The sequence below is a fragment of the Leyella lascolaii genome (assembly GCF_900079775.1).
GTDB lineage: Bacteria > Bacteroidota > Bacteroidia > Bacteroidales > Bacteroidaceae > Prevotella > Prevotella lascolaii.
Map to the genome: position 1 here is coordinate 302,350 of NZ_LT556036.1, position 105,583 is coordinate 407,932.

A 105,583-nucleotide genomic window follows, 5' to 3' on the forward strand; every position below is an offset into this window, starting at 1 on the left:
TCTGCTCACGGCTTCCTTGCATGGACGACCCGGCCCGGTTCCACTTATAGCACTTGCTTTACCCGGTTTTATCCCTGTTATACTTGCCTAATTTCCTTATCCTCTCATAGCCAACCACTGCTCCTTTTATACCTGTCTGCATGGCATTTCGCTCTTGCCCCTCACTGTTTGGCTTTCCCGGCTGCGAATGTCGGGCATCGCGCTTGACCTGTCACGCTTTGAAATGGATTTCTTGCGGAATCTTCCTCCTGCGGAGCGTATTCGGCAAGAAAAAGCGTCAGGTGAAGCAGGACCGATGTCCGGACCAAGCATCCGTAAATCCCAAACAGGCTTCGGGGAAAGGAGCCGATGAAAGGGAAAAGTTTCACTTAAACATCTACGGATATGAACAAGAAATTTGACAACCTCAAAGAAACGAAAGAGTACCGCCTTGCCATGCAGGTGGAAAATGCGTTGAACGACTACGGCTTTGACTATGCAACCTTTGCCGCCTCCATCCCACTGATGCACCCGACTTTGCAGCAAAAACTCTATAAGCTATTGAAGGAGTGCCTGGTGGTGATAGCCGATGACAAAAGGCGGTATGATGACCGCAACCGTGCATCGCATGAGGAAGCAAAAGACATCGTGGCTTACATGGAAGAGAACGGACATTATATCCCACACATCTAAAACATTGGACTATGGAAAAGAACGCTGTGTATCTGGTTTACACCTTGATTGAACAAAATGACTGCGTGTCAGACTGCCATGCCTTGTATGCCACCCTTGAACGTGCGAAAGCCGCCATGAATGTGGAGATAGAGGGAGCAATGGAGAATTTCGGCAAAGGCGAAGTGCTGCACGACCTTGAACGGCTGTATGAGTTCCGCACGGAGGACGGCTATGGGTTTACGGTAGGAATTGATGAAATGGTGCCGCTATGAACAGGAAAAGATACAATTACATTCGCAGGCTGGTGGAGAAAATTACCACCAGCCCCTCCAACAACATGGAGTTCTGTTATTATGGGCATTTGGTAAGCCTACAAAGTGACACGACCGACTATGTGGATGTAACGGTTTACAACACGGTTGACCGTTATTCGGGCGAAACGGCTGATTTCAGCTTCGACTATTGGACGAAGGAGCTGGACATAGGGTACACGGAAAGCGACAGACTGTTTGACATCATAGTGCAAGCATTCTGGCGCATCTATGGCAAAAGGAGCGTCCATGTAATCATCGAGGAAGAAGAAAATTTTGACTAATCATAATAGAATTGAATATGGATAAAGATTTTGTATTAGAGATGGCGAATGCCATCAAAGACCAACTGGTGGGCATGACCCCGTTGAATGTCATTCGTTCATGGGGCATCGAAAATTTTGTAGCAACGGAATACAAGGGCATGGCAGCCCTTAAATTCCATGTGCAAGGACGGTTGTTCAGTGGCAATGTCATCATCGCTTACAACGCATTGGACTACTACGAGGTTTATTTGCAGAACTATGCCGGCACAGAGTGCATCGGCGAGGAAGTGTATTTCGACGAACTTGGCCGTGTCATTGATGAAGCCATCGAGCGGGGCAAGGACGAAGCCGAGTATCAACGGTTTCTTTGGAAGGAATGTTTTTCATAAACGGACAACTTATGATTACAAGAACATCTACGCCCCAATCCATCGGGGCTGTCCTTGACAGCATGAAGCACAACGCCCTGCAAGCCGTCAAGCAAACAATTCAAGAGGGGCAACTCCAATCCGTGCCATTGGGCGGTGATGTCCGCATGGGTTGGACTGACGAAGACGGTCGCACACGCAGCGGAACGCTAACAGGGCTTAGCTTTGACGGAGAACGGTTGAAAGTACAAGTGGCAGACCATTCCCTGCCCTTTATCTTGGACGAACAGCAACTTCCATGCGGTAGCCACATTTGGCTGATGCAACTGAACGATGCCCTCCAAAACACATTGGCCCGGCAAAGGCAGACAGCCTGACTGATGTAACTATGGGATAGTTTGGGTATGTGATTTCAAGTAAACCATACCCGTCTATCCTTTTTCCCATTTAGCAACAAGTCAGAAATTGATGTACCTGACAGGGGATTGGCCTTGCACATACTCCGACACATCTTTGTTCAAGTATGGCGAATTAAGGACTTCTTCACCCTCAAAGGCGTAACGTGTCCCTGCAAACAATTTGGGTTCTTCGACAGCATACCATTTATGCGGTTTGAAAACGGCACGGACAATTCCCTCATATACGGCCAAGACATAATCTGCGGATTGTGCCCTGCTCACATTCACTTTCCAGTATTTCCGTGCCTTTTCGTACATATTTTTTTTGTACACTTCCTCCACATCGCCTTTAGGTTGGTATGTGCGGTTGAGCTTGACCGCCATCAAACGGTCTTTGCCAAATGTTGTCAAAGGCTCGCAATCATATAAGGCATTTATCTCCTCTGTTGATTTGATGCCCTCATCCCATTGATGATGCCCGGCCTGGATATTGGTCAAGACGCTTTCCAAATTAAAATCATGGAATGTCAGCAAGTCGATAAGGGTCGATTCCACGATATAGGCCTGCTCATCCGTGAGGTTGTGCCTTATTATATAGTGTTTCACTTCTCTGCCATCCTGAATAATCTCCCTGATAGTCTGGAGTTTCAGCGTTTCATCTGTTGATGTCATGGCGCATAAGGCGTGTTGGAACACACGGTTTCCATGCCCTTTCCCTATATAAAATATCCGGTTATTCCTTGGGTCAACCAAGCAATACACATAATAATTGAGCTTGTCTATGACGGACTGGTTGAATCCTGTTCGTTGCATGGTCGCCAGCCTTTTTAGTTGTCTTTTGCCTTGCCCCGGAAACGTTTCAGTTCCACTCCTGCATCCTTCAGCACACGGAAAATGGAACTGCGGCTACGGAAGCCGCTGGTCTTCCAAATATCATCAATGGTGTACCCGCTTTTATACATATTCACCACACGCTTATTCCGTTCCACACGCCCGTAAGCGGCTTGGGAAAGCACCTTTGTCCCTTTTGTCCACCGCCCCGGTTGGGATGTCATTTTGCGCACTGCGTTAGCCTCTTCGGGCAACCGGGCAATCACTCTAAGCAAGTCCGATGTCTGGGTTTCAGGGAACAGTTCATTGTCCGAATCAATGCCGTCATGCAGGGCAATCAACCGTACCGATTTTATCCTGCAAAACTCCAGAAAGAATGACAGCTGCTGTGCACCCTTGACGGCGTGCGCGAGTTTGGAAACGACCAGCGTGTCTCCCTTGCCGATGCTCGCCAATAGTGTGTTCCATCCCATTCGCCATATCCCTTCTTCGGGCTTTTCTTCCACGATGCGGTCACAGCCGAAGTCCTCCATCCATTTCCTGTCAGCCGCTCCCTCCGCATACTTGGGAAGATACGGCAAGTAGCCTAGTATAGCCATTGAATAGTTCTGATCTGATTAGTGTTCCGGTTGCAAAAGTATGATTTTTCTGTGGAAATGACGGTGGATTCCATAGGAAACTTGTTTTTGTGGCCACAAACTTTTGTACACGCAGTTGTCGCCTTGTACAGCAGATGCCCTGCACAAGTCGCCACCCTTGCCGACAGCTCTTTCATGCCTGTTTCAAGGCCCAATACCCCTTTATGCCCTTTGACCGACAAAAATCTTTTTTGTGTCATTTGTTATCCACTAACAGACTGACAAACAATTTGTAAAATCATATTTCGAGTATGATTTCATAAGAATGAATAACAACGCAATACCCATAGGCGCATTGTAAATCCATTGCTATAATTTTGCGCCGTCAATAACAAATTTACTCCAATGGAACAGACAGAATCAAAAGGACAGTTGGTCAGATGGCAGGTCAAACCGCTGCGTATTTCAGGTGGCAATTGCCAATCATTATCAACTCTAAAAAATCATACTACAAACATCGTTCGCCTGCTCTTGATGGCAGCACTGCTCTTGGGATGCCATCCTTCCCATAAAGATGACCTCACCACGACAGAGGAAGCGGTGGCGGCTTACAACGATTTCTTCCAATCGCTCAAAGGTAGAAGAAGTGCCGGCACGGACGAAATCATTTCGTTGACCAAAAAATGGAGAAAGCTGGATGCCGCCGTGTCATTCGCCCTGTCAAGTGACACGGCAAACAACAGACACGCCCATGCTAACGGCAACCATATTGCCCTCGGTGACTCTATCGCCTTGCAAATGGCACACTTGATAAACAACCAAAAAAGGAGCTTTGCCGACTACCTCGCTGTAATACGTGGTTTGAACGATGTGGAAGTGGACTCCATGTCACAAAGGCTGGCCGGTTCCGTCCATCTATTCTACCGCAAGGCAAGCGCAATCCCTGTTTATAAAGGCAGCGGCAAAGAGGTAATCCGCATGTATAACAAGTTATTGGAAGGTACCCTTGCCAAAGGTCTGCGAACCAAGGAAGATGCCATTGACTTCCTCCGGCAAGAGGATGTGGCGTTCCGCTCGTTCCTGCTTCATTTACCATCGCTTAGTTCCGGGAACACGCCATTGGACGGCATTACCCGAAACACCGGAAAGGTTATACGCGGCATCATCGGTCTTGCCGGCAAGGAGCAGCCTGTGTTCGGGAAATCCGAGGTGGTCATTCTGTTGACAATGCGCAATAACAGGCGACTTTTGCAGAACGCCGAAGCCTGTGTGGATGGCTTGTCACGCTTGCGTATCACGGACAACGGGCAAGCCGCCGCTTACCTATGGATGATCCTGCAACCGTGGATTTCATTCGACAGCTTCGCCTATGCGCTCATGGACGAAGAACAGTTGCGCACAATGGAGAAACTGGCAGAACGTATGCCCCAGACTTTGGCCAAACTGAAAGGCATTGACTTTCCTTTGGAAACGGAAGAATTGCCCACAATCCTGATGAAAACATTCATTTTGGGCTACGAATAACAACACCGATATTAATCAAATCATCAAACGACAATATGCAAAAAGAACAAATCGACCGGTTCATCACGCTTGCATCCTTGGAGATGCCGGCGTTGGTTTCACAAAACCTTTTCCAAGGAGCGGAGGTGTACGAGGATTACGCCTTGCTCACCTTCCACCTGCCCAAAGTTTATCCCATCGAGGAACTTATCGACGAGTTGGAGGACCAGATGGAACTGGTACTCCTATACCACCATGTACCGAGCAACGACACCCCGTTCGGCCAGCGATGCTGCGCTTATTCCAATCCGCGATTCGGCCACATGCACAAGTTGAATGTGCAAGCTGACGACCGCATGGAGTGCGACACGCTCTATGTGACCCTCTACGATTCATTGGAGGTGATGGGCAGCGAACTCCGCGAGGAGCTTGCTAGGGTAACGAATGGCGGCAAACTACTGTACGCCGTCAAGGAAGAGGAACTGCTCAAAGACTTCATCTGCCTATGAAGGAAGTATTGTACAGGCAACTAGCCGCCACCATCCATGAGTGCCGCACGTGGGTGGATGTGCTGGATACCGACCGTACCGGCAACTTCATGCTGCACTCCGGAGGCGGCTTGCATCCCATCCGTTGCAGGGTGCTTTCCTTGGTGGCACGGACAGCTCATGGTGCCTATTCCAAAGGACATGTGTGGGATATTCCCGAATACCGTCTTGACCGTGCGGTGAACTCGCTCAAACGGCGGCCGGGCTTCAAGGAACGTTGCAGGTTAGGCACGCTTTCCATGCAGGACGCGGAGGACATCATCCACCTCGCCTCGCACAAACTCATCAACTTGGAACTTGAACTGTAACCCTCAAATCACCAGACAATGATTATCCCAATCCTTTATATGCTTTTCATTCTGGCGTATGCAGCCGTGCCGTTTCTCTATAAAAGCAAATGCCCCGCCATGCTACAGTTCTATTTGCGCATGGTTTGGAGCCGCAGCTTCCGCAGGTGCTACACGCTGGCCATGCTTGCCTCGATCATGGTGTTCCACTTCTACCATCTGAATGCCTTTGGAAATGTCTATGAACTGGCCTGCTCATCCCTTGTTTGCGTAGCCTTGTATTCTCACAAGAATACAGAACGGGCGTTTGACTTCCTGCAACGGAAACGCTGTTTTTTCTGGGTGGCAATGGCGGCGATGATACTGATTTTCGTTCCGCATACGCTGCCCCTCAGTATTACGGTGGCCACAGTCGTATTCGGTGCAGTATTCTATCCTCCGCAGACTGTACGGGCGGCTCCATCCGATAAGCTGAAAGACGGGTTGTTGAGCGGAAGCGAAAAATACTTGGAATCGCCCCACAGCATTGTGGAGGACTATTACAGATGGCAGTAGAAAACCTTGGCCAATGGAAAGATTGCTTACATGAGAGCCTTTCCCTGCCATCCATTCTGATTTGATTGAACAAGATAACGATTAAAACATATCGCGCATGAAAGAAAATCAAACGACCAAATACCGCATCCAAATCGACAGTGATTTACTCGCATACCTCAATCCCGAATCGGGCGAAAAATGCACAAAAATGGCTGCGTTCCGTAACCTTGTGGAGATAGCCAACGGGAACAAGAAAGAGTTCCCTGCCATCGCCAAGCCCTTGCCTGAAGGACAAGTGGCATTGACGGTCAGCGGACTTGCCAAACATTGGAACTGGCACCGCACCACGGTGAGGAAATTCCTATCCACATTGGAGGAAACAAATGCTGTCAAAGTCATTGGCCGCAGCGGCTATTTCATCCTTACTGTCACTTGTGTAGTGCCGAACGGGGAGAACTCCCAAGCTCCTTTGTTGTCGGAAGAGGAACTACTCCTGAACCACTGGCTCAGTGGCTACCTCACCATCGATGAATCGGTGGAGATGCTTGCACACTTCATCACCGAAACGGATAAACTATTTGTTTCAGAACCGACAAACAAACGCTCCGGACGACAAGCATCCACCGGTGAACGCCTGCACAAGCTGATAGCCCATACCATCCTCCAACGCACAAGCATCATTCCAGCTGATGAACGGGTGAATAAAGCCCTCGAACGACTGTACGTGGACGAATGTGGCAAAGACCTTGCGCGTTTCCTACAGCGGTTGACGCTCGCCGGATTGCGGCTCATCGAGACAAGAAACCTGCGGGAAGCACAAGCCACTTGTAGCGGCAATGAAACTGCCGACACCATTCTACGGCATTATCTCCCCTTTATAACGCAAGAAAAGCCCCACAACGGGCTTAAACCGCATGATGAAACCAAACCCACGGGCGAATTGGAAAACTAAGTTAGGATGGTTTGTTTCCCCTGCGCTGTGCTTCACAGGACTACGTACAAAGCATCCCGGCAAGCCGGATGGGTAAAGACGGAGGTCTTGACCTCCGACCCTGACGACAGGGCTTGCCCACGAAGACTGGCTCTGCCTGCGTAGCCTAATACGCACTTTGCCCCAACCGGGCAAAATGCAGGAACCGCCCAGGGCGGCAGCAAGCTGAAAAAACAGACTGAATTATGGCAAATGACATCAAACAGGTATTGGACATCAGACCCGGAAAGGGTATGAGTGTGGGCCAAAGCGACGAGCACCAGCGCAATTGGACGGAAAAGGGTTGGGACTGGGCAACGAAGCATGGCAATTATGACCGAAGCCGTGATCACCTCAATTTCGAGGTTGTGAAAGGCGGCATCATCCAGCCGGTTGATAAGTCAAGGACTATCACCGGACGTATGGCCGATAATCTGCGTGAGCGTGGCATCACCGACCCGAATGCGAAATTATGCGAACCGAAGTACCGCACCGTGGCGAACATCATCTTTGGCGGCTCCAGGGAGAGGATGCACGAAATAGCCTTTGGCAACCAAAGGGTGGACCTCACGCACGGGGCTGACAATTCGCATATCCGGCGCAACAAAGACATAGAGCGTTGGGCATTGGATGTGTACAGGTTTGCGTGTGAACACTGGGGCGAGGAAAACGTCATCGGCTTCTATGTACACCTCGATGAACTGAACCCTCATGTGCATTGCACCGTAATACCGGTGGATGAGCGGAATAAAATCTCATTCAACAAAGTTTTCGGTGGGAATATTTATGATTCCAAGAAGCGTTTCTTCGCACTCCACGACGAGTTTGCCAAGGTGAACGAGAAGTGGGGAATGAAGCGTGGCAACAGCATAGCCGTGACAGGAGCGAAACACCGGACCACGGAAGAATACCGCCGTGCGTTGAGCGAGGAATGCACGACCTTGGAGGAACAAATCGAGAACAACAAGACATTGCTTTCCGGGCTTCTTGCCGACATCCGTTTTGCCGAGAAACGGGTGAAGGGGTTGGGCACGATGACCGCCAATTTGGAAGAGAAAAAGAAGCAGATGATTGCCGAGATGGAAGCCCTTGCGGAAAAGTTGAAAGCAGGCCGTGGCGATTCGGAGGAACTGCGCAAGAAAATAAGCAAACTTGACATCGACTTACAGAAAGTGCTTGACAAACTTGCCGACAAGCGCAGCAAATTGGAAGAAGCGAACAAACAACTTTCCGAACTTCGCCAGATAGAGGAAGAAACACGGGAACGTGCGTCGGAATACCGTCAAGACCTCAAAGCAGCCACCTATGACTTGGAACATCAGGTGCGCTATCGCCTTGCCGATGCACTGTTGGGCGACATATTGCATGAATTCAAGTCATTGCTTCCTGCATTGGACGGTGAAGGCCAAAGCCTGTTCGATGGTACGCTGCTGAAAGACGTGGCCGAGCGTGGCGAGGATATTTTCAAATGCGCCATCTACCTCTTTGCAAACTATGTGGACTTGGCCACAACATTTGCAGAAAGCCACGGCGGCGGAGGTGGCGGCAGCGACCTGCCTTGGGGGCGCAATGAGGACGAGGATGACCGGGCGTGGGCAAGACGCTGTCTGATGCAAGCAAGCCGGATGATGAAGCCCAAAGGTGGCAAAAGTGTCCGCCGGAAATGACAAGGCAAGTGATTTTCAACAGCCTATTTCCTATGCCTTACAGTATGATTGACAGTATGATAAATTGCCGCTACCGAAATTCTTGTTAAGCACGAGTTGAAAGAGGCTTTCGGCCTTTTTGCAGACGCGGCGAATCATTTCTTTTGCAAACAGAAAACAAATACACAGATAAATATGATAAGGAGATTTTTATTGCTATCTGTATTGTCCTTGCCACTCATGGCAAGGGCATACAATGTTCCCATGACGGACACCATCCGATGGGAGATCCTTCCGCAGTGGGAGGAATTGTTGCAACCGTTGGAGCCGGCCTATTTGGAGAATGCCGTGGAAGTTTCCCCTTGGCGTGGCAACTGGTTCGTGGACGTGTCCGGCGGCGTGTCGGCATTCGTCGGTTCGCCGCTTGGTTGTGGTGACATCTTTGACCGCATGAAACCTGCCTTGTCCGTTTCCGTGGGCAAATGGTTCACGCCGGCCATCGGCACACGAATCGTTTTCCAAGGCTTGCAGTTCAAGGACGCACTGCTTGAATCAAGAGACTTCCAGCATCTCCATGCCGACTTGATGTGGAACGTGATGCCGGGCATCTCACGTACCAAAGAGGATTTCCGCTGGGACTTGGCTCCCTACGTTGGCTTGGGCATCCTGCACAATGACGAATTAGGCCGCCATCCCTTTGCAGTTTCTTACGGAGTACAAGGACGATACCGCTTGACCGACCGCCTGCACCTCACGGCTGAACTTGGCTGTGCCACCACCTTCAAGGACTTTGACGGCATAGGCGCAGGTAACAAGTGGGGCGACCGTCTGCTATCCCTAACCGCCGGATTCTCCTATACTATCGGCAAGAAAGGTTGGAAACGTGTGGTTGATGCCGCCCCTTACATCGAGCGTAACGAGCGGTTGACCGGCTATGCCCGCAGCTTGCGCAATGAGAATGACCGGCTCTGGCAGAAGAACAGTAATATCACCCGCATCATTGCCGAATTGGAGAAGATTTTGAAATTGGAAGGGCTGCTTGACAAGTATGCGGGCAGGTTTTCTTCGATGAAAGATGAAGTTGAAGGCAAAGGATTGTCAATCGGCTATCCTAAGAATAATTACAGCGGGTTGAACTCGCTTCGTGCAAGGCTGCGCGATGCCCAAGCGAACAAGGACAAGCATAAAGGGGAGACCACTTTTATCCACAGCAAGGACACCGTTTATATGGCATACGGTGTGGATTCCACTTATAGTAGTAGCGGTTCATTCCAAGGCAATGATTCCATTGCTTCATCCTTTCTTGTGGACGGCAGATATATCGGCCCGCCCATCTATTTTTTCTTCGTGCTGGACACCGACAGGCTTACCGACCCTTCGCAGTTGGTCAACCTGGACGGTATCGCCCGGATTGCCAAGAAGCACGGGCTGCGCGTCCAAATCACCGGTGCGGCAGACAGTGCAACCGGCAACGACACCATCAACAATGGCTTGTCGCAAAGGCGTGCCGCATATATAGCCGGACAGTTGCAGTTGCGGAGCGTGGATGCCAATAGGATAGAAACGGTTTCAGCCGGTGGCATCGACAAGTACAAGCCCACGGAAGCCAACCGCAATGCTTGTGTAAGGTTGCTGTTACCATCATCGGACACGACAGATTAGGTGCTTGTTGTTCATAATATAAGAATGGTTTGAAACAACTTATTTCATTGGTTTGAACCAAGGATTCTTAGGGGCTGGCTGACTTGTGAAAGTCGGCCTGTCTTATATCCGCAAGTCAAATTCCGACAAGTCATCGCTGCAAGGTTCATCGCTTTCCGGATCCAATGGCAAGACTTCCTTTTTTACCACTACATATTTCCCTTTCCTTTTGCCATACCACAAGTTTATCATGCTGTTTCCATGAATAATCGTCCTGTCGGGCGTCCAATCAATGTCTTCCGGTTCTTCATCATAGACACCCCATTTACGACGTTGGTATGGATAATCCACAACGGTATCTTCGGGCTTGGATTCATATTTCCCCGCATCATCTTCCGACCAGCCTAACGCTTCCAAATAACACCAGAAAGCATTGGGCATTTTGAATGTCTCGGCGGCAAAAATGGCACCTACCATCTTGCCACCGTCCGCTTCCACTTCCTTTCTGAAATCTTGCAGGCTATTCCCTGTTGTAAGGATGTCATCCACCACTAATACCTCCTTGCCCGCCAAGTCCTCTTTGAAGAAATAATTTTTCTCCAATGTAGCATTTCCTCTGTCCTTTTGCAGGTGCAAACTCTCCCTGTCGCCCGTGTAACGGACATACGATATGCCGCACACAAGTTCCGGATATTCGTCATGTACATAGTCCGCCATCGTTTTGAACCGCCTCCAATATTTGCGCTGTGTACTGCACGGCATGAACATGACAATGGTACCTGGTTGGGGTTTCAATCTCTCTATTCCGGCCACAAGGAAACGGATGCCATCATGCTTGCCGTCCTTGAAATCCAAAATGGATTGGCAGAACTGTTTTTGTGCTTCACTCAAGTATGGGTTGTACCTTGACGGGAAGTAATAGTCCGTAAATACGCAGGGGATTTTTCCCTTCCTGAACACTTTTAACGGCTGATGGTCGGCAGCAAACCTTGCAACGGTGATGGGGAAAATCTTTCTCGCTTCCTGGTTGCCGGCCAACACCGCCTTGCGGCTGAATTCCCTGCGCAGTTCCAAAGTAGGCGCATATTGGGCGACGGCACAATAGGCATCGCCCAGTTTTTTTCTCCAATACCGTGTAAGTGCCAGTATCAGGATTAGCAATACTATGATGATAAATTGTTCCATCTGTTTTCATTTGCTTACATAAAAGGCTGCAAAATTAGCAAAACCGACAGAAGCATGAAGTGTTTTTCAAGAGAATGTCAAAGCAACAGTTCCACTTTGCCACCCTTTTATATGCTGACAGTTATCCAGCTGTACAAACTCTTTACCGCTCGCGCTCATGCCCTTGCCGCCGGGCGTATTTTCTTGTGCGAATTTCAGTCGTCCGCTGTTGATGCCGAAAACTTTTGGGACGAAGACCGAACTACAACGGTTGTCCCGGTGTCAGGAATCTTCCTTTCCCTTGTTGCGGCAAAGCGTATTCCTGCCAAAAAGTTTGCGTCATAGGCGAACGGCTCATCCTGCACTGAAAAATAACTTCCTGCGGCAAGGGCAAGCAGCTCGATAGCAGGGAAATAAGAACATCATCATTATGAAATTTACAGTATCATCAACCGCAATGGCGAACAAACTGGCTGCAATGGCCAAAGTAATGAACAACAAACCGGCACTGCCCATTCTTTCCACGTTCATGCTGGAGGTGAAAGAAGACACACCGCTGGAAGTGACCGCCTCTGACCTGGAATGTGTATGGCACGGCTCGCTGGATATTACAGGACAGGAGGGAACAGGCAAAGTGTGCATCACGGCGTCCACCTTGTTGGAGGCAGTGAAAAATCTGCCCGAACAGCCGATTACCTTCACCATCAATGATAATGACAAAAGCGTGACCATCCACTATTTGAACGGACATTACGACATGGCAGGGTTTGGCAGCGATGAATATCCCATGATGCAAGATGAGAGTGACATTCGCTTCGACATGGACGCTGCCACATTATGCAATTCCATTGACCAATCGCTTTATGCCGTTTCATACGATGCCCAGCGACCTGTAATGACAGGGATAAGCTACACTTTTGCAGGTGAAAAGGTGGAGTGTGCCGCCTCCGATGGACACAAGTTGGTGCGCAACACCTATCTCTTGGCAGGAAATGCGGAAGATTGCCGTTTCATCTTGTCGGCAAAGGCAGCAAAGATTGTCAAGTTGTTGTTACAGAAGAAGGAGGGCAACGTGGAAGTGTCATACAACAAGCGGAACATTGTGTTCAAAACCGACACGGACAGCTTTAGCACACGGCTGATAGAGGGGGTATATCCCAACTATAATGCCATTGTTCCTACCAACAGCGACAAGGAAGCAACCATCGACCGCCAAGCTTTGTTATCTGCCATCCGTCGTGTGGGCATATTCGCGGAAAGGACAAGCCGCCAGCTTGTATTGTCTTTTTCGGGCATGGCATTGCTCCTCACGGGGCATGATTTTGACAATGCCACTTCGGCCGAGGAAACCGTATTCTGCACCTACCAAGGGAATGAAATCCGTATCGCTTTTCACGCCGAGAACCTCAAAATGGTTTTGGAGAATATGGACGCAGCCGAAGTACGCTTCCGCATGAGCGAAGCCTGCCGAGCCGCCATCATCGAACCCGTTTCGGGCGATGGTCAGTCGGAACACTTGGCTTTGCTGATGCCGATGATGTTGCCCGAGTGACACAACATAAAGTACAGGGTTTTCCCAATGCCCTGTACCCCATTCAAACATATTATCTAACTAACAAACATTAACAATCATGCCTAATTGGTGTAACACATCCCTTGTATTCGAGGGTGACAAACAAGAAATCAAGACCCTTTACCAAACGATGAAAAGGTTGGAAAGACGCAAAACTCCATTGGTAGAAAACGACTTTGGCTCCAACTGGCTGGGTTGCCTTGTCGAAGCCTTGGGTGGCCAATGGAAAGAAACCTATTGCCGTGGCACATGGTTTTCTCTGAAATGCCACAGGAATAACTTGCGCATGGAAACCGAAACCGCATGGGGTCCTTGCATCGAAACATATGACTTCATCTGCAAGGTATTTCCGTCACTGACCTATTACTACCGTTCCGAAGAACCGATGATGGCGGAATACCTGACTAATGATAACGATGGACGTTATTTCAAAGAGCGTTACATCGCGGACGTGAATGTTCCCGATGGAGAATTTATGGTGGAGTATTTTAACCATATGGAAGAAGCCCTGCAATGGATAGCTGAAATAAGCAAGTGCGATATACGGTCGGAAGCAGACGTGGAAGCCCTCAATGAGCAATGGCATACTGGCGACAACGAGGGATATTGTTACCTGCATCATTACCGAGTGGTCTAAACAGGCTAAAATCAAACGGACTGTGCGGTTCATGGGATGCCTTGCAAGTGTCCCATACCGCACAAGCCGTCAATACATCTGTTGCCACATATTAGCGTGCGTAATAATTACGTGATAAAAAAGAAATATGGTTTCTATTTGTTTATTTTGCATAGAAAATCACCGATATGGACAAACGAAACATTATATTGGAAGATGGCGGCAATGCCGTGGCAAGTTGCCCGGTCATTGTTTCCGCAAGCCGCAGCACCGACATTCCGGCGTTTTATGCCGACTGGTTTTTCCATCGCCTCCAAGTAGGTTACTCGGTATGGACAAACCCTTTCAGCAAAGTTCGGAGTTACGTATCTTACAAGGATACAAGGTTTATCGTATTTTGGTCGAAGAACCCGCACCCCTTGTTGCCTTATTTGGATATTCTGCGAGGAAAGGGCATAGGGTGTTATATACAATACACATTAAACGATTATGAACTCGAACGCTTGGAAACAGGTGTTCCTCCATTGGTGGAGCGCATAGACACGTTCAAGAAACTGGCCACACGTTTAGGCAAGGAAGCCGTGATATGGCGTTTCGACCCCATGCTACTCACGGGAAACCTCTCCTTGGACGGCTTGCTTGATAAGGTGGAACGCATAGGTGACCAACTCAAGGGATATACCGAAAAAATGGTGTTCAGCTATGCCGACATCGCTAACTATAGAAAGGTAAAATCCAATTTAGACAAGAGCGGGATATGTTATCGGGAATGGACTGAAGGGCAGATGGTTGAATTTGCAGAACGCCTTTCCGAGTTGAACAAGACGAATGGTTGGAATTATGCCTTGGCGACTTGCGGTGAAAAGGTGGAGCTTGCCCGGTATGGCATAGCTCATAACCGTTGCATCGATGCCGACCTCATCGCCCGCTTGGCTTGGCAGGACAAGATGTTGATGAAGCACATGGGTGTCGAAGTCAAAGAAATAACCTCGCACGGCCTGTTTGATGACGGCTTGTTGCCGCCCGGTGCCATACCATTGCCGGGAAATCGGTATTTCATAAGCCGGCATAAGAAAGACCCAGGCCAACGCCTGTCGTGTGGCTGCATGGCTTCCAAGGACATCGGGGAGTATGACACCTGCCCCCATCTTTGTGAATACTGCTATGCCAATTCCTCTAAACCTTCGGCATTGGCTAACTGGGAGCGGCATCAAAATAACAATTTTTCAGAAACAATTACAGGTAAATAATGGCTATGGACAAATATGATTTTATCAAGAAGGGTGCCACAGTCTATTGGCATGACCCGGATGGCGGTTTATCGGATGGGGAGTATGAGATAATATCTGCTCCTGAAGAAATTGAAGAGGACAGCATCATTTTAATAGCTTCCGATTGTTCGGAGGCAGAAGTTTTCCCCACGGAATTGTCCTGTTGCTGAAATGAAATTACAAAAATTGGAAATGGGTCAGCCGTTTGGAAATACCCCACGGCTGACATTTTGATACATGATACAGCATCCGTTTGCAAGAACGATTCCTATTTTACCTACCTCGGCGATATGGCACATAGTCTTCCGCTATAGCCCCCACCAGTTCCCTGTCCTCATGCGCCACCTCCTGCGTGTTCCCGTCGCCGTCCACATCCATGATGTCCGGCTTGGCTTCGATGCGTTCTTGCACGGCATCAATCTGCTGCGAAATCATCGAGGTGGCTCTTTTTACATCGAACAAGGTCGTTTTCAAGAACTCCGGTGATTCCTGCAAGCTGCCCAGCCACGATTTTAAGTAAGCCGCTGATTCCTCTTTTATCTGTTTTGCCATGCCATACCGCGAGGCCAACAGCGCACTGCCCAGTTCGGCCACCAATTCTTCCCTTGCATACTCCTCCGACCCAAATGCGGCAGGTTTCAAACGGTTCAACCGGCTTTCATGCCCGGAGCTGTGAGTCATTTCATGCAGCATGGTACCGTAATAGGACTCCCCAGCTACAAACTGCGTCTTTTCAGGGATAACAATTTCGTCTTTGCTGATACTGTAATACGCACGGTCTTGGTGCATGGGGCGAATGGGGCACACCCATAGCCCTTTATCCACCATTTCGTCCAATGGGGCGAACGAGAATGACTCACCTTCCAATTTTACGGGTGGTTTCAGTGCATTGGCAGACCGAATCTTCTCGTATAGTTCGGGACGAGCCTCGCGGAGATTGGTCTGGTCTACATTGAATACGTTATATACGTTCATCTTCGGATAGACATTGTACCGCTGCTTTTCTTCGTCCGACAGCCGCTTGTACTCGTCATATTTGATTTTCTCTTTCGTTTCCTTGTCCACTACGGTAAAGGTGGTGATGAACACTGGAAACGATTTCTCACCTTTCTGCACGGATACCAACGGCAGCTTTTCCCCGTTCTCATCCACCAAAGGCTGACGCGAGCCGTCCTTCTTCTTGCTGTAATTGAGTGAAAGCGCGGCATCGAAGGTGCAAAATACAGGAAGCTCGTATCCCCTTTTCTCACATTCCAATGCCAACATGAGGGCATTCATCCCGTTGTACTCCCTGCCCGAAAGATTCTTTGGCCATTTCATCATGCCTTCTGTAAACCAAGGCTTCGACCAGTCCTTTTTCAAGGTGGAAATCTTTTCTATCATCAGTTCCGTGAATCGTTCCAACGCCCGGTCTTCCGCCGACGGGCCATCCCTATGGTAATCATTCCTCTTTGCCATGCCTACGCTTGTGTTTGGTTGTTATGCTCCTTTTTTACCCATTCTGCCAACTCTTCCACCCGGCAAGCAATGTTGAGCTTGTCAAGGTAGGCTGACAGTTCCAGCTTACCTTTGGCTGTTATACCTGTCTTGGGTACAAGGAATGCCTCCCGCTCAGCTGAGAAACGGATGAAACGCACCCAAGTGAAAGCGAAGGCATCGCCATCTTTCTCGGTACTGAAAGCCGAGAACACCAGATACTTGCCGCCTTTTTTATCAGTCTTTTCCTCCACCTGCTTGCCGATGGTGCCGCGAAATTCAATGTCGCCCTCTATGTTGTCCTTGTCGGATGCAGGGGTAAAATCCACTGCATCGGCATGGAAATTCAAGTATAGGTTGTCGCTGCGCTTGCGAAAAGTGAGCGTGCCTCGCATTTCTACCTTTGTACCCACAGCATATGGGTTGGTGTCCGATTCACCTCCATCCATTGACACGGAGATTTCCACTTGCTTGCCCGCTCCCGACTTGGCGGGAATGGTGGTCTTGACACCAAAGCAGATGAATGTTTGTCCCTCGCTATTGGTCCGCACCGTCGCCGCCCGGCTGACCGTGCCGTTGATTGTCACATTGCATTTAATCATATGGTTATCCTTTATTGGTGATGTATTCGATATTTTGTCTATTATCTCATTTGCAGGTTCTCGCCTTGTCCGTTATGTTGTTCCATTCCCTGCTCATAGTTCCGAACCACTTGCCCGGAAAGGGCGATGCCGCCCACAATTGCCGCCACTTGGCTGCGTTTCTGTTCTGCCGTGGTACCCGTATCGGAAAGGACAAGGGAAAGGCGGTTCATCTCCGATGCGGTCAGTTCGTGCGAGAAACTGCCGTCGCCACTGTCGATATGCAAGATGGGGCTGCCGTTGTCCTGCACCTCCAACACGCACTCCTTGCAGGCGGGCAGCAATGCCGAGAGGTCGATGCGTTTGCTCAAGGCCGCTTCGGTAGCCAACCTCATCTGTTCCTCCTTGTTGTCAATCTGCATGGCGAGAGCCATAAGCGAAGTGAACATAGTAATGGCCATTTCCACAATGGGGTCAGCACCGTAACCGAGGTGCTCGTTGCTGTCCTCCGATGAAAGTAATTTCTTCATCCACTCATCCGGTGACAGGCCTGCGTCGATAGCCGTGCCGTCTGTGGCTTTGTATTTTGCCAATAAATCCTTGCCATCGTGCAGCAGTTGCAGGTTAATCTTCCCCTTTTGGGCAATCTCAGCCAAGTATGCCGCAGGGTCGATGTCACGCCTTGTACCGTCGGTGGAGAGTTGCGCCACACCGAATTGGAGGTTGTCACGTGACAAGCCCAGTTGCTGCCCGGCGTTTACCGTATCGCCCACTTTGGCATGGGTGTTCGTCAGGCCTTGGTAGCTGACCTGATAAGTGGTTCCATCTGCCCGTGCATACTCCACGGTCAATGATTTGCCGGCATCCACTGCCACGACCTTGCCATTGTCTTCCGTGGCCAATATGGCTTCATTGTCCGTTGGAAGAGTGATGCTGCGCTGTTCGCCAAACGGCACAGTCACCAACAGAAACTCTGCCCGTTCCAACGGAAAGACATAATCCTTGCTCTCTCCGGCAAGGTGGCTGTCCCCGTCCTCGCCAGGTGTCCGGCCTTGCGCCTGCATCTCTTCCATCACCATGCGGTCGTACCTGTCAAGCCCGTTCCGCTCGATGATACCGATGAGCGAGGCAGCGTAGTTGCCTCCCGTGGCATATCCCGCCTGTTCCAGTCCTTTCGCCCAGCCTTGGTAGTCATCAGCTTGCAGGTCGAAACAACCGGCGTACCGCTGGTTCTCCGAAAGGAAGCGTGAATGGTGTTCGTAGGAATCGGCCACGCTGTCATAGCTGCAAAACTTCTCATTGGGTTTGTCATCTGTGTACAAGCCATACTTGCCGCCACCGTCCAACCAGCCTTGCGTGGCCTTGATGCCGAAATGGTTGTTCTCTTTCTTTGCCAAGGTGCTTTCGCCGTTGCTGCTTTCCAAAATGCCCTGTGCCAGTGTCACGGAGGCCGGAATCCCATACCGACGCATCTGCTCCATCGCATATGCTGCGTATCGCTCCGCGTATGTTTCGTTCTTGCTTTTGCCCATATCCAAATCTTATGATTGTCAATACTTTGTTATTATCGTCCACGACCCATACGTACCTCATTCTCCTTGCTTATTGTCTGCTCGGGGTTCTCCAACTGGTCACAGATGGCTACCCGTTGTCCAGATCGGATAAGTTTGGGAAGATGGGTGTCCAAATCCCCGAAGGGGAAGGAAACGATGTCTGCTTTATCTCCATGTACTACATCAAGTCCTAATATCCGTGAGGCGGTCTGTGCGTCTTCCTTGTAGGCCACATAGTTGTCGCCGGTCCGGAACAGCAGCACGGCATCGGGGTGCTTGCCTTTAAGTTGGTCGTACTGTTCCTGCATGGCCGGGGTAAATGGTTGTCCCTTGGCGTTAGCATCAAATGCTATGCGGGTTTGTTCCCCTTGATGGGGTTCTTGTGATTGGGCCTGCGCGTTTGCCTGTTGCAACACATCAGCAAAGAGCTTGGCTGCCAGGCAGGTCCTATATTCGGCCATATCCTCCGCCGCCCACATTCGTTGCCACTGCTGGGGTGTCACCAGCCTCGGCTGCACTTTCTCTATGCCGTCGATGACCGGGGCGCAGAGAATGCGCTCGTCCTTGGTGCGGAAGATATTCACCCGCTTGATTTTGGACAGGTCGGCATTCTCGGCGGGACCAGCAAACAAGTCCACTTTCAGTTCCGGCCTATTCTGTGCCAGGGCGTAGTATTTGTTAGCCAAGTCGTGGCGGACTTCGGCAGATGCTTCTTGTTGACCTTGTTTGATGGTGGTAAAGAAACGGTTGACATCCTCTTTGTCGGGATAGACGCTGAATGACGTTTCTCCCTGCGGTTTGAGGTACAACGCCCAGCGTCCGTCATCGTCACGCAACATCTGTATGCGGTCGAACTGTACGGAGGTTGCGTTTTCTACCGCTTCCGACACGTCGATGTACGAGAGTGTCCGCAGTTCCTTGCCCTCCAATTTGGCCGTGGTCACCTCCTTGCCCTCAAAATAACTGTCATCGGGACGGAAGCCCAGCAAGCCATCCTTGTTGAAGAAGCGGACGAATGTAGCCCCTTGCGCCCGCAAGGCACTCTCGATGCGTGTTTTGGAGAAGCCGGGCAGATTGTTCGTCACCGCCTTTGCCCCGCGTTCAGACCGCTCTTGGGCGTTCATCACCTCGTCCGGTGTCAAGCAGTATGGGCGTTTGTCGCCATCGGGAAAGGCCACATGACCGCCCTCCAACGCTCCGGCCGGCAGCACGACATCCACGATGCCCGTCTGCTTGTCGCGCACGATGACCATCTCCTTGGTAGAGCGGTCGGGTATCCCCTTCAAGCTGTCCGACACCGTATAGCTGCCCTTTGTATTCCATTCGGCGGGCATATATTCCTTGCAGGACTCCGCCATCTGTGTGCCGTAATGGACGGCTTCAGTAAAGGCGATTTCCATCACTTCAGGGTCTTCATCATGCACCTTTAACAACGCTTCCTCCACTTTCTTGTCATAGAAGCCCAGATTGAACTTTTCCAGGAACGTCTGTTTCTCGGCGGGAGAGGCGAAATTTCGGCTGTCCACACCCATGCCTCCCTTGCGGATGATGTCGATCAGAATGGCGCTCTCCCTTGAATCCACTTGCGGCTTCTGTTTCTCGCGCAATTCGGTGGTGCGCTTGTGGTCAAGCAAGGTCGCGTATTCTATTTTCTCGCCACGCTCTGCCTTGCGCATCACCTCCACGGCATTGTTCACGTCCGTTTCGATGGCTTCCAACAGGGTGGGGTTCTCTTGCAGTTCCTGTGTCCAGTATTCCACCAAAGGCAGGTTCTCCGCTGACATTTTGGCCGGCAGGCCGAAGTCCATCATCTTCACTCCGGCAGCGAGTTCGGCCACCAGCCGTTCATATTTCACGGCATCTTCCGATGGTGCTTTCCCACCCTGCATCACCATGCCTTCACGGGCAAGGCGTTGCCGGTGGCCGGTGGCGCTTGCCACTTGGCGCACCAATTCCTGCACATAGTCGGGGTAAGAGGAAAAATGTTTTTGGTCTGGCATATAGACGGCATCCTTGGCGATGTCGTAACGGGGGGTGCCGGTACCGTCCTTGCGTATGGGCACGAGGTTTTCCTTGATTTGCGCCACGAAATGGTTGACGGCATTCCGCAACTGCCGTTCTTCCGCTTTGAGATTGCCCCGGTCGTTGATGCCGCCGTGACTCTCCAATAGGGCACGGTAGGTTTCGGGAATGGAATCGGACAGCGTGGTCTGGTCCACGTTGAACAGGATGCGTATCTCCCGGTTGCGCACCCCTTTGTATTGTTTCCGCTCTTCCTTGTCCAACTGGAGGTAGTCTTCCCTCGACATCGTGTCGCTCGGGTCGTTGCGGTTGACGTACTTCTCCCATTTGTACCAATGGAACGGCACTCCTTTCTCGCCTTGCAGCACCGCCTCGCCGTGTTTCTTAGCTTCGTTGAACGAGAAATAGCGGGCGGTCTTGTAACCGCCACGGTCGGCGTGCATACCGAGTATGAGGGCGTTGAACGGGCTGACTTCCGGACCTTTCGGGTAAAACCTTGGAGCCGTCCTGCCCGAAGCGTTCAACCAATAGCCGCCGCTGATTGCCGCGCCATTCAATGCGCCAGACAGCAGTTCCTTCTCCCGTTCCACGGCAGCTTTTTCTTGTGGGCTTTTGTCCTTGCTCATATATCTTCAGTTTAGTTTTACTTGATACCAAATGTCCTTTCCCTGCCTTCTTCCAAGGTCTGTTCCGATGCGCGGTAGTTTTCTTGGGTCATTTGCCTTGTTTCCTCATGCTTGGCCAGCACGGCATTGGCGAGGGTATTTATCGGCAATGCTCCTTCCCGGCAGGCTTCGGCGGCATGGTATGGCAACAGGATGCTGCACGGCACACCGTCGATGTCCATAAAGAGGTTGTCTCCTTGCAGTACGGGATGGGCGAGCCTTGCATTCAACGGTTCATCGGGATAGGGTTTATACAGCTGTTTGGCCGATGTTTCTTCTTGCCGGTCAAGAGCCTCCTGTCCGGCCTTGTTAAGCAGGTTCAAGCCGCCCATGCCTATCAGCACCATTTTCAACAAGGGGTTGCGGACGAACATGCCTAGCAAGATGGAGGCAATGGGCAGCAGGCTGTCCTTTACCCCGAATGATTTGGTATGACCGGTGAACAAGTCTATCAGCACATCGGGAAGCATGGAAACAACATAGCCCAGGTTCCTGCCCACACCGCCGATACCGTCTAATCCGAATGTCCTGAGCAGTCCATCCCAACCGTTTTCATTAGAGGGCTGTTGATCTGGTTGTCTAGTTTGTCGGGGCGATTGTGGCATTTGTGGCTCGTCCGATGTCGGTCCTTGACTGTCTGATGTCGGTGCTTGCCCGTCCGTAGAAAGGGGGTTCAAGCTGTTTATACCCTTTGGTTCTTCTTGCAAGGCTTGTTGCTCAGCCAAGTATTCTTCCTCATGTCCGGGTGCCACAACCAAGGGCATATTCTTGTAGCGTTCATCGTTGCGTTTGTCTTCAAATATCTCGGGAAACATTGACTGGAGGCTGGGAAAATCCGGTAGGGTATTCTGCTCCATCCAATCCGCCCATACCGGTCTTTCGGTAAGGATGCCCATCGGCTTGGCCAATTGGCTGTTGACCGACAGCACATAGTCGTTCTCGTAGGATAGGATTTTGTTTCCTTGCTTGCGGAAGCCAGTGAACACGTTATCCTCCGCACCGAACACGGCACGGCTGATGCAATCTTCTACGGTGGGCGGTTTCTTTCCGGCATTCTCCTTGCCCTCGATGTACCACTCCACACCGTAGGAAGCGGCTTCCAAGCCCACCGTTCCTGCCAGTGCCGCCCAAGATGCGATGCCGCCGGTAGCCACGGCATCGGCAGCCAATGACACGCCGCGTCCGGCCCACTTTTCCCCGGTGGAAGGGTTATAGGCGGCCTCGCCCCTTGCGTCTATCTCCTGTTGTAAGGGGGAGCGCATCAACGAATCGGCAAACCCGAACAAGCTTCCCTCCATGCCCTTGCGCAGCACATATTCCACCGATGACTTGGGCATCTGCTCTTTGACCATACGGTCAACCATCATCTGCTCCACCCGGTAGTCCAAGTAGGCGTATGCAAGGTCGCCACCTAACCGGGCAGACAGCTTGTCGTACTGCTCCCTGCCAATCTCGGCGACCACGGCCTCCCGCCATTCATGTGCCAACAGTGCCAGGTCGGATGTGAAATCCTTGTTCCCGGCGATGCGTTCGCGGCACATCTCCACATAGTCCTCGGCGGTCTTGCTGTTCCATTCACCCGTCAGGCGCAGATACTGCAGGGTGTTGTCAGGCATACCCGTGGCACCGGCGGCAAAGCTGCCAAGCAACCCCGCCGGGCTGAGTGCGTATTCGCCAATTTCTTCCGCCTGTTTCTTGCCGAGGAAGTCCTTCACGCTACGCATGACAGGGACGAAATGGGTGTCAAAGTAGCTTTGCAGGCAGTATTCCACTTCGGCAAACCGTTCGCTATGTTGTATTTCCTTGCTCATGATGTTACATGATGTTAAGTTGCTTCATCAGTTGTTCCTTGGTCTGTTCTATCGCATGGCGGCAGGCTTCCATCTGCTTGGGATAGTATTTCTCCAGCAGGGTGTCCTTGGCTATCTCATCGTGGATAAAGCCCACCGCCGTTTGCCGGTTGATCTCCACCGAGGCTTCCCCGTCCTCCTTGTTGTTGAACCAGGCTTTCGTCCACCAACGCAAACCTGCCCGGTCGGGATAGACGGTGACAAGCCTGGGTATGTCGAAACTGCGCACGTCTATCTCCAGTCCTTCCAACGGGTCGGTGACGCCGATGGCGGCTACCGCTTCGTCAAGTCTTTTTTTTTACCGCTTTCGTCCAACGTGGAGAGGAACACCCCGTGACGGAACGCCAAGTAGTCCAGGAAGTCGCCTATCAGCAGGTTTTGTACCTTGGCGGCGATAGGTATGGAGCGGCTGCCGATGCCGAGCGGGTTGGCCAACGAGGGTATCACCTCATAGAAATAGTTGCGGATAGCCGAAAGCGAGAAAATATTGCGTAGCGACTGGACGGTGTGGCCGGATACCTTGTATTGTCCGCCCGCGATGTCCGTAAGGTAGTCGGGATAGAAGCGGAGCATCAGTTGCTCGATTTCCTCCCGGTCATCGTCATAGTCAGTGGGTATCTCCATTTCGAGGGTGTCGAAGTCGGGCATACCGGTATGTCCTTGTTGCTGCATCATCTTCAAATTGCCATAAATCATGGTGAGAAAGTCGATGGGGTTGATTTCTTCTCCGTCATACCGCACCTCCATGTGGAGCAGGTCGCCGCTGATGGCCAACACGCTCCCTGCCTTTACCTTTGCCCCGAACGGAGCCATTGCCCTTGCCAGGTGGGCGTAAGTCACTTCATACTTGCCGTACCGGGTCACTTGGAACAGCCCCTGCCTGGGGGTGCTCCCGATTCCCGTCACCACGCCGTCGGCCACTGCGGCCAGTATGTACCGATGCGTACCGAAATCCACGCCGTGGTGGAAAAACGTCTCGCCGCTCTTAGGATGGGCCTGTTCCCCATAGCCCAAGAGCATCTTCACTTCGCCGTCCCGTTCCTCAAACGGCATACAGTAGCCGCTTGCGGAAACAAGGTTCATTTCTTGTGTATAGTCCATATTCTCGTTATTGTCAATTTTCTTTCCGTTTTATCTTCGCATTCCTCCTTGGCGTTCCTGGCCCTCCTGCGGCGTTTGCCCTATGGGATGCGTCTGCTCAATCCGTGAGTTGTTACCGATAAGCATCATGCCCAGCAGCAGGCCGCCTATCTTGCCTAACCAGCCGAAACGGCCGAACACCAACAAGGCGGAAGCCACCAAACCGAGCATTCCCAAGCCCGACACGTTTCCTTTTCCCAAATTGGAGAAGAAATTGCCGAACATATCCAAACCGTTCCCACCAGTTATGTTGCCTAAGAACGTTCCGATACCTCCCCATGTCTGGTTCATGGTGGAAACGCCGTCCTTTACGCCTTGCAGGGCTTCACCCGCCTGGTCTACGGCCTGTTCCACACGGTCGGCGGCTTGCCCGGCCATTTCCACTCCTTTATCCACGTTCTCTTCACCGACCAGCACGTCGGCCACGGTGCGCACCACCGGCTTGTCGTTCACGATGTTCTCCCACGCAAGGTAACCCATGCCGCCTCCGACGACTGCAGTCTTGGTGGCGTGCCCGAATCCGGCAAGGGTGCGTTGGGGATGCACCACCGCCCCGCCCATCGAGCGGGTGACGGGGTTGTTGACCAGTTTCTTGCCAAAACCCAGTATTCTTGCCCATCCTGCCATATCCTATAATTATTTTGTAGTTGTTTCCATCCGTTTATAAATCTCCGTTTCTTCTCCATCTGCGCATGGCGGCACGGGCGATTTCTGCCTTGTCCGCTTTTTGCGGCCTTGCCCCTTCATCGATGGTCGCCCACACATCGGCCAGCGAGGTGTATTTCACCGCCAAAGTCAGGTGGCGAAGTTTTTTGTTCATCGCTTTCAGCTTCGGCCGGATGCCGAACACCAATTCTATCCGTTGTTTCTCAGTCATCTTGGTGTCGCTCAGGCATACTTGCCGGATGTCGTTCACGATTTCCACGCTGCCCAATATCAGTTCTTGATAGATGCGGTTGCGGTTCGGGGTGAGTGCCACGGCAATGGCATTCCCTGCATGGCTGCGCAGCTGGTCGTTCAGGCTTCCCATGTTCTCGGCCAGTTTGCCTACCTCGTGGTAGAAGCCGTATATCTGTGCCGCATAGCTGATGATGTCGCGGAAAGAATCGAGGTAGTCGTTGAACTTCCGTCGGATGTCCGTCGTGCCTTCCACTTCCTCCCGTGTCCAGATATGCCCGGTGGTCTGCATCAGCATCGCCCGTTCCTGTGCCTTCAACTGGTTTTCCGCCTTTTCGGTATAGAGGTACACCATCCCGGCCAGGGTCGGGTCGATTTGCGCCTTTAATTGCAACGAGCAGACAAGCAGCAAGCCCATTATCACGATATGTTTCTTTATCCCTCCCATGCTTCATTCATCATTATTTTTTCTTCATTGAATGATTTTTGCCGCCCTCCTCCATCTGTCTAAGGCAGCATGGGCCACTTCCCCGTTGCTACGGTCTATCATCCCGGCCGTGACGCTGTTCCACACATCAGTCATGGTGTAGTAGCGGATGCTCAGATGCAGCAGGTACAGTTTCTTGCTGAAAGCATCCAGCCTGTCGGACAAAGCCCAGAGGGTTTCGCTCCGTTCTGCACCTGTCAGCATGTTCTGCGGCCCTCCGGTAGCTACGGCATTTCTGAGTAGCGTATAAACCGAAACAAGTTCAGTGGCCGTTTCAATGTAGAGGTTGTTCATGCTCATCGTGGCGACAATGCCTTGCGGATTGTGGGTGATGGCCTTGCGCAGTTTGCCAAGAGTGATGAAAATGCGTACCCCGTCCTCATACAGGGTGGTGGCTGCTTTCAGCGAGGAGGCATAACCTTCCACCGTTTGCAGGTAGTCGCTGTATTTGCGTTCCCATTCATGAATGCGGTTGAACTCGGCGGCGATGGTGTTCTGCAAGACCGCCGTTTTAGTCTGGCCTTCAATCTGGTCTTGTATCTGGCTATTGATAGCCTCGTTGCCTTCTGCCAAGGCCAACCATTCCAAAGGGTTGGTCTGTACGAATTGCGCTTGTACCCGGATGCCGGCGCACAAGGCAAATACGATGGCCCATATCTTAACGGTTCGTGATTTCATAGATTCCCTTTCTTCGTTTGTTCAATTCTACCCGTCCACGGATGACAGTCACCAAATCGTCATTTATCCCCATGCCGATGATGTCAAGCTGTGGCGTGGTGCGGTCGCCTGAATGGACGCTCACGGTTTTCAGCCCGCAAAGTTGTTGCAGCAGGTTGCTCCGCTCGGCGAAATCCACTACCCGGTATAGTTCCACGTAATCGCTGCTCCGGGTAATCACCCCATGTTCATATATAAGTTGTTCGTCCGTAATGCGGTAAATCATGCGTTTGAGGTAGATAAAACGGTAAGCCAAGACCAACGACATGGCCACTGACAACCAAAGCAACAATCCCTTTAACGGCATTCCGTCCATCCCGGCACAAGCGTAACCGCACAGGTCGAGCGTCAGCAACGGCAGGTTGTCGATAAAAAACTGCAACGTCCGTGGTCGTAATTGCAGGGTGCCGGGTAGCATGAATGGGGATTGTGAATTAATCTGTGTCATCGCCTGAATCTGGTTTGTTTTTCTTCTGTATTATCTTGTTCCATGCTCTCGTCCATCCGTTTGTCCAAGAGTTGGTCGTTCCAGTCCTTGTAACCCTCGCTGGGAGGACGGTAATCGATATGCTGTTTCTCCAAGCCGAGTTCCTTACAGATGGCGTCAAAGTCAAAGGTGGCCACATTCATTTCGTGCCGCCTGTATTTCCCTGTCAAGTCGGTGACAACCAAGGTGCCTTTCTTGGTCGTATGCGAGTTGAATACCCTCCCGTTCACCTGCAAGGCGAAGTTCACGGCATAAAGCTGTCCTGCGCGGTCGCGGTCGAAACAGAGGTGGTGGTTGGCATCGGGTGTCTGCTCCAGCATCCCGGCAAACTGCCGCACGCTTGGGGTACCGCCCGTGGAAACAAACACGGCATTTCCCAAGTCGGCGTATGCCACATTTCCCTTCTTTTCAATTTGGTAGAACGCCATCGCATCGAAGGCGCTCTCAAACCAATACACATCCTTTGCTCCCGACAGCGGTGTGGTATAGCCCACATCGCTGCGGTGCTGCTCAAGCCTGCCTATCCACATGCCTTCGGTGGCGTTACTCCCTGCCGCCATGCCCTTGTAAGCGGTCTTCCCCTCGGCATTGGGGCGGCTGCGTTCTTCCAAACCGACAATCTGTTTGCCCGGCCATGCGGGCAGCGACAATGGAAAAGCGAGGTTGGTGAACGACTTGCCGTCTGTCCGATGTCTGGAAGCAAGGAAGAAATGGCCGCAAAAGGCACGTTGGGTGTCGAGGTCTATCCCTCGGTTCTTGAAATAGGGATAGAACTTCTTCTGGCTCTCCCAATCGTCCATGCGGAAGGCTTGCTGGTCGTATTCGTCGATGTCAAACGGTTTGCCCTCCTTGCCGGGGTTGAATATCCTTGTTTCACGGATTTCCTGCGGTTCGTTCAACAGGCGGCGACATACGAGGTTGACCAACCGGTCGGCGGACATCCCCGGAGTGTATTCGGCAAAGAAGTGGGGATGTTCCTTGATGAAGGAGATGACGTTGTAGTTCTTGCGTTCGGGTGGTTGGAAGCAGCAGAAGCCGTTGCCGGTGACGATGAACTTGTCGCCGCGCACCCTGCGCCCGTCGCTGTCAATGCGGACATACGACGGATAACGCAGTCCGTCACGACGGTTCAGCCGATAGCCTGCGTCCACCAGCAATTCCTGTATGCTCAGTCGCCTCTTGTAATCCTCGTAAGTCAGTTCTGCCATGACCAATTCTCAATTCCTCATTCTTAATTCTTCATTCTTCGTTGAATCACATTCCATGCCGCATCTCATGCTGCATCCGTTCCGTGTTCACGGCCGCCTCATAGTTGCGTGCCGCCACATCCATCGGTGTGTCCACACCGGGCTTGAAATAGCAGCGTGGGGGTGGAGGGCCGTGCCTTTCTAAGTAGATGTCGGGGCGTGGGCCACGGCCCAGTTCGCCCATAACGGCCACGCCCGCCAACAAAGCCGCCCCGATTTTCGTTCCCAACGGCACGTTGTCCCTCGATTTCATGTCCACTTCCCCGAATATCTTGGAAAACAGTTTCAAGCGGTGGTAGTCATCGATGGCCATGAACTTGTCATATTGCTTCTGGGTGATTTCGTGGCTCACGGCCTCTCCGTCAATGACGGCGGTCATACGGTACTTACCCTCGGTCTCGGTGGGCTCTACCCGAATCTCGTCCACCGTCACCTCCCGTCCGTGCCTCCCTTCCCTGTACCAGCCTTTGTCGGGATGGATATAGGCAAGGTCGTTACCGTCCATCACCACCGTGTCTTTGGGCAGTTCCCTTTCTTCGGGCACTACGGATAACCCTTCATTGGCATATTGTCCTTGCCCGCCTTGCAATCCCTGCATTCCTTGCTCCAGTTGCTCCGCTTGGGCAAGCTGGCGGTTCAGGTCTTCCATGACAGCCGGATGCAGTTCGATGGCAATCGTCTTGTCGCTGTTCAGCATATCCATCGTGATGGGAACGGAAAAATCCTCTTTGATGATGCCGTTGATGATTTCCAGCCGCTTTTCCACCGGCATTTCCTGCGCGGAATTGTGGGTCAATGCAGCCAGTTCCTCCTCTTTCAAGTCATATTGCAGGTCTGCGGGAATGGAGGCGGATTGTATGGTCAGCGTCTTGCGTTCGGGGTCGATAAGTATGCCGTGGCTTGCCAGGCATTCCTGCCATTTCTCGTTGGTGAAATAGACGGGTGAGGTAATGAGTGTGTGATAAGGTTTGGCCGGTTCGGTAGGACGTGGCCTCGGTTGCAAGGGTGTGATGACCGTTTCCAGTTCCTCCAACACATCCTGCCCGGCCACCGTAGCGGTGGGATGCCCCTTGTAGTAGAAGCCATAACCGCCGCTCTGCAACTCTCCGGGTTTCATGCGTCCGTCAGGCCGGTTGGGCACTATCGGTGCGCCGGGATAGTAAAGGTTACCGCCGATGCGTCGCAGGTGGAAGCCGTCCTGCTGGCGGGGTGTCCAGCCGAGGAAGCAGGCTCCCCAGGGGTGGCGCAAAGGAAATGGGCGTCCAAGCCGTCCGTATTCGCCCGCACCGATGCGGTAGCCGTGTAACCCCATGGCCACTCGTCCGTTGGCGTTCCGTGCGTGTACGAAATCTCTGGGCAAGTCGAAATCCGCCGCCACGATGCTGGCGAAGGTGTTGTAGCACCGTCGGTTGGCGTAGTTTGTGCCCCAGTCGGTCAGTGCCTGCAACTGCTTTTCGGTAATGGGATAGGAAAGCAACGGGGAGTCATGCCCCTGCACAAGCAGGACAAATCCTTCGCTACTTCCCGCTATATGTCCTCTCATGCCGTTGCGGGCCAACAGGTCTCGCATCTCCGGCGGCAGTTCCAAGGGGCGGGGGGTGGTATTCTTTCGTATGCTCATCTCGGGTTATTCTCATGCTGTTATACGATAATCAGGCATCGCCGTTGGCGAGTGCAGTTTCTATCTCCTCCTGCTTCATGTCGAGGAAGCGCAAGGCGGTGTCGTCGTCCATTGGCAGGTCGCGCAGGCGGCAGTACTTTTCGTATTCCGTCCTCCATTCCCTCGAATGGTGCCATACATAGTCTTTCCAACCATATTCACCGCTCTGCACCTTTTCCACAAGGGTTTCTTCCGGGTAGTATTCTTCTTTTGACATGATGCCTTATAGTTTGGGAGTGTTGGCGTTCTGCATCCTGTGCTGGCTGCTCCGCTTCAACTCGTTCCACATTTCCTCGGTGTAGTCGTCCTCGTGCACATAGTCGAGACCGCCCTCGCCGTCTGCGACCCAGCAGCCGAAACAGCCGAAGTTGTACTTGTCCCATTCGCGTTTCGCTTCCTGCTTCCATTGTACACTGTCACCCGCGCACACCAACAGGCCCGTAGGCTCGTTCAGGTCGATGCCGATGGTCATCAGTTCATCGCCCTCGGCCACGGTCAGCGGTTCACCTACCCGCAGGCAGTTGATTTCAGCATGGGAAAGGTGGAACTCGTCGGCTATGATTTGCAGGTTGCGCCCAATGACGGGTGTGGGTACGGAGAGGATTTGCTTCGTGCCGGAATCTATCTGGTGGAACGCCTGCACGGGGTTGTCACTGTCGCCTTGCATCGGTGCAATGACCGCCTTTCCTTCTATAAGGCGTTGTTTCTGCTCTTCGCTGAACCGCTCCAAGCGGCTCTCCACCAGCACGGGATAAAACAGCACATCGGCGGTGCCGTCCTCACGCCGCACCAACGAGAAGCGTGTCCGGGCATGAATGGTGTTGCCTTCCGAATCGTCCACACGAATGGGCAAAATGGGTGAACGGCGGCCCGAATGGATGGCTTGCAGCACATTCACCGGCAGGTCGCCTATCATCTCCCTTGTCAGTCCGAATTGTTCGAGGATGCCGTAGGGCACTTCCTCCTCGGGGAATTTGTATCTGTTCATTCGTCCGAAATTTATTTGTTCTCGGACAAATGTAAGACGGCTGCAAGCGGCAAAAGAAAGTGCAAGAAGAAATCTGCCCGGATTTAGGCTTAATTATGTTGGCAACCGAAAATCATACTGTCAATCATACTTCAAACGAAGAATGGGGCTTCCCTAAGCACGTTCGTGCCGGGAAGCCCCATTCGGGTATAAGTCGTTATGTTTACAGGTACAATTAAGACTTTTCAGCCTTGGTCGCTACATACATTTGATTCCTGCTGGTTGGGTTGTCAGGTTCTGTCATTGACAGCAGGCCTTCAGTTATCAAGGGAGAAATATACACGCGCTTGAAGTTTACCCTGTCTTTCAAATTGAGCATATTCATTATTTCCAAAAAACTTTTGGGTTCTTTGCAGAAATCCAAAATCAACGCTCTCCTCAAGTCCTTCTTGATGGGTTTTCTTGGTGGGTTTTCTTGGTGGGTTTTCTTGATGGTTTTTTCTTGATGGGTGTTCCCGATGGGCAACGTCAACACCACATAATCGGGCTGCACTTCTTCGGTCAACTTAGGCTCATCCCAACCTAATTCTTTCCATCCGGCCAATATCTTGTCCACACCGCTTCCGGCTTTTTCTGCCTTGCCCAACAACATGAACATTTTTTGCAAAGTCGGATTACGGCAGATGCTTCTTCCTCCTTTAAAGTATTGTTGCTTCGACACTAACATCATGCCGGGGTTGGAGAAAGTTAGTTCCGTTTCCGTTCTGCGTATTACAATGTTGCCTGTTGCATTCAGGTCTTGATGGACTATGCAGTTTATCAATGCCTCGCGCACGGCATCATGAGCGGCTGTTTCCTCTTGCCTTTCATCGCCTATCAACTTGAATGGCTTGGGCAGGGCTTGGATGAGTTTGTTGTACACTCGTATATAGAATTGGAACAGGTTGGCCTCCCATGTGCCATCTGGATAGATGCGGTCGGTCCAGCGTACCCTGGCATCATCGGTGTACAACCGCTCTTGGTAATCCACAAAATAATAAGGTTCTCCGGCTGGGTTTGTTATCATGTCGGATTGGCCGAACATCAAAAGCCCGGCACGGGTGATGCCGCTTTCGTCCGTCGCTATGTTGTGGGAATAAGCACCAATCTTCTCCATGAATTGCAGGTCGTCCGTAAGTTTTGCCCAAGGATGGGTGGGGTGCAGGCTGACGAATAACTGGCGGTATTGGTGCAGTGACGGCAGGTCGATGGCATTTTCAAGGGTGAATCCTTTTCGTATGATGGCATCTTGCGGATGGCTCTCATGTTCCGCATCGGCAAACATCCGTCTCACTTCCGCGTCTGTACACTGGTAATCGCCCTCATGATTCCTGCGATAGGTATTGCCAATGGGGTTGGTCGTGAGGTACACAGGACGCATATTGTATTCAGCCCGGGGAATGTGGCAAACGAGCAGATACGCTCCATCTATTTCCTTGACTTCGACATCCTGTTCGTGGGGCAGGCAAACGCTTACCTTTCCACGGTTATGTGCGTTGTCCCAAAAAATCTTTTTGTGTTTGAGTGCCGTTTCTTCGGAAAGACCATCGAACAAGAATTTTCCATCCTTTTTCTGTACGCCCAATATGATTGTGCCCCCGTTGGTATTGGCAAATGCCGAATAGGTTTCCCAAAAGCTGCCGGGAAAGCCACCACGAGCGGATTTGAACTCGACTTCGGCCGATTCACCTTTTTGGACCAAGGCATATAATTCTCTTCTGATGTCTGTCATACGATTCTTGTTATGTTGCAACTGCATTGTCATCGGTTGCTTGATTGATACGACCTCACTTTGGTGATGCAATTACTTCTTACAATTTGCAAATATAATGTTTTTTACGGTGTAACTTCCAAGTTAAGAGAGATTTCTCCATTTTTTCAGGCATCCGTTGTATAATCGTTGCGAAGTCTGATTGACAGGTCTGATTCCCTATAAAATCTTATAATATAGCCATTCCCACTATCGTCTTTCCGCTTTTACGCAAACCACATATTACTTTTGTGCCATGAAAAAGTCATGGCTACTATTTACCCTGTCTTCTTGTTTCCTCTCCGTACAAGCGCAATTCCACACTATTGCTTACAGCAAGCCGCTCTATAAAGTAGAGGAAGTTGCGGAGCAAAAGGACACAAAAAGCCTCCCCGAAGCAGGAAAGGCCGATAATCCTGTTTCCCAACCATCGATGGCAGGGAAACATTCAGAAGAAATGCACAGCCGGTGGATAGGCTGTTATATGAGTGTTTCTTATCCTTTGAAGGAAATCATGGTCACTTCACCTTACGGACGGCGCAAAGACCCTCTCACTGGCAAGCGGAGCAACCACAACGGCTTGGACTTGCGGGCGAGGAATGAGGAGGTCTATGCCATGATGCCGGGCGAGGTGGTTAAGGTGTCATCCGACAAGCGTTCGGGCAACTATGTGACCATCCGTCACGGTGACTACACAGTCAGTTATTGCCATCTGTCGAAAACATTGGTAAAGAAAGGCGTACAAGTCTTGCCCGGAGAGGTGGTGGCAATCAGTGGCAACACCGGACGTAGTACCGGGCCACACTTGCACATTACCGCCAAATACGGCAAGAAGCACATCGACCCGGCCATCCTGTTGCAATTCGTCCGTGAAACACGTGCGGAAGCATGGGCGCATTTGGTAGCAGACGACTAAGCTCACTTCCCGTTCCCTTTAAGGAACTGCTCGTAGTCATATTCGTTCATCCTCGGCTTGTAAGTCTTGCCCGACAGGAACAGCCTCGCTATCAGTATAGGCCAGAAGATGGGAATTGCCCAAAGGATGACCTTGTTCAAATTCGCATTTCCATTTGCATTTGCATTTCTCATGTACCTGTTGGGATGCCGCTCTTGATACTTGGCAAAAGGAATCAATATGTACCGCCATGCCAATAAGATGGCACCCACCCAGAACCAGTCCAATAGAAGCCAGCAAAACAATACGGCCAACCACAAGGCAGTGGTTTCAGCCGAACATACCTTTCGTAGAATCTTCCCACAGAAATTAAGTAGGAAATATCCCAGTATAATCAATATAATATATCCCATAATAAATTGAATTTCAGAATACTAATATACAAAATTTTTATGAGCCACACAAATGATTGACGCTTTTCTATGGGCGTTTTTGAATTTTTATAATGGGTGCAAGTACAAGAAAAGCCCTTGCTCCAAGTTCAAGACAAGGAGAAGGGCTTGCAACTATTATTCACCATTGTTTGTCGTTAAAATAGGCATAGTTTGAAATACATTCCGGTCTAAAGGTGTTTGCATTGGTTCAACTCAGACACCACATTGATTCGGTCTTTCCACACCGAATAGCTGCCTCCCATATTCACTGTGCACGAATCATACTCTACCATCAGGTTCAGGCCGTTCAACAACTTGTTTCCGAACGAACTTTCGGGCAGATTGAAGCGCAGGTTGGCTCCGATGTCCGGTCCATTGTAGTGATTCAATTCCCGGTTATAGAGATACGCCACATGGACTCAGATGTCTACCACCTGTTTCCACGAGAAATGCTTGGACATAGCCAAGTAGTAGCGATTCCAATAACCGTTCCTGGTGGCAGAGACCGAACCAAATCCATTACTGTGCGAACTCGTACCAGGGTCATTCGTTCCCAATACCACTTGAGGTGTCCACGGCTTCCACCAACTTTCTTTCCACAGCCGTAATCTAACGGCAAAATGCCTGTCTTGATTGCGGAACTTGTTGGGCAACTGCAATTCTGACACTGCCATTTTCAACAGCGTACATACATAGCCTACTTCCAACCAAGGAAAAAAAGTCAAGTTCCAGTAGTAGTTCCAAATGTTGTAATTCCATTCGCCCGGCATGGCTGCAATATCCAAGTAAGACGTTCCTACCATCACGGTCTTGTCCCGATGCATGTCAGCCGTGGGCATATGTAGCAGTCCGGTTGTTCCATAGGCAAATTGCCCATATGCAATATCAGCAAAAGGAAAGTTGAAAAAGAAAATATAAATTACAAGGTGCTTTTTCATAATTGGTATCATCTGTTTTTGACTATGATTATCTATTAAAATCAAAGCCAGCCATTATGGATATTTCCCATAATGGCTGACATATAAATTAATATCTTTCAGATAGATTTCAAACGTAAGATGTTACATTTTTACAATAGACTTTTCGCTACCTTTCAACCTACATATCACTATTTTTATGCCATCTTCATGGTCAATCAGACGCACAGCTTCTGTAAATATGACAAAAGTCTTTCCTCTGTCCAACTTCTTTTGGGTTAGCAACTTGTATTGACTTTCTGACATACAGATAGCATTGAAAATAATGCTCTGGGCCGTTTCTTGATTATCATACGTGATTTCAAGGTTAAAATTAAAATTATCAAATGCAGGGAAGGAAGTTTGCAACTCTTTCCTACGAACGAAATTCAGTTCATAACCTTTGGTTGAAAGTTCAATTTTTCCTTTGCCAGCCATTGATGCAGACTTTACATATATGTTTTGTATATGATTGTCCAGATGTTCATCTCCGTTCAAAAATCTTCTCATATAGACATCTTTATTGTCATAGCTGCCAATCTTCAATAGTTCTGTTGACAGTCTGCCTGAAAAATTGTGTATTGCAAATTCCCCATTATTAATAAAAGAAAGAGGAATAGGGACTTGGTATTTGTCTATTGCAGTGTTTGGTACAACATACAGCAAAGTCACTTTTTCTTCATCGGTCACCCAATACTTTCCCACCGATACATCAATTGTAGGGAGCTTTTTCATACATTCTTTAAGTACTGGAATAGCCATTAGTACAGTAACAATAGCTGCAGCATATGACCATGCTTTATAAGAGAACAATTTACGAAATAACTTTTTCATTGCAATAATATAATGATACAGGTTTACAAATACCGTTTACATTACATTTCATTTATTTGAATATAAGTTGCTTGTAAGAGAATGCGTAAAGCATTATGCCCACAAAGCAGCGCCAAGGGAACAAGGAATCCAAATGCCATATCGGTTTCGCCCAACACCCCCATCAATATAGGTATAATTGCTCCACCCATAATGGACATGACAGAGTAGGAGGATGCAGTCTTGGTATTGTTGCCTGTGACATCGGTCAGTGCCATCAAGAAGATGGTAGGGAACATCACATTCTCAATCAGATAGGTAAGGCATAGTGCCGTCATTCCTACTCGCCCGTTGGAGGTAATGGTTAGCAATATACAGATTAATCTTTGAACGGAACATCACATCTTTTAAGTTCTTCTCTCAGACATTTTATAAACACAGCACTTTCCAAAAGAGCTTTATCGAGCACATCTTTCCAGTTGTTTATTTCCGAACAAATTTGTTTTTGGTCGCTTACCTGTTCTATGCAATAATTAAGCGTATGAGCGCATGCGTCTTTTCTAATATACATAACTGTTTCCTTTATAAGATTCATAATAGCTGCTCCACTCCCTGCTTCGAATGTTTTCAGTACATCCTGCTCTTTCATGGTATTTTCAAGCAGCCTGAAAATTCTATTGTCGATTTCTCCTTGCTGTAAATAAAACGTGGCGTGTGGGAGACCATTCCTTTCTGTAATTGAGCAGTATAGAAATTTATCATTAGGCACTACATCCAAATAAGCATTCCAATAATGCCTTCTGCCTGAATCGTCTAATGTTTTGGCTGATTTATGTTGATTGCAAGTTTGGCAACAGGGAATGAGATTTTTGGGATGCACCACGTATAGAGGGAATTGCTCTTGGGGAATAAAGTGATCCATTGTTTGAACAAGGTTTACTTCACATATTGGGCAAAATACGTTTTCAAAGCCTCTTTCGTCAGTGAGTAATCTATGCCGTAATTTAGAGATTTCGCTTCCTTTGTAGCTATAAAGTGATTTAAACTGTTCCTTTTCTCTTGCACAAAGTTCAGGGTGGTTCGCAATCAATCTTTCTAAATCATCATTTTCAAATGCACTATCATATTCATTAATACATTCACCGTATCTGTCTACAATGTCTTGGCATGAGGATTTCTTCTCTATCGATTTACATTTTGATATGATACCATCAATGAACTCACGTGAATTATCTGTATAGGGTTGAAGATTCCTCATAATTAATTCTGATGCTGATTGATGATGTTTCTAATAATTAATCGAAGATTTAAGCCTATCTTTCCATGTAACTGAAGAGCTTCTATAGTCCTATCATAGTCCCAAGCACACTTTTCAGCTGTATCTGCAATGAACTTTTCATACCGTTTTTCATCATTTAAATTTTTGAATATCACATCACTTATCACTGATATATCCTCCCCAAAACATTCATAGCCTATCTTGCTTACATTCAAAGTGTTTAAATTTCTATTGAATACATACACATTTTCGGCTACCATTTCTCTTACTACCAATGCAGAATGGGTTGATATTATTGCATATGACTGAAATCTCTCCAAGATATCGAAGACAGCTTTTAATAATTGGGATATAGCATGAGGATGAAGGTGTTGCTCTGGTTCATCAAAGAAAAGAAGAGTATCATTCCTAATGTTTGCCAGTATGTCACTGATGGCGAATATGAACATGGTTTCACCAGAACTCATCCTTTTGCAAACATTTTTAGTGCCCTCATTGTCTACTGCCATGTCATGGTATATAGCTCTGACGGTATCTTTGGGAAATACTTCTAACATTATTTCTTTCCATGCTGTCATCAGATAGTCAGATTGTTCTCTTTCGATAATTTTTTTAATATTATCGATGAGATGATTCACCTGTTCATCTAAAGAAAGAAGTTCATTTTGTCTTTTTAGCAAGCCACAATATTTATATCCCATTATGTAATTTGCATTGTTGGGAGGAAAATGGTCAAACGGCGAATATGAAACAATGATGACTTGACTGAATATGGGTCTAAGTCCCTCAAACCCTTCTTTCTTGTTCTTTACAAGAGCATCAACCATGTCGTTAATGAGGGTTGTTTTCCCAACTCCGTTTTCACCAATCAATCCGATGATCCGTTTATAAGGCTGACATTTATATGCGAAATTAAAATCAATCACATTACCCCTGTCGTCTGGATCTTTGTATTTGGGGCTATATATGAAAGTGAAAGAATAAGCATCCTTTATATCTCGTCCATTAACGAAATATCGCCCTTCACGCAGGGCTTTCTCGGAAGAGTTGAACCTACATAATGAATTGGTAAACACTTTTTCTTTTTCGAATGCCTCATGTATACTTGAAAAACAAGCCACATCTCGAAGCGCAGCAAGGCAATCATAAGCTTTATTTCCCAATACTTTCTTCAAATTCTGATAGTAAGACACATCAAAACCCAAAGAGCAAAACGCTTCTGAGAGCGAAAAGAAACGTTGCTCCAATACGTTACTCGTATCGTCACATCCACGCTTCATTATTTTCACAGTGCCTATGTAGTGTTTTTGTCCATCTTTATCAATATAGTGGAGAGCAAACCACGTAAAATAGCCAAAATCATTCCAGGCATAATTGTGAGTAAGCACAAAACAATCGGTTTCATTGGGCCATTCTATGTTTTCTTCTGTAAAGTTGGTATAGGTCACAATTTGGGAATTACATCGAATGAATGGCGTAAAATTATTTATTTTCAAACGATTTGCGTCTTGGAACTCGATACGCAATATACCATCAACCTCTACAATAGTCAATCGTTCCTTTTCAAGTAGAACCTTAATTCGTTCTATGATTTCTTGCTTATCTCTGTTTTTCTTGTAATTTATGATGCGCTCCAAGAATTTCAGGAACAAATTTTCGTCTTCTGTGACTTTTAAAATAGATTTAAGCAATTTGTCCTCAGACCAATCTTCATTTAATATAAAGTGTTTTTCTATTTCATCTCCAAGTATTTGATATCTTTTATCTTCGCCTGTTGATACTTTTTGGTACACGTTCCATAGTTCGGACAAATCGTTCATTAAATCCGAATTAAATCTGATTGCATGTACGAGCGTTCTAAGCAATGGATAGATTTCGTTTATTAATTGTATAGAAATCATGTTCAGTCTGGAAACTCGTTATGAGAGTAAAACAGTTATCATATGTCTCTTATGCTTACCCTTAGCCGCTTGTAAGAAAAAGCATACATCGCTATGACAATAAAACAAAACAGCGGAATGAGGAATCCGAGTGCCATATTGTTTTCACCTAACAACCCCATCAGTACAGGAGCTATTGCCCCGCCCACGATAGACATAACAAGGTAGGATGATGCTGTCTTGGTATTGCCGCCTGTGACATCGGTCAGTGCCATTGAGAAAATGGTAGGAAACATCACGCTCTCAAACAGGTAAGTAAGACAGAGTGCCGTCATTCCTACTTTTCCACTGGAGGTGATGGTGAGCAGCATGCAGATAGTTGCACCGATGGCACAGGCCGTCATCAGCCGCGCAGGAGCTACGGCCTTTAAGATGAGCGAACCGAGCAGGCGGCCTGCCATAAACAATCCCATGCCGCCAATGGAGAGCATCATCGCTGCCGTGGACGGGCTTAGCGAGGCGTCGGCTTCAAGGGCATAGTTGATGAAGAATGAGTTGATCCCGGTTTGCGCGGACACATAGAGCAACAATGCCACTACTCCATAACGGAAAGTGCGGATGTGCCAGATGGAGGTGACGGATGACGTGTCTGGCATAGGTTCATCAAATTTCGTATTCTCCTCATCTGGCGATGGTAGATGCAAACGGAAAAATACGAATCCCAGTACGACCACTAAGCAGCCAATGACCGCGTAAGGTAAGGATATATTCCCATCTTCTTCCCCAAGAATTAGAAGCCCTCCAACCATCGGCCCTACCACCCAGCCAAGCCCGTTGAGGGCTTGTGCAAGGTTGAGCCTGGCGGCTGCCGACCGTTTTTCACCCAATACGGAGATATAGGGATTGGCCGAGGTTTCGAGACACGTCAGTCCGCATCCTATGAGAAACAGGCAGAACAGGAAAAACGGGAAGGACATCAATTGCCCACCGGGAATGAACAGCAATGCGCCTGTACCATAAAGCAACAGTCCAGTCACAATACCGATGCGGTAGCCCCACCGGCGTATAATCCGTCCTGCCGGGATGGCCATGAGGAAATAGCCGCCATATACCATCGCCTGTACCAATGCGCTGCGAGCTTTGGAGATGACCAGCACATCTTGAAAATGCTTGTTCAGCACACAAGGATGCTATGGGCTACTCCCCATAAGAAGAACAGTGAGGCGACAAGGGCGAACACCGTCACATAGTTACGACCGTCTGTTCCCCTGAACATGCCTCTTGTTTGGCCACTCATAGCTTGAAGATTTGTTCCATCAGTTGCCATTTCTCTGTTGATGGTGCTGTCGGGTCGCAACCTTGGAACTGGGCAACGTATGCTTCCCACTCCGCCTGTCTGGGCAGGGTGGCCAACCTTGCATTGTCCTTTTCCCAGTCGAAGTCATCCACCGTATCCATAATCATGAACGATGTGTGTCCATGAAGGTAGATTTGCATGTCAAGTATGCCTACCGAACGAATGCCTTCCTTTATTTCCGGCCATACACGTCTGTGCACCTCTACGTATGCCTCTATGGCTTGTGCATTGTCGGGGAAGGTGAGTATTTGACAATATCGTTTCATTGCGCGTGAGGGATCTGTTAGAACTTGTCACCAGAATTACGACGGCGGATGGTCAATCGGATGGCTCCTTCGGGAATGCTGTCTTCATCCCTGCATACCAAAGCAAGGTAGCCGCCACCTCCGGCACCTGGCATTTTCCACGCCAACACTCCGTCCATGACGGAGTATTTGTCTATATATTCTTGTACTCCGGGTTGCATCATGGCGGGAAACATGGCTACTTGCGCCTCGAAAGAAGCCTTGTAGGCAGAAGCAAAGTGTTCAAGGTCACGGCTTAGAATAGCATTCCAGCATTCATCAGCGGCTGTGGTGAGTGCCCGCACATGTTGCGCATCTATCTGTACCCCCTCTATTACCGAACAGCCATCTCTGCGTGGGAACATCGGCACCAAACACAACCTTTCTTCCAGCCAATTCAAGACCTCCTCATCGTGACATGATTCGAAATGCGTGGGCCAGTAGTGTCCGTCATAATAATGGCGTACCAAACCGGGCATACAAATTCCTATGGCATCTTGTGCGCCAGAGATAATCCCGTCCGACCTTTCGGGGTCATTCTCGAAGCAGAACACCAGACGGGCGAGCATTTCTGGATCCATATCGGGCAATTTATACGGCCAAATGCTGCGGATGCGGTTACGGGTGGAGGTGGATAATCCGCACCTGTCTTGTATCTCAAAGGTGGGTTCGAGGGATATGGTTATCGCCCAACCTGCACCGTATCGAGATACATACGGCTGGTCAATCCAAGTCCCGGCCAAATCCAGTCGGGTCGGTATGGAGCAAGTTTGCTTTTTAAGGTCGGTGCTGGAGCGGGCGGTCAATCCTTCCGACGGGGTACGTGGCAACACGATGTATTCCATTCCCATTCGACGGCATAGGGCCTCTTTTTCGTCAGAGGCACCATCCTCATTCACAACAAAGATGTCGGGCCGCAACTGTTCCACGGTCGGCACAAAATCCATTACTCCGTCACCGACGTTAATGAAGGCATCCTTTACGTAGCGAATGGCTTTGACCATGAACAATCGTTCTTTTTCAGGATAGACGGTACGGTGTTTCTTGTAATGCAGGATGGTTTCATCAGAACCGATGCCCACATAAAGGTCGCCATATTGGGCGGCTTGACGGAAAAATTCCACGTGTCCGCTGTGCAACAGGTCATAACAACCTGATACAAATACTTTCTTCGGTGTCATATTATCTTTCTGCTCGCATAGGATTGTTTAAGAAATCATCGTAAGCCAACCGAATGCCGTCTTCCAGTTCCGTCTTGTATCTCCAGCCCAAGGCAGTAGCTTTCGACACATCGAGCAGCTTTCTCGGCGTACCGTTAGGACGGGTTGTGTCCCAGCGTATTTCGCCTGTAAAACCGACAATCTTGGCTACTAATTCTGTGAGTTGCTTGATGGTGAGTTCCTTGCCCGTACCGGCATTAACAGTTTCGTTACCCGAATAGTTGTTCATCAGGAATACACATAGGTTGGCGAGGTCGTCCACATACAAGAACTCGCGCAATGGTGAACCGTCACCCCAGCAAGTTACATACGCCAATCCTTGCTCTTTTGCCTCGTGGAAGCGGCGTATTAGGGCTGGCAGCACGTGGCTGTGTTCGGGATGATAATTATCATTTGGCCCGTAGAGGTTGGTGGGCATCACGCTGATGTAGTCAGTACCGTACTGGCGGTTAAGGAATTCACAGTACTTCAAGCCGGAAATCTTTGCCAACGCGTATGCCTCGTTGGTTTTTTCCAATTCGCCTGTCAACAGACAACTTTCCTGCATTGGTTGCGGTGCCATTCGTGGATAGATGCACGACGATCCGAGAAACTCCAGCTTCTTGCATCCGTTCTCCCACGCGGCATGGATGACGTTCATTTCCAAAATCATGTTCTCATACATGAAATCAGCAAGGGCAGACAGGTTGGCAACAATACCACCCACTTTGGCCGCCGCAAGGAACACATATTCGGGCTTTTCTTCGGTGAAGAACTTCTCCACCGCTTCCTGCCGTGTCAAGTCCAGTTCCTTATGGGTACGGGTAACGATATTCGTATATCCCTGCCGTTCCAGTTCCCGCACAATGGCTGAACCCACCATGCCCCGGTGCCCAGCCACGTATATCTTTGAATCTCTTTCCATTTTGTCAATTCTTCATTTTTCGTTCTTCATTCTTCATTATTTGACGATTCCTTTCTCCAAATATTCAGCGAGGTTCGTGCGCACACGCTCACCGGCACGCTCCACAGCTACTTTTGCCATATCAGCATCAACCATCAGCTTCACCAATTGCTCGAATGCGGTCTTTTGCGGGTTCCAGCCCAATTCCCGTTTGGCCTTGGCCGGGTTACCCCAAAGGTTGACAACATCGGTAGGGCGGTAAAAGTCCGGTGACACTTCCACCAACACCTTGCCGGTCTTCGTGTCGATGCCTTTCTCATTTTCGCCTTCACCCTCGAAGCGCAATTCTATTCCGGCATAGCGAAAAGCCAATTGGCAGAACTCGCGCACAGAGTGTTGTTCACCCGTGGCGATTACGAAGTCTTCCGGTTTATCGTTTTGGAGTATGAGCCACATGCACTCTACATAGTCCTTGGCATAGCCCCAGTCGCGCAGCGATGACAGATTGCCGAGGTACAGTTTCTCTTGCTTGCCTTGGGCAATACGCGCGGCGGCAAGGGTGATTTTCCTTGTCACGAAAGTTTCGCCCCGGCGTTCACTCTCGTGGTTAAACAGAATACCCGAACAGCAGAACATATTGTACGCCTCGCGGTACTCTTTCACAATCCAGTAACCGTAGAGCTTGGCCACGGCATACGGGCTGTATGGGTGGAATGGTGTGTTCTCATTCTGCGGCACTTCCTCCACCTTTCCGTAAAGTTCAGAGGTGGAGGCTTGATAGATACGGCAAGTTTCCGTTAAATCGCATTGACGCACGGCCTCCAAAATACGGAGTACGCCTGTCGCATCCACATCCGCTGTAAACTCCGGTGAATCAAATGACACCTGCACGTGACTTTGAGCCGCCAAATTGTATATTTCATTAGGCTTCACTTTCTTCACTACCTGTAGGATGCTCATTGAATCTCCCAAATCGGCATAGTGCAAGTGGAAATTCGGATGTCCTTCCAAGTGCGCGATACGTTCGCGGTAATCCACAGACGAACGGCGTATTGTGCCATGCACATCGTAACCTTTCTCCAATAGAAACTCGGCCAGGAACGAACCGTCCTGACCTGTAATGCCTGTAATAAGAGCTTTCTTCATATTTGTATGAAAATTTAAATGTTATTTTTCCAAAACAGATTTCCTTATTTTTCCACCATAAATCCATTTTATCACAAATTGCGGTAACAGCCTGAATCCAAAGCGCATAATCGGATATATGTATTTCCATGAGAATATTCCGAAAAGACGGTATATTCCATGAATATAAATTTTAAATTCGTTTACGGCTTTCTTTCTGCTCCGCCTTTTAAATACCTCGTCATTACGTCTAAAATACAATACCACATCTTTCACATTGCCTATTTTATATCCGCTGCACAGTGCATCAAACCATAAGGCTATGTCTTGAGTCGTCCTGTAATTTTCATTATAACTTAATCCATTATCAAACATTGCTTTTCTCATCATCACCGCAGGATGAGCCAACGGAGATGCTTTATGTATATATTCAAGCACCTTTTGGTTATCTAATGGATAATGCCTGACATTCAAGCACTCATTATCATCATTAAACTCTTGTATGGCACCACCGACAATCGCCACATCGGGATGTGCGGCAAGGAAATTCACCTGCCGTTCAAAGCGCAAGGGATGCGAAATGTCATCACTATCCATTCGGGCGATTAAATCGCCTTTCACCTTCTTAATTCCCTTGTTTAGCGATTTGGTAAGCCCCAAGTTTTTCGCATTCACGACTACTGCTAACTTTTTACAAAGCTGCCGCTGCCATTTGCTGATAACTTCGTGCAAATTTTCATCCAACGGGCCGTCTTCTATAAGGACGATTTGGTCGGGTTTCAACGTTTGGTCAGTCCATACACTTTTAATGGCCCTGTCTAAATATTCGGGCTTCTCGGATTCATACACCGACATCAAAACAGAAAGTTTCATTTTACTTAGAAAGAAACAATAACATTCACAAGCCATGGCAAGGCTGCCACGACCTCAATAAATTGAAATAAAGATTATTACAGCTTCAACAAAACTGTTGTCACAATTTTATTTTCGAGCGCACACCGTCTGATGCCTGTTTTAATAAGTAGGCTAAAACAAAACTTATGGCATAGACACACAAAGTGGATAAAAGCGCACTGTTTGAATAGTCGTTAAATAATGCAATGTTTCTGGCAAATGGATGATGAACAAAATAAATCTGGAAACTGTACGCGGCTATTAATGCCATGATTTTACCAACCTTGATTTTGCAAAACAGAAAATATAACAGAACAATAGTCGTTAGACCTGATATGCAAGCCCCGTAGTAATAAGGCAAATGGCCGATAACCAGAAGTTCTTCATCGATACTCCAATAATATAACAGGTTTGCAATGACAGATATGGGCAGAAGCCAATTCATCTTCTTGCTTTGAAGATACTCAACAATCAACCTTGCATACATGAAAATAACGGCACACATAAACATTACTAAGCAAAAATAATCGGGAAGTCGCTTGATTTCCAAGGCAATCTGTCCTGCGATACAAACCAAAGCCAAAATGAGGACGGTGCGGGGCTTGTTCTTGCATTTTTCTAAAACAGCGAACATGAAATAACATGCCACTATCATCGTCACGAACCAAAGGTGTCCTATATATGGCAATTTGGAAAACCATCCCAACATAAAATAATTCAGTATCACACTCCGGGGAGAAAGTTCGACGCCATTTATCAATTGGAAGATTATGTAAAGCGTCAGAAATATCCAAAGCTCGGGGAGTAATCGTGCAATCCGTCTTTTCAAGAAAGAGAACGAATTACCCCCCCGATTTAGTTTTGTTAACATTCAATCCAATCAACAGAGCGGACATTGCAAAAAATACAAAGTTGTATGTTCCACCCAAATATTGACCTGCCGGACTACCCATTCCGTCAAGGCCATAAAATACGTGACAAAGGACTATTAATAAAACCGCAACAGCCCTGATGCCATCAAATTGTAATAATCTACTCATGTTAAGAAATATTTACGTAGCACAATTGCCGTCTGCCATTGTAGACCGTGTCGAAAAAAATCTGTTTCCCATCGTCCGAGAATCTTGGGTGCAAGTCGCACCGGCACTCATTCATATAAACCGTGGATTGGTACACTTCCAACAAATGGCTTACAGTATCGGCATTACTGTCATACAAGAACAAATGCTGCATTCTACTTCTGTCCGGATAGGTATCGAATACAATTAAGTTGCCGTGGCACGAAGGATGCCCGTCACCATAACCCGTTTGCGACATCGCATGGTTACAAGTTATCACGCCATCCGTGATATTACAATAGTAAAAAGCATCTTTGCCGTCATGCCTGAAATATCCTAGGATTTTAGCATCATCAACCCAACAACAATGGCTGACCATCCCTTCGTCCACGAGGACTTTCATTTGCTTGAAATCGGAGTATATCAACCGGTCAAAACGTCTTTTTCCCAAGTAATACCGGTGTATGAAGATAAACCCTTTCCCGTCAGGACTTATCATGATATGGTTGACCACATGGAAGCAATCGTCGAAGATAGGTTTTGCATCCAACCCGACAATATCTTTAAGGCTATGTACCAAAACCGCTTTTCGGGTGTTAAAATCGACCCTGAATATCCCGTCGTTTGAAAGTCCTTTCATTTCTTCGTCCGATAAAGGGGGCAAATTGCGATACCCGTAATCGGCTCTTAATTTCATAATCCGGCGGTAATTAATCGAAAGGAAATAATTGCATTTGTAAGAATCTTGAACCGGCATGTCAAATTCAGCTGTGATTTTTCGCTCTTTCAATGAATACACTTTTGCACCATAATGATTCCCTGCCACGCAATTGAAAATAATCTTGTCATTATCGAGCCATTGCGACCTTGCCCCTTGTTGCCAGTTATATGAACTCGTCTGACCTATTTTGATGTTTTCGCCATTCTTGGTTTTGACTATAACATCGATGAACGTGTCGGGCGATGGACGTTTTTTAGTGGGTCGTGACGAGGTGCAATGGAAAAGTATGTTCCCGTTTTTACTACAAGGTTTATCATAATACCCAAAAAATGTTTCCCCGCCATTTGCCACAACATGATTAATTTCAGAAACCCGGTTGTCGCATATCTTTTCAACATAGCTTTTTTTGTATACAACCGCATTCAGTTTCACATAAAGCCATTTCACTGCACGTTTCACAGTGGGAAACGAAGATAGCAGCGATGCCACCATCCGTTCTTTCGCGCCGAATTCTGCCATATTCTATTTAAGGTATTTGTGTTTCAAGCGGTTGATAACCATCACTTGAATCTTTTTAAAGTCGATGAAAGATGTGTCGCTTTTTATCACAAGCATCTTTTTTCCCGCGTCGGGATTCATCTTGTCAAACTCGCTTGCGAGAAGCGCAAACAGGTTGTACTCGTCCAGCACCTGCGATTTCGCTTCCAAAATCGCAGCCCGGCGTTGGGAGTACATGTCATTGGCTACGGCATCGTCTATAAGCCTGATGGCTGCCTCGGCATCATGTATGTCGATTGGCAGGAAAGCCTCTTGGCTGAAGTATTCAGACAAATTGGGGCAGCCGTAATAGAATGGGAAAGCACCGCCAAGATAACTGTCGGCCAACTTCTCGGTCCAATAGTGCGGGTAAGAAGAATTTTCAATGCAGATATGATATTGGTAGGGGGCTATGACATCCCATTTGTCAGAAAAGTCCCTGAAACCATGGCCGTACAAGTCGAGGCTGTCGCTGTAATGCTCTTTCAGCTTCATGGCAAACGCTATACGATCTTTATGCCCCTGTGTGAAACACTTGTTGCTTGTTATGATTGAAATCAGTTTGCTTTTTACCGGTATGCCGACATTTTTAAGACTGTCATAGTCTTGGCTGTACTCCACTTCTACATTTTGACCATCGGCCTTAGTGATTTTCCCGATGTGCCACGGTTGGGCCGGCTGCATCAGTTGCATATTACGGTGGCGTATCTTTTCTTGAACGGATAAGACCCGTGCGAATTGCTTGACGAATGCATGCGAATAGTGGTACACCGTTTCGGGTTCCCCTGTTATGAACAGGGTGTTGTCAGGGCTGCATTTGCAACATTCCGTTTTACGTTGCCCTTTGCTGTACACCGCCCAAAAGTCGGCCTCTGGAATATCCTCGTTAATGTGGAAATGATAATTTCCCCAAACGAAGCCTCTGCCGGGCAATTGCCGGTTGCATCCGGCGTTGTCACTTGCTATTGACAGTTTTACGTGATACATATGTAATGAATGATATTTGATTGTCTAATCTGTTGTTGCACACCCGATTGTCAATATGGCCGCATCAGTCAGTGCCTTGATGCCATGAGGCTGTCCGGCCATGACTTGGATAAAATCGCCTTTATGCAATTGTAGCTGTTGAGACTCTACTTGAACAGACACCTCGCCTTCAACGATGAGAAAGCATTCTTCCATTGTGGGGTGAACGTGGATTTCTGATTGCTCCCCTTTACTTAATTTTGTCACGGCTATTTGCGCCAGGCGGGTTTCGGTCTCGTCATTTCCCAACAGGACTTTTTTGCTACCAATGCCATGAGCCGTGGCTACCGCTGCCACCGAAGCAATGTTTCTTACAATTCCCATTTTCATGATGCTCAAACCGGCTTGAACACGGCTTTCCAATCATATTCCCCGTCTTTGAAAGTCTGGGAGAATATGCGTGAAGCGCACCTCAGCAGGTAAGCCACAACGAATATTATCAAAAACATCAGCGGAATGTTCAATGGGAAAATACCGTTCATGGCATCGGTAAACAAGACTCCTTGCACGATGTATATTTCAAGGCATAGCCCGCCTATGAATTTTATGCACCAACCTACGTACCGGTTTTCGTAACAGCGTTTCATTTGCCGACTGCTGCACACTTTATAGAAATAATAGGTCGTGCCGAGCAACGGCAAAAGCGAAATTATCTGCCATTGGTTAATGACATGATTGCGAGTGCTGCCTATCACGACGGCATAAAATGCCATCACACACAGGAACAACTTACCCGCATCGAGCCAAAAATTGAAATTCAACCCTTGACGGGGCATCTTCCCCACGATTGCCCCAAAAAGCATGAACAAGAAATAATGCAACCATTTGAAATATGTGGCACCATACATACCCCATCCTTCAGGCCAATCTATAATAAGGTAGACGGCAAGTACTGCCACCGAAGCCATTCCAAAAGCCGTCCACAACTTGCCCGGCATCAACTTACGAATAAACCACAGGACGACATAATATAGCATTATGCAAGTAACAAACCACCCCCCCCCCGTGAATCACGGTGAATTTCATGTCATTTTGATGGTTGAATACAAAAGCTGCAATGATTGCCCATGCAAACACTGTGGGGTAAATGCGGTTTATCCGGCGTTTATACCAATTGTCGAAACGCCCCATCGTTCCCAAGAAAAGGGTGAAACCCGAAGCGAAGAAAAACAGCACATCGCCAATGGCACCGCCAGTAGCTAAAAAGCTATATTTTCCATACAGCAACTCCATGTGGGAGTTGGTAATGACCAAAGCCGCAAAAAACTTCAGAATGTCAATACTAATATCTCTCTTGTTCATTTCTTTGCTGTGAGCACTAATTTTGATAATATCGGATTGCCGATTTGAAGGTGTGGTATGAAACATTACTATAAAAAGACCTTTTAATAAAAGCACGACGTTTAACGCCATACTGTAGCATCAGACCTTTTCTATAAGTAATCAATCGTCTTAGTATTGTAAACACTTTACTCCTTGATAAAAGTTTCCAAACAAAATCAGGATATGGGAGGGAACCATTATATAATGAAGCAATCTCACTCAAATACTTTTCCTTTTGTGTTTTTGAAATACTTTCTGTTCTTCTCATAAATGCGGCTAAAGGTATATCTACTGGGAAAAAAAACGTGTATTGAGCGAATTTTCGCCATAAGTCATAATCGCCAGCCAAGCGTAAAGAAGTGTTAATCCCTCCGCTTTTTACATACAAATTTCTTCTCCAGAACATACTTTCTTGCATCAAGAAACCATAGGCATTTTGATGAAAATATCCTCGAGCTATGTCCTTACGACGTTTAGCCCCCACTTGAGGGAATATATCCGTCAAAATTCGACTTTCATTAATATATGCTGGACGTCCACCTATCCAATCTATTTCTTTATACTTTGTAAAAATTTCATTAACAAGGCGGAATGTGTGTGGAAAATATGTATCATCTGCATTTATGTATGCCATGATATCACCTGTTGCTTTCGCAAACCCTTTTGCTATGGCATCATACATACCATTGTCAGGTTCAGATATGATTACAGATATTCGATCCTTGTATTTATTGATTATTTCTAAAGACCTATCGGTAGAACCTCCGTCGACTATGATATATTCTAATTCATCATAATTTTGAGAGATTACTGACAGTATCGTTCCCTCAATATACTTTTCCATATTATAGCATGGAGTGACAACTGATATTTTCATACTACTAAAATTTTGAAGCGTCTTTATTCCAAAGGAAAGGAAATAATAAATGAAGATGGTTTGATATAAATGTTGTTATTGCTGAAATCAAACCATAATGTCTCTTTTTATAAATAAAGAACTCAAAAGGATTTGCACCATTACCACCTGGACGATATAAGTATTTTACACGTTTATAAAACGGAATATTTTTGTCACACCACTTAGGCAGTTTGTCATGGCTATCACATATTCCACAAGCTATATCAGCAATATATGATTGTATCCCTAATTTTTTTGCTCTTAATCCATAGTCAGTATCTCCGATTGCATGATGAAAAATAGGATCATTTTTACCCACCAACTTGTAAACATGGCGAGGAATTAAAACAATATTTCCATTGAATGTGTCGCAAGGGGTAATGCCATCTATTCTTGAAATCAAACCTGTGTGTTTGTCTCTGCCTCCGTAGGTGACTTTTCTTTTTTTGTTGTCTAAAGTATAACCTACTATGATGGAATAATCACCCATTTTATCAGAGGTAGACAATAAGGAAACGATAGCTGTCTCAAATAAAATAGTATCATCATTTAGCCACAGGTAATAGTCGTAATCCTTTTTCTCGGCCACGCACCATGCCTCATACATGCCTCTATTCCAAAACAGATTTCCATCACCTTTGATGATGTTGGTTTGTGGATAATGTATCCTAATAGCCTCAACTGTTCCATCAGTACAACCGTCATCTGTTAGATAAACCTCTATTTCTACAGCATTCGGCAATTGTTGGGCATACAGATTTTTTAAACATGCCAACGTTTTCTCCTTGCGATTATGAACTGTAATTAATATAGCTATCTTCTTCATATTCTTCATCTGTTTGCAATGAATAATCAATGAACAATAGACTCCAGAAAAGTGGATAACTCAGATAGTACTCTCCATTTAGCAAAATGATAATTATTAAAAGAAACACTATCTTTTGCAATAAAGTATTGTCAAAAAGTTTTTTTAATACACAGGTGTAATAACAAATTATTGCTACTAAACCAAACATATTGATTGAACCTGTGAAACCATTACTAATACCTTCCAAATGCTTTCCAAGAGAACCATATCTCATTTCCATTAAAAAACCATTACCTATAATTGGGTGCTTTATGATGTTTTGATAATCGAGGTAAAATGAACCCATTCGAGACCACGACAATTCACCCTCTTTCAATTTCATAGTAGCCGCATATTCTTCGGATATTTTGTCACCTAAGAACGATAGATATGAAAATAATCCTATTATGAACAAAGTAACCGTTAATAATAAAGTATATTTGGTAGCAAAAGGTAAATCACTTGTAATTAGAATATATGCCAAGAGAATGGCAAATGCGATATATCCTGTGGTACTTTGGGTTGAAATGAGTGTAATAATCAAGACGACGCATTCTTTCCGATAATTATTCCAGAGATACTTGATGTTATTGATATATAAGAGTGGAACAATCATTATATACCCTTGAAATGCACCGGGTTCCCAAAACATTCCAGAATTTCTACTTAAACCTGAACCTGTTGGTATTGTGTTATACAAAAATAGGGTTTTATACCTATCAAAATTGACCCCCACTGGACCAATAACAATCTGGATTGAAAAGAATAGCAGACTAATCAGTGCCAACCAATACATCACCCGTAAATAAGTATATCTCATTGATGATTGCAAGTACCCGACAACGAGAAATGCTAAATACAACTTAAACAGAAAGTTTATGTTTGCTGGTATTGATACTTGTGGCAAAATTAAATATTGCATAGTCATAAGGAATAGAAATCCCCCAATCCATAAGCATAAATCTTTGGAAAACAGAAAAGTCCTATGCGCTATGCAGATGGCCAACATTGCAATGGCCATAATAATCGAACTCCATTCGGAACCATATATGAATATAGGATTGCCACTTACACATAAGAATAGAAATACTACTATGTACTGTGTATTGGTAGGCCTTATCCTATTTTGAATTTCAATGTAATACATTATTGAAATTTTACGCCTCTTTTGACTTTAAGCCTTTCCAGCAATTCTTTATCTTGTGTATCCATTGTATCGACACCTATTGATTTTTTCCCTAAATAATAGGTGGAAAATAACTCTTCCAAGTAATCTCTTGAAAACCTTTCATTTTCAGGATAAAGAATTTTTTCGTGTTCCAATATTTGTTCCAATGTAAAAACGGAAGCAATAATTTTAGCAGGGCTCCCAACTGCTACTGCATATGGAGGGATTTCTTTATTGACCAAAGAATTTGCCCCTATTACGGCACCTCTACCGATATGACTTTTTGCTATTAATGTACAGTTAGCTCCAATCCATACACTTTCTTCCACGATAATGTCTGTTTCTAAATCGTTTATATGGCTCTCATCCAATAATACTTCGGGAATACCGACAGTAGGCCTATGATTACCAGTCACTACAAGGCAATTAATCGAGATTGTTGTGTATTTTTTTACAATGAATTTTCCAGTAGTGTTTATTAAATATAATCCTTCTCGTATTTTCGAGTGGTCAGAAAAATAGCAGTTACTCGGATTGGCTATCGTCATTGGAGGATGTACTTGAGTGTTAAAGCCAATGTACCCATATATGCTTCGGTCTTTTATCTGGACATATCTTTTCCATGCGTTCTTAACTGCATACCTTATTGAACGCAAAATCGTTATAAACCTCATCATAACCTACTTATTCCAAATACCTAATGCTTTTTTATTTAATAGTTTATGAAGTTGTATCGTAAACACAATTGAATAAATAATATTGATAATAACCATTGAAATCACGACACCTATAGCCCCTATGTGTTTTCCCAAAAGTAATGAGAGCGGTATATGGCAAATCAACCCGACAAGGGTTATATAGGTTTGCAATTTGACTTTACCTATACCATTAATCAGTATAATTTGAAGTGCATCCCAAGCGTGAACTATCACAAACAATGCAACAACTACTGTCATAGTTAATGGAATTATTGCCCTATCTCCAATCCACAGTTTATAAGCAACTGGAGACAAAATCACCATCAATATCACCCCTCCCAAAAGTATTGCATAAACTTTTCTCATTTTGCCGTATATCTGTTTCATCCAACTCCAATCATTTTTCATGTATGCATCCGTAAATGCAGGCCACAATGGTGCTAGTATAATATTGAATGTCATAGAAGCTACGCCGATATATTTGTAGGCAATGTTATAGGATGTAACATCTGATGGCGACGAAACATTACTTATTAAAATATTTGTAGCTTGATACAACACTATCATTTGTATTTGAATGATAAAGAATTTTATACCCAGATTAAGAATATCCTTTATATTGGATTTATCAAAATACGATACAGATGGTTTGACTGGTTTGAGTTTACCTGTATATAATATAAAAGAACTTATCATCAACACCAAAGCCGGTATATATGATATAGCTGAAGCAAGATTGGTTAAGGAAGGTTTAGTAAATATGTTTAATAAATATATTACAATGACTGAGCATAGGTTTCCAATTACAGGAAATGCGGAAGCCAATGCAACTTTTTGATGAGCGGATACCACAGCAGTAATAACATTAAATATCATTTGTAAGCTAAAGCACACAAGTAATATTGATACCACATGGCTTAACTCTTCATTGTAAATTTGACTAACATTTAAGAAAGAACTCCAGTCAACATAAGGTATAACGCATTCCCCAATCAAACATAGTGGTAAGAATATTATAAGCATCACTATATAGGTGGTCGAAACCAAAGACTTTCCCTTTTCTATATCATTTTTAGCCAATGCCTCCGATAGTTTGTTTTTAAGTCCTAATGTTAATCCTACATCAAAAAAATTAAGCCATAACATTATTGAAGAAATCGTTAGCCATATTCCATATAGTTCCTGTGATAGATACCCTAATGTCATGGGAACTAATATCAGTTGAATAAGAATGCTGACACCTTTTATAAAAATTGACCCAATCATATTCTTTTTCACTATCAAGCTTCTTCTATCACCCTTAGTGAAAAAATACTTAATATGCGCTAACATACGAACCTGTAAAGTTTATCAAATGTCATTAATTACGTTTAGTGACATACCACTCAGCGAATGCTCTTAATCCAGCTCGCAATGGTGTAGATGGCTTGAAGCCGAAATCTTGTTCCAAAGGCGTTGTGTCGGCGTATGTTACAGGAACATCACCTGGTTGCATCGGCACAAGCTCCTTGTACGCATCGAAATCGTAATCTGTGGGCAACACTCCGGCACGAACCAGTTCCTCTTGCAAGATTGTCACAAAATCGAGTAGGTTTTCGGGGTTGTTGTTTCCTATATTATAGATTTTGTACGGCGGTATTGGCAAGCCGTCTTCACCTTTGTGGCGTTCCGGTGCGTGTTGCATGACCCGAATGACACCCTCCACGATGTCGTCAATGTAGGTGAAATCGCGTTTGCAATTCCCGTAATTGAAGATTTTGATGATTTCACCCTTGACCAATTTGTCAGTAAAGCCGAAGTAGGCCATGTCTGGACGACCAGCCGGGCCATAGACGGTGAAGAAGCGCAAGCCTGTAGATGGAATATTGTACAGTTTGCTGTAAGCGTGTGCCATCAGTTCATTGCTTTTCTTAGTGGCCGCATAGAGGCTGACTGGATTATCCACTTTGTCATCGGTGCTGTAAGGCACTTTCTTGTTACTTCCATAAACGCTACTCGAACTTGCATAGACCAAATGCTCCACGCCCGTTTTGCCTTCATCATAAGAATGGCGACAAGCCTCCAAGATGTTGTAGAAACCAATGAGGTTGGAAGCAATGTATGCGTCAGGATTGGTGATGCTGTAACGTACTCCAGCTTGTGCGGCAAGGTTTACCACCACTTGTGGGTGATGTGCGGCAAAAAGTTGGCTGACTGTCGATTTGTCGGAAATGTCTCCTTTGATGAAAGTAAAGGATGAATATGAAAGTAGTTCTTTCAACCTATCCTCTTTCAAGCGTACATCATAATAGTCGTTCATATTGTCGATGCCGACAACTTTCACATCAACAAATTCCTGTAACAGCCTTTTGGCAAGGTTGGCACCGATAAAGCCCGCCACACCAGTGACAAGGATTGTTTTCCCTTTAAGAATTACATTTTTCGCTAACATACTCTTAATCCCTCCTGAATATATCGCGTGTATAAACCTTTTCCTGCACATCGTCCAAGCTGGCATCATAGCGGTTAGCGATAATCACTTGGCTTTGTGACTTGAATGCCTGCAAGTTATTAACTACACGGCTTCCGAAGAATGTGCTACCATCTTCCAAAGTAGGCTCATAAATTATCACTTCCGCGCCCTTTGCCTTGATGCGCTTCATCACGCCCTGTATGGCCGATTGCCTGAAATTGTCAGAATTGAACTTCATTGTCAGGCGGTAGATGCCCACTACACATCCATGCTCCTTGCTGACATCAAAGCTGCTGTTTTCACTGTAATAGCCTGCTTTGTGCAACACAGCATCGGCGATGAAGTCCTTGCGGGTACGGTTGCTTTCCACTATGGCGGTCATCATGTTTTGCGGCACGTCCTGGTAGTTTGCGAGCAATTGCTTGGTGTCTTTGGGGAGGCAGTAGCCGCCATAGCCGAAAGACGGGTTGTTGTAATGGGTGCCTATGCGAGGGTCGAGGCCGACGCCCTCGATGATGGCGCGGGAATCGAGTCCTTTCACCTCGGCGTAAGTGTCTAATTCGTTGAAGTAGCTCACGCGCAGGGCAAGGTAGGTGTTGGCGAAGAGTTTCACCGCCTCGGCCTCCTTCATGCCCATGAACAACGTAGGAATGTCCTCCTTGATTGCGCCCTCTTGCAGCAGTGCAGCAAATGTGTGGGCGGCTTGTTCCATCCTGCCGATGTCGGTGATTGCTTGTATTGCCTCATTTTCCTCGGCGAAACGCTCGTCCATCAGCTTCGGGTAGCCCACGATGATGCGGCTCGGATAGAGGTTGTCATAAAGTGCCTTGCTTTCGCGCAGGAACTCTGGCGAGAAGAGCAGGTTGAACTGCTTTACACCTTTCCGGGCGTATTTCACGTAAAGGCTGCGGCAGTAACCCACAGGGATGGTGCTCTTGATGACCATCACAGCGTCGGGGTTGACGCTCAGCACGAGGTCTATGACATCCTCGATATGGTGGGTGTCGAAGTGGTTGAGCGCAGGGTCGTAATTCGTCGGCGCGGCAATCACCACAAAGTCAGCATCGGAGTATGCCTTTGCTCCGTCCAGCGTCGCGGTCAGGTTCAAAGGCTTTTCGGCCAGATATTTCTCGATATATTCGTCCTGAATGGGCGACTTACGTTGGTTGATGAGGTCAACTTTCTCGGGGATTACGTCCACCGCCGTCACTTGGTGGTGTTGCGACAGGAGCGTGGCGATTGATAGCCCCACATAGCCGGTACCGGCCACAGCAATTTTAATATCGTTAAGATTTTTCATAAATTTATTTTTCACAAGAAACTTAATATCCTCTATAATACCATCTTTTGTTATGGCGCGTTCTTCCGAGAACAGTTTTTTCTCGATGAATATATATTTGAAAGTACGGTCTTTGTAATCATTATGCATTTCAGGCATTCCTAATTGGGTAAAGTCAACAATTCTGTCTTTATTGAAATAGATATAGACTTGATCTTTTTTAATATATTTGATAGAAGGCGTACTTTCACAATTAAAAACATCAACTTGATACGAATCTCTAATCCGATTTACTATCGCATCATATATCGCTCCAGTATCAGTCATAACCCTATCACTAATTTCCTTGCCCAACATGGCAACCATTTCGGAATACGTCTTCCACAATGGAATGTACTTATATCGGCGTGACATCCATTCGTCAAAGGTCGGTATTTGATTCTTGTGTATTTTCATTAGATGTATGATGTCATCATCAGACAACATATATACTTTCATGCCACAACAAACTTCTACCTCCCTATAAAAAGATTCATAGTTGAAGAGTTGTTCCCTCTTCAATTTTCCATCAGGTTGTAAACATTCAACCAATTTCTTTATAGAATCCTTAAAGATTTTTTGCTCATATACAACTTGGTGATGCTTGAAAATCCAATTTTGCTGAAAATTCTTATTTTCTATCAAAGCGCGAATTTCATACAATGCACTTTTGGAATAGGCTATTTGCCACTTACCTTCATACTTGTATAATATGATTGAACGAATAATACGTTCTACATCAACAGAGTTGCTCTGATAACCAGACGCCCAACTGTCTCTGCAGATATAGTCAAACTTGTCCGCATCAATTACATCTCCATGCAACAATGATATGAAACAATCTTCCAATGATTTCTCTGGAGTTCCATATTTGAACCCCATTATCATTCTGCCAACAAGAGTAGGGTCGCCATTTAATTTTATGATTGATTCGTAATAAGTTGTAATGCAAAGAAGAGCCGAAATGATTTCGTGTTGTTTTACATCTGTATTTTCAAGGTCTATCGCATTTAATCCGTTATCTTCCTGTCTTTCAAAAAGTGCTTTTTTATAGATGCTGAAGAGTTTTCCGGGAGTTCCAAAATGCTCTTCCAGCGTGTGAGAAAACGGTGAATGACCAACATCATGCAATAAACAAGCTATCAAAAAGGTCGTTTCTAAAGTTTCACTCAACACCAACTCAGGGTTATTTCCCTTTATAGCTTCAACGAACTTCTTGCCTATTTGATACACACCAAGTGAATGGACAAAGCGATCATGGCGTGCACACGGGAATAACGACCTTGAAGATAATTGCTCTATACGTCTCAGACGCTGAAAATTTGGAGTGTCTATAAATGAACTACAGAAACTCTCCGGCACCGTAATATAACCATGTACCGTATCAAGGAAAGTTTTATATTTTTCCATCTTGAATAAATTCTCTTATGATTCGAGATAGGATTGAGCGGGTATCAAAGTCCAGTTTGTAAAATTCACGTATAAAACGGTTCTGGATTTGACTATTTTTAGACAGCTTAATTATGCTCATCCCAGAAACTGTATTTTGATTTGCCAGTGCCAATGCCCTATTCGTTGCTTGAAGCGATAATCTCACCGAGATGAATTGGTCGGTTTCGCTTACCCTATTCATGATGGCTCTGAAATTTGAGATAGAGATTGAATCTATTTTATATCCTTCTACGTAAACCGAACCTATTATCTCTGTTATTTCTATCGTTTTATACATTTCAATATATTTTATGTATCAAATTTTTATCAATACTTGCGTTCTGACATCGTATATCTGCAAGGATAACTCCGTCATTTTCTCAGGGCTATGCAGCTTTTTTTATTCTGATCTCTACGTTTGTATCTTTTTTTGCAACACAGTTTTTAATGTTTCCAGACTATGGAGGTCTGACCCACTGTAATCGTACATTCCTACTTTTTTCAACTTATAGGCTTTCTTCTGAACGCCCTTGCCGTATAATCCATGAAGCGAGAACAAGTTGAGCTGGAACTTTATGTTCGTAGATTTCAACCGTTTGTAGTCATCATCTTCCATGTATATATACCGCTCGGGATGCGCTAATATGGGGTAGTAGCCTTTGGATTTGATGCGGAGCAGAATGTTTTGCAATCCCATTGGAGGATTGAAGTAGCTCGTTTCTACCAACAGATGTTTTCCGTCTTTTCCTAATGGCAGTAGATCGTTCTGTTCCAATCGTTCCTCAAAGAGTTTGTCAAGCATGTTCTCGGCTGCAAGGTGCAGGGTGACATGTCCACTGTATGCAACTTGTAGTTCGGCAAAACGATTGCGCAGGTGACAGGTTGTGTTGGGTATGTCCTCCATGATATGCGGTGTGAGCCACACCTCTTTAATACCTAATCGCTCGTATTCGGCGAGGATTTGCAGAGCTTCTTCCATCGTTTGCACACCGTCGTCCACGCCTGGTAGGATATGGCTGTGCCAGTCCGTAAAATCACGGAAAAAACCACTTTCTTCCAACGTCTGTTTCTTTCGGAATGGCCACATTGTTCCTCAATCTTCATTTTGCCGAGCCGTAGTAACTTTTGCTACCGTATCCGTACTTGTACCCGTATCTATACCCATAACGGTAACCGTAACGGTTACCGCCACCTTCCGTACCGTTCAGCAGGAGTGTCATGTTTTTGAAACGCTTCCCGTCGTACATACGTTGCAGTTCGGGAAGCATGTCACGCTCCAACAATCCGGCACGTACTACAAAGATGGTGCGATCGGCTAATTTCTCTATGATTTGCGTGTCGGCCACGATGTCGATGGGTGGACAGTCGATGAAGATATAGTCGTAATACCCCCGCAATTGCTCAATTGTTTCCTTGAATAACGGTTCGGCCAGCAACTCGGTTGGGTTGGGAGGAATGGTACCGGCGGGCAGCAGGAAGAAGCCCGGACAATCGGGATTTTCCTGTATCAAGTCGTTCAAACTTTTCTCCCGTTTGCCCAAGTAGTCGCTCAGTCCTTTATAAAGCGAACCCAGATAGGCCGATGCTGAGCCGTGTCGCAAGTCTCCGTCGATGACCAGTACCCGCTTGCCCTTCAGTGCGATAGTGGCTGCCGTGTTCATTGTCAGGAACGTCTTGCCGCTGCCCGGGTTGAACGAAGTGAACAACGTAACGCTTGCCTTGCCGTCGGTCTTGACATCGAGCATGAACTCCAAGTTGGTACGCAACACGCGGAACGCTTCGTTGATTATATCTCGGTTGCCCTGTGTGATGACAATCGACTTGGCGGTCTCGCTTTTTTTCTTTCCGCTTGCCGCCAACGGGATTTCCCCAGCGAATGGCAGCGAGAGCGACTCCAAGTCCTTGCGCCCGCGTACCTTGGTGTTCATATTCTCACGGATAAATATGATGACCACTGGGATAAGCAGGCCGAGGGCTATCGCAACCAAGGCAATGTTCTTCTTGACCGGAGCGGTGGGTATCATGCTGCCCGAAGGCGGGGTGATGACGCGGGTGTTGTAGGCAGTGAACGCCTGGGAAAGTTCGTTTTCCTCACGCTTCTGCAACAGGAACAGGTAAAGTGCTTCTTTCACTTTTTGCTGGCGTTCCACCGAGAGAAGGTATTTTCCCTGTGTAGGATTGGCGGCAATCCGTGCGGTGGTCTGTTGCTCGCTCTGCTGAAGAGAGCGCAACTGGGTATTGAGTGTGGTGATATGGTTGTCTATTGAAGTGATGATGGCATGGCGCATGTTCTCTAACGATTGGTCCATATCTACCACCAACGGATTCTTTTCACTACTGTTGGCTACAAGGTCGTTGCGGCGCAGCTGGGCGGTGTTGTAATTGGCAATCTGCTGTTCGATGCCTGTGCTTTCAATACCCGAATTAGCCGGGAGCAACTGGTTTTCACTGGTAGCGTTGGTAAGGTAGTTACGGATATACCGTGCCATTGATAGTTGAGTATTCAAGGCAAGGATTTGCGTATTGGTCTCGCTGCTCTGCGCCATGTACATGCTGGCTGCTGCCTGCACATCGGGCAGAAGGTGCTCACTCTTGTAAGAGGAGATATTTTCGTCCACGTTGCCTAATTCTTGTTCAATAACACCGAGGCGTTCGTTGATAAACTGCGACGTGCTGACGGCAATCTGGTTTTTGTCCTTTATCCAATTCTCGTTATAAATGGCGATGACCGTGTTTAACACGTCTTCTGCACGTTGAATGCACACATCTTTGAAAGACAAGTTGATGACTGTTGACTTCTCATCATTAAGGGAAACCGACAGATTGGAAGCGTAGTTTTCTGTGGCATCTTGATAGCCAATGCGTGACACGAAAACTGGAGCCTCATAGTTTAAGGAATCATTTATTGACTTTATAAAAAGTTTGCCTACCGGTGTGTCAACCGTGTCGTTCAACATGGAAGTAACTTCACCGTCAATATCTTCACCGTCGTGTGAGAAATCGCTTAATTTTACTTGGCCATTCTTTGTGGGATTGATGGTAAAGGCGATGCTTTCATTGTCCCGCAGGTCATTGAAAGATACCATGTAGGGGCAGACTTGGCCGTACAACACTTTCTTATAAAAACCGCCGTCCATATAATAACTGATGTCGAGGTGTAGTCGTTTCACCACGTCAAGCATCACCGCAGGCGACTGTAGGGATTGCATCTCATTGTTGACATTGGTGCTGGTTTGAAATAGGTCTATATCGCTCAGTACCCCGGCAGCGTCACTTATCGAATTCCCCTTGCTGTCCTCCTTGATGAGCAGTGAGGCAGAACGGGTATATACAGGGGGAGTGGTCAGCAGGTAAATGACCGCCACACCGATGGTCACGGCCAAGGAAATGACAAACCAATACCATTTGCCGAGGCACAGGTAAAAAAGGTCTTGGATACGGATGAAATCATCCGCTTGCTTGGGTCTTGTTGGATTGTTTTGAGTTGCCATGCTTCTACTTAATCACTTGTCACTAATACTTAAACCTAATTGAAAATGAGGATAGCCACCGAAGTCAGCAGCGATGCCAATGAAATCCAGAACGAGGTGGAACGCACGTTGTTTCCGTTCACGGTGGACTGCCGTGCTTTCACTGCATTAGGTTCCACGTACACCACGTCGTTCTGTTGCAGGTAGTAGGCCGGAGATGTATAGACGTGCTCCCCTGAAGTGAGGTCAATGCCGTACACCCGTTGCACCCCATCTTCCTGTCGCAATACCATCACCTTGTTTCTGTTACCGTAAATGGTCAGGTCTCCCGCCATGCTTAACGCATCAAGGACAGTCAGACGGTCACGATCAATGCTGAAACGTCCTGGGGTGTTCACCTCACCTAATACCGAAATGCACAGGTTCATAAATTCCACGGTGACAACAGGGTCTTTCACCAAGTTCTCACGAATCAGCTCATTTTTGATATAGGATGCTATTTCCTCACGTTTCTTTCCCATCACATAGATTTTGCCCAACACGGGAAAATCAATCTCCCCGTTGGCATCTACTGTATAGCCAGAAATACCAGAATTGGTTGTAGTTGAATAATTCGTCCGCAAAGATTGTCCAAGTTGTCTTGTCACATACGGCAGATTGAACAAGTCCGTCAACTGTGGGTCGCGGCTGTTGACGATAATCGAAATCTTGTCCTCCGGCTGCACGGTTATCGCCTGCACCTCCGGTAATCTCACTTCACTCTCCCCCGGCTTCAGGTCTTGGAAATAAACCACCTGCTTCGACGAGCCGCAGGAACTCAAAAACATTGTCCCGATGATTAAAAGGAACAACGCGCATACTGTCTTGTATATCTTCATTCTATCACTATTTTTCATTTCAATACCAAATGCCCCGCCATGCGCTTATGCCCGCTTAATAGCTCTGTTGATACCTAACTGCATCAAAGTCCACAGGACAATATCCAGTATCAATAGCAGCGTAATATTTAATAAGCCAGCCAATGCCCAGTTGATTCCAATAATGGATAGGGCTACACACAAGATAGTAACCATTACCATGCGGGGGCGCATCCCTGTCCGTAGCAACTTGTGGTGGAAATGGTTCTTGTCCGGCATGAATGGGTTCTTACCTTCTCGTACACGGTGCATCACCACTCTTACCACGTCAAACAGCGGCACGATGAGTGTCGAAAAGGCCAATACCAGATTGACTTGCCCCGTCTCGCCTTCGCTCATGTCGATGCGGCTCAGGTGGATGACCAGCAGGCTGATGATATAGCCTAAAGTAAGGCTCCCGGCATCGCCCATGAATAGCTTGTGGCCTCGCTTGGCATTGCCGAACACATTGTAAAACCAGAACGGCATGATGACGCCGAAGGTGGTAAAGGCAAGCATGGCGAAGATGTATTCTCCCTGCAAAGTGCACATCATTCCCAACACAACAAGCGCAATGCAACATAACCCCGAAGCCAGCCCGTCAATGCCGTCTATCAGGTTGATGGCATTAGTGATGTAAACCACGACGAACAGGGTGACGGGTACACCGATATATACAGGCAGGTCGTATATGCCGAACAGCCCTCCCAACGAATTGAACCATTCGCCCGACCATACCAGCAACAGGGCGGCGGCAATCTGCACGAGGAACTTGTAACGGTAGCCGACCCCGATAAGGTCATCCGTCACGCCCGTCAGGTAAAGCATCGTAATGCCCACCGCAAAGAACAGGAACTCGTAGAGCACGACATAGGGCGAAAGGTTCTCGATGGGATAACCCAAATAATAGCGTATGCCAAGCATAAGGCACATGGTGATAAGTATCACCGGGAAAAAAGACAACCCGCCAAGCCGGGGAACGGGTATGGTATGCACTTTGCGCCCGTCCGGTATGTCGAACAAGCGTTTCTTGTAGGAAATCAGCAGGATTTTGGGAACGATTGCCATCCCAAGTACCAATGCCAATAACCAGGCTGTCAACAAAAACACATAGTTCATAAATAAAATAATGATTGTCTGGCTATAGGGGGGGAATGAAACAATTAAAATTCTATACGTTTTTCCCGTGATAAAAAGTCGACGATATTCTTTACTTTCCGGTTATGCCATCTACAGAATGAAGCGTTGTTGCAAGAAAAAATTCTCGCGTCACAAATCCGCAATTTTTCAGTATGTCTTAAGCAATGCAAATTATGTGTTGCCTACAAGATATTCTTAACTTTTACACTTGCCATGACAATGGGCGTCGGTGCATTGGCTACTTTCATCGGAGTAATAATAGAATCGGCATAGGCACGGCAAAGGAGAAACGCAGACCGTTCGAATGCCACCCAATAGTCATCTGTACGGTAAAGGTAGATTTGCGACAAGTTACTTGCCTCCATGAACAAGATGTCGGGTATATGACCATTTATCAATTCAATCAATTCAACCACCGATGAATTCATGTCATTCCTTTCTAAATATTTATATGAGCTGGATATACTCCGTATTGACTTCCACTGCCGCTGCCAACAACATGGGCAGTTCCACCAAGAGCCGTTTTGTTTTGGAACCCCGTGTAGTCACCAAGGTTCCAATATAGCCATCCAGTTGTCCTCCGATGATACGTATCTTGCGGTTCAGCATATCCGGGGTTATTTCCTCCGGTCGGTAATATTTTGGATTTTCTGTGGCTTCCACAGCCTTGATAAAGCGTTCCATGTCTGTGTTCCTTACTACAATGGGGGTGTGCTGTACACCTAACTTGTAGCGGTATTGCAGCGTGGGGATGGCTTCAACTATAATGTCGAGTTTTTCCTTTGTTTCCTTGACGAAAAGCAAGTCTTGCATGAAAGGTACTTCCCGGTCTTCTCTTTTCCCATGAATGGTAAGCAGCTTATGCACCATCGGGGTAAAGAACTCTATCCCCTTGTCCTTGAACATCAGGTAGGCAGGTTGTTTGGCGTTTCTCCGTTTGAGGTCGCGCATCACGAACCACTGCCTTTCATCTGTCGTAAGCTGCGTTACATCCATAAACCCTACCTTATTATATTGGTTACTTTTCACAAGAAAAGAAATTGTCAGGCGACGATTATCAACCGCCTGTTGAGCGAAGGGCAATTCTCTGAGTCCTGCAAGTGTTTGCGATTTACTGAAACACAAGCAGTTATATATGCTTTCTCAAAAAGTTCGGGTGTTTCACCCATTTCCACATTATTCATACTTTGCCTATTCAGGCTTAGTCAGTTTATCATTTAGTGGAGTTTGCATTTCAACTCCAATGCGGTACATCTCTTAGCAAGAGATATATCCTTTGAAATCACAAGCATTAAGGTGTTGTAAATCAGTACAGAAAAGAAATCCACAATTATCCATCACTCAACATCTGTTAGACAAAAACAAGTTCTGTCAAACATCAAAATAGGTGTCAAATGAATCTTTTTTGCTCATTCTTACTGTTTTATTTGATATTTTTTATACCTTTGCACCTGCGTATATCTCTTGCTAAGAGATGGTTAGATTTGCTCAACAATTCAAGGATTTTAATACCCCCTTGGCATATTAAGCCCAATCTTCCGAAAACTTCTACCACAAGTGGTTTCTTATCCTCTAGCTATCCTGTTCCAGGATAGACGTACTGTGGCTTAAAACCCTAAAACCAGTACGTGATGCCGAATTCGGTACATCTCTCTTTAAGAGATGTGTCCGATGGATATCAATTTTGAATATCAGCTATTTACAGATTAAAAAAGCGACCGTTGCTCAACAAATTGCTTACATTTGCCAAGCAGATACATAAAAATTGAGATAGCTTGAACACATTTTATTTGGCACATTATGGATTTCATAGTATTTTTTGTATCTTTGCACCGCATAAATCCATCTCTTAAAGAGAGATAGCTCATTTTACTCAACAAAAATTCCTTCTCCATCTGCAAAAAAATACTCTTCTTTATATCTCATCTTGCATAAATTCTGTGTACGATGTCTTGATTTGCTGAAATCGTCATTTCCTATTCCTCTTTACCTTTTTCCATTCAAGGTAGGCAATAACAGTTTGGCGCATCCATCAAACATGATTAGCCGGTGGGTGCGCAGGGAAATTGTCAGCAAAATCAGCAGTCCGAAAGATAGATAGGACAAATCTATGCCAATCTAACTTATCTGTTTAATCTGTAGGTTATCGTGCATAGACTGCGCGAATGACAGTCAGGTTCGCATCATCAATCACCTGGTTATCCAATGAGTTCAAGTAGATGCGTGTGGTCTTTTCCGAATCATGCCCCAATGCCTGGCTGATGGACGTGGTGGGTATGTTCAGCCGATAGGCAGCACTGGCCCAGCAATGTCTCGCCGTGTAGGTTGTCAGCGGAATGGGGCAGTTTACGAGTTTGCCAATCTTTTTCAGCTGGACGTTCATCCGGTGCAGGGCATTCAGGTATTGCCTCCGTATGTCGCCCCTTTCTTCGCTTAGGATTGGCAATAGATAGCGGGAGCCCTCCACGTGATGGCGGTCAACTATCTCCTGCATCTGTTTCTCCCATTTGATTTCGAGTTTCTGCCGGGTCTTTTGACGGGAATAGGTCAAGTAGCCATTTTTCAATTGGCCGGTTTCCAGCATGGCCAAGTCCACGAACGAGATGCCTCTCAGGTCGAAGCTCATCAGGTAGAGGTCGCGGGCAAACGCCATTTCGGCATCCCTGCTCAAATCCAAGTCCTTGATTTCTTTGACGGTCCGGATGGGGATGGCCCGCTTGGTGGTCTTGTCCACGCCGGTATAGACTTCCGCAAAAGGGTGTCGGTCTATGGTAAGTTTCTTTTTCACGGCGCGGTTGTAGATGGCCCGCAGGTTACGGTTGTAAAACGAAGAGGTATTCCTGCACAATCCGCAATCTTCAAGCAGGTAATATTCATATTCTTTAATCAGTTCTTCATCTATTTCATCCAGAAGGATGTCGCCTTGTTCACCACGGAAACGCAGGAAACTGTTCACGGATGAAGTGTAGGTCTCGGCAAGGCGGTGCTTTCCCGTGCGTTTTAGATGTTCCACCAGTTTGTGGGAAAACGCGCAAAGGCAGTGTTCGTCATCATTAGGCAACTGGTAAGCCGCCACCACTTCGTCCGTAGAATATAGCTTGCCCGACTCGTCCAAACGGTGGATAATCGCTTCGATTCGCTTCCTCATATTCTGCAGGTTCTGTGCTATTTCCGCCAAATAGCAACTGCGTTCCGGATTTTGTTCAGGGAGTGCCACTTCTCCATCTTTCCATTCTTCGGGGAAAAGTTTGTAACCTGTGCTGATTTGCCGTGCCATACGGTCATGGATCACTTGGAAATAGACGGCTCCTGTTTTCCCTTTTACCCGCGAGGGCCTGAATTTAGCTTTTACTGATGTTGTCATAACATTGATATTTTATTGTTGAAGTATCATTTCGCCCCGCGGCGGTTCACCACGTCTTTAATCATCTCCTTCACATCCATCCCCACCTGAACGAAGTTCTTGTACAAGATACGTTCCCTTTCCTCTTTCGAGGGGAAAGTATAGAATTTAGGCAGCGGCACATACCCGGCTTCCTCCTGCCTGATTTCCTCCATATCGAAATCCGTCTTGCAGAAGAATTTCGAGGTCTTGAACTCCTCGGCTTCCTGTATGTTCATGCTTCCGCCCATGCCGGTCTTGGTCTTCACGAAGTCACGGGCGACTTGCCCGCATATCCATCCTGTAGGCAGGTCGCTAATTTTCGAGGCGGGCACGAGATTGTCCATGTTTTCGTTCAGGTTGATGCTGGTCTTATCCCGGTCAATGGTCACGCCTCTTTTCAGTTGCACGACCTTGCCGAAGATGTCGTTGCTCAGCCATTCCAAGGTTTCCTTGGATCGGGCAGAACCAGATACGACATTACCTACTGTAGTGATAATCTTCTGCATACCTACCTTCCCGTAGTCTGCCTCCAACTGCGGCAACTCTTGGAATCCCAACGCCACGCTCACCTTGTTGCTTCGCGCCGTACCTATCAGACGGTCTATCTTGTGGAAATACAGCGTGGGCAGCTCGTCCACGATGATGCTCACGGGCACGTTCTTGCCCTGCCCGGTATTCACACGGGTTACCAGTCGATTCAGGATAAGGGCGTTCAATGCTCCGATGATGCTTTCCATTTCCGGGTCGTTGGCTATCAGCAGGTAGCTGGGGTTTTTCGGGTCGCTCACCTTCAGGTCGAAGTCGTCCCCGTCCTTATGGAATATCCAATAAGATTCCTTGGTGGCCAATCGGGAAGTATAGACACGCAACGTGCCTATCATACCCTCCAACTGCTCCATCGCCTTGTTCTGGAAAGCCGTCTGGAACGGGCCGAGCAGCGGGGCAACCTCATTGTCGGTCTGCAACACCTCAAAGATGGTTTGATAACTCTCGTTCAAAAAGGAAAGAATATGCGGCATGTCGGAATACTTGCCCAACCAATAGGCCGGTTCCACGATGTTGCCGCCCTTGCGGTCACGCACTACGCCAGTGGGCTTCCAGAATTTGGTTTCCTTGTCCTGCACTTTTTCCGCATACAGTTTATTCCCGTCCTTGTCGTAAGGCTCCCGCTCGTAGTTCACGAAAAAGTAGATACAAGCGGCAAGAAAGTTGACCGCCGAGGTCTGAAAGAATTGGTCGCTGCCTCCTCCTCCCTCTTTCTTGCCTTTCTGTAAAGATTCCAATAGCGTTTCCGCCGTTTCGCTGGCAGCAGCGAGGTTGGGGATGTACTTTGCCTGTATCGGGTTCACCCTCCGGCTGTATTCCACGTTCACAAAGTTGATGATGTTGAACTTGCAGCCCTTTGGTAGTTTCCCCAGCTTCTGGTTCTTCTTGTAATGGTAATACAGCTTGGTCGCCAAAGTGGGGAACTTATAATCGTAAACTACTAAGGCAAAGCCTTTTGCGGAGTGCTGTCGGATAAATGGTTCGATGATGGAAAAGGTCTTTCCGCTACCCGGAGTGCCGACCACCCATGTTCCTCTGAAAGGATTGACGATATTCACCCATCCCTTGCGGAATTTGCCTTTGTAATAATAGCGCATGGGTACATTCACCGAATACTTGTTCTCCACCAACTCCGTGCATTGCTCGAAACTTTCATTTTCCAAGTTGAAACGGTCTTTCAGCAAACCTTCTTTCAAGAACTTGGAGATATTATCGAGTGCCACATGGACAAGGATAGTACCCATTACGGATGTCGCCATATAGAAGATGACATTCAAACGTAGGGAATAAACACGCAGTTCCATCGGATGATTGTAAAGCCAAACAGACAGCACCAAAAAACCGATGCCGCTCACCAACGGGTATAGCACCTGCCTCCGGGCATTGAACTCCAAATGTTTCTTGTTACGCGTACCCACGCAGGTAATGCAAATCAGCAGGACGGTTGCCACCTTGCTGTAAACGAGATTTCCGTCGTGGTAGATAAGCCATGTCTTCATGCGGTCATGCACATCGCACACGATACCGTTCCAGTGGTCGAGCACTGCCGGGTCGATGGCGTACATGAAGAACTCCACCAACACCGACACATACACCACCGTCCGAAATATCTTATAAGCCCCTTGCAGTTCCTTACTTTCTTCCATGTTTCCTTTCTATATTTGGGTCCAATTTACAAACGTGCAATAATTCTTCGTTCTTCATTCTTCATTATACAAAGTGACTATCGCCCGCACCTTATGCCCTTGCAGTTTGGGTGTTTCCTGTATGGCACCGCTCCCCATCGAGAACAGCCATGCTTTGGCGGTTTCTTGTCCTTCTACTTCCGTACTCGTCCAGTACCAACATTCATCGGCATCATCGGGCAGTGGTTCACCACCGCAAGACTTGATGTAAGGATTGATAGATGCCTTGGCAGCATAAAGCAGCCGCATTTGCGCCACCGAAGGCACGTAGGCACTCTGTCCGTACCGCCACATATCGAATACCTGCATGGCCATAGGTGAAGAAACATCGTCTGTGTCATACAGGGCAAAGGTATTCTCGTTCCCATCGTAAGCCGTCAAGTCAGCAGACGTTCCTTGCGAAATGCCCAAACTGTCAGCAAAGGCTTCCGGAGGAAGGTCATGCAGATAGACCGCATAGCCAGTGCCACTCATTTCTTCATTGCGGTTCACATGGAACACCACAGCTATCGCCTCCTTGCCGGAAGCCACATAATCTTCGTGGCTTCGTGTCTTGCCGTCCGTGCAAAGTATATGTCCTACTTTCATGGAGGTGTCCAACGGGTCGTGATGCCCGTCGCAACCGGTCAAGCCAACACCCAACATGGCCACGACCGCCACACACGCTATTCTTGTTTTAATCGTTCTCGTTTGCATACCTTATAATATATATAGATGAATACTCCATTCTGCGAGAATCTGTTTAATCTGTGTTATCTGTGTGCCAATCTCTTATTTCGTGGGTATCTTCACGCCGATGACAATACCTGTCCGAAACAAATCTTCCCCTTTTATCATCAAGTCGCACTTGGCTTGCCAAAACAGTTTCCAGCCCTTGCGAAGCGCATAGTTGTGTTCGTACCCCACATGGATGCCGCCCAGCACCTTGTTCCTGTCCGAACCCAGCGACCCGCCCAACCGCAAATTGCCATGATGGTTACGGCTGCGGAACACGCAGGGCTTGTAGGCCGCTCCCACGCCCCAAGTGTTGTAGTGGTTCCAGAAAGATTCGGGGCAAACATGCTTGCAATCCTCACATTCGTCCCATTTCAGATAGACATTCCCGAAGAACTCCCACGCATGGTGGTAGTTCGTTTCATACTCGTAACCCACCGTCAAGTCCAGCCCTCTCTCATACAGCAGGCCTGTACCGATTTGGATGCGTCCTTGCCGGTCATCGGCAAAACCCGGCAAAGTGGCTACTAACATGAATGCCAATATGACTAAGCCCTTTGGCACAGCCAAATTCTTCATTTTTAATTCTACATTCTTCATTTCCTCTATTCCTCCTGTAATAAAGCCTCATTAAAACTATCCGCGCAAAGCACGTCCTCATAGTCGATGTTCAAAGCAATGGTACGCCCCGAAATCTGTTTCTCGCTCACCTCGATGGTCAGCACCTTGTCATTGGGAAAAGTTATTTTCCTTATGACCAGCACATTGCGGTAACCATGTTGGAACGAACTACGTTGCTCCAATTTCATCTCCGGCTCCAGTTCGATAACTTGTGAGTTGGTGGCTTTCGACACCTTCTTGTCCGCCAATTTGACACGGATTTCGTCGATGTCAAAGCGGATATTCGTCCTGTTCTCGATGGAGAAGTCAAGGAAGAAGTAGTCGCCCACGGCATAGATGTTGTTCAGGCGCATGGTCATGCGGTGTTGCCTGCGGTTCACGTTGCGGTAGCGGGCAGGCGACAGCCACACCTGCCGGGCAAAGCGGTACATGTCCTCGGTGGAGAGCGACACCGCCGGGTTACGGTAGGCAGTCATTTCCATGGGCTGCACCTCCTTGTCCGTTACGGCTTCCTGCATCCGGGTGGTGTAGAGCAAGGCGTATTGGGTACGGTAGCGTTCCGTCACGATGGTGACGATGGCCAGCACCTCGCCGTCTTCATGCCCGGCCTCTTTCGGTTTCAGGCGGATGGTATTGTTAATGGGCTGGTCGCCCACTATCTTGTCAGTGGAAATATCCACAAAGCGGATGGGCTCGGTGGCGGTGATGACGGTCGTCACCTGCTCGTTCACCGTCAGTTGTTCCATTTCGTTGTAGGTTTGCTGGGCCTGTGCCGAGATTGCGGTAATCCATGTGGCAACAAGCAGCATCACTTTTGCTATCAGTTTCATTTTTAGTTTGTTTATTTGTTACATCGTATGTCAGTTCCTTTTCTCCCTGCCGTTCACCAAATAGACGAACGTGCCGTATTTAAGTTTCGCCTTGTTCTTGCGGACAGCCTTCGACAAAGCATTGCTCGTGCGCTGGTAGGCGTTCTGTATGGCTTGCATCCCCCATTGAGCGAAAGTGTTCCCGGTAGAGCCGTTGTTGATGCTCATCGTGCTGCCGAGGGCATTGGAGGCCACATCTTGTGTGGTTTCACGGAAGGAACTGCTCGGCACATAAAGTCCTTCCAGCCCGTCCGTGTCGTAGAGCGACAGATTCACTTTTACCAGTTCATCCTCCACCAACAGGCTCTTGATGCTACCTTTCACGCGCTGGCTGCCGAAGCCGCTCATCGTGGCATACAGGTACGAGCCTTTCGGCACCACCTTGCCGTCTATCTCCACATCGTCCAACAGGCGCAACCGCACCCGCGAGCCTTCCACGGCTTTGATGTTCTCATCGATGATGGCTTTTATCAATCGGGGTTCAGGCTCGTTTTCGGCCAAGGTGTTAAAGTAATCCGAAGAAGTCTTCACCTTTTTCACCACCTGCTCGCTCTCTGCATTCTCGGCAAGCTCGTTCACGGCCTGTTCAATAATTTCCACCTTGCCGCCTATGGCGACACTGCCGGTGGGGGCAAGGCTCTCCGCGTCCGTGCTGTCCACGTCCTGCAATCCTTTTTGCCCTTGCTTTCTGGCTTCTGCCAGTACCTTGTCCAACTCGGCCAAAGCCTCTTTGCGTCGCTGCTCACTTCGCGCAAGGCGTTCTTCCTCGCTCAACGGTTGCACCCCGGTGGAATCCGCCACCATCGCTTCGCCTCTCTCGGCACTTTGCCGCAGGCGTTCCTGCATCTCACGCAGGTGTTCCAGTTCCTCCGACCTTGCGGCTGCTTCCGAATCGAGCAGGGCAAGGTCTTCATCGCTATAGCGGGAATCGTAATCTTCTTTCTCTGTTTCATTGTTGTTCCGTTCAATGTTTTCTACGGCGGAATAGTCTTGTATCCGGCCGTAGGACTTGACCATGCTCTCATACTTGCCGCCTATGCCGTCATCGCGCATCTGAGCTTCCGGCAATTCCGGGTTCAGGTACTCGGTGGTTTGCAAGGCGGAAGGCGTCTCTGCCACTTCTGTATCGAAAATATCCATCACCAAATACCCCGTTACCAACAGCAGCGGATAGAGGATGGCCGGCAGCACATACTTCGGCTGTCTGAAATTAATCCTGTCTGTTATCATCATGCGTAGGTTGTTTTTGTTTCAAAAGAATCTCCTGCCGCTCGGTGGCTGTGGCTTGCTTGCCATTGTCAGGCATGGTGCATATTGATACCACCCTGCACACATTGAGTGCGAGGCATCCCAACACGATGCCGAACACGATACCGAGAAACCATCTCGGATGCTTGCAGGCAAATCGTTGCGCACACCCTGCCATCTTGTCTATCCGCAGAAAACGGGCGGCTTTCTTTCCTGCTTCCACTTCCTTCTTATACCGTTTCTCATACTTCGGGTCATCCTTGTCCGGCATCTTCTCCCCGAAAATCAGTTTCTTCCATCCCATAGCTTGATTATTTCAGTGTTTAAATCCTTCATTCTTAACTCTTCATTCTTCATTTAGTAGTTGTTCTTCGTCCGTTGCTCAATGTCTTTGTTGAGCAAAGTACGCCAATTCACAATCAGCAGCCCATGCGGGTTGTTGTCTGTCCGGGGTACACGTTTCAGTTGCCCGGCCGTAACCAGTTCGCGCATCAGAATGCTGGTGCGCCGTTCAATACGTTGCCGGCCGTAATAGGTAAACTCCATCTTTTCCTTGTCAAACTTGATACTGTCACAAAAGATGCTGAACACCGCACTTGTACCCATGATATTGTTGTAAAATCCTTTTTCTTTCAAGGTATTGTACTGCGCCAATCCGGTTTCGTCCACCAAATACATCGCCTTCTCCATAGTGTACTGGATATACTTGTCGTCCGGTGCAAGGGTAAAGAAGTAGTGGTGGAACATTTCGACATGACTACGGGCTTCAACATCAAGTGTTTCTTCCATCGAGGTGCGTTGCACCAATATCGGCACATTACCGTCCAGTACATAGATTTTTTGTTGTGCGTCTGCCACCATGCCCCGTGCCGTCCAGATGCTCGACATACTGATAACCACGCATCCTACGATGACCGCCACGCAGACAATCCCCACTAATTTGATTTTGTTCTCCAGGTTTTTTATGACCATAATCCTAACCGTTATAATCGTTACTCATTTGTGTATCTTTTATCTCATCAACGAGTGCATAGCCCCGGTAGCCGACATTTTCGCCTGTTGCGCCACGCCCTCACCGAAGTTTCTCGTGCTGAATGCCGTGTCACCTTCCGGTATCATCCATGCCGCAAGGTCTGGTACGAGGTTCAGGCATTTCAACGCCACGATGCTGGCCGCCATCAGGTAGCCTGCCGAGAAGAATGAGTTCTGCAAATATGCAGCCATCGTCTGTTCGCTGGCGGTTATCGCCGTCAGGTTCTCTACCTGGATGCACAATACGATGTCAAACAGAAGCAGCACATAAAAGCCCACGAAGTATAACATTGCGCCATAGAAATGCACCGTCAGATACCTTGTCATCCATTTGGCCCAGGCACCTTCCCATTTGGGCAACAGCGAGAATGCCCACTGTATCGGTCCGAATATCGTCAGCATACCCAGCAGGATTTGCTGACAGTATATGGTCACCCACCAACCGATTCGGTACACAATCAAGGCGATTACCATCACGATTTTATCCAAGCAGACGGTCGCCCCGCTTACCAAAGAGGTGAACCACAACCGGCTGGCATCTTTCTCCATTTCCGTCACTTCGTCCACACCGGTCTGTTCCATCGTCGATTCCACCAATGCCGGATCCATTGTGCCGGAACGGGCAATGTCGGCTTGTGCCTGCAGGCTGGTGTACATGGTATCACGCACGTAAATGAGTTGCTGCACTTCCTCGAATTTGTCCGTTATCTGTAAGGCTTCCGCTTGATAGAGGTCGTGGGTGTACGAACCGATGGCATTGGGAATGTAGGAGAGGAAGTCCAACACGCACCAACTGCTCCCACTATTGGTAATGCCCGTATCGGCAGGTGGATACCACCACGACATGATGACTGCCACCGCCAACGGTTTGAACAGTTTCATCACGTCCAACGGTTCTTTCTTCACCATCATCTTGTAAGCCATGCCCGCTGCCATGATGATGGCGAACAAGGCGGCCAATGCCATGCACATTTGGAGAATCCACCAATTATCCCAAGCGGGTCTAACCATCGGAAATGAAAGGATAGTAAGGTGATGTAATATCACTGATTTACAGTCTATTAGGAATGAAAGCCGATTTTGGATTGGTTCGTTATTCTTTCCTAAATTAGCGGATTGTTTACCCACTTTTGTCTCGTTTTTGTCCCTCGTTGTATTATCTTTGCATCGCAAGCTAAATGCTTGATAATCAGTGATAAAAGAATATATTAACATCAGAAAAGAAAGGAAATAAAATGGGACGAAAGAAGAAAGAAATCCGTTTGAAGGAGCCTGTGCGCATCCGAGAGAAGAAGATAGCAGGTGGCAACATCAGCCTCTATCTTGACATTTACCAGAAGGGATTGAGAAAGAAAGAGACTTTGAAACTCTATCTTGTGCCAGAAATCAACGCTGCAACCAAGTTGCAAAACGCCAATACGAGAAAGTTGGCAGAGCAAATCAAGGCGCAGCGCATTCTTGACATCCAGAGAGAGGGTCTTGTGGATTGGGACAAGGTGAAGAAGTCACGCATGACACTTACCAAGTGGATGGATGACTTTGTGAAGTACAATGCCGAGTTGTCTGAATCTTCCATGAAGACCAAGCGCAACACTCATGCTCGCATTGACCAATACCTACTATATATAGGCAAGCCAGAGTTTCTGTTGAAAGACGTGGACAAGGAGTTTTGCAAAGGCTTCATTACTTTTTTGAAGACTTGCACCTACAATGATGGAAAGAAACAACTCAGCACCACCACTTGCCGTATGTTCGTCAACTATTTCGGCTCGTCATTGGCAAAGGCTGTAAGAGACGGACTGATTGAGCAAAATCCATTCTTGCTGTTGGAGGCAAAGGAGAAGCCACAGAAGCGAGTGGCTGAGCGTGAGTTTCTGACGATAGAGGAAATAAAGAAGGTGATGAACACACCATGCCGTTATGAACTGGTGAAGAAAGCCTTTCTATTCTCCTGTTTCACCGGTCTGCGATATAGCGACATGAAAGCCTTGAACTGGAGTGAAATCCACAAGGCTGCTGACGGCAAGACAGAATACATTGACCATATCCAAGTCAAGACCAAGGATAGAGTAACCATCCCCTTGTCGGAAGAAACAAAGAAGTGGATGCCTAAAAGAGAAGAAGGCATAGACAACATCTTCCACAACTTGACAATCACATCTACAACTGTAGAAGTGGTTCTGAAAGAATGGATGGAGGCAGCAGGAATAACCAAGCATATAACCTACCATTGCTCACGACATACGGCGGCTACGATGCTCCTGACTCTTGGTGCAAGTATCTATGTAGTAAGTAAGATACTCGGACACAAGAGCATCAAGATGACGGAGATTTACGCCAAGATTGTTGACAAGAAGAAGTTGGAAACCGTGAACCTCGTGAACGGAATGTTTGACCAAATACCAGTAATACAATGAAGATAGAAATCAAGGAACGTAAGCTGACGGAAGGCAAAAGAGCCTTATATCTGGAATACTACGAGACTGGCTTCCGCAAGAGAGAAAACTTGCACCTCTATCTCTTGCCCGATGATGCCGTTGGTGCTGCAAAGCACAATCGGCTTACATACAACAAGGCTATGGAGATGCGAGCAGAGCGCATCCTCACCCCTCCTGTATTGGAGAAAGAGAATGCCAAAAGCGAAGAACAAGGCAACGGCTTGACTTGGCTACAATGGTGCGATGACTATATCAAATGGTCTGTTGATTGTGGCAACTGCAAGAAGATGATAGGTCATAAGAATGTTGTCCGCAAGCGTATCGCCACTTATCTGCGAAGAGTAGACAAGAAAGACATCCTGCTGAAAGATGTCAGTAAAGATGAAATTTGCGGTCTTTTTGATTATATGCGCAACAAGTATCGCAACAAACGCCAAATCAAGACCAACGGAGGACGGTTGGCTGATTACTCATTACTGTTGTTTGAGGAAACTATCAAAGCGATATTTAACAAGGCTATGCGTGAAGGACTTGTAAAATTCAATCCTGTACACAGTCTAAACAAGTTGGAACGCTTCCATGCTCCTGACAAACATAGAGAGTATCTTACGCCAGAAGAACTCACACGTTTCCTGGCGGTGGAAGCTGAATGTGAGAATGAACGAACCGTACAACTGGCATTTGGCTTATCATCCATGACTGCCCTTCGCCTTGGCGATATGCAGCATCTAAGGTGGTGTGATATTAAAATGATAGATGGCGTGCCGACAATCAGCATCATACAGCGAAAGACAAAGCGTCCTGCCATTATTCCGCTCAATGAAATGGCGCAATCGTTGTTGCCACCTCGGACGGATGACAATCCGGAAAGTCTTGTGTTTCACCTTGTCAAGAAGTCAGACAACGTATCGAAATACGTAAGAAGACTTAAAGAAAAGGCTGGCATAGAAAAGGATTTGACCTACCATTGCTCACGGTATACGACAGCATCGTTGGCTATCTCTGCAGGAGCAGATATATCAGCAGTGAAGGATGTTTTGGGACATGGAAGCATAACTTCAACCGAAGTTTATGCAAAAGTGGCTCTTGAAAAGAAGATAGAGGCGGTCAATCTGTTTAATGGCGTGTTTGATTGAGACATACAGCAGGGAGCGAACAATGGGGAAGTCTTACTTCTTCCCTTTTGTTGGTAAATTACCGTCAGGCTGTATTCAAAAAATGCTTGTGTTCAAATAAATCTGCAAGACTTATCTGGACACAGGCTTTTTCATGTTCAATTTAATCTTTGATATAGATGACAACAGGAGTAATATACGCTCGTGTCTCCAGTCTTGATGACAGACAGAGTACGGAAAGACAGGTCAAGGACTTGTCGGAGTATGCAAAATATAAGGGTATCGAAGTCTGCAAGGTCTTTGAGGAACACATCTCTGGCGCAAAGAAAAATGATGAGCGTCCAGTGTTGTGTGAGGCAATGGAATACTGCAAGGCAAACCGCATTGGAATCCTACTTGTCAGCGAGCTGTCAAGATTGGGTCGCAATGCGTTTGAGGTGCTTGCCTCTGTCAAGGAACTCATAGACTGTGGCATTAACCTCTACATACAAAAGGAACAACTTACATTATTGGACGAAGAAGGACATCCGTCCCTCTTTGCCCCGATAATGATAGCCACGCTTTCGACCTGTGCGCAATTGGAACGTGATAATATCTCATTCCGATTGCAGTCAGGACGGAAGCAGTATATAGAGAAAGGTGGGAAACTCGGACGCAAGGTAGGCTCTGTAAAAACGGTAGAACAGATGAAAGCCGAATATAGGGAAGTAATAAGTCTGCTCCGCAAGGGGTATTCCATTCGGGATGTGGCAAAGTTGAGTGGTAAAGGGGTAAGTACCGTACAACGAGTGAAGCGATTATTAAAAGTACAATCAACGCAATAATACTATTGATTTTACGTTCTTTTCAAAGAATGGGGTTGTGCAATAGTGGCTTAAAGGCTAAAAGCACTACCTTTGCATACAATAATAAAAAATAACGCAATGAAATGATCAAAATATTTAAAGACAATGAAAAGAATTATCGATAGTANAAATGTTGCCAAGGTAACTATGAAGGAGATGGGAATGGAATATTCTATGTCTTCATTCAAGTCACTGATGACCAACATTTATCTGGTGAAACGAATTTTTAAAGCAAGTGGGTACACCCCGAACCGAACTTTAATTAGCAAGATTTTCAAAGATCTCTCGTGCTTACAGCGTATAGCTGCTTAGCACATTATTGAATTATTAACGAACTATTGAAAAAGAAATTCTGTATCTTTGTCGCAATAAAAATAAAAAGAAGTATGAAAAAGATAGTTTTTATTCTACTCATTTTTTGTAGTTTTCTTGTAGTATGGGGATGCAATAAGAATAAAACGAAATGTGTTCCACAGAAAGAAGCAACTTCTGATTCTTCTATGAGAAGTAATGCCGACACTCTAAGCCTTATGATAGAGCATGAGGTTGACGATGTTGATTATGGCGTGATTATAAAACGTGGCGACAAGACCATTCATCGCTTCGGATACAAATATCCTGAAGATGATGATCTTGTACCAAATGAAGAACGTATTGATAGTTGTCTGTTGACTGACTTGAATTTTGACGGTATAAAAGAAGATGTGCTGTTTTATTTGGGTAGCTTTGGTGCTTCTGGCACTAAACATTTTGATGCATGTGTTTGGAATCCTAATACTGAGCATTATGACAAAATTGAAGAATTCAAAGATATTCCAAACCCCAAAATCAGCGACAAATACAAGTGTATTCTTTCAAGAGTGTATGTTTCTTCCGCAGAGAACGAATATGTAAAATATGTATGCACCAATGGACATCTCATTAAGGTTGCCGAATTGAGACAATATTGGAAAGGGAACATTTATCCAGAGCGAGACAGGGCTGTTTATGAAGAGCATTTTATTAAAGCTAATGTTTGGAAGAGAAACTTGAAACTAAATCAAATTAGCGATTTCTGGAAACCGGTCGTACCGTTTTGATTATATCCAATTGGAGTTGTTGGGGTCATATAAAAATAAAAGGAATTATGGGCAAATATCGCTTTCCATAATTCCTTTCTAATATTTTTTCTTTTTAATGAGTTGTAGATATTACCTTTTTCCCAGACAAATCATATATCTGTTCTTCCTTTTGTGGGTTTATTGTAATGTTATCGACTCCTGTTGTCGGGAAATCATCCGTTTAAGGGGTAAATACCGTACAACGAGTGAAGCGATTACTAAAAGTACAATCAKCGCAATAATACTATTGATTTTACGTTCTTTTCAAAGAAWGGGGTTGTGRYATAGTGGCTTAAAGGCTAAAAGCACTACCTTTGCATACAATAATAAAAAATAACGCAATGAAATGATCAAAATATTTAAAGACAATGAAAAGAATTATCGATAGTATATTAGTAATACTTTCTTTGATGTTGATCTTCGGTTGCAAGGAAAGTAAGGTGGGGCAGGGAAACCCTACCAAAGACAACATGTCTATTGACACCGATAGTGTGATTTCGGGCAAGGTCTTTACCAAGCAAGATATTGCATCGGAAGATACGCTTAACGCTGTTATAAGAACACAATCTCCCAAGTCCAAGGATTTCGATTTTGAAGTATTTATTATGCGAGGGGAGAAAACTGTACAAATTATACCTTTCTCTTATCCAAAGGACGATACTTTTGACCCAAATGGTGGCCGGAAGGATAGCTGTCTGATGGCTGATGTGACGTTTGATGGCAATAAAGATCTGTTGGTATATTTGGGACAATTCGGAAATCAAGGTGTGGAATATTGGGATGCTTATGTCTGGAATGAAGTCAAGCAGAAGTTCTTGTTTGTTCCATCATTCCATGATATTCCCAATCCTACGCTTAACGAAAAAGAAAAGATTATTGAATCTTTCAGCCGTGGTTCTGCCGTTGATTATGAGTTTGGAAAATGGAAGTTCGAGAAAGGAGTGTTTGTACAAAAAGAACTTCTGTCACACCCTCCGAGAGAGAGTGAATAGTGTTATTCTCCGTTCATCACCACTTCATGGCCTCCTTGGGAAGCAACAACTTCGTGCTTTCTCTAAAGGTATGGATTCAAAAAACAGACGCAACAAGTGAATCGAGCAGGAAGAAAACTGCTTCGTTTTCCTCCTACTCGATTGCTCGGCATGAGCTTATCTAATGGGTGCAAGTCCCTAATAAGCCTGGTGTGGGAGGTCGGTAAATGTGAAAATAGGAAGCAACTGCCTTTTATGATTAGTGTTTACCTCCTACTCGATTGAAGCACTCAACAGTTCGTTCATATGCTTTCACGGAGCAGGGAGTGGCTATGCTCTCCACTGTTCTTAGAAGTGAAACCGCAATTCGTGTAAGCATACGAATTATGGATGCATTTGTTGCAATGAGACGTTTCATGGTGACAAATGCAGAAGTTTTCCAACGTCTTTCAACAATGGAGTACCATCAACTGGAAATGCAGCAACATCAGCAAGAAACAGACAAACGCATAGACGAGGTATTTCGCAGATTGGATGAGGGCAATGCAAAGCCGAAACAAGGTGTGTTCTACAATGGTCAAATTTATGATGCCTATACTTTCGTGTCCGACTTGATTAAGAGTGCGAAGAAACGTATTGTCCTTATCGACAACTATGTTGACGAGACTGTACTGACATTGCTCGATAAAAGAGATAATAACGTGTCTGCAATCATCTACACTCAGCAGATAAGTCGTCAGTTCCAACTCGACATAGACCGCCATAATGCTCAATATGCACCGATTGATGTTGAAACATTCCGTTTATCGCATGACCGCTTCCTTTGTATAGACGATGATGTGTATCATATAGGTGCATCCATAAAGGACTTGGGCAAGAAGTGGTTTGGTTTCTCCAAGATGGAGATACTTACACCAGACGAATTGGTGGAAAGGATCAATAGAGAGTAATCAATACGCAATATTTCAAGAATATAAACATTAAAAATTACGATTTATGAAAAGAAATTTAGGTATATTAATAGCAATGATTTTCATAACGGTATTATCAAGTTGTGAAAAAAAGGAGATTCTAGAGCTTAAGACTGTCTGGGGAGAAGCGACTATTAATAATAATTGTTTATTCCAATACACAACAGTTGGCGAAGGTTTATCTCATACATACTGGTTTCTTCCATTAGGTGTTAATAACAACATTTGTATAGTCAAAGAAGGCGTATGTTACTTTCAAATGTTTCTACGAGATTATGAAGAAAAGGATGCTGATAATTTTTGGCTAATCCTGATTGGGTGCTATGCTGATGAGAAATTTCCGATTATTGGCAAGGAATACAAGATAGTTGTCCAGGATCAAGTTAATTTGGGCAATATAGGCATCTCTTTCTATGAGAGTGGAAAACTTAGAGATTTCTATTCTGAGAACTCCGAATTTGTGTCTTACGGCATTGCAGGCTTAAGCATACCACCTTCTCATGAGAAATTTACACCCTTAGCTGGATCGATAAAATTTGTGAAAGGAGACACGAAGTCTGGTGAGTATTCCATTTCATACAGTCTTAAAAGCGAAGATAATTCTGCCAGTGATACATACAGTATTATGGGTAAATTTAATGGTAAACTAAAAGTTATTAAATGAAAATGAAAACAATAAAGCTTTTGCTCATAATGTCGATAGCATTAGTACTCTTGTAAATAGCGCAAGAAACGTGGCTTTGACCTTTGGTCCTGCGTATGTTCCATTTTTCAAAGAGGCTAACGTATCGGATGTTCAAGTTTTCAAAAAGGAGGATTACGGAGATAGCTTTTCAGAAATCCAAAAACAATTTGGAAGAAAGTACTATACAGTGTGTTCTACAATGGTCAAATTTATGATGCCTATACTTTCGTGTATTTTGTATAAAAGTCAGTCGGCATCGCAGAAAGACAGTCCTCAGAAAACCGATTCTTATCCATAATAGCCAATATCTTTTCCATTATAAATGTTATTTTGAGGATTACCTTACGATTTGATATGATTATCACATATAATATCAGCAGGTTTAACACAAAAACCTTATTTTTCGTATTAATTAGTCACGAAATATAATTCTCTTATTGCATTTTTAATGCAAGTATGGTTGTATCTCATTTGAAAAGATTACCTTTGCAGCCGAAAAAAAGTAAAATACAGGAAATTACAATTGATGATTAATGGTTAATTCGTGAGGGAGTGCCAAGATGTAAATCAAACGAAATTATTATTCTTAAAGGTTTCTCTCGCTTTGGCACTCCCTCATATATAATTCTTAAATAATATGAAACATTTATTGCTTATTCTAATGAGCATTATTGGCTTGGGCAGTGTGTCTGCTCAATCACAAAACGTAAAGTGTACTTATGCGGCAACACATGTAATCTCTGATGCTGTAAAGAACATTGAGGATGCACACATTCGTGAAATGGTAATTCAGAAATTCCAGAATGACAAGAAAACGTTCACAATGTTTTATGCTGATGGAAAATATTCTTTCAGCGAAGGCTCCAATGAAGGTGATACTGGCATAAAGGTCGTTGGAGTGACTGGAGATATTTATATCGACATGGCAAAGGATTCTGTGTTTGCACAGAAGTACATTGTTGACAAACTCTTCCTCATAAAGGATAAATACAAACCTTATGAGTGGACTCTCACTAACGAGAAAAAAACAATAAATGGCAAGGAATGCACAAAGGCTACGGCAACGGGTAACATACCTGTTACCGCATGGTTTTGCACGGAGATACCATTGGGTGTAGGTCCGTTGGGATATTTGGGACTGCCAGGAATTGTGATGCAACTTGATACGCCAACTTATTCGTATGTGTTGCAAGAAATGGTCAATCTTAATGAGACTCCAAGTTTTGAGATTCCGACAAAAGGCAAGGTTGTCTCACAGGAAGAATTCAACAAGTTGGAAGCTGAAAAAATTAAATCTCGTGGTGCAGAAGCAGGCAAGGTAAGAATTATTCGTATGTAAATGAAGCATAAACTCCATATTAAAACTATTGGCATACTACTATACTTATTGTGTAGTAGTATGTTTTCATTTGCCCAAGAGCGATTGTCCGGCAAGGTTATTGATGACAATGGAAAGCCAATAGCTATGGCAAATGTCATGCTTTATCCAGACAGCCTTGCCAAACAATCCATCCTGACATATGCCGTGACTGACAACAAGGGCATTTTCCATTTAAGTTCTATATCTGTACATCATGCATGGCTGCATGTGAAAAGCATAGGGTATGAAAGTCTTGTGATGAAATATGATTCATCGCAGTCATCATGCCTGATAACCCTTCATGCAAAATCGCAAGAGTTGGGCGAGGTCGTGGTCAAAGGCAATTACTCTGGCATAAAAACCAGAGGGGATAGTATAATTTTCGATGTTAACCATTTCAAGACTGGTGCGGAGGAGAATGTCTCTGATGTTTTGCGGCGTTTGCCTGGCATGGAAGTGAGCGAGACCGGAAAGGTGAAATATGAGGGGAAGGCCATTGACAAAATCCTTGTCAATGGCAATGACGTGATGTCTACAGGTAGCGGAATGATGCTCAACGGCTTGCCTGCCGATGTGGTGAGCGGAGCCGAAATTCTGCGCAATTGGAATGACGGGACTCTCGCCAATTCTTTAAGAAACAGTGATCAAAGAACAGCCTTGAACATCAAGACATCAGAATCGTTGCGCTTCACCTCGAAGTTAGATGCAGGTGGAGGCATATTGAACAAGTATCAAGGCAAGTTAACTTCCTTGCTCATCGGTAAGAAAGGTTCGTTTTCCGCTGCTTTGTCATCAAACAACTTGGGCAAGGAAATTCTTTCCTTGGAAGATTACATAGGTAGCATCATGAATTTCGGCGGACTTTCATCAGGTGGCGTGAGCCAGATGCAAATTTCCGGGGAAGAGAGTGCCATGCTGACACCTCCTTCCAATGTGTATCGCAACGCAAACTCTGCCCTTATTCTAAATGGTGCGTATGCACCTTCCAACAAATTAGACATCAAGATAGGAATCTTGCTAAACAAGGCGAAAATGAATGCCTTTGACAGAAACAACAGTTTCTATTTCGCCTCTTCGCTTGAGACAGAGTACAACGATTCCACAGAGAAAGACAATGAGACAGGCTCCGCCAATGTGAGGATAAAGTGGCAACCGACAAACAAACTGGAGATACTTTCTTCTACGTTTGCTAAACTGTCCGACTATTCGGAAACTCAGCAAATGACATATTGGGGCAACAATAGCATGGATTTGGAAGAAAGCAAGAAACTGAACGAGAAAGATTTAAGACAATCCGTACAAGTCACTGGCAATTTCGGAAAAACAGCTCTATATGCTTTGATGACCTTTGGACGCAAGTCGCAAGAAGAGAAATTAAATGTTCTTAATGACAGTCTTCTGTTGCCTACTTACTATGTGCAGGAGGCTGGACTGTATGGCATTCGTTCATATTTTTCAACAGAGAACTATTTATATGCTTTAGAAGCAGGTGGAAAACGGTCTTTGCCAGAAGGTTATAGTATGGCTTTTGCTTTTCGCCATGACTACAACAAGGACAAATTGTATGCGGAGGATTATTCTTTGGATGACAATAGTACAGAGGGCATATATAAGAAATTAAGCGGTTCACTCATCTTTGAAAAGACTACAGGACTGCTGAGATTCAAAATCAATGCTTCTTTAACAGGAAATAAATATAAACGTTCAACTGAGAGCGCAAGCAGTTCCGTCAGGTTCAACTATAATTCATTGCTTCGACTAGTGTTCAGTCCCAAGAGCGAACTTATCTTAACTGGTAGCAGGGAGACTTCGCAGATAGAACTTAGTAAAATAGCAGACTTTCCTGTACATATAGCATACGACAGGATACAGATGCCATCTTCCATTCATTCACCATTTGTCAGCAAGGATTCATATTCCATACACTATCGTCTTATCAATAATTATAGCAATCTGTTGCTGTTTGTTTCGGGCATGTATTCCAAAACAAAGGGAGACGGATTGGCTGATGCCACACAAAATGGAATCACAAGAAAACGGACTTATATGGATGGGGGCAATGAAGAATGGATGTCTTTGCATGGTGTTGTAACCAAGGGCTTAGGACACTGGCCGGTAGATGCAAACGTGAAAGTGGCGTGGACCAATAGCTGTGTGGCAAGTTCATTAAATGGTATGAGGTTCAACACAAAGGTGAATGTGCCAAAGGGAGAAATCTACTTTACGACAAGGTTCAAATCAATATTCAATTTTGACATTGGTGGCTTGTACAAGAAAAGTATGTACACAAGTTACGCTGGTAAAGAACAAGACAATGAGCAGTACGAGGCGCATTTGTACACATATTTTAAATATGATCATTTCAAAGGATCTATAAGATATGCCATCAGCAAGACCAATGGAAGTGGCTTGGAGCGAGTATCCAACAATGTTGGCTTTCAACTTTCTTACAGTATGAAAAGACTCCAGCTCACTTTATCGGGTGACGAGCTTTTGCATTTGCACAAGAACAACTGGTTGAATATCAGCAGTTCTTCATATTCTACTACGACATCATATTATATGAGAATGCCTGGGTACTTGCTTTTTTCATGTGGATTGCGAATTGATTAAAGCTCTACATTACCTTTATAAAAGCCAGCCGTCGTCGCAGAAAGACAGTCCTCGTACCTCAGACTAACTTCCTCCGACTATGGCACGGCTGACTTTTATTTGTGGGTAGACAACCACATGAGACCTATTGTTTATATCTATATTATCCCATATTATCTGGCTACTTGTCTATGTAAGATGCAACAAAATAGACAATAGAAATGACCGTATAAAGAAAACACGGCAAGAATATCCAAAGAAATGCCTTAACCCAACCATTTGACAGCCAAACACCTTCATTTCTTGACATCATATTAGACATATCATAGAAATGGCGAATGAGAATGTCCTTGTTTTCCTTTCGATGGTCTTCAAGAAGTTGGGACTCATCGCCAATGAGTTTCTTTCTGTCATCTGTCAGTTTCTCTATGTCGGCATCATCAACCTTAGCCTTGAATTTTATATCTCTCACTTTGGCAATAAAGCTATCAATGGCTTTTGTAACCGCCTCTGCTTTGTCGGTGGCTTTATACAAATTGTCCTTTGCTTCCTGCAAAGAAGTAGTTGCCGTTTCAAGACTTGATTTTGCAGAAGTCAAGCTATTGCCAGCATCCTTGTAGGCTTGAAGCTGTTGGTCAAACTTGTCCGAAGCCTTGTCCGTTTCAATGTTCTTGTCAATCGTATTCTCGAAAGAACCGAAATCCATATCCGAGATTTTACTTTTACCTATCGGCATAGTATCAATGTTGTTGGTTGAACATTCGGTTATCTGCCATATCCTTGCTTCTTGCGAGGTCTGCACAGGCGATTAGCCATTATAGCACAACGATACGCCCAAGAAAGTTCATCCTCGTCCTTGTCACGTCCCCAACCTGAGGTAGCACCACCTCCGCCACCGCCAGACTGGGCGGCAATGGTTGTGGCAGCATCAATATATTCAGCAAAGAGAAGAATGGCGGTCTTCTGCACGTCGCCAATCTTGGCAAACACATTGTCGGCATCCAAAGCTATATTCTTGTCGATGACATCCAGACAATCCAGAGGAATATCAACAGGGTAATGATGAAACTCGTCCGTATAGAAGTCGAAGTGACGTATCTTTGGAGAGTTGTCCGCAGTAGGCATGGGTTTGGGCACAGTCATAATCTTAGGCTGTTGGGTATTCTTTGTTGGAGTTGAAACTGGTTCCTCCAATTCTTGATGATGCAGCTTTGCCCAAGTACCTTCAATCTTTGAGGGCATCAGACAACGACCTTTGCCAAGTTCCGAGGACTTATAAATGGAGTTGCCTCGCTTGATGGCATATCCACGCACTTGTCCTTTATTGTCAGATTGCAGTTTGACATCATATCCCATTTGCGTGAGGCATTTTGTGTATAGTCCCCAATCAAAGTACGGCATCTTAGCCAAAACGGAAAGACAATCATTGGTTATCGCTTCCTTATTTTGGCGGCTCACCTCTTGTGCATCTTTCCAACCACGCTGTTGCCCAACCTTGGCGGCAGCAGCCATCGCTCTCTCGTAGATATAATGGGCATCATTCACGTTGCCCCTCATGTCTATGCGGTTCGCATCAATGTGAAGGTGCATAATACCACTCTTGCTGTCACGATGAAGTGCAACTACATATTGGCTGTCTTTGAGGTTGGTTGCCTTTGCACTCTTGCGCTTCGACTTGGCTGAAAGGTCAACCGCATCAAACTCACGGATAAAGTCATCCGCCAACCTCTGCCAGTCCTCTATCGTCCAACCTTGCGTTTCCTCTGAGGTAGGGGAAACTTCAACGCGTATCATGTTCCGTTTGAGCGGATGATAACGGTTCAACTTGTCTTCAAACTTCTTCTGCAAGGCAAGCATTCTCGCCCACATTGCCGTTGGGGAAATATCATCGGGCAAGAGATTTGTCTTAACAATCTCTGCCTTGTCCTTATCCACTGAGTAACGTATGGCATTTGCGCCATGACTTATTACCTTTGCTTTTGCTATCATATATGTCGTATGTTCTATTGTGTTAAGTATTTCTCTATCTCAATCATGCGGTTCAATATTACCTCTGCACTTGTTCTCCATCGTTTCATAAATATTTCGCTACGGAGAATGTTCTCACGTTCCGTTAGCGGACGTCCTTTGAGAAAGCCGAACAATTTCTGTATATCGCCCCTGGCATCCGAAAGGCTGTTCAAAGCCTCCATTTCTTTGTCAGTCAAGCGTTGTTTGGGATATTTGCCCTCCAACCGCTTGCGTGCGTATGCGCTTGTGGTCAGTCCGCAAAGGGCTGCATATTCCGCTATCTCCTTATGAAGCTGTGGCGTAAGCCTTACTATCAGGCGGCTTGTGTATTTCGGTGCCTCCTTTTCTATATTTTTCTTATTCATACCAAGTATGCTTCTATAAAAGTGTGCAACCCAATGCGAGCTTGCGAGCGTTCAAGAAGTCCATTGGCATACGGACAAACGAAGTGCGTTTGTATGACATTGGTATTTCTTGCATAGCACCGCTATCAGAGTTTACGCACAAGCACGCTACGCACTGCGGTTGCACTTGTTCACAGACTTGTTGTATAACGGTTCTCAAATTACCCAAGCAACAGCAACTGTGAGGCATCCTCCGCTTCCATCTGTTCTTTGAAGAATTGCCTTCTGGCTTCTGCCTCCAGTTCCATGTCAGAGACGCTTGGCGGTGGAACATCTTCCTCCTCGCCATTATCGCCATTTCCTGATGTTAGGGAAGAAAAGGAACTGTTGGCAAGTTGTGTTGGAGAAGTACCGCCATTTTTGATTGGTGGATCCTCCTTGTTAGGGAATGCGGTTGTGGAAGTCATAATATTAGACTTGCCGGAATAGTCTCTTTGGTTGATGGGAACATAGTGAGGATTGACATATTTCTTGCCGTCAACAATCCATGCAGAAATGCAGAGCAATGTGTGAACACTTCCTCGTCTTGTCTGTACAGAAGAAAGGATGCCCAATTTGTTCATGTGGTCAAGCATCTTGGAGACGGTTTTTCGGTCACACTTCCATAGTTTGGATAGAGCCACCTCTGACATGTTCACCTCCCATAATGCGGTTGTGGATTCCCCAACCTCATTTGAGGTTTCAATCTGTCGTGTCACAATCTGAATGAGTTGATAAAGGCATGAAAGGCGATTGATGCCAGCCGTGCCACCCATCAGATAGTTTACTTGTTCATTACTCAGGATAATGCTGTTGAAAATATTACTGTTCATCGTTGTTTTCTTTTTGTTGTGTAAATCTGTTCATGCTGTTATGCGGAAAACTCTCTGCCGTGAAAAGAGAAACTATCGCCTCATGCCGAAGCCTCTCTCTGGCATATAATACTCCTTATCGTATGCGATATGGTCAAGCACACGTTGCAGTCGGTCAAGTTGGGGACTGTCAAGCACTTGTATGGCATTGATGGTAATTTTCTGTGATGCAATTCTTCGATGCTCACAGTTTCTTTCAGACATGGTTCCGTCACCGTCAGCATAGACCGAATGAAGATAGGTATTGACTGCTTCCGTCTGTTCCTTGCTTGGGTAAGCAGCAGGAAAGCGGTCGGAAATGTAGTCTATCATATTGCTGACCGCATTAGCCAACAGAGGGTCACGTTTTTGCAGACTGTTTACAAGTTCATCTTTCGTCATAATGCTATGGTCTATTGTTCATTTCATTCAGACGGTTTGCAGCCTCCAGTCTTATCTCCTCCTCCGACATGGCTCTTGCTCCTCGTACCCAGTCAAGCAAGGCTTTCTTCTCAAAGAAGATGAGCTTGCCAGCAGGCTTGAAGTACGGCAACTGGTTAAGATGCGTCATCTTGTAGAGCGTGCTCTTGGCAATGCCGAGGAAGGCGGAAGCCTCTTCAAGGTTCAACACCTCCTTTGTCATATAGCAAAGGTTCTCCAACTTGTTCACTCTCGACTGAAGCTCCACTATCTTGCGCTCATGGTCGAGGTTCATCTTTAATGCGTTCTTTTCTGTCATAAATCTGATATTTTGTTTATTTCGTTATCGATTTCGGCTGCAAAGGTATATTGTTGCCAATGATATTCAAGCAGCCGTTATGGTTTATTAAAAGTACTGATTTTCAATTCTTTGGTTCTATTTTACCATGCTGCAATGTGGTAGATTGGTCGGACACTCACTTGAATTTCAGCATCTTCAAATGTCTATCGTTCAAATATTCACAAAACCAAGTATTGGACAATAAGGGTGGCAAATCTTTGGTTCTATTGCCAGTTCTCGTTTTTGAAAATGTCCAACAGAGTGCAAAACAGAATTTAACACCCAATTTTCGCAAGTCATGCCGTTTGAGGTCAAAACCATTTGCAATAACCACATTTGGGGTACAATGGTAGGAAAATGAGTTGTGAATGAGAGAAATAGGGATTTCCCCTCGTTTTTCAAGGGACAAATTTGTACCTTTGCAAACGAAACAGAGATATTCCACAAGGGATATTTCGGGCAAAGTGTTCTTGACTTTATTTTTCCGTGGTTTTGTCCCGTTTTTGTCCCTCGCTGATTTTTGGTCACGAGACAAGAATCTGCAAGTGGCTGATTTACTGCGATTAAAGTCTTGTTTTGGAGAATTGGTAACGGCAACCACCAGTAACCACCAAAATGGCCCTTGGGTGCCTGTAAACGTGGCATCACAAAGGAACTCGTTGGTCTGGAATATCACATCGTCAATCTCCTCTTCCAAGAGGTGGATGCCGAAATCAGAAAGTATGTCGTCTCCCATGCCCTTATGCTGTTGCTTGATTATCCACTGGGGATTGCTCCCGTTCCATTACCGGCAGTATGCCGTCCGCTTTCAGTTTCTCGTAGATGAACATCCTCCCTTTCTGCGTCCATTGGGTGCGCATCACCGATTTTCCGCTTTCTAATGAGAGGGTGGCACTATGCACATACCCCTTGTCCTTGTAGGCTGCATACAGAATCCATTGCTTGTTGTCCTTGTACTGGATGCCTTTCTCGTGCAGTATGGCATTCATTTTCCGCCCAGACATCCCATAGTCCTGCGCGATTTGCGTGATGTCGAGCAAACCTTTGCATTGCAGCACGAGTTCCACGTAGCTTGTCCGCTTGCCCAATTCCTCTATTTGCTCCTGTTGCTTGCCGATTAACTGTTTCTGCTCCTCATACTTTGCTTCCACTTCCAGGCGGTTTTTCCGCTCCTCCTTAATGGCATTGGCCAGGCCTATCAGGAAGTCTGGTTCAGTGACTACCCGTTGCAAGGCGGCATCGGTCAGATAGCCCCCGTGCTTGCGGATACTCGGCAATACTTCCTCGCATACCCAGTCCTGAAACTTCTCCGCTTCGGGCAATTTGCTGCGCATCACCAAACGGTAAACATCCGCTTCCGAAATGTACTTGGTGGGTTGCATGACAATCGTACCAAGCTGATTCTCATAGGGGGTGTCCAAAACGGACACCCCCTTGCAATGGGTGCGTACCGCTTTGGCCGTTTCCACATAACCTAATGCTTTTGCCACATCATTGGCTCTGAACAGCACTTTCCCATTCTCTGTTTCTACGGTGTTGATGCTCCCGAACTGCGGGTGGTTGAACACCTGAATCGCGTTATCCTTGCTCATTGTCTTATATATATAATATATTGGTTATTGAATCTTTCATATCCCTACCATCAGTTTAATTCCCCATTATCCGCCACCCGGCTTCCCGCCAACGGTTCATGGCAGACATGGCGATCTGCGCCCGACGGTCTTCAATAGTAGCCGAAGCATCCAACAGTTCCGCCACTTTGACCGAGTTGGCCAGCCGCACCAAGTAACGCACCAAGGTTTCATTCTTGCGGATAATGTCCGCATGGATGCGGAGGTACTGTTTCTTGCGCTCCGAATTGGGCATATAGGCTTCCTGCACTGCCTTGACCGCGCATTGGTACATCCGGTAGCAATCCTCCCAAAACTCCCGCTCACGGCTGCTGCCCCCGGCTTCCGTAATCCGCCGTATGTTCCGCTCGAAGTTCTCCAAGGCAGCATTGACCTTTTCGCCCTCGGCCAGCCAGGCCACGTCTAACGCACCGCCGCTTCGGTCGGTCACGTTCAACGCCTCAATCCGGGCACGTTGGGTCATGGCAGAATCCAATGCCTCTGCATCGTCCACTTGGTTGTAAAGGTTGATACCCGCCGCCGTGCGAAAGCCCAATTTGTTCTTTGCCGCCGCGCTCTTTTGGTAGGAATTGTGCAGTAGTTGGTAATAAAATGCCGGTGTCAATCCTCCCGATCCGATTTCGGCCACGGTAATCTGGTTCATCTTGGCATCGTCGTGGCTATAAGTCACGCTTTGGGCAAGTGCCTCAGATGCAAGGCCAAATATCGCCGCACTCATACCTATTATATATACCGCTCGTTTCATCTTAATTCTTTCGTTATTCTATGTTCCTTGTATCTTGTTTCTCTCATTCTGTATCCGTTTAATCTGTTCCTTGTCATCGATTATACGGGTTCAATCCTGAATCCCGCCACCTTCGGAAAGCTTCGTTCGCTATTTGTGATTTGTCCTTGGCTATGTAGATGCTTTCCTTCCAGTAGCCCATGCGCAGCTGGATGTACCGCCAAGTTTCAAAATAGGCTTTGTTCAAGTGCCGCTCGATGTTGTCCAGTCCTTGGTTGATGCTTTCCAGTACCAACAGCAAGTCCGAGGTGGAACAGGCCACTGCCCCGGTGGCATACAGCACAAGGTCGCTCATCGAACGGTAGAGTTGCTTACCGTCCTCTGCAATCCTCTGCACACACCGCAAGCTGATGCCGATAATCAGTGTATCCATCAGTTCCATCCTGTTCCGTTCCACCACTTTCGTATAGTAATCGTCCAGCAAATCTTTGTAGTCGCCGACTCGGTCGCTCACGCTGTTGTAGGTGGAATACACGTTCAACGAGGTGCGCAGCGACTGGTAGAGGATGTCAATGACATCAAAAGCCTTTGTGTACTTGTCCAAATCCACGTTCAGTTCCTTGAAGTCCACCGCCGCTTCGCTGCTGTATTCGTGCAGGAGTTGGTTGCTCAGTTCCAGTGTCGAACGGGCCAGCAACAGGCTTCGCTGCTGCTTGTGGTCGTTGATGTAGGCTTCCACCGAAACGATGTCGAAGTTCCATTGCGCCGACACTTTCAGTGGAAACGCCACGACCATGATTACAATAGCCATGTAGCGGATATGTCTCTCGGTCTTGTTCATTCCCTTTCCTCCCTTCTTTCATCATCCGTTTCCTCGTATTTCCCGTTGTAATCCACCGAGTGCAGGCTGTTCGCCGCACCCCGCAACCACCTGCGGCGGCATTCCTCCACCAAAGTCAGCCTGCGTCCCCGTTCATCATTGACAAAGGGCGCAATGTCCTTTAGCACATCAATAATGCTGAGCTTGTAATTCATCATCTTCTCCAAGGCAACGAGGTCGGCGAAGATGTTTGTCAGTCGGGCTTCCACCTGACGGGCGATTTCCAGCCGGTCGGATGCCCACAGCAAATGGTAAGTGTCCGTAGTCGTGTCTTCCTCCACCGGTTCCGACTTCACATATTCCGTAGTGATTTCACACGAAGGGTATTGCCGGGCAATCTCCGACAGACGGTCATTGACCAACGTTGCCTTTTCAGGCTCGCTCATGGCCGGATCAAGCTCGATGATGTCCACCACTTCCGTGTCCGAATACTCCGCCGTCAGTTCCCAGCTTATCTGCATGATGGCACGGTGTATCTTGATTCCAAGGAAATACTTGGGCTTGCGGGCGATGGATAGGGTGGCTTTGAAGGTGATGGTGCCGTTGATGTTCGGTGCAGTGGCTTCCCGCAGGTAGCTGTAGCCGTTCCACCAGCCGTCACCCTGCCACGTCAGGCTATAGGCGTTTCTGCATTCCTGCATAAGGGCGGGGATGCGATAATAGTCATCGGTGGGCACGGCATTGTCCGCCGCCGCTTCCTCCTTGGCCTGCGCCAGCTCGTCCTGCTTCTTCCGGACGGTGGTAAGGTCGGATTCCAACCGGTTAATTTCATCCTTATTGCGGTTGTATTGCTGCCGCAAGGATGCCGCTTCTTCCACCGTGGAAGATGCGATTTGCTTCACCAACTCGGCGTTCTCGGCTTCCAAGGCATCTATCTGTGACTGCAAGACCGCCGCTTCCGCGTTGTATTCGTTTTCCAGTTCGTCCAGACCGGACAAGTCCAGTTCGTCATCGCTGGACACGGTAGTCTGCATGGCGCATTCCTTGGAATGGTTGTTCAGGCTGCCGCCGCAGGTGCGGCACTTGTATTGGGTGCTTCCGCTGCCTAATGTCACCCCGTCATGGCAGGTCACACTGACAATCACACTCTCGCAACCTTGCAGCTTGGCTTCGTCCGTGGCCTGGTAATAGTGCTTGGCATCGCTGCCGATGACATAGGTGTATCCTTCCTCATTGTCGTTGAACTCCGACAATCGGGCGTTAAGCCCGGCCTTGAAAGTATTCAAGTCCATCTTGTAGGAATCGAATACTTCTTCATATACTACCTCCTCTTGGTTCCAGCTTCTTGTCACCCGTATGCTATAGGCGTATGCTTTCTGTATTTGCTTACCGCCTTTGGAAATGTTGTAATTGGAACGGTAATAACTGATGCTGTAGGTATAGCCGTCGTTTGACTGGTTCATCTGTTCCACCTGCGCCCTCGACCATCCGGCATACCGTTCCGAGTTGCTCAGTATCTGCTCGGTCTGCGAACTGTTGGGATTGAAATTGGAGTTCGTGGTGTTGAAGCGCGTCCATTCTCCTCCATAGAGGATGCTGTTATCGTCCGTGGGAGGGGTGTAGTCACACAGGGTTTCCGTGCCGGCATCCCTGCGGTAAATGTACCACCGTTGGGTGTAGTATTGCCCAGCCGTCTCTTTCAGGTAGTCGCTTATCCACGAAGTGAGGTTGTAGTTGTCTATTTGGAAGAGGTTGGCAACACCTTCCGGCCCGCCGACCATCGAGAGCAACGTATTGCCCATGGAATGTTCCAGTTGCCCGTACAGGTCGTAAGCATTCCCGGCCACTCGCGCAATGTCGCTTACCTTTCCGTTCAGCAAGTCGTCGAAACTGCTTTCACCCAGAATGGCATCCGTGAAATTGTCTGCCCCGGTATTGGCCAGTCCCACACCTATATTATATAGGTTATCAATGTCCGCTTTCAGGTTTTCCTTGGTGAAGTTATGCTGTATGTTGCCCAAATCGTCAAAGAAGGCTTCCCAGTCGATGCCGCCGCTTTCCGACAGTTTGAACAACGGGGCAAACTGCGGGGCAATCTCCAGGAACACCACGTCCCGGAACGACAACGTGCCGTTGGTCACTACCGATTCAAATTGCATACAGAGGGCCTTTACCTCGGCGCAGACTTTCATCAGGTAACTGCCCCAATACAGGGCTGTTTGCGGGGAATGGAGCATCTGACCAGCCACTGTCCATATCTTCGGCATTATCTTCGCACTTACGAGGTGGTAAATGCGGCGATAATAGTAGTTTTCCGTGCTGTCGCTCCAGATGCCCAGGTCGGTAAGAGCCTTGCGGTCAAGGAACTTCGACAGGAATATGCCCGCCGCCGCCACTTCCGCCGCGCTGTATTTATCGAGTATGTCCTTTACTTGCTCGGTATAATAAGCTTCGGTAGCCGTTTCGGTGACGTAAGCCGCCGCCATTGCCGCCACGGTCTTCTTGTCGTAGTTGACACGCACATACTGTGCTTCCGCCGAAAGGACGGAAACACACACGCACAGCAACAGGACAAGGATTTTTTTCATGGGTTACGGCTTGGCATTTTGCGCATTCATGATGTTGCCTGCGGAATGGGCGGGATTTTCACTCTTCCCGGACTTCGCCTCACGGTCAAAGCAGAGTGAATACTGCCCGGAACACCATTGCTGGTCTGGGGCTTTGTAGGTGATGTAGCCACGTTCCTGCAATTCCTCACTGGCGGCTAACACGCCTTTCACGCTGAATCCCCTTACTTTGCACAGTAGGCTGGCAGGATGCACATAGAACACGTCAGGCTTTTTCTCGTTCTCCCACACATAAATGAGGTAGAAGAACAACACGGTGGCCTCTTTTGAGAAATTGCTGATTTCGTTGGCCTTCCAAAAGTCGTGAACAAATTTTTCTGCTTCCATAACGTCGATGGTTTATTGTTGATTATTGGGTGATTACTGAATAGTTGTCCGACAGTTCCGTTCCAGATGCAGCACTCGACCTGCCTTGTTAACCTCTTGGGCGAACGCCAAGGACTTGTCGATGCCTGAAAGTTGCCAATCCCTGCAATAGGCTTCGATGGCTTCCTGGTGGCTGCATCCCAATTCCCGCTTGTAAAGTTTGAGGGCTTCCTTTTCAGCCCGCTCGGTAGTATAGGTCATGTAGCATTCCCTCGGCTCTTCCACGCCGTACACTTCACTGGCCGTGCCACGACGGATGAACACCTCCCGGAAAAACGAGCGGTCCTCCTTGTTTTCCAAGCGGTTGATGGTGAATATCTTCTTGCACTCCACATCGGTCAGGCCGAGTATCGCCTTAATGCCGTCGAACCGCTCACGGAATTTGCTTTGGTCGAGCAACATCACCACATCAGAGTTGTTGATGATGGCCTCTTTCACGATCTCACTGCCGATGATGTCCTGTATCTCTTGCGTCACTACGCCCACGCTTGCCCAGAACTTTCGGGCGGTCTTGTACATGAACTTGATATACTCTGCCATCAGCGGCGAGGCGATGGCCTTCCATGCTTCTTCAATCACCAGGACTTTGCGGTTCTTTTTCAGGCGCATCTTTTGCAGAAATACGTCCATGATAATCAGCGTCACGATGGGGAAAAGCAACGGGTCATCTTTTATCGCATCGATTTCGAAAACGATGAAAGTTTCATCGAACAGGGTGCCGTCCATTTCCTCGTTCAGCGTCTTGTCGTGGTTGCCACCCCGGTAAAAGTCCTTCATCATGTAGCGGTAGGTGGAGAGGTCGATGCCCACAAGGTTATTCTCGTGGCAGATGTCGGGAATGCGCTGCACGGAGTATTCGTAGAACGTGTTGAACGAGAGGCTCTCCACTTTCAGTTCTTTTCGGCGGAGTTCTATCTCGTCAATCTCCCTTTCGATACGGGCCATCCGTTCCTCTTCCGTTTCCTTGCCGTCACGGGTGTTGGTGCGGTCGTCCACCAGCAGGCTCTTGCGCAAGTCTTCCCGTTGGGGCGGGGTAAAGCCATCAAAACCGTTGAAATAAACGTCATAGTATTCGGTGATTACTTGGTCGATGAGCCTGTCCTCGGTCTTATTGACCGTGCCCTGGGAACCTTTCCATATCAGCAACACGAGATTTTTCAGGAAGCCTGTCTTCTCCACATTCAGTTCTTGGCGGTTGATGCGGAAAGGGTTCATGGTAATCGGCTTCTCCTCCGTATAGCTGATGTACTTGCCGTTCAAGTACTCGCACAAGCCCTCGTAGGAGTTACCCGTATCTACCATCACCACGTCCGTGTTTTGTTCGTGCAGCTGGCGCACCACGCTGTTCATGTGGAAGCCTTTTTGTATTTCCTAACACGCTGAGCCACAGCACTCTCTTAAAAACAACAAATTCAAAACGGTACAAATTTTGAACAGGGGAAATCTATAGTTCAAGGCACTCGGCAAAGAGAAAAAACTATGACAGGGGCAAAAAGCAGTTTTAAGATTATTTATGAAAATATTTTGGGCAATTTTGGCTGGTTGCTATCCAAAGAGCGCATTTTTGATGAAAAGTCCCACTTTCATCAGCCATAAAGAGTGAGACGGTCGAAAAAGAAAAAGAGGGATGAGAGAGCCTTCTTGGTGGCTTCAACATTGGGCGAAAATGGATGTCTTGTACCTCAGTTGTATCTCAGTCGGCATATATTGCTGATAGACAATGCAGGTTAATAATTCGGCGGCAATAGAATAGCGTTTGAAAGACGTATTCATTGTTTAGTAGTTTTCCTGATAAAATGTTAAATTTAGGGTAGTTAGATTAGTTTTTCTTCCAATTGTTTGGTTTTTTGGAATTGAATGCCTACCTTTGCATTGACAAATCCCGCTCGCTTCCCATAAGAACAGCGTACCCAGCGGGACATTTTTTAAATTGTAGGTATATGAAAGTTATAAAGAACAAGACAATAGATTTTGCAACCGCAGTTCAGGCTCCCGTCATTAACGGAAATAGAGCTGCACGGACAGGTTATGTCCGTTTGGTTCGCCTTATCACTGACGAGCCTGTTCCTCAACAAACTTCATATACGGGAAAAATTGAGTTGAGGTAGGAATGGCTGTATATACAAAAGAATACGAATCCCAGCCAGAGGCTATTCTTACAAACGTCATTATCTGTCCAGCCGTAGATTTGTCGGCAAACGTGGCTGTTCCTGTTCATTGCCAAGTTGAAAATGTATTGTGGGACACAGGAGCGACCAATACATTGATTTCACAGGAAGTTGTAAATGCTTTAGGGTTACAACCGAAGAACAAGGCTCTTATTTCGAGTGCAGGAGGTGATGTCGAATCCTGGACTTACCTTGTTCATGTTATCCTTCCAACAGGAACAGCAGAGTTGAATGTTCAGGCTCTGCTTAACGACAATTCAGACTATGATGTGGTGATTGGCATGGATATTATAAATTCATGCGACTTCTGCTATACAAACAAAGACGGCAAAAGTACATTCTCCTTATGTCATCCAGCAAAGGAGAAAATCATTCTGAAATAAACCAGCCATAGGCTTTCTTTCAAGAAAGACATGTGCGACAACAATAATGACAGATGTGACATTCGCATCTGTCTTTTGCTTTTTACGCCAATAAGAGGCCATTTCCTTACACAAAATATACGAGATTTGAGCAAGACTTAGTTAATTATGGTTAAATTTAAGGTTTATACATACTTTTCCATAACAAAATGAGGTTGTATTGAGATTTTCTTTGTACTTTTGCAGCGGACTATTATCGCCATGTTTATAGCCATTGAGGTTAGACGTGTTCTTTCGTGATGGCATACAAGGCAGCCTACGCCGTGCTGAGTATGGCGGAGTCATAATGACAAAGCGGTACAAAGCGGGCATTGGGTGGGAAAGATAGTCCAGACATAATGAAGGCGTTTACTAACGCTCTGTTTAAGACAGTCTGTAATCTAGCAAATTAACAGTTATCATAGTCTTGAGCAAAGCCAACGGTAGATGTCCCGGGTGTGATAATATCGCTCCTGCGGAGACCTGTAAGCACGGATTGTACCTTTTCGGGCACAACAATTGTTTATTATGGTCTCCTAATGGAAATGATTATTCATATCGGCGTGGGCTCTGACGTTGTCTGTTCAACTATGATAGGCAATTGCTAGAGCCTCAGACTGTGGAATAGACAACAGACGTTTCCACGCTCTTTTTATGTCTATATTGCTATTAACGAGCAACGACATATAAGCCGATATGAACGCATTGCTTAATGCGCATACCAAACGAGGTTGCGATTCACCTCCTCACATTGGATTTGCCTCCAATGTCTCCCCCGAAGCCCAAAGCTCACAAACAGGGGTGTCCTCGGAATATGTCCAGCAGGAAGGTTACAACTGGTTTGTTCTTCGTGCTACTTATAACAGGGTAAATGCAGCCGTAGAGAAAGCAAAGAAGAATGATATTAAGACATACGTGCCGATGCACTATGTACTAAAAGTGATTGCTGGGAAGAAGAAGCGAATACAACAGCCTCTTCTTCCCAACTTTCTTTTTATATACGCCACAAGGGAACAATCAGACAGTTTTGTGAAAAAGACAGTTGATGCCCCAATCTCTTTTATAAAATATTATTTGGATAAGACGCTTCCTCCAGAGGCAAACGGTAAAAATCCTCCGCTTATTATACCATACAATGCAATGATAAATTTTATCAAAGCAACAAGTACTGATAGTGAGCATGTACGCATTGTTACAGCGGAACAGTGTCACTATAAAAGTGGAGATAAAGTACGAGTAATAGCTGGTGACTTCAAGGGAGTGGTTGGAAAAGTTGCCAGAATAGCAGGACAACAAAGAATTGTTGTTGAGATCTCGGGATTGTGCCTTGTCGCTACTGCGTATATTCCTACTGATTTTATTGAGATTGTCAAATAATGCCGAAAGGCATATTGTTTAATTTAAATTTTTTATTTTATGAAGAAAAATGGTAAGAATGAAGAACTTCAGTCTCGTCGTGAGTTCTTTAAGAGAGCCGCTAAAGGTGCTCTGCCTATTTTGGCTGGTGCAGCTCTCCTGTCAAGTCCTATCTTGTCAGAAACTGCAAATGCAATGTCATGCGCAGGATGTAACAACCGTTGTATGAACAGTTGCTTCAACACATGTCATGGTACTTGTAGCAGAACTTGCTCCGGTACAAACAACAGAAACTAATCCTTCCCTCCACGGAGGTTATAGAATTCGACAATCTCTTTCTCGGAAGACTCGTAGTCATTTGTAAGGATGCAGCGGTAGGTGTATTCTCCTTCCCACAGGTCGAGTTCGCCGTCTATCCGCTTCTGTCTTTGAATCACAAGACGGTATGCCTTCCCTTTCCATTTCTCGATGAGAATGGAGGCCAGCTCAAACTCAATACCGCCCAATTTCACTTTCTTCCAACCTCTGAGGGCAAAGATGTCATTGTAGAGCGAACTGCATCGGTTGGCACGGATATAGAAGGTCTTGCAGTGTTTAGCAATCTCTTCCACTATCTCTTCAGAACACGAGCCGCAATCAGCTCTGAAACGGTTGATAATAAGCTTGTTCTGTTCAAACCTTTCAAAGAACCTCTTCAGCGTGTCCTTCTGGTGGAAACGGACATTTGTGTTGCCGTCGCTGTTCTCAATGCCGACAATCAAGTCGCCAATAACTGCCACGCCAGGGCGATAACCAAGGAACTTCTTGTATGTAGGCTTCGCATCATACTTCTCAGCCTCTATGAACTGGTGGTCGAAGTCAACGTCATACCCCTCGCCCTCTTTCAGCTGCCCTGTGGACAATAGGCAATTGAGGAGCAGTGTATTCAGCTTGTCTGCCGTGTTGAAGTCGTAGGTCTTGCCAGTGTCGGATGTGTAGGAAATGTTATCCTGGGTCAGTTCCTTTATGGCTCTGAGAATCGTGTCGGCACTGCATGTGCGAAGTGTCGGATGAAGCGAGAGGTGATACATCAGATGAGTGGTGACATCCTCGATGCATGAGCCGCCACAGAAATAAACGCTCATAAGCGAACGGATGATTTCGCTGTATTGATAACCATACAGCCTGCATCTCATACCGAGGGTTGAGTCGATTACAGATGAGAGCTTGGAATCAAATTGCTCCATTATTGGAAAAATACCTCCAAAAGGAGAGAGTTTCTCAGATTTTATTGCTACCCTTGCCATGTCTGTCGGGTTTGATACATATTTTGATTTGCAACACTAAGATAGGTGAAAAATCTGACATGGCAAAATCCTGAGCAACTTTTTGTTGCTCAGGTACTTATAAATAAAGTTAAATCAAAGTGTTGCGGAATTAAGGTAATGACAAAAAAGAAATTGCCCGTTCGTTTTACGGGTCAGCACTTTACTATTGATAAAGTGCTAATAAAAGATGCAATAAGACAAGCAAATATAAGTAATCAGGATACGGTTTTAGATATTGGGGCAGGCAAGGGGTTTCTTACTGTTCATTTATTAAAAATCGCCAACAATGTTGTTGCTATTGAAAACGACACAGCTTTGGTTGAACATTTACGAAAATTATTTTCTGATGCCCGAAATGTTCAAGTTGTCGGTTGTGATTTTAGGAATTTTGCAGTTCCGAAATTTCCTTTCAAAGTGGTGTCAAATATTCCTTATGGCATTACTTCCGATATTTTCAAAATCCTGATGTTTGAGAGTCTTGGAAATTTTCTGGGAGGTTCCATTGTCCTTCAATTAGAACCTACACAAAAGTTATTTTCGAGGAAGCTTTACAATCCATATACCGTTTTCTATCATACTTTTTTTGATTTGAAACTTGTCTATGAGGTAGGTCCTGAAAGTTTCTTGCCACCGCCAACTGTCAAATCAGCCCTGTTAAACATTAAAAGAAAACACTTATTTTTTGATTTTAAGTTTAAAGCCAAATACTTAGCATTTATTTCCTGTCTGTTAGAGAAACCTGATTTATCTGTAAAAACAGCTTTAAAGTCGATTTTCAGGAAAAGTCAGGTCAGGTCAATTTCGGAAAAATTCGGTTTAAACCTTAATGCTCAAATTGTTTGTTTGTCTCCAAGTCAATGGTTAAACTGTTTTTTGGAAATGCTGGAAGTTGTCCCTGAAAAATTTCATCCTTCGTAGTTCAAAGTCGGGTGGTTGTCAAGATGATTTTTTTGGTTTGGTGTCGTCTTTTTTTAAGCTGCCGCATAACGGCTGGCAAATTGGCGATGGAGCCGACTTTTAGCACAAATGTTGAATAGAATTACTAATCTTCAACATTGCACAAAAGTTCAATAGAAGTACTTCACCGGCTCTATTGCCAATTTGTTTGTTATGTGCCGTTTTATTCCATTTTATACATTTAACAATTGCTGAAACGTAAAGTCGGGTTTAAACATTTCAATTTCGTTTTGAGTTGATTCTTCTTGTGCTTCTTTGCCATAGATAAACATTTGCTGTTCATAATTTTTAACAGCCTCTTCAATGCTATTAAATTTTCCATCGGCTAGATTATCAGACAATATCAAGGCATCCACCAACCCACTATTTACTCCCTGCCCTGCAAAAGGCGGCATCAAATGTGCGGCATCCCCAATCATTGTTATGGGTAATGGGCGCTTGCTTTTCCAAGGCTTTTCTAAAGGAAATATCCGTGTAGCCAATCCTACAAATGACAACGTCGTATGAATCAATTCTTTGTAGCGTTCGTCCCAATCGGAAAATTCTTTCAGAAGAAAATCAACGACACTATTTCTGTTTTGAAAATCTACCTGCGTTTGGTTTTTCCATTCATCAGGTGTTTTAAAACTTATTCCAAAATGCAATGCACCATTATTATTGGGGTTAGCAAATAATAAATTACCTTGGTGAGATGCCATTAGCCGGTTTCCATTGCATAGCTGAAAAAATCCAGGACAGTTTATCTCTGGTTGATGAATATCGGCTTGTATATTGAAAGTACCTGTTTCTTCAACTTCCGTGTCGGTAACAAATTTTCTTACCTTGGACATCCCGCCATTGGCAAGAATAACCAAATCTGCTGTTTCACTCGGTTTATTCTCAAAAGTTAGTGTCCACTTCTTCTTACCAGGTTCAAGCATAACAAGTTTTCTATCCCAAATAACCGTGTCGTTTTCTAAACTATTCAACAAGATAGCCCTTAAGTCATTTCTGTTTATTTCAGGATTGTCAAATCGATTTTCGGGCTTTACATTTTTTGTGGATAAAATATTGCCTTTTTTATCAGCAATATTTACACCCATTGGTAAGGCTAAGTCATAATAAGTTTGTAACAATCCCGCTTTTTTCATTGCTTCCTGACCTGAACCTTTGTGTAGGTCAAGGGTTCCACCAAAAATTCTTGCCTCTCGGTCGTTGTCTCTTTCGTAAACTGAAACGTCTATGCCGTTTTGCTGTAATAATTTTGCCATAGTCAGTCCAACGGGTCCACCACCAATTATTGCAACGTTCTTATCACTAAGTAAATTCATTTGTTTGTCTGTATCTATTCGCATTGTCATTCAAAAATGGCCCATAACAATGGCTCGGCGAATTGGCGAAGTAGCGAAGCTGTATCGAAGATACAAAAGCGGAGCTATTTAGCCAAGTCGCTTGTTGTAAGCAGTCCGCGAAGCGGCGGCTTACGGCAAGCGACGTAAGTCGCCGAGCCATTGTTAGCAAGGAGCGCAGCGGATTGCTAACAACGGTTTGCAGCTATACGCAGGCAGGGATTTTTACCACTAAGCTACCTACGATGAACTGAACTTTAAATTTACCACTTTCCTGTCTTACGAAGCACGAACCCCCTGCTTGCGTATAGGTGATGTTATGCGGTCGGCTTTCATTTTCTCTTCTTTCTCGTTAATTTGTCAAGCAAAGTTACTAAATTTGCAGTCAAGCAATTTCAATTTTTGAATTATGTATTTCAGCAGACCTTGGACTTCTATCTAAGTGATAGGCAGTCCTGAATAAATTCCAATCAATCTTTTAGGGCAAGACAATCAGTCTATGCTTTGTGTGTGCTGTCATTTTTTTTGATGGCATTGCTTTGTCGTAGTTGCTCTGTCGGGTAATACTGTCTATTCACTTCTCTGTGATTTGAACTCAAGTTGTCAAGTTCTAATGCTTCTATCTCCTGCCATTCATAGAAGCTATTATATGCTATACATCCGATAAGAACGGAGATAAGTATATACCCCAACCGTATTGTCTTATAGAAATTCCTGGATCGTTCCATTATTTTGATGATACTGATTTTTCAAACATGAATAAAAGTTTATCCTTTTCTTCCATACGGGTATTATCAGAATAACCGCCTTTTGTTATTTGATACCCACACGGCTAAGGATTGCTTACCTTGAAGTAGGACACAACTCGCAGAGCGCTTTCCTTAAAACCGTTCTCGGACAAAGAATCACTTGATTGATAAAGCAGGTCTTCACCCGATGCTGAACCATAGTCCAGTGGTTCAACACCTCTACCCCTTACGGCTTTGTCCTTGCTCAGAATGGCTCCGTCGCCCTTGCGGCCGTCAAGAGCATAGACAACCATATCCTTGCCGATGGTTGCCAGTTCCGGTGCAAAGACACCAATGACGGTAGCCTGCGAGAGGTTGCCGTGTTTGAGTTTGGCACTCAGACTACGGAATCCGTCTGCGAGCCAGAGACTCGGATTGAAGTTGAAGAAATGGACCGAACTGTTCGGAAGAGTAAGTTCAGACTTGACGCCACGGCTGTCCAATAGCATCAGCCGTATGGAATCCCCAGAGAAATCCTGCCAACGGTAATAACCTTGCAGGTCTGAGTTCAATGGCGCAGTCTTGAACCACAGTTCGCTTCCGCTGACTCCTCCGGGCGTTTGCGCGAAACTGCCGAGAGCGAAGCCTAACAGTAACAAAGAAGTAAACTTTCTCATGCGCTGTCAATTTGGAGTGTTTGAAAAATATAAAAACGTATGCCTCTGCCGCGCAGGGAGAGACCAGTGAGAGAGAACGGACTGTTACTACGGAGAAGAATTGTGATATAGGCTGCTCCGTAAAGTCCTATTGTCACGTGGCAGGCCAACAGGCTTTACCACCAAAATAATGCTGCAAATATACAAAAATAATCTTAATAAACGGATATAATCTTTAAGAAATTTGCTGGTTTGGTGTTTTTTTCTTATGATTTCGGTCGATTTTGCAGAAATCTTTTACATCTGTTGTATATACTGGAGTTAGTTTGGCAAAAATACACAAATGGTCACGGCTTCAGTTTCTTATGTTAGAATGTGAATCATGGTTTGAAACTGTACACACTCGGAGTACAAACGAAAACAATATATGCTTGTGTCGGAAAGGTATATATGAGCTGATGGTAGAGTCGTCATCAACAACAATGGCCCTGATTTGATAAACTCAGCAGGAATACTTGCTATTCATTTTTTTATGATGGGGTTATGTTTACAAATTTGAGATTTCATGTAAAAAACAGGGGTATCTTATTATGATAAAAACATCAAGATACCCCTATATATAATTAGGCG

Annotated in this window: 103 protein-coding genes and 6 pseudogenes; 29 read left to right on the forward strand and 80 right to left on the reverse strand. The window is 46.3% G+C overall.

The features are described 5' to 3' along the window. Nucleotides 1-384 precede the first annotated feature (384 nt). From BN4609_RS04495 to BN4609_RS04515, 5 genes are read left to right on the forward strand one after another with little or no spacing between them, the layout of a single operon-like run. Nucleotides 385-672: a hypothetical protein gene (locus BN4609_RS04495; RefSeq protein WP_068855450.1), complete on the forward strand. Its 288-nt coding sequence runs from the start codon at nucleotides 385-387 to the stop codon at nucleotides 670-672. An 11-nt stretch (nucleotides 673-683) separates the two neighbouring features. Next, complete coding sequence (locus BN4609_RS04500) at nucleotides 684-926, forward strand: hypothetical protein (RefSeq protein WP_018667470.1); 243 nt, start codon at nucleotides 684-686, stop codon at nucleotides 924-926. After that, nucleotides 923-1,249 carry a hypothetical protein gene (locus tag BN4609_RS04505; protein ID WP_068855451.1) on the forward strand — a complete coding sequence of 109 codons (327 nt, stop codon included), beginning with the start codon at nucleotides 923-925 and terminating at the stop codon, nucleotides 1,247-1,249. The genes BN4609_RS04500 and BN4609_RS04505 overlap by 4 nt, the downstream gene beginning before the upstream one ends. Before the next feature lie 17 nt (nucleotides 1,250-1,266). Beyond that, a complete protein-coding gene (locus BN4609_RS04510) occupies nucleotides 1,267-1,620 on the forward strand; it encodes a hypothetical protein (RefSeq protein ID WP_018667472.1) in 354 nt (117 codons plus the stop codon). An 11-nt stretch (nucleotides 1,621-1,631) separates the two neighbouring features. Further along, nucleotides 1,632-1,976, forward strand: a complete 345-nt coding sequence (locus BN4609_RS04515) for a hypothetical protein (protein ID WP_128081936.1) — start codon at nucleotides 1,632-1,634, stop codon at nucleotides 1,974-1,976. Nucleotides 1,977-2,057: 81 nt separating this feature from the next. On the opposite strand, the gene BN4609_RS04520 is transcribed toward BN4609_RS04515, so the two are convergent. Both BN4609_RS04520 and BN4609_RS04525 read right to left on the reverse strand, forming a co-directional pair. Then, the gene (locus tag BN4609_RS04520) at nucleotides 2,058-2,810 is read right to left on the reverse strand and encodes an LEM-3-like GIY-YIG domain-containing protein (protein ID WP_068855452.1); all 753 of its coding nucleotides are present in this window, start codon (nucleotides 2,808-2,810) and stop codon (nucleotides 2,058-2,060) included. 14 nt (nucleotides 2,811-2,824) lie between these two features. Further along, nucleotides 2,825-3,427: a recombinase family protein gene (locus BN4609_RS04525; RefSeq protein WP_068855453.1), complete on the reverse strand. Its 603-nt coding sequence runs from the start codon at nucleotides 3,425-3,427 to the stop codon at nucleotides 2,825-2,827. 384 nt (nucleotides 3,428-3,811) lie between these two features. On the opposite strand from BN4609_RS04525, the gene BN4609_RS04535 reads away from it, so the two are divergent. The 7 genes from BN4609_RS04535 (at nucleotide 3,812) to BN4609_RS04565 (ending at nucleotide 10,559) form a co-directional block, all read left to right on the forward strand. Beyond that, a complete protein-coding gene (locus BN4609_RS04535; RefSeq protein WP_237472338.1) occupies nucleotides 3,812-4,930 on the forward strand; it encodes a hypothetical protein in 1,119 nt (372 codons plus the stop codon). A 35-nt stretch (nucleotides 4,931-4,965) separates the two neighbouring features. Continuing rightward, the gene (locus BN4609_RS04540; RefSeq protein ID WP_068855456.1) at nucleotides 4,966-5,418 is read left to right on the forward strand and encodes a hypothetical protein; all 453 of its coding nucleotides are present in this window, start codon (nucleotides 4,966-4,968) and stop codon (nucleotides 5,416-5,418) included. Continuing rightward, complete coding sequence (locus BN4609_RS04545) at nucleotides 5,415-5,765, forward strand: hypothetical protein (protein WP_068855457.1); 351 nt, start codon at nucleotides 5,415-5,417, stop codon at nucleotides 5,763-5,765. Before BN4609_RS04540 ends, BN4609_RS04545 begins: the two co-directional genes overlap by 4 nt. An 18-nt stretch (nucleotides 5,766-5,783) precedes the next feature. Beyond that, on the forward strand, nucleotides 5,784-6,299 hold the full coding sequence (locus BN4609_RS04550; RefSeq protein WP_068855458.1) for a hypothetical protein: 516 nt from the start codon (nucleotides 5,784-5,786) through the stop codon (nucleotides 6,297-6,299). Nucleotides 6,300-6,489: 190 nt separating this feature from the next. After that, a complete protein-coding gene (locus tag BN4609_RS04555) occupies nucleotides 6,490-7,233 on the forward strand; it encodes a hypothetical protein (protein ID WP_237472337.1) in 744 nt (247 codons plus the stop codon). Between the two features lie 224 nt (nucleotides 7,234-7,457). Then, nucleotides 7,458-8,918 (forward strand): MobV family relaxase, encoded by a 1,461-nt coding sequence (gene mobV, locus BN4609_RS04560; RefSeq protein WP_068855460.1) that lies wholly within the window; start codon nucleotides 7,458-7,460, stop codon nucleotides 8,916-8,918. Between the two features lie 174 nt (nucleotides 8,919-9,092). Then, nucleotides 9,093-10,559 (forward strand): OmpA family protein, encoded by a 1,467-nt coding sequence (locus tag BN4609_RS04565; RefSeq protein WP_068855461.1) that lies wholly within the window; start codon nucleotides 9,093-9,095, stop codon nucleotides 10,557-10,559. A 102-nt stretch (nucleotides 10,560-10,661) separates the two neighbouring features. Here the strand turns inward: BN4609_RS04565 and BN4609_RS04570 are convergent, their stop codons facing one another. After that, entirely contained in the window at nucleotides 10,662-11,723 is a 1,062-nt protein-coding gene (locus BN4609_RS04570; RefSeq protein ID WP_237472336.1) for a phosphoribosyltransferase family protein, read from the reverse strand. Between the two features lie 409 nt (nucleotides 11,724-12,132). Between BN4609_RS04570 and dnaN the strand changes: the two genes are divergently transcribed. The 4 genes from dnaN (at nucleotide 12,133) to BN4609_RS04595 (ending at nucleotide 15,332) form a co-directional block, all read left to right on the forward strand. After that, nucleotides 12,133-13,254, forward strand: a complete 1,122-nt coding sequence (gene dnaN, locus BN4609_RS04580) for a DNA polymerase III subunit beta (protein ID WP_068855463.1) — start codon at nucleotides 12,133-12,135, stop codon at nucleotides 13,252-13,254. A gap of 151 nt (nucleotides 13,255-13,405) precedes the next feature. Then, on the forward strand, nucleotides 13,406-13,912 hold the full coding sequence (locus BN4609_RS04585; protein WP_241033211.1) for a hypothetical protein: 507 nt from the start codon (nucleotides 13,406-13,408) through the stop codon (nucleotides 13,910-13,912). A gap of 167 nt (nucleotides 13,913-14,079) precedes the next feature. Next, nucleotides 14,080-15,141 (forward strand): DUF1848 domain-containing protein, encoded by a 1,062-nt coding sequence (locus BN4609_RS04590; RefSeq protein ID WP_068855465.1) that lies wholly within the window; start codon nucleotides 14,080-14,082, stop codon nucleotides 15,139-15,141. Beyond that, complete coding sequence (locus BN4609_RS04595) at nucleotides 15,141-15,332, forward strand: hypothetical protein (RefSeq protein ID WP_241033212.1); 192 nt, start codon at nucleotides 15,141-15,143, stop codon at nucleotides 15,330-15,332. The genes BN4609_RS04590 and BN4609_RS04595 overlap by 1 nt, the downstream gene beginning before the upstream one ends. Nucleotides 15,333-15,549: 217 nt before the next feature. On the opposite strand, the pseudogene BN4609_RS04600 reads toward BN4609_RS04595, so the two are convergent. From BN4609_RS04600 to BN4609_RS04675, 16 genes and pseudogenes are all read right to left on the reverse strand, one after another. Beyond that, a pseudogene (locus tag BN4609_RS04600) lies at nucleotides 15,550-16,620 on the reverse strand (ArdC family protein); the annotation flags it as partial. A gap of 2 nt (nucleotides 16,621-16,622) precedes the next feature. Further along, a complete protein-coding gene (locus BN4609_RS04605) occupies nucleotides 16,623-17,240 on the reverse strand; it encodes a hypothetical protein (protein ID WP_018667491.1) in 618 nt (205 codons plus the stop codon). 41 nt (nucleotides 17,241-17,281) lie between these two features. Next, nucleotides 17,282-18,751, reverse strand: a complete 1,470-nt coding sequence (locus tag BN4609_RS04610) for a glucosaminidase domain-containing protein (RefSeq protein WP_068855467.1) — start codon at nucleotides 18,749-18,751, stop codon at nucleotides 17,282-17,284. Between the two features lie 32 nt (nucleotides 18,752-18,783). After that, a complete protein-coding gene (locus tag BN4609_RS04615) occupies nucleotides 18,784-21,420 on the reverse strand; it encodes a MutS N-terminal domain-containing protein (protein WP_068855468.1) in 2,637 nt (878 codons plus the stop codon). Between the two features lie 17 nt (nucleotides 21,421-21,437). Beyond that, on the reverse strand, nucleotides 21,438-23,270 hold the full coding sequence (locus BN4609_RS04620) for a hypothetical protein (RefSeq protein ID WP_068855469.1): 1,833 nt from the start codon (nucleotides 23,268-23,270) through the stop codon (nucleotides 21,438-21,440). Nucleotides 23,271-23,274: 4 nt separating this feature from the next. Further along, nucleotides 23,275-23,559, reverse strand: coding sequence for a hypothetical protein (locus BN4609_RS04625; RefSeq protein WP_068855470.1), 285 nt, complete (start codon nucleotides 23,557-23,559; stop codon nucleotides 23,275-23,277). A 23-nt stretch (nucleotides 23,560-23,582) separates the two neighbouring features. Further along, complete coding sequence (locus BN4609_RS04630) at nucleotides 23,583-24,410, reverse strand: M23 family metallopeptidase (protein WP_068855471.1); 828 nt, start codon at nucleotides 24,408-24,410, stop codon at nucleotides 23,583-23,585. A gap of 30 nt (nucleotides 24,411-24,440) precedes the next feature. Continuing rightward, on the reverse strand, nucleotides 24,441-25,076 hold the full coding sequence (locus tag BN4609_RS04635; protein WP_068855472.1) for an antitoxin: 636 nt from the start codon (nucleotides 25,074-25,076) through the stop codon (nucleotides 24,441-24,443). A 34-nt stretch (nucleotides 25,077-25,110) separates the two neighbouring features. Next, a complete protein-coding gene (locus tag BN4609_RS04640; RefSeq protein WP_068855642.1) occupies nucleotides 25,111-25,764 on the reverse strand; it encodes a hypothetical protein in 654 nt (217 codons plus the stop codon). Between the two features lie 54 nt (nucleotides 25,765-25,818). Beyond that, nucleotides 25,819-26,511 carry a hypothetical protein gene (locus tag BN4609_RS04645; protein ID WP_018667499.1) on the reverse strand — a complete coding sequence of 231 codons (693 nt, stop codon included), beginning with the start codon at nucleotides 26,509-26,511 and terminating at the stop codon, nucleotides 25,819-25,821. Further along, nucleotides 26,492-26,998, reverse strand: coding sequence for a PH domain-containing protein (locus BN4609_RS04650; RefSeq protein WP_237472330.1), 507 nt, complete (start codon nucleotides 26,996-26,998; stop codon nucleotides 26,492-26,494). Before BN4609_RS04650 ends, BN4609_RS04645 begins: the two co-directional genes overlap by 20 nt. Beyond that, complete coding sequence (locus tag BN4609_RS04655) at nucleotides 26,995-28,245, reverse strand: toprim domain-containing protein (protein ID WP_068855473.1); 1,251 nt, start codon at nucleotides 28,243-28,245, stop codon at nucleotides 26,995-26,997. The genes BN4609_RS04650 and BN4609_RS04655 overlap by 4 nt, the downstream gene beginning before the upstream one ends. A 46-nt stretch (nucleotides 28,246-28,291) precedes the next feature. Then, complete coding sequence (locus BN4609_RS04660; protein WP_068855474.1) at nucleotides 28,292-29,905, reverse strand: hypothetical protein; 1,614 nt, start codon at nucleotides 29,903-29,905, stop codon at nucleotides 28,292-28,294. 31 nt (nucleotides 29,906-29,936) lie between these two features. Continuing rightward, nucleotides 29,937-30,161, reverse strand: a complete 225-nt coding sequence (locus tag BN4609_RS04665; RefSeq protein ID WP_068855475.1) for a hypothetical protein — start codon at nucleotides 30,159-30,161, stop codon at nucleotides 29,937-29,939. A gap of 6 nt (nucleotides 30,162-30,167) precedes the next feature. Next, on the reverse strand, nucleotides 30,168-30,932 hold the full coding sequence (locus tag BN4609_RS04670; protein ID WP_068855476.1) for a DUF4099 domain-containing protein: 765 nt from the start codon (nucleotides 30,930-30,932) through the stop codon (nucleotides 30,168-30,170). Between the two features lie 214 nt (nucleotides 30,933-31,146). Then, the gene (locus BN4609_RS04675; RefSeq protein ID WP_068855644.1) at nucleotides 31,147-32,682 is read right to left on the reverse strand and encodes an RNA/DNA-binding domain-containing protein; all 1,536 of its coding nucleotides are present in this window, start codon (nucleotides 32,680-32,682) and stop codon (nucleotides 31,147-31,149) included. A 274-nt stretch (nucleotides 32,683-32,956) separates the two neighbouring features. On the opposite strand from BN4609_RS04675, the gene BN4609_RS04680 reads away from it, so the two are divergent. Next, nucleotides 32,957-33,616: a M23 family metallopeptidase gene (locus tag BN4609_RS04680; protein WP_068855477.1), complete on the forward strand. Its 660-nt coding sequence runs from the start codon at nucleotides 32,957-32,959 to the stop codon at nucleotides 33,614-33,616. 2 nt (nucleotides 33,617-33,618) lie between these two features. On the opposite strand, the gene BN4609_RS16915 is transcribed toward BN4609_RS04680, so the two are convergent. From BN4609_RS16915 to BN4609_RS04890, 44 genes and pseudogenes are all read right to left on the reverse strand, one after another. Further along, the gene (locus BN4609_RS16915) at nucleotides 33,619-33,789 is read right to left on the reverse strand and encodes a hypothetical protein (RefSeq protein ID WP_241033196.1); all 171 of its coding nucleotides are present in this window, start codon (nucleotides 33,787-33,789) and stop codon (nucleotides 33,619-33,621) included. A 428-nt stretch (nucleotides 33,790-34,217) separates the two neighbouring features. Beyond that, entirely contained in the window at nucleotides 34,218-34,442 is a 225-nt protein-coding gene (locus tag BN4609_RS17115) for a hypothetical protein (RefSeq protein ID WP_306455812.1), read from the reverse strand. A gap of 6 nt (nucleotides 34,443-34,448) precedes the next feature. Beyond that, nucleotides 34,449-34,967 carry a YjbH domain-containing protein gene (locus BN4609_RS04690; protein ID WP_306455813.1) on the reverse strand — a complete coding sequence of 173 codons (519 nt, stop codon included), beginning with the start codon at nucleotides 34,965-34,967 and terminating at the stop codon, nucleotides 34,449-34,451. A gap of 123 nt (nucleotides 34,968-35,090) precedes the next feature. After that, nucleotides 35,091-35,819 carry a hypothetical protein gene (locus BN4609_RS04695; RefSeq protein WP_068855479.1) on the reverse strand — a complete coding sequence of 243 codons (729 nt, stop codon included), beginning with the start codon at nucleotides 35,817-35,819 and terminating at the stop codon, nucleotides 35,091-35,093. Nucleotides 35,820-35,860: 41 nt separating this feature from the next. Further along, a complete protein-coding gene (locus tag BN4609_RS04700; RefSeq protein WP_164071573.1) occupies nucleotides 35,861-36,076 on the reverse strand; it encodes a sugar MFS transporter in 216 nt (71 codons plus the stop codon). Nucleotides 36,077-36,177: 101 nt separating this feature from the next. After that, nucleotides 36,178-37,056 (reverse strand): hypothetical protein, encoded by an 879-nt coding sequence (locus BN4609_RS04705; RefSeq protein WP_068855481.1) that lies wholly within the window; start codon nucleotides 37,054-37,056, stop codon nucleotides 36,178-36,180. 2 nt (nucleotides 37,057-37,058) lie between these two features. Beyond that, nucleotides 37,059-38,978: an AbiJ-related protein gene (locus BN4609_RS04710; protein WP_084791355.1), complete on the reverse strand. Its 1,920-nt coding sequence runs from the start codon at nucleotides 38,976-38,978 to the stop codon at nucleotides 37,059-37,061. A gap of 38 nt (nucleotides 38,979-39,016) precedes the next feature. Then, the gene (locus BN4609_RS04715; RefSeq protein ID WP_306455814.1) at nucleotides 39,017-40,138 is read right to left on the reverse strand and encodes an MFS transporter; all 1,122 of its coding nucleotides are present in this window, start codon (nucleotides 40,136-40,138) and stop codon (nucleotides 39,017-39,019) included. Continuing rightward, entirely contained in the window at nucleotides 40,132-40,254 is a 123-nt protein-coding gene (locus BN4609_RS17120; protein ID WP_306455815.1) for a hypothetical protein, read from the reverse strand. The genes BN4609_RS04715 and BN4609_RS17120 overlap by 7 nt, the downstream gene beginning before the upstream one ends. Then, nucleotides 40,251-40,580: an L-rhamnose mutarotase gene (locus BN4609_RS04720; protein ID WP_068855483.1), complete on the reverse strand. Its 330-nt coding sequence runs from the start codon at nucleotides 40,578-40,580 to the stop codon at nucleotides 40,251-40,253. The genes BN4609_RS17120 and BN4609_RS04720 overlap by 4 nt, the downstream gene beginning before the upstream one ends. 17 nt (nucleotides 40,581-40,597) lie before the next feature. Then, nucleotides 40,598-41,779 (reverse strand): FAD synthase family protein, encoded by a 1,182-nt coding sequence (locus BN4609_RS04725; protein WP_068855484.1) that lies wholly within the window; start codon nucleotides 41,777-41,779, stop codon nucleotides 40,598-40,600. Nucleotide 41,780: 1 nt separating this feature from the next. Beyond that, complete coding sequence (locus BN4609_RS04730; protein WP_068855485.1) at nucleotides 41,781-42,722, reverse strand: GDP-L-fucose synthase family protein; 942 nt, start codon at nucleotides 42,720-42,722, stop codon at nucleotides 41,781-41,783. A gap of 36 nt (nucleotides 42,723-42,758) precedes the next feature. Then, the gene (gene gmd / locus BN4609_RS04735) at nucleotides 42,759-43,847 is read right to left on the reverse strand and encodes a GDP-mannose 4,6-dehydratase (RefSeq protein ID WP_068855486.1); all 1,089 of its coding nucleotides are present in this window, start codon (nucleotides 43,845-43,847) and stop codon (nucleotides 42,759-42,761) included. Nucleotides 43,848-43,868: 21 nt separating this feature from the next. Further along, nucleotides 43,869-44,699: a glycosyltransferase gene (locus BN4609_RS04740; protein ID WP_068855645.1), complete on the reverse strand. Its 831-nt coding sequence runs from the start codon at nucleotides 44,697-44,699 to the stop codon at nucleotides 43,869-43,871. Between the two features lie 100 nt (nucleotides 44,700-44,799). Next, a complete protein-coding gene (locus tag BN4609_RS04745; RefSeq protein WP_084791356.1) occupies nucleotides 44,800-45,591 on the reverse strand; it encodes an acyltransferase family protein in 792 nt (263 codons plus the stop codon). After that, a complete protein-coding gene (locus BN4609_RS16420) occupies nucleotides 45,563-45,760 on the reverse strand; it encodes a hypothetical protein (RefSeq protein ID WP_068855488.1) in 198 nt (65 codons plus the stop codon). Before BN4609_RS16420 ends, BN4609_RS04745 begins: the two co-directional genes overlap by 29 nt. A 1-nt stretch (nucleotide 45,761) precedes the next feature. Then, the gene (locus BN4609_RS04755; protein WP_068855489.1) at nucleotides 45,762-47,018 is read right to left on the reverse strand and encodes a TolB-like translocation protein; all 1,257 of its coding nucleotides are present in this window, start codon (nucleotides 47,016-47,018) and stop codon (nucleotides 45,762-45,764) included. 3 nt (nucleotides 47,019-47,021) lie between these two features. Beyond that, a complete protein-coding gene (locus BN4609_RS04760; protein ID WP_068855490.1) occupies nucleotides 47,022-48,023 on the reverse strand; it encodes a glycosyltransferase family 10 domain-containing protein in 1,002 nt (333 codons plus the stop codon). 24 nt (nucleotides 48,024-48,047) lie between these two features. After that, nucleotides 48,048-48,392, reverse strand: coding sequence for a cupin domain-containing protein (locus tag BN4609_RS04765; RefSeq protein ID WP_084791357.1), 345 nt, complete (start codon nucleotides 48,390-48,392; stop codon nucleotides 48,048-48,050). Nucleotides 48,393-48,397: 5 nt separating this feature from the next. Then, nucleotides 48,398-49,039, reverse strand: a complete 642-nt coding sequence (locus tag BN4609_RS04770; RefSeq protein ID WP_262503274.1) for a hypothetical protein — start codon at nucleotides 49,037-49,039, stop codon at nucleotides 48,398-48,400. Further along, nucleotides 49,005-49,364: an acyltransferase family protein gene (locus BN4609_RS17070; RefSeq protein WP_262503275.1), complete on the reverse strand. Its 360-nt coding sequence runs from the start codon at nucleotides 49,362-49,364 to the stop codon at nucleotides 49,005-49,007. Before BN4609_RS17070 ends, BN4609_RS04770 begins: the two co-directional genes overlap by 35 nt. Before the next feature lie 16 nt (nucleotides 49,365-49,380). Beyond that, nucleotides 49,381-50,262: a glycosyltransferase family 2 protein gene (locus BN4609_RS04775; protein ID WP_084791358.1), complete on the reverse strand. Its 882-nt coding sequence runs from the start codon at nucleotides 50,260-50,262 to the stop codon at nucleotides 49,381-49,383. A gap of 4 nt (nucleotides 50,263-50,266) precedes the next feature. Beyond that, nucleotides 50,267-51,109 (reverse strand): glycosyltransferase family 2 protein, encoded by an 843-nt coding sequence (locus BN4609_RS04780; RefSeq protein ID WP_068855647.1) that lies wholly within the window; start codon nucleotides 51,107-51,109, stop codon nucleotides 50,267-50,269. Then, nucleotides 51,075-51,950, reverse strand: a complete 876-nt coding sequence (locus BN4609_RS04785; protein WP_164071575.1) for a hypothetical protein — start codon at nucleotides 51,948-51,950, stop codon at nucleotides 51,075-51,077. The genes BN4609_RS04780 and BN4609_RS04785 overlap by 35 nt, the downstream gene beginning before the upstream one ends. Nucleotides 51,951-52,276: 326 nt before the next feature. Beyond that, complete coding sequence (locus BN4609_RS04790) at nucleotides 52,277-52,975, reverse strand: acyltransferase (protein WP_068855493.1); 699 nt, start codon at nucleotides 52,973-52,975, stop codon at nucleotides 52,277-52,279. Between the two features lie 3 nt (nucleotides 52,976-52,978). Beyond that, on the reverse strand, nucleotides 52,979-54,262 hold the full coding sequence (locus BN4609_RS04795) for a lipopolysaccharide biosynthesis protein (protein ID WP_241033197.1): 1,284 nt from the start codon (nucleotides 54,260-54,262) through the stop codon (nucleotides 52,979-52,981). Between the two features lie 94 nt (nucleotides 54,263-54,356). Then, nucleotides 54,357-55,427 (reverse strand): NAD-dependent epimerase/dehydratase family protein, encoded by a 1,071-nt coding sequence (locus tag BN4609_RS04800; protein ID WP_068855495.1) that lies wholly within the window; start codon nucleotides 55,425-55,427, stop codon nucleotides 54,357-54,359. A 4-nt stretch (nucleotides 55,428-55,431) separates the two neighbouring features. Beyond that, nucleotides 55,432-56,748 (reverse strand): nucleotide sugar dehydrogenase, encoded by a 1,317-nt coding sequence (locus BN4609_RS16920; RefSeq protein ID WP_068855648.1) that lies wholly within the window; start codon nucleotides 56,746-56,748, stop codon nucleotides 55,432-55,434. Between the two features lie 1,113 nt (nucleotides 56,749-57,861). Then, a pseudogene (locus BN4609_RS17230) lies at nucleotides 57,862-58,176 on the reverse strand (HD domain-containing protein); the annotation flags it as partial. Beyond that, nucleotides 58,163-58,495, reverse strand: a complete 333-nt coding sequence (locus BN4609_RS04810) for a hypothetical protein (RefSeq protein ID WP_068855496.1) — start codon at nucleotides 58,493-58,495, stop codon at nucleotides 58,163-58,165. The gene BN4609_RS04810 and the pseudogene BN4609_RS17230, both read right to left, overlap by 14 nt. Before the next feature lie 114 nt (nucleotides 58,496-58,609). After that, complete coding sequence (locus tag BN4609_RS04815) at nucleotides 58,610-59,284, reverse strand: tyrosine-protein phosphatase (RefSeq protein ID WP_068855497.1); 675 nt, start codon at nucleotides 59,282-59,284, stop codon at nucleotides 58,610-58,612. 13 nt (nucleotides 59,285-59,297) lie between these two features. Further along, nucleotides 59,298-61,688: a GumC family protein gene (locus BN4609_RS04820; RefSeq protein ID WP_068855498.1), complete on the reverse strand. Its 2,391-nt coding sequence runs from the start codon at nucleotides 61,686-61,688 to the stop codon at nucleotides 59,298-59,300. A 35-nt stretch (nucleotides 61,689-61,723) separates the two neighbouring features. Continuing rightward, nucleotides 61,724-62,545: a polysaccharide biosynthesis/export family protein gene (locus tag BN4609_RS04825; RefSeq protein WP_068855499.1), complete on the reverse strand. Its 822-nt coding sequence runs from the start codon at nucleotides 62,543-62,545 to the stop codon at nucleotides 61,724-61,726. 45 nt (nucleotides 62,546-62,590) lie between these two features. Next, nucleotides 62,591-63,682 carry an MraY family glycosyltransferase gene (locus BN4609_RS04830; RefSeq protein ID WP_068855500.1) on the reverse strand — a complete coding sequence of 364 codons (1,092 nt, stop codon included), beginning with the start codon at nucleotides 63,680-63,682 and terminating at the stop codon, nucleotides 62,591-62,593. Between the two features lie 468 nt (nucleotides 63,683-64,150). Beyond that, a complete protein-coding gene (locus tag BN4609_RS04840) occupies nucleotides 64,151-64,699 on the reverse strand; it encodes a UpxY family transcription antiterminator (protein WP_122982643.1) in 549 nt (182 codons plus the stop codon). Between the two features lie 1,147 nt (nucleotides 64,700-65,846). Next, nucleotides 65,847-67,067: a tyrosine-type recombinase/integrase gene (locus BN4609_RS04850; RefSeq protein WP_068855503.1), complete on the reverse strand. Its 1,221-nt coding sequence runs from the start codon at nucleotides 67,065-67,067 to the stop codon at nucleotides 65,847-65,849. A 26-nt stretch (nucleotides 67,068-67,093) separates the two neighbouring features. Continuing rightward, entirely contained in the window at nucleotides 67,094-69,280 is a 2,187-nt protein-coding gene (locus BN4609_RS04855; RefSeq protein WP_068855504.1) for a type IV secretory system conjugative DNA transfer family protein, read from the reverse strand. A 54-nt stretch (nucleotides 69,281-69,334) separates the two neighbouring features. Further along, nucleotides 69,335-70,015 carry an Lcl C-terminal domain-containing protein gene (locus BN4609_RS04860; protein WP_068855505.1) on the reverse strand — a complete coding sequence of 227 codons (681 nt, stop codon included), beginning with the start codon at nucleotides 70,013-70,015 and terminating at the stop codon, nucleotides 69,335-69,337. 75 nt (nucleotides 70,016-70,090) lie between these two features. Further along, a complete protein-coding gene (locus BN4609_RS04865; RefSeq protein ID WP_438501682.1) occupies nucleotides 70,091-70,567 on the reverse strand; it encodes a hypothetical protein in 477 nt (158 codons plus the stop codon). Between the two features lie 71 nt (nucleotides 70,568-70,638). Further along, nucleotides 70,639-71,484 carry a conjugative transposon protein TraN gene (traN, locus tag BN4609_RS04870; protein WP_068855507.1) on the reverse strand — a complete coding sequence of 282 codons (846 nt, stop codon included), beginning with the start codon at nucleotides 71,482-71,484 and terminating at the stop codon, nucleotides 70,639-70,641. A gap of 30 nt (nucleotides 71,485-71,514) precedes the next feature. After that, a complete protein-coding gene (gene traM, locus BN4609_RS04875) occupies nucleotides 71,515-72,756 on the reverse strand; it encodes a conjugative transposon protein TraM (RefSeq protein ID WP_068855508.1) in 1,242 nt (413 codons plus the stop codon). Continuing rightward, nucleotides 72,734-73,075 carry a hypothetical protein gene (locus tag BN4609_RS04880; protein ID WP_018665849.1) on the reverse strand — a complete coding sequence of 114 codons (342 nt, stop codon included), beginning with the start codon at nucleotides 73,073-73,075 and terminating at the stop codon, nucleotides 72,734-72,736. Before BN4609_RS04880 ends, traM begins: the two co-directional genes overlap by 23 nt. 53 nt (nucleotides 73,076-73,128) lie before the next feature. Next, on the reverse strand, nucleotides 73,129-73,743 hold the full coding sequence (gene traK / locus BN4609_RS04885) for a conjugative transposon protein TraK (RefSeq protein WP_068855509.1): 615 nt from the start codon (nucleotides 73,741-73,743) through the stop codon (nucleotides 73,129-73,131). A 39-nt stretch (nucleotides 73,744-73,782) separates the two neighbouring features. After that, nucleotides 73,783-74,814 carry a hypothetical protein gene (locus BN4609_RS04890; protein ID WP_306455816.1) on the reverse strand — a complete coding sequence of 344 codons (1,032 nt, stop codon included), beginning with the start codon at nucleotides 74,812-74,814 and terminating at the stop codon, nucleotides 73,783-73,785. Nucleotides 74,815-75,038: 224 nt separating this feature from the next. Between BN4609_RS04890 and BN4609_RS04895 the strand changes: the two genes are divergently transcribed. From BN4609_RS04895 to BN4609_RS04940, 9 genes and pseudogenes are all read left to right on the forward strand, one after another. Continuing rightward, nucleotides 75,039-76,220 carry a site-specific integrase gene (locus BN4609_RS04895; RefSeq protein WP_068855511.1) on the forward strand — a complete coding sequence of 394 codons (1,182 nt, stop codon included), beginning with the start codon at nucleotides 75,039-75,041 and terminating at the stop codon, nucleotides 76,218-76,220. Next, a complete protein-coding gene (locus tag BN4609_RS04900) occupies nucleotides 76,217-77,377 on the forward strand; it encodes a tyrosine-type recombinase/integrase (RefSeq protein WP_068855512.1) in 1,161 nt (386 codons plus the stop codon). The genes BN4609_RS04895 and BN4609_RS04900 overlap by 4 nt, the downstream gene beginning before the upstream one ends. A gap of 158 nt (nucleotides 77,378-77,535) precedes the next feature. Next, nucleotides 77,536-78,180 (forward strand): recombinase family protein, encoded by a 645-nt coding sequence (locus tag BN4609_RS04905; protein ID WP_068855513.1) that lies wholly within the window; start codon nucleotides 77,536-77,538, stop codon nucleotides 78,178-78,180. A gap of 407 nt (nucleotides 78,181-78,587) precedes the next feature. Continuing rightward, nucleotides 78,588-79,280, forward strand: coding sequence for an XAC2610-related protein (locus tag BN4609_RS04915; RefSeq protein WP_068855515.1), 693 nt, complete (start codon nucleotides 78,588-78,590; stop codon nucleotides 79,278-79,280). Nucleotides 79,281-79,669: 389 nt separating this feature from the next. Then, entirely contained in the window at nucleotides 79,670-80,293 is a 624-nt protein-coding gene (locus tag BN4609_RS04920) for an XAC2610-related protein (protein ID WP_068855516.1), read from the forward strand. Nucleotides 80,294-80,772: 479 nt separating this feature from the next. Then, nucleotides 80,773-81,222, forward strand: a pseudogene (locus BN4609_RS16925) (ORF6N domain-containing protein); the annotation flags it as partial. Nucleotides 81,223-81,268: 46 nt separating this feature from the next. After that, the gene (locus BN4609_RS04930; RefSeq protein WP_068855517.1) at nucleotides 81,269-81,907 is read left to right on the forward strand and encodes a hypothetical protein; all 639 of its coding nucleotides are present in this window, start codon (nucleotides 81,269-81,271) and stop codon (nucleotides 81,905-81,907) included. 658 nt (nucleotides 81,908-82,565) lie between these two features. Further along, entirely contained in the window at nucleotides 82,566-83,267 is a 702-nt protein-coding gene (locus BN4609_RS04935; RefSeq protein WP_084791361.1) for a GLPGLI family protein, read from the forward strand. Next, nucleotides 83,268-85,901 carry a carboxypeptidase-like regulatory domain-containing protein gene (locus tag BN4609_RS04940; RefSeq protein ID WP_068855519.1) on the forward strand — a complete coding sequence of 878 codons (2,634 nt, stop codon included), beginning with the start codon at nucleotides 83,268-83,270 and terminating at the stop codon, nucleotides 85,899-85,901. A 160-nt stretch (nucleotides 85,902-86,061) separates the two neighbouring features. Here BN4609_RS04940 and BN4609_RS04945 read toward each other — a convergent pair whose 3' ends face one another. From BN4609_RS04945 to BN4609_RS05005, 13 genes and pseudogenes are all read right to left on the reverse strand, one after another. Continuing rightward, the gene (locus BN4609_RS04945; RefSeq protein WP_241033198.1) at nucleotides 86,062-86,616 is read right to left on the reverse strand and encodes a hypothetical protein; all 555 of its coding nucleotides are present in this window, start codon (nucleotides 86,614-86,616) and stop codon (nucleotides 86,062-86,064) included. Nucleotides 86,617-86,645: 29 nt separating this feature from the next. Next, entirely contained in the window at nucleotides 86,646-87,869 is a 1,224-nt protein-coding gene (locus BN4609_RS04950; protein WP_068855520.1) for a relaxase/mobilization nuclease domain-containing protein, read from the reverse strand. A gap of 14 nt (nucleotides 87,870-87,883) precedes the next feature. Then, entirely contained in the window at nucleotides 87,884-88,255 is a 372-nt protein-coding gene (locus BN4609_RS04955) for a plasmid mobilization protein (RefSeq protein ID WP_039848667.1), read from the reverse strand. Nucleotides 88,256-88,455: 200 nt separating this feature from the next. Next, nucleotides 88,456-89,106, reverse strand: a complete 651-nt coding sequence (locus tag BN4609_RS04960; RefSeq protein WP_068855521.1) for a hypothetical protein — start codon at nucleotides 89,104-89,106, stop codon at nucleotides 88,456-88,458. Nucleotides 89,107-89,178: 72 nt separating this feature from the next. Next, on the reverse strand, nucleotides 89,179-89,526 hold the full coding sequence (locus BN4609_RS04965; protein WP_068855522.1) for a hypothetical protein: 348 nt from the start codon (nucleotides 89,524-89,526) through the stop codon (nucleotides 89,179-89,181). A gap of 4 nt (nucleotides 89,527-89,530) precedes the next feature. Then, nucleotides 89,531-89,863, reverse strand: a complete 333-nt coding sequence (locus BN4609_RS04970) for a helix-turn-helix domain-containing protein (RefSeq protein ID WP_004311699.1) — start codon at nucleotides 89,861-89,863, stop codon at nucleotides 89,531-89,533. A 157-nt stretch (nucleotides 89,864-90,020) separates the two neighbouring features. Continuing rightward, nucleotides 90,021-90,620 (reverse strand): hypothetical protein, encoded by a 600-nt coding sequence (locus BN4609_RS04975; RefSeq protein WP_068855523.1) that lies wholly within the window; start codon nucleotides 90,618-90,620, stop codon nucleotides 90,021-90,023. A gap of 4 nt (nucleotides 90,621-90,624) precedes the next feature. Further along, nucleotides 90,625-91,476 (reverse strand): phage antirepressor, encoded by an 852-nt coding sequence (locus BN4609_RS04980; protein WP_018665868.1) that lies wholly within the window; start codon nucleotides 91,474-91,476, stop codon nucleotides 90,625-90,627. A gap of 55 nt (nucleotides 91,477-91,531) precedes the next feature. After that, the gene (locus BN4609_RS04985) at nucleotides 91,532-92,260 is read right to left on the reverse strand and encodes a DUF5045 domain-containing protein (RefSeq protein ID WP_068855524.1); all 729 of its coding nucleotides are present in this window, start codon (nucleotides 92,258-92,260) and stop codon (nucleotides 91,532-91,534) included. Nucleotides 92,261-92,333: 73 nt separating this feature from the next. Beyond that, a complete protein-coding gene (locus BN4609_RS04990; RefSeq protein ID WP_068855525.1) occupies nucleotides 92,334-93,080 on the reverse strand; it encodes a hypothetical protein in 747 nt (248 codons plus the stop codon). Next, nucleotides 93,077-95,647 carry a GumC domain-containing protein gene (locus BN4609_RS04995; protein ID WP_068855526.1) on the reverse strand — a complete coding sequence of 857 codons (2,571 nt, stop codon included), beginning with the start codon at nucleotides 95,645-95,647 and terminating at the stop codon, nucleotides 93,077-93,079. The genes BN4609_RS04990 and BN4609_RS04995 overlap by 4 nt, the downstream gene beginning before the upstream one ends. A 3-nt stretch (nucleotides 95,648-95,650) precedes the next feature. Further along, nucleotides 95,651-96,013, reverse strand: coding sequence for a hypothetical protein (locus BN4609_RS05000; RefSeq protein WP_068855527.1), 363 nt, complete (start codon nucleotides 96,011-96,013; stop codon nucleotides 95,651-95,653). A gap of 33 nt (nucleotides 96,014-96,046) precedes the next feature. Then, a pseudogene (locus tag BN4609_RS05005) lies at nucleotides 96,047-97,414 on the reverse strand (TraG/VirB4 family ATPase); the annotation flags it as partial. Between the two features lie 748 nt (nucleotides 97,415-98,162). Between BN4609_RS05005 and BN4609_RS05010 the strand changes: the two are divergent. Both BN4609_RS05010 and BN4609_RS05015 read left to right on the forward strand, forming a co-directional pair. Next, nucleotides 98,163-98,603 carry a retropepsin-like aspartic protease gene (locus tag BN4609_RS05010; protein WP_048316574.1) on the forward strand — a complete coding sequence of 147 codons (441 nt, stop codon included), beginning with the start codon at nucleotides 98,163-98,165 and terminating at the stop codon, nucleotides 98,601-98,603. A gap of 714 nt (nucleotides 98,604-99,317) precedes the next feature. Further along, nucleotides 99,318-99,998 carry a UpxY family transcription antiterminator gene (locus BN4609_RS05015; protein WP_049129570.1) on the forward strand — a complete coding sequence of 227 codons (681 nt, stop codon included), beginning with the start codon at nucleotides 99,318-99,320 and terminating at the stop codon, nucleotides 99,996-99,998. A 275-nt stretch (nucleotides 99,999-100,273) separates the two neighbouring features. On the opposite strand, the pseudogene BN4609_RS05020 reads toward BN4609_RS05015, so the two are convergent. Next, nucleotides 100,274-101,263: pseudogene (locus tag BN4609_RS05020) on the reverse strand (IS1380-like element ISBf11 family transposase); the annotation flags it as partial. Nucleotides 101,264-101,401: 138 nt separating this feature from the next. Between BN4609_RS05020 and erm(F) the strand changes: the two are divergent. Next, entirely contained in the window at nucleotides 101,402-102,202 is an 801-nt protein-coding gene (gene erm(F) / locus BN4609_RS05025) for a 23S rRNA (adenine(2058)-N(6))-methyltransferase Erm(F) (protein ID WP_002682030.1), read from the forward strand. 212 nt (nucleotides 102,203-102,414) lie between these two features. Here the strand turns inward: erm(F) and tet(X) are convergent, their stop codons facing one another. From tet(X) to BN4609_RS05040, 3 genes and pseudogenes are all read right to left on the reverse strand, one after another. After that, nucleotides 102,415-103,581 (reverse strand): tetracycline-inactivating monooxygenase Tet(X), encoded by a 1,167-nt coding sequence (tet(X), locus tag BN4609_RS05030; RefSeq protein WP_005783159.1) that lies wholly within the window; start codon nucleotides 103,579-103,581, stop codon nucleotides 102,415-102,417. Between the two features lie 560 nt (nucleotides 103,582-104,141). After that, nucleotides 104,142-104,297: pseudogene (locus BN4609_RS17300) on the reverse strand (two component system sensor kinase); the annotation flags it as partial. A gap of 104 nt (nucleotides 104,298-104,401) precedes the next feature. Further along, the gene (locus tag BN4609_RS05040) at nucleotides 104,402-104,974 is read right to left on the reverse strand and encodes a hypothetical protein (RefSeq protein ID WP_241033199.1); all 573 of its coding nucleotides are present in this window, start codon (nucleotides 104,972-104,974) and stop codon (nucleotides 104,402-104,404) included. Nucleotides 104,975-105,583 lie beyond the last annotated feature (609 nt).

Coding starts and splice junctions, on each gene's coding strand:
- BN4609_RS04640 (WP_068855642.1), bottom strand. CDS start 25,764: ATGGGCTTGCTGCTTGTCTGCTCGTTGCAATTAAAGGCGCAAATCGAC.
- BN4609_RS04675 (WP_068855644.1), bottom strand. CDS start 32,682: ATGACAGACATCAGAAGAGAATTATATGCCTTGGTCCAAAAAGGTGAA.
- BN4609_RS04565 (WP_068855461.1), top strand. CDS start 9,093: ATGATAAGGAGATTTTTATTGCTATCTGTATTGTCCTTGCCACTCATG.
- BN4609_RS04510 (WP_018667472.1), top strand. CDS start 1,267: ATGGATAAAGATTTTGTATTAGAGATGGCGAATGCCATCAAAGACCAA.
- BN4609_RS16420 (WP_068855488.1), bottom strand. CDS start 45,760: ATGAGTAGATTATTACAATTTGATGGCATCAGGGCTGTTGCGGTTTTA.
- BN4609_RS04860 (WP_068855505.1), bottom strand. CDS start 70,015: ATGCAAACGAGAACGATTAAAACAAGAATAGCGTGTGTGGCGGTCGTG.
- BN4609_RS04670 (WP_068855476.1), bottom strand. CDS start 30,932: ATGAACAGATACAAATTCCCCGAGGAGGAAGTGCCCTACGGCATCCTC.
- BN4609_RS04755 (WP_068855489.1), bottom strand. CDS start 47,018: ATGGCAGAATTCGGCGCGAAAGAACGGATGGTGGCATCGCTGCTATCT.
- BN4609_RS04965 (WP_068855522.1), bottom strand. CDS start 89,526: ATGACGAAAGATGAACTTGTAAACAGTCTGCAAAAACGTGACCCTCTG.
- BN4609_RS17070 (WP_262503275.1), bottom strand. CDS start 49,364: ATGAACAAGAGAGATATTAGTATTGACATTCTGAAGTTTTTTGCGGCT.
- BN4609_RS04850 (WP_068855503.1), bottom strand. CDS start 67,067: ATGACAACATCAGTAAAAGCTAAATTCAGGCCCTCGCGGGTAAAAGGG.
- BN4609_RS04980 (WP_018665868.1), bottom strand. CDS start 91,476: ATGAGCAAGGATAACGCGATTCAGGTGTTCAACCACCCGCAGTTCGGG.
- BN4609_RS04550 (WP_068855458.1), top strand. CDS start 5,784: ATGATTATCCCAATCCTTTATATGCTTTTCATTCTGGCGTATGCAGCC.
- BN4609_RS04895 (WP_068855511.1), top strand. CDS start 75,039: ATGGGACGAAAGAAGAAAGAAATCCGTTTGAAGGAGCCTGTGCGCATC.
- BN4609_RS05015 (WP_049129570.1), top strand. CDS start 99,318: ATGAACGCATTGCTTAATGCGCATACCAAACGAGGTTGCGATTCACCT.
- BN4609_RS05000 (WP_068855527.1), bottom strand. CDS start 96,013: ATGGAAGCAGAAAAATTTGTTCACGACTTTTGGAAGGCCAACGAAATC.
- BN4609_RS04880 (WP_018665849.1), bottom strand. CDS start 73,075: ATGGGATGGAAGAAACTGATTTTCGGGGAGAAGATGCCGGACAAGGAT.
- BN4609_RS04505 (WP_068855451.1), top strand. CDS start 923: ATGAACAGGAAAAGATACAATTACATTCGCAGGCTGGTGGAGAAAATT.
- BN4609_RS04815 (WP_068855497.1), bottom strand. CDS start 59,284: ATGTGGCCATTCCGAAAGAAACAGACGTTGGAAGAAAGTGGTTTTTTC.
- BN4609_RS04610 (WP_068855467.1), bottom strand. CDS start 18,751: ATGGGCAAAAGCAAGAACGAAACATACGCGGAGCGATACGCAGCATAT.
- BN4609_RS04650 (WP_237472330.1), bottom strand. CDS start 26,998: ATGACACAGATTAATTCACAATCCCCATTCATGCTACCCGGCACCCTG.
- BN4609_RS04690 (WP_306455813.1), bottom strand. CDS start 34,967: ATGAAAAAGCACCTTGTAATTTATATTTTCTTTTTCAACTTTCCTTTT.
- BN4609_RS04950 (WP_068855520.1), bottom strand. CDS start 87,869: ATGATAGCAAAAGCAAAGGTAATAAGTCATGGCGCAAATGCCATACGT.
- BN4609_RS04810 (WP_068855496.1), bottom strand. CDS start 58,495: ATGTATAAAACGATAGAAATAACAGAGATAATAGGTTCGGTTTACGTA.
- BN4609_RS04725 (WP_068855484.1), bottom strand. CDS start 41,779: ATGACACCGAAGAAAGTATTTGTATCAGGTTGTTATGACCTGTTGCAC.
- BN4609_RS04995 (WP_068855526.1), bottom strand. CDS start 95,647: ATGAAAAAAATCCTTGTCCTGTTGCTGTGCGTGTGTGTTTCCGTCCTT.
- BN4609_RS04635 (WP_068855472.1), bottom strand. CDS start 25,076: ATGGCAGGATGGGCAAGAATACTGGGTTTTGGCAAGAAACTGGTCAAC.
- BN4609_RS04615 (WP_068855468.1), bottom strand. CDS start 21,420: ATGAGCAAGGACAAAAGCCCACAAGAAAAAGCTGCCGTGGAACGGGAG.
- BN4609_RS04500 (WP_018667470.1), top strand. CDS start 684: ATGGAAAAGAACGCTGTGTATCTGGTTTACACCTTGATTGAACAAAAT.
- BN4609_RS04520 (WP_068855452.1), bottom strand. CDS start 2,810: ATGCAACGAACAGGATTCAACCAGTCCGTCATAGACAAGCTCAATTAT.
- BN4609_RS04945 (WP_241033198.1), bottom strand. CDS start 86,616: ATGCCGATAGGTAAAAGTAAAATCTCGGATATGGATTTCGGTTCTTTC.
- BN4609_RS04765 (WP_084791357.1), bottom strand. CDS start 48,392: ATGAAAATGGGAATTGTAAGAAACATTGCTTCGGTGGCAGCGGTAGCC.
- BN4609_RS04665 (WP_068855475.1), bottom strand. CDS start 30,161: ATGTCAAAAGAAGAATACTACCCGGAAGAAACCCTTGTGGAAAAGGTG.
- BN4609_RS04515 (WP_128081936.1), top strand. CDS start 1,632: ATGATTACAAGAACATCTACGCCCCAATCCATCGGGGCTGTCCTTGAC.
- BN4609_RS17120 (WP_306455815.1), bottom strand. CDS start 40,254: ATGAGTGGCCAAACAAGAGGCATGTTCAGGGGAACAGACGGTCGTAAC.
- BN4609_RS16920 (WP_068855648.1), bottom strand. CDS start 56,748: ATGAAAAATCTTAACGATATTAAAATTGCTGTGGCCGGTACCGGCTAT.
- dnaN (WP_068855463.1), top strand. CDS start 12,133: ATGAAATTTACAGTATCATCAACCGCAATGGCGAACAAACTGGCTGCA.
- BN4609_RS05040 (WP_241033199.1), bottom strand. CDS start 104,974: ATGAGAAAGTTTACTTCTTTGTTACTGTTAGGCTTCGCTCTCGGCAGT.
- BN4609_RS04740 (WP_068855645.1), bottom strand. CDS start 44,699: ATGAAACTTTCTGTTTTGATGTCGGTGTATGAATCCGAGAAGCCCGAA.
- BN4609_RS04785 (WP_164071575.1), bottom strand. CDS start 51,950: ATGAGATATACTTATTTACGGGTGATGTATTGGTTGGCACTGATTAGT.
- BN4609_RS04940 (WP_068855519.1), top strand. CDS start 83,268: ATGAAGCATAAACTCCATATTAAAACTATTGGCATACTACTATACTTA.
- traN (WP_068855507.1), bottom strand. CDS start 71,484: ATGAAACTGATAGCAAAAGTGATGCTGCTTGTTGCCACATGGATTACC.
- BN4609_RS04745 (WP_084791356.1), bottom strand. CDS start 45,591: ATGTTAACAAAACTAAATCGGGGGGGTAATTCGTTCTCTTTCTTGAAA.
- BN4609_RS04915 (WP_068855515.1), top strand. CDS start 78,588: ATGAAAAAGATAGTTTTTATTCTACTCATTTTTTGTAGTTTTCTTGTA.
- BN4609_RS04540 (WP_068855456.1), top strand. CDS start 4,966: ATGCAAAAAGAACAAATCGACCGGTTCATCACGCTTGCATCCTTGGAG.
- BN4609_RS04655 (WP_068855473.1), bottom strand. CDS start 28,245: ATGGCAGAACTGACTTACGAGGATTACAAGAGGCGACTGAGCATACAG.
- BN4609_RS04720 (WP_068855483.1), bottom strand. CDS start 40,580: ATGAAACGATATTGTCAAATACTCACCTTCCCCGACAATGCACAAGCC.
- BN4609_RS04855 (WP_068855504.1), bottom strand. CDS start 69,280: ATGGAAGAAAGTAAGGAACTGCAAGGGGCTTATAAGATATTTCGGACG.
- BN4609_RS04620 (WP_068855469.1), bottom strand. CDS start 23,270: ATGAGCAAGGAAATACAACATAGCGAACGGTTTGCCGAAGTGGAATAC.
- BN4609_RS04975 (WP_068855523.1), bottom strand. CDS start 90,620: ATGGGAGACGACATACTTTCTGATTTCGGCATCCACCTCTTGGAAGAG.
- BN4609_RS04700 (WP_164071573.1), bottom strand. CDS start 36,076: ATGGCACTGACCGATGTCACAGGCAACAATACCAAGACTGCATCCTCC.
- BN4609_RS04900 (WP_068855512.1), top strand. CDS start 76,217: ATGAAGATAGAAATCAAGGAACGTAAGCTGACGGAAGGCAAAAGAGCC.
- BN4609_RS04590 (WP_068855465.1), top strand. CDS start 14,080: ATGGACAAACGAAACATTATATTGGAAGATGGCGGCAATGCCGTGGCA.
- BN4609_RS04930 (WP_068855517.1), top strand. CDS start 81,269: ATGAAAAGAAATTTAGGTATATTAATAGCAATGATTTTCATAACGGTA.
- BN4609_RS04800 (WP_068855495.1), bottom strand. CDS start 55,427: ATGTTAGCGAAAAATGTAATTCTTAAAGGGAAAACAATCCTTGTCACT.
- BN4609_RS04780 (WP_068855647.1), bottom strand. CDS start 51,109: ATGAAGAAGATAGCTATATTAATTACAGTTCATAATCGCAAGGAGAAA.
- BN4609_RS04775 (WP_084791358.1), bottom strand. CDS start 50,262: ATGAAAATATCAGTTGTCACTCCATGCTATAATATGGAAAAGTATATT.
- BN4609_RS04730 (WP_068855485.1), bottom strand. CDS start 42,722: ATGGAAAGAGATTCAAAGATATACGTGGCTGGGCACCGGGGCATGGTG.
- BN4609_RS04760 (WP_068855490.1), bottom strand. CDS start 48,023: ATGTATCACGTAAAACTGTCAATAGCAAGTGACAACGCCGGATGCAAC.
- BN4609_RS04955 (WP_039848667.1), bottom strand. CDS start 88,255: ATGAATAAGAAAAATATAGAAAAGGAGGCACCGAAATACACAAGCCGC.
- BN4609_RS04660 (WP_068855474.1), bottom strand. CDS start 29,905: ATGAGCATACGAAAGAATACCACCCCCCGCCCCTTGGAACTGCCGCCG.
- BN4609_RS04840 (WP_122982643.1), bottom strand. CDS start 64,699: ATGGATGTAACGCAGCTTACGACAGATGAAAGGCAGTGGTTCGTGATG.
- traK (WP_068855509.1), bottom strand. CDS start 73,743: ATGGTCATAAAAAACCTGGAGAACAAAATCAAATTAGTGGGGATTGTC.
- BN4609_RS04985 (WP_068855524.1), bottom strand. CDS start 92,260: ATGAAACGAGCGGTATATATAATAGGTATGAGTGCGGCGATATTTGGC.
- BN4609_RS04495 (WP_068855450.1), top strand. CDS start 385: ATGAACAAGAAATTTGACAACCTCAAAGAAACGAAAGAGTACCGCCTT.
- BN4609_RS04645 (WP_018667499.1), bottom strand. CDS start 26,511: ATGAAATCACGAACCGTTAAGATATGGGCCATCGTATTTGCCTTGTGC.
- BN4609_RS04970 (WP_004311699.1), bottom strand. CDS start 89,863: ATGACAGAAAAGAACGCATTAAAGATGAACCTCGACCATGAGCGCAAG.
- BN4609_RS04865 (WP_438501682.1), bottom strand. CDS start 70,567: ATGTTAGTAGCCACTTTGCCGGGTTTTGCCGATGACCGGCAAGGACGC.
- BN4609_RS04990 (WP_068855525.1), bottom strand. CDS start 93,080: ATGAACAAGACCGAGAGACATATCCGCTACATGGCTATTGTAATCATG.
- BN4609_RS04570 (WP_237472336.1), bottom strand. CDS start 11,723: ATGGAACAATTTATCATCATAGTATTGCTAATCCTGATACTGGCACTT.
- BN4609_RS04935 (WP_084791361.1), top strand. CDS start 82,566: ATGAAACATTTATTGCTTATTCTAATGAGCATTATTGGCTTGGGCAGT.
- mobV (WP_068855460.1), top strand. CDS start 7,458: ATGGCAAATGACATCAAACAGGTATTGGACATCAGACCCGGAAAGGGT.
- BN4609_RS04545 (WP_068855457.1), top strand. CDS start 5,415: ATGAAGGAAGTATTGTACAGGCAACTAGCCGCCACCATCCATGAGTGC.
- BN4609_RS04680 (WP_068855477.1), top strand. CDS start 32,957: ATGAAAAAGTCATGGCTACTATTTACCCTGTCTTCTTGTTTCCTCTCC.
- BN4609_RS04695 (WP_068855479.1), bottom strand. CDS start 35,819: ATGAAAAAGTTATTTCGTAAATTGTTCTCTTATAAAGCATGGTCATAT.
- BN4609_RS04830 (WP_068855500.1), bottom strand. CDS start 63,682: ATGAACTATGTGTTTTTGTTGACAGCCTGGTTATTGGCATTGGTACTT.
- BN4609_RS04605 (WP_018667491.1), bottom strand. CDS start 17,240: ATGATTAAATGCAATGTGACAATCAACGGCACGGTCAGCCGGGCGGCG.
- BN4609_RS04820 (WP_068855498.1), bottom strand. CDS start 61,688: ATGGCAACTCAAAACAATCCAACAAGACCCAAGCAAGCGGATGATTTC.
- BN4609_RS04585 (WP_241033211.1), top strand. CDS start 13,406: ATGAAAAGGTTGGAAAGACGCAAAACTCCATTGGTAGAAAACGACTTT.
- BN4609_RS04890 (WP_306455816.1), bottom strand. CDS start 74,814: ATGGTTAGACCCGCTTGGGATAATTGGTGGATTCTCCAAATGTGCATG.
- BN4609_RS05010 (WP_048316574.1), top strand. CDS start 98,163: ATGGCTGTATATACAAAAGAATACGAATCCCAGCCAGAGGCTATTCTT.
- BN4609_RS04960 (WP_068855521.1), bottom strand. CDS start 89,106: ATGAACAGTAATATTTTCAACAGCATTATCCTGAGTAATGAACAAGTA.
- BN4609_RS04525 (WP_068855453.1), bottom strand. CDS start 3,427: ATGGCTATACTAGGCTACTTGCCGTATCTTCCCAAGTATGCGGAGGGA.
- traM (WP_068855508.1), bottom strand. CDS start 72,756: ATGATGATAACAGACAGGATTAATTTCAGACAGCCGAAGTATGTGCTG.
- BN4609_RS16915 (WP_241033196.1), bottom strand. CDS start 33,789: ATGAGAAATGCAAATGCAAATGGAAATGCGAATTTGAACAAGGTCATC.
- BN4609_RS04790 (WP_068855493.1), bottom strand. CDS start 52,975: ATGATGAGGTTTATAACGATTTTGCGTTCAATAAGGTATGCAGTTAAG.
- BN4609_RS04770 (WP_262503274.1), bottom strand. CDS start 49,039: ATGCTATATTATGTCGTCCTGTGGTTTATTCGTAAGTTGATGCCGGGC.
- BN4609_RS04825 (WP_068855499.1), bottom strand. CDS start 62,545: ATGAAGATATACAAGACAGTATGCGCGTTGTTCCTTTTAATCATCGGG.
- gmd (WP_068855486.1), bottom strand. CDS start 43,847: ATGAAGAAAGCTCTTATTACAGGCATTACAGGTCAGGACGGTTCGTTC.
- BN4609_RS04535 (WP_237472338.1), top strand. CDS start 3,812: ATGGAACAGACAGAATCAAAAGGACAGTTGGTCAGATGGCAGGTCAAA.
- BN4609_RS04630 (WP_068855471.1), bottom strand. CDS start 24,410: ATGGACTATACACAAGAAATGAACCTTGTTTCCGCAAGCGGCTACTGT.
- BN4609_RS04705 (WP_068855481.1), bottom strand. CDS start 37,056: ATGAGGAATCTTCAACCCTATACAGATAATTCACGTGAGTTCATTGAT.
- BN4609_RS04920 (WP_068855516.1), top strand. CDS start 79,670: ATGAAAAGAATTATCGATAGTATATTAGTAATACTTTCTTTGATGTTG.
- BN4609_RS04710 (WP_084791355.1), bottom strand. CDS start 38,978: ATGATTTCTATACAATTAATAAACGAAATCTATCCATTGCTTAGAACG.
- BN4609_RS04905 (WP_068855513.1), top strand. CDS start 77,536: ATGACAACAGGAGTAATATACGCTCGTGTCTCCAGTCTTGATGACAGA.
- BN4609_RS04795 (WP_241033197.1), bottom strand. CDS start 54,262: ATGATTGGGTCAATTTTTATAAAAGGTGTCAGCATTCTTATTCAACTG.
- BN4609_RS04555 (WP_237472337.1), top strand. CDS start 6,490: ATGGCTGCGTTCCGTAACCTTGTGGAGATAGCCAACGGGAACAAGAAA.
- BN4609_RS04595 (WP_241033212.1), top strand. CDS start 15,141: ATGGCTATGGACAAATATGATTTTATCAAGAAGGGTGCCACAGTCTAT.